Origin of the sequence: Pseudomonas japonica, assembly GCF_013522925.1 — a bacterium.
In the GTDB taxonomy this organism is placed as follows: domain Bacteria; phylum Pseudomonadota; class Gammaproteobacteria; order Pseudomonadales; family Pseudomonadaceae; genus Aquipseudomonas; species Aquipseudomonas japonica_A.
The window spans coordinates 228307-340746 of record NZ_JAAMQU010000001.1; the positions used below are offsets into that span (position 1 = coordinate 228307).

Sequence of the window (112440 nt, forward strand, 5' to 3'; positions counted from 1 at the left end):
GCCCTCGTCACTCTTGCGCGCCTCGGCGGTAAAGTGGCCGGCGTTCAGTTCCAGGCCCTGCAGTTCGCGGGACGTGACCATGTAGCCGGTATAGGTTTCGGGTAGCAGCCGGGTATCGTCGTAGTTGAGTACCGGCAACGCAGGCATCATTTCGCCGTACTTCAGCACGGTGTTGGATACCCGGAACTTGATGGCAGCGCCTGCGCGAGCCACGTCGTGCTCGGCGTTGCCATTGTTGTCCACCCTGAAGAAGTCGATGCCGCCCGCGCCACTGCGCCCGTTGCCGCCATCAAGGCGCAATGCGTACAGGCCAAACGCATCCACGCCCACGCCTACGGTGCCTTGGGTGAACCCGGAGCTGAAGGTGCCGATAAACCCTTGGCCCCACTCGGCGCGGTCTTCGGAGCCATGCTTGTAGTCGCGGTTCATGTAAGCATTGCGCAGTAGAACGTTGAGGTGACTGTCCTCCACGAACCCCTGAGCCTGCGATTGGTCATTGGCCATTGCATTGGCAGCCGTGCAGATCCCTAGCGCCAATGCGGCGATGCGGTAGTTCAACATCTCGTTTTCCCTTGTACCGAAATAGACACGCCGGGCGGCGAAGCAAATACAGGCCATAGCCAGCCAACCGAAGCGGGCTCGGATCCTAGAGAGGGGTATAGAGGGTGTCAAACTACGAAATGGAGTAAAGCGTGTCGGGAGGGGGGGGTCAGCTGGGCGTCCTGCCCAAAGGGAATGGCCAGTGGCCGGAGAGGTTCAAGCTTTTACGATGCCGAGCAAAGCTTCCAGTTCGGCATCGCTGATCAGGCCAGCCGGATAGCGGTCGGCAATCGCCCTACGCGGATCGGCGCCCCGCCCTTCCCCACATCGCTGGGCGTTGCGCCCAGGTGCGACCATCTGGGGCGATACACTGTTGTTACCCTGAGGTACTGCTTCTCTTACTGCATTCATCACAACATCCCCGGTTCAACCACAGCACAGGCTAAGTCTTTTTTATGACAGGTCGGCAATTGCACACTGCCGTCATCTGCTGAATATAAAGATACAAAAGCTGTGCCAGCGCACTAAGCCGTAGCAAGGCGGATACACAAAAGCCCAGCGGTGGCCGCTGGGCTTTGCGGTGATGCGCAGATCAGCCGTGGTGAGGCGCAGGTTGCTGCTGGGTAAGGCAGTGGATATTACCGCCGCCAAGCAATAGCTCCCGGCCTGGCACGAACACGATTTCGTGCTCGGGGAATACGCGTTGCAGTACCTCTCGGGCCGCGTCGTCCGTGGCTTCGGAGAAGCTTGGCGCAATGATTCCGCCGTTCACGATGAGGAAGTTGACGTACGAACCCGCCAGGCGCACCGACGGGTCGCGGTGCTGGCTGCCGGCGCAGACATCAACGCCATCGCACTCTTCTTCGGTGGCAAACAAGGGCCCGGGGATAGGCATTTTGTGCACCACAAAAGTGCGCCCCTTGGCGTCCGTTGTGTTCTCAAGTACCCGCAGCGCCTCGTGGCAACGGCTGTAGTTCGGGTCTTGTGGGTCGTCTGTCCACGCCAGTAACACTTCGCCGGGGCGTACGTAACAACAGAAGTTATCCACGTGGCCGTCGGTTTCATCGTTGAACAGGCCTTCTGGCAGCCACACCACCTTGCTCACGTTCAAGTAGTCGCCAAGCAGCGCTTCGATCTCCCCACGGCCCAGGTGCGGGTTGCGGTTGCGGTTGAGCAGGCACTCCTCGGTGGTGATCACCGTGCCCTCGCCATCAACGTGGATCGAGCCGCCTTCGAGCACAAAGCCTTCGGTGCGATAGCGGGCGCAGCGCTCCATCTCGAGCACTTTGCTCGCCACCTGGTCGTCCCGGTTCCAGGGGCTGTACAGCCCGCCATCGAACCCGCCCCAGGCGTTGAAGCCCCAATCCACGCCGCGCACGTCGCCGCTGTCGTTGATCACGAAGGTAGGGCCGGTGTCACGCATCCAGGCATCATCGGTGCTCATTTCCACGATGCGGATGTTGGGAACGTCCAGGCGGGCACGGGCGTTCTCATATTGCGCCGCAGAAACGGCCACGGTAACCGGCTCGAAGCGCGCGATAGCCCGGGCCAGGGCAACGTGTGCAGCCTGCGCGGGCTTGCCGCCCAGGCGCCAGTTGTCCGGGCGCTCCGGCCAGATCATCCACACCTGGCTTTGCGGTGCCCACTCGGCCGGCATATGGAAGCCGTCGGCCCGCGGTGTGCTGTGAAGGGTGGTCATGGTGGTCAGGACTCCAGTGAACCGTCGAGTGTTTTGATCGGGCCATACAGGTTGGGCCGGCGATCACGGAAGGTGCCCCAGGCGCTGCGAATGCGTTCGAGGGCGTCGAGGTCGAAACGTTGGACCAGTATGCCTTCCTCGGTTTCATTCAGCTCCTGAACTTTGGCCCCGAACTGATCGGCGATGAACGAAGAGCCATAGAACGTGATGCTGTAACCGTCCTGCTCTTCCCGGCCGATGCGGTTGCTGGCAACCACTGGCATCAGGTTGGCGCCGGCATGGCCTTGCTGCACGCGCTGCCAGTGGTCGCGAGAAGTGATGCTGGCATCGTGGGGCTCACTGCCGATGGCGGTGGGGTAGAACAGCACTTCGGCCCCCAGCAGCGCCATGGCGCGAGCGCACTCGGGGAACCACTGGTCCCAGCAAATCCCTACGCCGATCTTCGCGTAGCGGGTTTGCCATACCTTGAAGCCAGTATCGCCGGGGTTGAAGTAGTACTTCTCGTGGTAGCCAGGGCCGTCCGGGATGTGGCTTTTTCGATAAATGCCGAGGTTGCTGCCGTCGGCATCAATGATGGCGATGCTGTTGAAGCGGGCGCGCCCCGCCAGCTCATAGAAGCTGATGGGCAGTACCACTTCGAGCTCACGCGCTACCTTCTGGAAGTGGGCGATCGCGGCGTTGGTGTCTGCCGCTGTGGCCAGCTGGAGGTAGTCTGCGTTGGGCTTCTGGCAAAAGTACGGTGTTTCAAACAGCTCCTGGATCAGAATGATCTGGGCCCCCTCGGCCGCCGCCTGGCGAACCAGGCGTTCGGCGTTGGCAAGGTTGGCCTGGCGATCCCAGGAACAGGCCATCTGAGTGGCGGCGACGGTAACGGTGCGGCTCATGGACAACTCCGTGCAGGTGAGTGAGCGCTTCGAGGGCGGCCCTTTATAACCGATAAAAATCGACCAATAAAGGGCTTAACCATTCGAAAGCTCGCTATAGCCTGCGCTTTAAACCGATATAAATCGGCTAAATACCCAGCCAGCCGCTCTAACTCGCTACAAGTCCTCTGCCAGCACCTTGGCCACACTGTCCACAAAGAAGTCCACACTCCGCCGGGTGGTACACATGGGTGGCTTGATCTTCAGGATGTTGAGGTAGTCCCCGGTGGGCTGCATGAAGATGCCCAGGTCTCGCAGCCGCTCGCACAGCAGGGCCGTTTCCTCGGTGGCGGGCTCCAGCGTGGCGCGATCACGCACCAGTTCCAGCCCCAGGTAGAAACCGGAACCATGGGCAGCACCTGCCAGCGGGAACCGCTCTACCAATTCTTCCAACCGCTGTTTGAAATAGCCCCCGGTCACCCTGGCGTTCTCCCACAGCCCTTCTTCTTCCATCACATCAAGCACGGCCATGCCGATCTCGCAGCTCACCGGGCTACCCCCGGCAGACGAGAAGAAATACCCCTCCGCTTCCAGCGCTTCGGCGATTTCCCGGCGAGTGATCACCACGCCGAGCGGCTGGCCGTTGCCCATGCCCTTGGCCATGGTGATGATGTCCGGCACCACGCCTTGTTCTTCGAAGCCCCAGAAGTGCGTGCCCAGGCGGCCATAGCCCACTTGCACTTCGTCGGCGATGCACACCCCACCGCGGGCGCGCACTTGGGCGTAAACCTGTTCTAGGTAGCCCGGCGGCAAGGCGATCCCCCCGGCGTTGCCATACACCGGCTCGCAGATGAACCCCGCAACCTGGCGTTGCTGGGCGTCCAGGTTGGCCAGCGTGTCGGTAACACTGCGCAGGTAATCCGCGGTGCTGCCCGGGCCACGGAACGTTCCCCGGTAGGTATTGGGCGCCATCACCGGGTGTACCCATTGCGGGCGCGTTTCCAGCGCCTTTGGGTTATCCGCGATCGAGGTGGAGATTGCGTCGGTAGCGACCGTCCAGCCGTGATAGGCCTCCAGCACACTGAGCACATCCCGGCCACCGCTGTAGGCCCAGGCCAGGCGGATGGCGAGGTCGTTGGCCTCGCTGCCGCTGTTCACCAAAAACACCCGGTCCATCGAAGAGGGCGCCAGCGCCAGCAGGCGCTCGGAAAACTCCGCCAAGGCGGCGTAGTGGAAGCGGGAGTTGGTATTGAGCAAGGACCATTGCCGCGCGGCCACCTGTGCCATACGCGGATGGCCATGGCCCAGCACCGCTACGTTGTTGAGCATGTCCAGATAGGACCGGCCCTGCATGTCGATCAGGTGGTTGCGCCAGCCGCGCTCGATACGCGGCGGTGCCTGGTAGTAATACTTCTGTGACCGGGCAAAGCTGGCATCGCGGCGCGCCAGCAACACCTGGGAATCTTCTTGAGCGGGTGCGTCACATGCCCAGCCGAGCACGGCAGCGGGTGAAGGGCACAACATGGCCCAGGCGCTTGCACGTGAAGGCGTAGTGAACGCAGGCGCATCGATGCCGGCGTGCATCAATTGAATACGCAACATGCCAGACGCCTGACCAAGCTGCTGCCCCTTGTCCTTGGCACCGGGCGAGGTATCGCTCAGCTGGCCATCAAGCTGTAACGCCCATTGTTCGCCCACAAGCATCCAGCGATCCTTGCCCGCCGCTGACCACTGGCCGGGGAAAGGCGCCTCCAAGGCTTGCTCCGCCGCCAACAGCAATTGCACGTGCAGCGCGAAGGTTTCGGGTTCGGCGGGAATGTCTGGCCGTGTTTGCGCGAGGTAGTATTCGCCATAGCGGGACGCGGCCGCCTCGAAGCCAGCCAGTGCCCCGGCCAACTGCCGATCTACCGCGCCCTCTTCTTCCCAGTTGCCGGCGTTCCAGAGCGGGCTGAGCACGCTCAGGTCCAGGCTGTTCACGCTCTCAGGCGACAGCCCTGGCAGCAGCCGGCCCAGCCCCTGCGCGTTGGGCGTGCTGCACGGCATTCCAGCGGCGGCCAGCACGGCGTTTTCCATCAGCGCCGGTGCGACCGACAGCGCAACGTCCAGCACTTCCCATTCATGGGCGGCGTTGTCATGCAGATAAGGGTTTTGCGGGTTGAGCTTGAGCTGCTGCGCGGTACTGAGCACCAGCACGGCGGCACGGTTGACGATCAATGGCCACAGTGCACGCAGCTCGGCTTCGGTCAGCGGATTGGCCTGTTGATAGGCTGTAACCGCCGGCAATATTCCGAAGGGGTCACCCTCGCAGTGGTGCAGCAGCGCCGCACAGGTCACGCTCAGGTCGGCGATCCGCCAGGTACGGCAAAGGTCGCCAAAATCGATGATGCCCTTGAGCATCCAGCCGCGCTGCGGTGTGCGCTGCCACAGCGTGTTGTCATCGGTGAGGTCCAGATGCACCGCCTGGCTCGGCAGCCGAGGTATCAGCGCTGCCAGGCGCGCTTGTGCGTGCTGGGTTGCATGGCGAACCTGTGCCAGCCGCTCGGGCTGGTCCGCCAGCACGGGAAGCAACTGCTCTACCAGCGCCGCTGCCTGGCGCGGGTCCCATTGCAGCGTTCGCTCCAGCCCCGGGTGCGAGAACCCGGCAAGCGCGCGGTCCGTTTCCGCGCACAGCCGGCCCATGGCTGCCCGGATATCAATGCCCAGGTGTGGCCGGCGGGTAAGCGGCTCACCTTCAAGGTACTCAAAAAGCCGCACGTGCAGCGCCTGCCCGGCCGCCGTCACGCTCAGCAGCTTGTGGCCGCTCAGGGTGGGCATCACTCGGGGTACGGCAAGGCCTTCGGCGGCCAGGTGTTCAAGCGCGGCATGCTGGGCCTGCAGCTCTTCCAGCCCGTAACTGCCATGGCAGGCCTTGAGCACGAAACGGCCGGCAGTGCTCTGCACTCTGAAATTGAGGTCTTGCTGGCTGCCCAAAGGCTCCAGCTCACCGTCTATTGCATAATGCTCGAGCAGCAAACGCTGGGCATCTTCGGTGGAGAGGTGGGGGTTGGGCAGGCTGGAGCGCTGGATCAGCTCATGGAGCGACATCGGGTAGGCCTCGGTTTTTTGCACACATATCGCCATGCATTGGGCCGATTAGCAACCCCGTGGGAAGCGTCTACAATGCTAGCGAAAAGCTACTCCTCAAGGCCTGCCGAAGTATTAAGGTATTCGGGCTTGCACCGGGCTGCGGATCCCCACAAAGTATGCCCATTTCATACTTGGCGACTTAAGGAAAAAGGCGCGTACACATGCGAATCCTCATTACTGGAGGGGCGGGCTTCATCGGTTCGGCCCTGGTTCGACACCTCATCGAAAACACCGGGCACGAAGTGCTCAACGTCGACAAGCTGACGTACGCGGGTAACCTGGAGTCCCTCGCCGGCATCGCTACCAACACACGCTATGAATTCGTTCAGGCCGATATCGCCGATCAGCCCGTGGTCGGGGAAGTACTGGCCCGGTTCCAGCCTCAGGCAATCATGCACCTGGCGGCAGAGTCGCATGTGGATCGGTCCATCGACGGCCCGTCCGATTTCATCCAAACCAATATCGTGGGCACCTATGCCCTGCTCGAAGCCACCCGCGCGTATTGGGCGAAGCTGAGCGAGCCGGAGCGAAGTGCGTTCCGCTTCCACCACATCTCTACCGACGAGGTATACGGCGACCTCCACGGCGTGGACGACCTGTTCACCGAAACCACACCGTACGCACCCAGCTCCCCGTACTCAGCGAGCAAGGCGGCCTCCGACCACCTGGTACGCGCCTGGCATCGCACCTATGGGTTGCCGGTGGTGGTCACCAACTGTTCGAACAACTACGGCCCTTATCACTTCCCTGAGAAGCTGATTCCGCTGGTGATTCTCAATGCACTGGAAGGCAAGCCCTTGCCGGTATATGGCGATGGCCTGCAGGTGCGCGACTGGCTGTTCGTGGAAGACCACGCCCGGGCATTGCTGGAGGTGGTAACGCGCGGTGAAGTGGGCGAAACCTACAACATCGGCGGCCACAACGAGCAAAAGAACATCGACGTGGTGCGTGGCATTTGCGCCTTGCTCGAAGAATTGGCCCCAGCCCGCCCGGACGGCGTGGCCAACTATGCTGACCTGATTACTTTCGTGAAGGACCGCCCCGGCCACGACCTGCGTTACGCCATCGACGCCAGCAAGATCGAGCGCGAGCTGGGCTGGGTACCCCAGGAAACCTTCCAGACCGGCCTGCGCAAAACCGTGCAGTGGTACCTGGATAACCTGGACTGGTGCCGGCGCGTTCAGGACGGCAGCTACCAGCGCGAACGCCTGGGCTTCACCGAACCCAAGGACCTGATCGCATGAAGGGCATCGTCCTGGCCGGCGGCTCCGGCACGCGCTTGCACCCGATCACGCTGGGCGTTTCCAAACAGCTGCTGCCGATCTACGACAAGCCGATGATCTATTACCCGATCTCGGTGTTGATGCTGGCCGGGATCCGTGAAGTGTTGATCATTTCCACGCCCCTGGACCTGCCTCAGTACCGGCAGTTGCTGGGCGATGGCAGCCAGTTCGGTATCCATATCAGCTACGCCGAGCAGCCCTCGCCGGACGGCCTCGCCCAGGCGTTCCTGATCGGCGAGTCGTTCATCGGCAACGACCCGGTGTGCCTTATCCTGGGGGACAACATCTTCCATGGGCAGCACTTCTCCGACCAGTTGCAACGCGCCGTCAAGCGGGGCAGCGGCGCCACAGTGTTCGGCTATTGGGTGAAAGATCCAGAGCGCTTCGGTGTGATCGAGTTCGACGAGGCTGGCCACGCCCTGTCCATCGAAGAAAAGCCCACCGCGCCAAAGTCCAGCTATGCGGTCACCGGCCTGTATTTCTATGACAATGACGTGGTGCAGATCGCCCGCGAGGTCAAGCCTTCGCCGCGTGGTGAGCTGGAAATCACCGACGTAAACAACGCCTACCTGGCACGTGGCGACCTGCATGTGGAACGCTTCGGCCGCGGCTTCGCCTGGCTGGATACCGGCACTCACGACAGCCTGCTGGAGGCTTCGCAGTACGTGCAAACGGTAGAGCATCGGCAAGGGTTGAAGGTCGCCTGCCTTGAAGAAATTGCCTACATGAACGGCTGGATCGACCAGCAACAACTGCTGGTACGTGCCAACGCTTTCGGCAAAACCGGCTACGGCCAATACCTGTTTGCCCTGGCGAGAGAAACCCGATGAACGTGGTGACAACCAACATCCCCGATGTATTGATTTTCGAGCCCAGGGTATTCGGCGATGACCGCGGGTTCTTCTTCGAAAGCTTCAATGAGCGCGCCTTCAACGAAGCCACCGGCCGCCAGGTGACCTTTGTTCAGGACAACCACTCGCGCTCGCAGCGCGGCGTGCTCCGCGGCCTGCATTACCAGATCCAGAACCCGCAGGGCAAACTGGTACGGGTTGCCACCGGCGAAGTGCTGGACATCGCCGTGGACATCCGTCGTGGCTCCCCTACCTTCGGCCACTGCGTTTCCGTGCTGCTATCGGAAGAGAACAAGCGCCAGCTGTGGATCCCCGAAGGCTTCGCCCATGGCTTCGTGGTACTGAGCGAGACGGCGGACTTCCTCTACAAGACCACTGACTACTACAACCCGGCCGCCGAGCGGTGCATCGCCTGGAACGACCCCACCCTGGCCATCGACTGGCAGCTGGGCGAGCTGGAGCCCCGGCTGTCGGCCAAAGACCAGCAAGGCAAGGCCTTGGCCGACGCGGACCTGTTCCCATGACTGGCCGCCTGAGCGTATTGCTGGTGGGCGCCAATGGCCAGGTGAGCACCGAGCTGCAGAAGCGCCTGCAAGGCAAAGTGGACCTGCATGTACTGGGCAGCAGTACCCTGGACCTCACCCGGCCGGATGCAATCCGGGAACAGGTGCGGGCACTGAGCCCAGGCTTGATCATCAACCCGGCAGCCCACACCGCAGTGGACAAGGCTGAATCCGAACGTGAGCTGGCCTTTGCTATCAACGCCATTGCGCCGGGTGTGTTGGCCGAAGAGGCCCACCGGCTGGGTGCGCCACTGATCCACTATTCCACCGACTATGTGTTCGACGGCAGCAAGGCCGAGCCATACGTGGAAGCCGACCCCACCGCCCCGCTCGGGGTGTACGGCGAAAGCAAACTGGCGGGTGAGCAAGCCATCCAGGGCGTAGGCGGCGCGCACCTCATTTTGCGTACCAGCTGGGTGTATGCCTCCCATGGGCGCAACTTCCTGCTGACCATGCAACGCCTGCTGCAGGAGAAGCCGGAGCTCAAGGTAGTTGCCGATCAGATAGGCGCGCCTACCTGGGCCGGTACGATCGCGGACAGCACGGTGCGGCTCATTGATCGCTGGCAAGCTGGGCAGGCTGGCCCGTGGGGCGTATATCACCTGACTGCCCGCGGGCAAACCTCGTGGTTCGGCTTTGCCGAAGCCATTGGCGAGCAGCTGCGCAAAGCTGGCAAGCCCTGCGCGGCGTTGCTGCCCATCGCCTCGAGCGACTACCCCACACCTGCCCGCCGGCCGCTGAATTCGCGACTGAACTGCGGCAAGCTGGAGGCCGAGTGGGGCGTACGCCAGGCGGATTGGCACGAGGCACTGCTGGAGTGCCTGCGCGAGGCATAACCGTGGCGCGTGCGCTGCGGTAACATGGCGGGATGATCAAGCCCGCCCTTCCCCGCCGCCCGCGCTGGCGCAACCTCGCCCTTGTCGCCATCTGCCTGGCACCGTTGCTGTTTCCGTTGCAGCAGCTGGCGGAGCGTTACTACCGCAGTGAGCTGGTAAGCCAGAACCGCCAGACCCTCGACTTGTACGTGGCCAACCTGCTGGGCACGCTTCGCCGCTACGAAGCCCTGCCGCCGATCCTCAGCGACCTGCCCGCGCTGCGTCAGCTACTGGCCCACCCCACCGACCCGCAACTGCAGGGCGTGGCCAACCGCCTCCTTAAAACCATCTGCGACCAGACCGGCGCCGAGGTGATGTACCTCATGGACCCGGCGGGTAATACCCTGGCTGCCTCCAACTGGGAACAGAAGGACAGTTTCGTGGGGCGTAATTTCGCCTTCCGGCCGTATTTCAATGACGCCATTGCCGGGCGATTGGGGCGCTTCTTTGGCCTGGGGACCACCTCGGCGAAACGTGGCTATTTCTTTGCCGCCGGCGTGCGCGACGGTGACGAAACCATAGGGGCGCTGGTGGTGAAGGTGGACCTGGACCACACCGAAACCCTTTGGGGCCGCACGCCAGAGCAGCTCGCCGTCACCGACCAATACGGCGTGGTGATCCTTACCTCCCGCCCCGACTGGCGCTACCGCGCTACGCGGCCGCTGACGGAGGTAGAACGCGCAGCCATTGCGGCCAATCAGCCGTACCCCACGGGCAACCCTGGTGTGCTGGAACTGGACAACCGCACCTGGCTCACCCAAAGCCGGTTCATCGGCGAAACGGGCTGGACCGTCAACCTGCTCGCCCCGCGCAGCTTGATCGACCGCCCGGTGCGCACCGTGGTGGCGGTGGGTGGCGCGGCGCTGTTGGCGCTCATGTTGATGTTGGGCCTGATGATGCAAAGGCGGCGCAATTACCTGGACCGCATCGCCTTCGAAGCGCTTGGCCGACAAGAACTTGAGGCCCGCGTGAGCGAACGCACCAGCGCCCTGCAAAAGCTCAACAGCCGCCTGCGCCAGGAAGTGCTCGAACGCGAGCAGGCGCAGCAGAAGCTGGTGCAGGCGCAGGACGAACTGGTACAGGCGAGCAAGCTGTCGGCGCTGGGCACCATGAGCGCCAGCATCAGCCATGAGCTAAACCAACCGTTGGCGGCGATCCGCAGCTATGCCGACAACGCCGGCGTGCTGCTCGACCACCAGCGCACCGATGACGCCCGGAACAATCTAAAGGCAATCAGCGAGCTCACCGCACGCATGGCTTCGATCATCGCCCACCTGCGCGCCTTCGCCCGCCGCGACCGCCATGCGCCCGAGAGCGTGGCGCTGCAACCGGCACTCGAAGATGCCCTGGCGCTGTTGGCCAAGCGCCGCCGGGCCATGGACGTGGAACTGATTCGCGACCTGCCCGACGCCCCGCTGTGGGTGCAAGCTGGCGAAACCCGGTTACGTCAGGTGCTGGGCAATGTACTGGCCAACGCGCTGGATGCCCTCACTGAAAAAGCCAACCCGCGGCGTATCTGGCTCAGCGCCGAGAAGTCCACTGACAGTATCAGCCTCTTCATCCGGGACAACGGCCCTGGGTTCAGCAGCGAGGCGCTGGCCCATGCGCGCGAACCCTTCTTTACAACCAAAACCCGTACCCAGGGGCTGGGCCTGGGGTTGGCGATCTGCGAAACGCTGATGCGCGCCCTGGGCGGTGAACTGCTCATGGCCAATCACCCGCAGGGCGGCGCGCTGCTTACCCTGAGGCTACGCCCGGCCACCCCCGGGGTTAGCCCGCAACCACTCGAGGACCTGGCATGACCGCGCCGGATGCATTAACCACTCGCACGGACGTGGTGCTGATTGACGACGACCCACACCTGCGCCAGGCGCTGGGGCAAACCCTGGATCTGGCCGGGCTGAAAGTGCTGGCGCTGGAAGATGCCACCGGCCTGCCGGCCCGCCTGGGCCGCGACTGGCCTGGCGTGGTGGTGTCGGACATTCGCATGCCGGGCGTCGACGGGCTTACGTTACTGCGCCAGCTGCACGCTGCCGACCCCGAGCTACCGGTGTTGCTGATCACCGGCCACGGCGATGTGCCGCTGGCCGTCGAGGCCATGCGCGCGGGGGCTTATGATTTCCTTGAAAAGCCGTTTGCGAGCGAAGCGCTGCTCGATAGCGTACGCCGTGCATTGAGCCATCGAAGGCTGGTGCTTGAGAACCGCAGCCTGCGGTTGGCCCTGAGTGACCGCCAGGCCCTGGGTACGCGCCTGGTGGGTAACAGCCCTTCGATGGCGCGGCTGCGCGAACAGATCGGCGCCTTGGCGGGTACCCGCGCGGACGTATTGATATTGGGCGAAACCGGCGCGGGCAAGGAAGTGGTCGCGCGCGCATTGCATGACTTGTCTGGCCGCCGTAATGGCCCGTTCGTAGCTATCAATGCTGGCGCGCTGGCTGAATCGGTGGTGGAAAGCGAGCTGTTCGGTCATGAGCCTGGCGCCTTTACCGGCGCGCAGAAGCGGCGCATCGGCAAGTTCGAGTTCGCCAACGGCGGCACGCTGTTCCTCGACGAAATCGAAAGCATGAGCCTGGATGTGCAGGTAAAGCTGCTGCGCCTGCTGCAGGAACGCGTGGTGGAGCGGCTGGGCGGCAATCAGCAGATCCCGTTGGATATCCGCGTGATCGCAGCCACCAAGGAAGACCTGCGCCAGGCGGCGGACCAGGGGCGCTTCCGCGCCGACCTGTATTACCGCCTGAACGTGGCGCCGTTGCGCATTCCGCCGCTGCGCGAGCGGGGCGAGGATGTAGTCACGCTGTTCGAGCATTTCAGCAGCGCCGCGGCCGAGCGCCACGGCCTGCCCAGCCAAGCCCTGCAACCTGCGCAACGTAGCGCCCTGCTGCGCCATGGCTGGCCGGGTAACGTGCGCGAACTGCAAAATGCCGCCGAGCGATTTGCCCTGGGGCTGGACCTTGCGCTGGATACCCCCGGCGACCTGCCGGTAGATCCCCAGGAGGCCGACATTCATGGGCCGTTGAATGCGCAGGTAGAGGCGTTCGAACGGCAGGTTATCAGCGCCGAAATTGCCCGCGGCCATGCCTCGCTGCGCAGCCTTGCCGAAGCGCTGGGCATCCCGCGCAAAACGCTGCATGACAAGTTGCGCAAGCACGGGCTGAGCGTGGGCAGCGGGGAAGAGGCGGATTAAGCCCTTATTCGCGGACGATCTGTGGGACCGGGGGGAGCCGTAGGCGTAGCCCGGGAATGTTCGCAGGCTTTCGCCTACTCCCACAGCGTCAGGCCTCGCATAACTCCAGCAACGCCGCACGCCAGGGCGCGTTACCAGGCAGGGCCAGGAAGTACTCATTAAGCAGGCTATCCCGCGCGGGATAGCGGAACGGCTGGCCTTGCGTATCGACCACCTCACCACCTGCGCCTTCGAGCACGCCTTGGGCGGCAGCGGTGTCCCACTGTGAGGTTGGCGCCAGCCGCGGGTAGCAATGCGCGGCGCCTTCCGCTACCAGGCAGAATTTGAGCGAGCTGCCTACGCTGGTGAGGCTCAGGGGGCCAACGGCGGTTTCCAGGCCGGCCAGCAGCGCTTGCTGTTCAGGGCTGGAATGACGGCGGCTGGCTACTACGGTGAAGGGCTCACCCTCTGCGGGCAAAGGGCGTGATCGAAGCGGCTGCGGCGCTTCGCCCGGGTTACTGCACCATGCGCCGAGGCCCGCGCCGCCCCACCAGCAGCGGCCGTTGACCGGCATGGCAACCACGCCGAATACCACGTCGCCGCCCTTGACCAGGGCAATGTTCACCGTGAATTCTTCACTGCCGGAAATGAACTCCTTGGTGCCGTCCAGCGGGTCCACCAACCACCATTGATCCCAGCCCGCGCGTTGCGCCAGGGGCACGTCGCAGTCTTCTTCCGACAGAATCGGAATATCCGGCGCCAGGCGCGTCAAGCCGACCACGATCACGTCGTGCGCCGCCAGGTCTGCCGCAGTGACAGGCGAATCATCAGCCTTGGCGGTCACTTCCACGCCCGCCCGCCAGAACGGCAGGATCGCTTCGCCCGCGTCACGGGCAATGGCCAGCACGCCTTCGAGCAATGGGTGGGGGAACGTCATAGGCTGAAGGCTCCGCGCTGGGCCAACAGATCGCGTACCAGGTACAGCGCGGCCAGCGCTCGGCCTTCAGTGAAGTCTGCGTTGCGGGCAAGTTCCGACAATTCGCGCAGGTTCACGCGGTCTACCCGCAGCGGCTCCGGCTCGTCGCCTTCGAGGCGTTCTTCGTAGAGATCGGTGGCCAGCACCACCTGGATCTTCTGGCTCATGTAGCCAGGCGACAGGGACAGCTCGGTGAGGTGTTCCAATTGCCGCGCACCGAATCCGGCTTCTTCCTTGAGCTCCCGGTTTGCGGCGGCCAGCACGTCTTCGCCCGGCTCGATCAGCCCTTTGGGCAGGGATAGCTCATAGGTTTCCGTGCCGCCGCAGTACTCCTCCACCAGCACGGCATGCTCGTCGTCCAGCATCGCCACGATCATGACCGCGCCGTAACCATTGCCCCGCCCAACCAGCCGTTCGTAGGTGCGTTCCACACCATTGGCGAAACGCAGCTGTACTTGCTCTACACGGAAGATACGGCTACTGGCGACGATCTCACGGCCCAGCACGGTGGGTTTATGGCGCATAGGGGCGGCTCCTTGGCTTGAACGGGTTACTATACCTTGGCTCGCGCGTGTGCCGAGCCTGTTTTCCGCCGCCCGGGAGCCTTCCGATGCCCGTTTTAGCCTGGCCCGACATCGATACCGTTCTGCTGGACATGGACGGTACCTTGCTCGACCTGCACTTCGACAACCACTTCTGGCTGCATCACCTGCCCCGGCGCTATGCCGAGGTGCATGGGGTGAGCCTGGCCATGGCTGAAATGGAACTGCAGCCGCTGTTCGAGACACATGCCGGGCAGCTGAACTGGTATTGCCTGGACTTCTGGAGCCGTGAGCTCAACCTGCCGATCCTCGAACTCAAGCACGAAATTGCCGACCTCATCGCCTTGCGCCCGCATGCCGATACGTTCCTGGCGGCAGTGAAGGCTGCGGGCAAGCGACTGGTGCTGATCACCAACGCGCACCGGGATTCCTTGTCGCTCAAGCTCGAGCGTATCGCCTTGGCACCCTGGTTCGACCGGCTCATCACGTCCCACGATTATGGCTACCCCAAGGAAGCCGCCGCGTTCTGGGATGCGCTGCAAGCCGACCTGGCGTTCGACCCGGCACGGGCGCTGTTTATTGACGATACGTTGCCGATCCTGCGCAGTGCCCGCGCCTACGGCATTGGCCATTTGCTCGCGGTGAGCGAACCCGACAGCCGCAAGGGCCGCAAGAACACCGAGGAATTCGACGCGGTAGAGGACTTTCGAGCGCTGCTGCCGGGCCTTGCCCATGCGAGCGTGGCACCGGGGGTGTGAATGGACATCAAGCAGCTGAAGTTCTTGGTAGCGCTGGACGAAACCCGCCATTTCGGCCAGGCCGCCGCACGCTGCCATATCACTCAGCCTACGCTTTCCATGCGCTTGCGCAGCCTGGAGGAAGAGCTCGACCTGGCTTTGGTGAATCGCGGCCAGCGCTTCGAGGGGTTTACCGCGCCAGGCGAGCGCATACTGGCATGGGCTCGCACGGTACTGGCCGCCTACGATGGCTTGCAGGCAGAAGCCGCCGCCTGTCGTGGGCATCTGGTGGGTACGCTGCGGCTGGGGGTAGTGCCACTGTCGAGCTTCGATCCCGTACCGCTCTTGCGGGGGCTGCACACGCTGCACCCTGAACTGAACTTCGAGCTGAGCTCGCTGAGCTCCGATCAACTGGTGGAACAGTTGGCCAGTAACCGGCTGGACCTGGGTGTGTCGTACCTGGACCGGCTGGACCCAACCCAATTCGAAACCCTGCCCTTGAGCGAAACGCGCATGGGCTTGCTGCATGACCAGCGCCACTATCAATTTGGCGAAGCCCCGCTGAGCTGGGAGGCGGTCAACGAGCTACCCCTGGGCCTGTTGACCAGCGGCATGCATTTCCGCCAGTCCATCGACCATGCTTTCCACAGCCGGGGCCTGCGCCCACGCCCATTGTTGCAAACCGACGCGGTGCACCAATTGCTTCAGGCGGTACATGGCGGCTTGTGCTGCGCGATCATGCCGCTGCATGGCGGGCTGGAAGCACTCACCGAGCATCTGCGCCTGCAACCGATCGAGCAGGCGCAAACGCTCACGCGCCTTGGTTTGATCATGCGCCGCAGCGCGCCTCGCTCGCCCTTGGCCCAGGCGTGCTTCGCCTACTGCCAGAGCACGCTTGGCGGCAATTGATCGAGCCCATCTATCAGCGCATCGGAACAAGCGATTAGACGGTCAGTCACACCCGGCATAGGCTCAATCAACGAAACTGCCGGTACTGTCGAATGCCCGCCTTGCGTTCTGCCCCATTGGCGCCCCCCGACCCGTTGTCGTCCGCCAGCCAGGATTACCGCTACGCCACCCTGACCGATGGCGAGGCGGGGCAGGCTACGTTGGCGGACGAAGTGGCGCTGGCTATTGCGTACAACGGCATCAGCCAGGCGGTAATGCTAGTAAGCCCGCGCGACCTCGAAGACTTTGTGGTGGGCTTCAGTATCGCCAGTGGGATAGTGCCGGCCATCGAAGACGTTTACGACATCCAGGTACGTGGCCTGGGCGCCTCGCGAGAGGCGCAGGTGGACATTTCCAGCCGTGCGTTCTGGGCCTTGAAAGACCATCGCCGACAAATGGCCGGCACCAGTGGCTGCGGCCTGTGTGGCGTGGAGGCAGTGGACCAGGCACTACCGGCGTTACCCATACTTGAACCCATGCCCTTGCCCCCCGCCGCCTGGCTTGAAGGCCTGCGCCAGCGCCTTAGCGCGTTGCAGCCGCTCGGCCAGCACTCCGGCGCGGTGCATGCCGCGGCCTTCATGAACGCCCAGGGCGAACTCATGCTTGCCCGGGAAGACATCGGCCGGCACAACGCGCTGGACAAGCTGATCGGCGCATTGCTTCGCCAAGGCATCGATACCGCTGGCGGGCTGGTGGTGGTCACCAGCCGCTGCAGCCTTGAACTGATCCAGAAGATGCTGCGCGCCGGGATTCATACCCTCGTCAGCCTTTCTTCGCCAACGGGCCTGGCTTGCCAATGGGCCCGTAAACATCATTTGAACCTCATTCATCTGCCGCATCACAGCGCGCCGCGGGTGTACAGCCCCGCGATGGAGATCGAACCGTGAGCACCTCTACCAAAGCCGAGAAAGCCCCCGCCTCCGCCCCTCGCTACAAGCCCTACAGCGGCCCGGCCGCTGGCTGGGGCGCCTTGCAGAGCGTGACCCGGTTCTGGCTGGGCAGCGGCAATGCGCTGAAAAACATTCGCACCATGCTCAAGACCAACCAGAACGGCGGTTTCGACTGCCCCGGTTGCGCCTGGGGCGAATCCCCTGATGACGGCATGGTGAAGTTTTGCGAGAACGGCGCCAAGGCCGTGAACTGGGAGGCTACCAAGCGCCGGGTGGATGCGTCTTTCTTCGCCCGGCACAGCGTTGGCGCGCTGCTGGAGCAGAGCGACTACTGGCTCGAATACCAAGGCCGGCTCACCGAACCGATGGTCTACGACGCGCAGAGCGACCGTTACAAGCCCATTGCCTGGGACGAGGCCTTCGCGCTCATTGCCCGCCACCTCAATGAGCTGGAAAGCCCGGACCAGGCCGAGTTCTATACCTCCGGCCGTGCCAGCAACGAGGCCGCCTACCTTTACCAGCTATTCGTACGCGCGTTCGGGACCAACAACTTCCCCGATTGCTCGAACATGTGCCATGAAGCCAGCGGCGTTGCGCTTTCGCAGAGCATCGGCGTAGGCAAGGGCACGGTCACGTTCGAAGACTTCCATCACGCGGACGCGATTTTCGTGTGGGGCCAGAACCCCGGTACCAACCACCCACGCATGCTCGAACCTCTGCGCGAAGCAGTCGAGCGCGGCGCCCAGGTAGTGTGCATCAACCCGCTCAAGGAGCGCGGCCTGGAGCGCTTCCAGCATCCGCAACACCCGCTGGAAATGCTCACCAACGGTGACCGCCCCACCAATACCGCGTATTTCCGCCCGGCCTTGGGCGGCGACATGGCGATTGCCCGCGGCATGGCCAAGTTCCTGCTGCAATGGGAACGCGACGCGAAGGCTGCTGGCAACCCGCCGGTGTTCGATCATGACTTCCTCAGCGAACACACTGCGGCCGTGCAGGAATACCTCGCCGCCGTAGATGCCACCACCTGGGACCAGATCGTGGAACAGTCGGGCCTGCCGCTGGTGGAAATCGAGCGCGCGGCTCGTATGTACGCCAAAGGCACCAAAGTGATCATGTGCTGGGCCATGGGCATCACCCAGCATCGCCATTCGGTCCCTACGATTCAGGAGCTGTCCAACCTGATGCTCCTGCGCGGCAATATCGGCCGGCCAGGTGCCGGCCTGTGCCCGGTCCGTGGCCACAGCAACGTGCAAGGCGACCGCACCATGGGTATCAACGAGCGCCCGCCGGTGTTTTTGCTCGATGCCATGGAAAAGCGTTTCGGCTTCCAGGTTCCGCGCCAGCAAGGGCACAACGTGGTGGAAGCCATTCACGCCATGCTCGAAGGTCGCGCCAAGGTGTTCATCGGGCTGGGCGGCAACTTTGCCCAAGCCACGCCGGACAGCCCGCGCACCGCAGAAGCATTGCGCAACTGTGAGCTGACGGTGCACATCAGTACCAAGCTCAACCGCAGCCATCTGGTTCATGGCAAGGAGGCGTTGATCCTGCCGTGCCTGGGCCGCACCGACATCGACCGCCAGGCCGAGGGCCCGCAAGCGGTAACCGTGGAGGACTCGTTCTCGATGGTTCACGCCTCGTTCGGCCAGCTGCAGCCGCTGTCTTCGCTGCAACGCTCGGAGCCGGCCATCATCGCCGGGATCGCCCACGCTACGCTTGGCCCGCGCCCCGTAGACTGGCAGTGGCTGATCGGGGACTACCAGCGGATTCGGAACCTGATCGCCGATACCATCCCAGGCTTTACAGACTTCAACGCCAAGCTGAATCATCCCGGTGGCTTCTACCTGGGCAATACCGCAGGGCAGCGCCGCTGGAATACCGCGAGCGGCCGCGCCAACTTCAAGGCCAACGCCCTGCCGGCCGACCTGTTGCATGAGCGGGTCCACGCCACCGGCCGGGTGCCCGACCTGATCCTGCAGACCCTGCGCTCGCATGACCAGTACAACACCACTATCTACAGCCTGGATGATCGTTACCGGGGCGTGCGCGGGCAGCGTGAGGTCGTGTTCGCGAACGAAGCGGACATCATCCGCCTGGGTTACCAGCCGGGCCAGAAGGTGGACATGATCTCGGTATGGGAAGACGGCCGTGAGCGTCGGGTAAGCGGGTTTACCTTGCTGCCGTTCGATATTCCTGCAGGGCAAGCTGCGGCGTACTACCCGGAGACCAACCCGCTGGTACCGCTGGAAAGTACAGGCGACGGCAGCAGCACACCTACTTCCAAGTTCGTGGCCATCCGGTTCGAACGGGCGCAGGAAAGCGCGCGGATTATCTGAAATCCATCCAAGGCGAGCGGGTCGAAGATCATGTGACCCGCTTCGCTACTGCAAGTTTCCTTGCCATAACAATAAGTTAGCTATTTGTGACCAAGTCGTGTCATTCATCGCTTTTCGGTTGTAACGGCTCGTGCGCCCAATCAGGATCGCGGCGTCATAAGCCTGAGATTCCTTTCATGAAGCTTGCCTCGGTTATTGCGTTGTCCCTCAGCCTGGTCACTGGTGCCGCTTTTGCCGGTGGTACGACCGAAGCTGGCGTGGGTGGTGCTCTGGGTGGCGTGCTGGGTTCTGTAGTCGGCCAACAGTTGGGTGGAAGCACCGGCTCGGCGATCGGTGCCGGCCTGGGCGGCGCTGCTGGTAGCGCAGTGGGTGCGGACAAGCACAGCCGTGGCGAAGCGGCGATTGGTGGCGCCCTGGGTGCAGCGGGCGGCAACGTGATCGGCCGCAGCGTAGGCGGCACCACTGGCAGCCTGATTGGTGCCGCAGCGGGCGGCGGCGCGGGCGGCGCGCTGGGTAACTACATGGGCAGCGATGATGATCGTGACCGTGGCGGCAAAAAGTACCGCGGCCATGCCGATCGCCGTTGGGACCACGACCGTGGCCACCATTACGGCCACCGCAAGCACTGGCGTCACCGCTGATCCCTCACGGGGCGGCCTCTGCCGCCCCTGTTTGGTCGGATCCATTCCGACCAAATGCTGAGCCTCCCTCTGTTCATTTCCTGAACGCGCGTTTACTCTGCCGCGCAATGTAACAGCATTGCGACATCATCCTGCGAACGACCCCTCACGCAGCGGTGTCGGTACATCAGGAACCCCGCCATGGCTGCACCCGACGACAACGGCGTTACCCATTTTCAACGCCTGGACCCTGCCCAGATCGATGTAGTGCTCGGGAGCGCCCGCCTCCCTCGCCAAGCGCCGCCTGCCCGCCAGGGTTCCAGTGGTATCTGGCTTGCTGCCTTGGCCATCGTGGCTACCGCGGCCTGGGCCTGGCATGGCAGCGATAGCCCCATAGCTGCGCCGCCTGACGGCACGGCCAGCCTGCCGCCAGTGCAAACTGCCGTGCATGAGCCCCGCCAGGTAGCAGTCGTGAATACCGCCGTGGCGACCCGCGTAGTGAACCAGGTGGTCATCATCAATGCACCCGCCAAGCCTGCGCCAGTGCATTCAAGCGCGGCGCCCGAGCCGGTTGCAACGCAAGCGCCTCAAGGCTTGGTGAGCGCCCAGTACCTGGCCCAGTTCAAGGCTGGCGGCGGCCGTACCGAAGCCTCCACCCAGCGGCCATACCAGATCGCTACCGTGACCATTCGCGAATGGGATGGGCCCAACCGGTATGTCGCCAAATGGCGAATCGAGGACAACCTGATCAACCAGGGCTCGGTGTGCTTCAACTTCCCGGCCGACAGCATTGAGCACCGTGAATGCCGCCGCGCGGCGCAGCAGTACTTCAAGGACCAGTGCAAGGATTGGACGCGCCGGGCAGAGAAAACCCGAGACAAGGAAACACGCGAAGCGAAAGCGCAGTACTGCGCAGTGGCGGGAGAGTTTGCGCCGTAAGAGGCTGGCGCAAACGGGCAGCGATCCATTCGCGAGCTACGCCCGCTTCCTATGAGGAAACGGGAGTAGCTTGCGAGGGTTTTTACAGCTGCGGGCCAGCGGCGCGGATGGCGTCGGAAACTTCGAATTTCTTGAAGTTCTCGATGAACAGCCCGGCCAGGCCTTTGGCGGCCTCGTCGTAAGCAGCGCCGTCTGACCAGGTGTTGCGTGGCTTGAGCAAAGCGGTATCAACGCCTGGGACGGCTTTTGGCACGTCCAGGTTGATGATGTCCAGGTGCTCGGTTTCCGCGCCTACCAGAGCGCCGCTCTGGATAGCCGCGATCACGCCACGGGTGGTCGGAATGTTGAAGCGCTTGCCCACGCCATAGCCACCGCCGGTCCAGCCGGTGTTCACCAGGTACACCTTGGAGCCGAAGGCGCGGATGCGCTTGATCAGCAACTCGGCGTACACGCCAGCCGGGCGCGGGAAGAACGGCGCGCCGAAGCAGGTGGAGAAGGTCGACTTGATGCCAGCGCCAGAGCCCATTTCGGTCGAACCCACCAGGGCGGTGTAGCCGGACAGGAAGTGGTACGCCGCCTGCTCTTCACTGAGGATCGACACTGGCGGCAGTACACCGGTCAGGTCGCAGGTCAGGAAGATCACTGCGTTAGGCTCGCCGCCCAGGTTTTTCGGAGCGATCTTGTCGATCAGCTCACGCGGATAGGCCGCACGGCTGTTCTGCGTCAGGCTGTCATCGGTGTAGTCGGGCAGGCGGGTTTCGGGGTTCAGCACCACGTTTTCCAGCACAGCGCCGAATTGGATGGCTTTCCAGATAACAGGCTCGTTCTTCTGGGTCAGGTCGATGCACTTGGCATAGCAACCGCCCTCGATGTTGAACACCACGCCTTCGCCCCAGCCGTGCTCGTCGTCACCGATCAAGTAGCGGCTTTCGTCAGCAGACAGGGTGGTTTTGCCGGTGCCCGACAAACCGAAGAACAGGGTAACGTCGCCCTCTTCGCCCATGTTGGCCGCGCAGTGCATCGGCAGTACATCGGCATCCGGCAGCAGGAAGTTCTGCACCGAGAACATCGCTTTCTTCATTTCACCGGCGTAACGCATGCCAGCGATCAACACTTTCTTGGCGGCGAAGTTGATGATCACGCAGCCATCGGAGTTGGTGCCGTCGCGCTCGGGCTCGCAGGTGAACCATGGCGCGTTCAGCACTTGCCATTCCTGGCGCGAAGCCGGGTTGTACTGCTCCGGGTTGATGAACAGGCAGCGACCGAACAGGTTGTGCCAGGCAGTCTCGGTGGTCATTTTCACAGCCAGGTAGTGGCTGTCGTCAGACCCTACGTGAACATGCGAAACGAAGTGATCGCGCTCAGCCACATAGCCGCTTACCCGCTCCCAGAGGGCATCGAAGCGGTCTGCGGGGAATTTGCGGTTGATAGGGCCCCAGGCGATGGAATCCTGGGTGGACGGCTCTTCCACGATAAAGCGGTCGACCGGAGAACGCCCGGTACGGTGCCCGGTTTTCACGACCAGCGAGCCATTGGCGGCAAGCTCACCTTCACCGCGACGGATGGCCTCTTCGACCAGTTGAGCGATGCTGATATCGGTATACACGGCGTTTTTGGCTTGCGTCATGAGAATCCCCGTCGGCGATTAGCCGAGTGCTCCAAACGTTTGTAGTAGAAAACCGCACCCTACTACAGCTAAAAAGTGGCCGGATTATGCCTACAACCAAGGGAAAAGAGTAGCTCCCTACGGTTAAAACGGCGCTATTCCGGCGCCTGCAGCCTTATTTACGTTGCTGAATCTGTTCAGTGACGACTATCTGACGGTGCATCGACCCCGCCGCCGCTAAATAGTTGCGCCAAGTCTGCCGCATCGAACAGATAACGCTCATTACAGAACTGGCAATCGAGCTCTACCACGCCGTCGCCTTCCTCGAGCAATGCCTTCGCGTCCTCTTCACCGAGGGTGATGATCGCGCGTCCGGATCGCTCCCGCGAGCAACTGCACTGAAACACGATCGCCTGGCGATCGAACAACCGCACCTCTTCTTCGTGATAAAGCCGATGCAGTACGGTTTCGTTGCTCAGGCCAAGCAACTCCTCCGTTTTCAAGGTATCTGCCAGTGCCAACAGGTGCTGCCAATTGGCCTGCCTGTCGTCCGGGTCTTTGCGTTTGTCTGTGGGCAACTGCTGCAACAGCATCCCGCGGGCACGCTGACCATCAGCCTCCAGCCAGAAGCGGGTACCTAGCTGCTCGGACATCGCAAAGTAGTTCGAGAAACACGCCGCCAGGCTCTCGCCATCCAGGGCCACTATACCTTGATAGCGCTGCCCTTCAGTGGGGTCGATGGTCATCGCCAGAGTGCCATTGGGCATCAGCTCCTGCAAGTCGTTCGCCGTACCGATCAGCGCCTCGTCATAGCGCGCCAGGCCCCGGATTTCCAAGGCATTGGAACACTCCACCATCAGCAGCGGAACCGGCCCCTCGGACCTCGCCTGCAGTATCAGCAACCCGTCGAATTTCAGGGTACCTGCGAGCAGCGCGGCGGCTGCGATGAACTCGCCCAAAAGCTTCGCCACAGGCTCAGGGTAGGTGTGCCTGGCGAGCACTTCGTTGTAGCTGCTCTCGACGGACACCATTTCGCCTCGCACGTCGGCGTCGTCGAAGATGAAACGTTGGGTGAAATCGGTGCTTGGCAAATCGTGCATAGGTTCGGCTATCACAGAAAGATGACAAAATATGTATCGGCGCTTGTATAAAGCCCGACTCGAAGCACCGCCTGGGTGCGAGTGGATGTCGCCTGATTTAGAGGTCTATATGAACAAACCGGCACTGTTCCGGGCAAGCTGGAATCCGCGCGGGCTGGCCCTGTGCAATCTGATCGCGGTTGCGTTGCTGGGCGTGTGGCTGTGGCCAGCGGGCCATGCAGCCTTTACCTCGTTCGACGAAGCGCTGTTTAACCTGCTGAATCAGCCACTGGCGACCAGCACAGGCTGGCGTTATGTATGGACCCTGGGCAGCCTGCGCCCGTTCGACGCGCTGGTCGGGCTTATTCTACTGGCGCTGTTGATTCGCGGCGACTGGGTTTTCAAGGCAACCCAGGTTCGCCAGGCCTTTTGGGGGTTCATTGCTACGCTGCTGCTGTTGCTGGTGGTGCGCGCGCTGTTTTCGAAACTATGCGATGGCATGGGTTGGCAACATGACAGCCCGACCATGGTGCTCCCGGGCGCGGTTCACCTGAGCGACTGGTACCCTCATCTGGAGCGCAAATGGGAGCTGAAGGACCAGTCAAGCTCAAGCTTCCCCGGTGACCATGCATCAGTGTTGCTGATCTGGGCCTTTTATATGACGTTCTCCAGCCGTACCGCTGCCCAGCGTGTAGTGGTCTGGGCGCTTGCGCTGCTGTTCATGATGCCTCGGCTGGTTGCTGGCGCTCATTGGGGGCAGGACGATTACATCGGTGGCATGATCATGGCGCTGCTGGCACTGGGCTGGTCTTGCCATACGCCGTTCCTGGCGCACACCAGCGCCTGGCTGGCAAAGCTCACCGCGCCGCTCTTTACTCTTCTTGAACGCCTGCCGGTAGTAAACAGGCTCAGCGTTATCCGCACCTAACCTTCGGAGCGAAACTGAAACAGCTGCCGCCGCTGTTTCTTGGTGGGCTTGCCATCAGTGCTTACACCGAGGGCGCCCGCCTTGCGTAGCGCGGCCGCCTTCTCACGGCGGGCGATGCTTTCTTCGGTTTCGGCATACAAGCGCTGCGCCTCGGGCGCACCGCGGCGCACATCGGATAGCGCCGATACCACTACCGTCCGCTCGTCGAACCCGGTTCGCAATTGGTACTCGTCGCCGATTTTCGGCTCCTTGCCGGGCTTGCAGCGCTCGCCGCGGAAATGAACCTTTCCGCTCTCGATAGCTGCCTTGGCCAGGGCCCGTGTTTTATAGAAACGCGCCGCCCACAGCCACTTGTCCAGGCGGACTTTTTCATCATGCTCAGCTTGCTGCGCCACTGCCTGACCTCAATTCGAAACATTCAATCACTCTACTACCCTCGCGGCGGGATGCAACGCAGCGTTGCTTTGTTTACAGTGCGGCACATGCTGCAACGTGACGCAATCAGGGCCGTGCCGTGGTCTATGCAAATGCAAGTGACCGCGCAGGCCTTGGCTTCGGGCCCGCCTTGTATGGGGCGTTTTACTTCAGGCGATTCTTGTTGAAGACTTTCGACCACCTCACTGTCATTGGCCTGCGGGAATGGATTGCCCTACCGGAACTGGGCGTGGCGGGCCTTCGCGCCAAGATCGATACCGGCGCAAGTACCTCCAGCCTGCACGCCACTGAGATCGAGCCGTTCGAGCGTAACGGCGAGCGCTGGGTGCGGTTCAACGCTCACCTGGGCTCTGTTGTGCAATTGCGGCACCGGCGCTGCGAGGCGCCACTGGTGGCAAGGAAAACGATCAAAAGCTCCAACGGCCTGGCGCAAACCCGCTACGTGATCCGCACATTGCTGGCACTGGGCGACCGCGTCTGGCAGGTGGAATTTACATTGGCGTGCCGCAAGGCCATGCGGTACCGCTTGCTGCTGGGGTCCAAGGCACTCATAGACGGCCAATTGGTCGTAAACCCTGGCGAAAAGTATGTGCAGGACAAACCGGTATCTCCGGCCTCCCTTTCAATTGCCCCAGGTGTTCAATGAAGATCGCTGTGCTATCGCGCAACCCGCGCCTGTACTCCACCCGCCGCCTGGTTGAAGCCGGTACCGAGCGAGGCCATGAAATGGTAGTGGTGGATACGCTTCGAGCGTACATGAACATCGCCAGCCACAAGCCTCAGATCCACTACCGGGGTAAGCCGCTGGAAGGTTTCGATGCGGTCATTCCGCGCATCGGCGCTTCGGTGACCTTCTATGGTTGCGCGGTATTGCGCCAGTTCGAAATGATGGGAGTGTTCCCCCTCAACGAGTCGGTCGCCATTGCGCGTTCCCGGGACAAGTTGCGCTCGCTGCAGTTGCTGTCCCGCAAGGGTGTAGGGCTGCCGGTTACCGGCTTCGCGCACTCTCCGGATGACATCCCCGACCTCATTCGCATGGTCAATGGCGCGCCTCTGGTCATCAAGGTATTGGAGGGCACTCAAGGGATTGGCGTGGTGCTTTGCGAAACCACCAAGGCTGCGGAATCGGTAATCGAGGCTTTCATGGGCCTGAAACAGAACATCATGGTTCAGGAGTACATTCAGGAAGCCGGCGGCGCGGATATTCGCTGTTTCGTGGTAGGCGACAAGGTGATCGCCTCGATGAAGCGCCAGGCCAAGCCGGGAGAGTTTCGCTCCAACCTTCACCGCGGTGGCAGCGCCAGCCTGATCAAAATCACACCTGAAGAGCGGATGACCGCCATTCGCGCCGCCCGGGTAATGGGCCTGAGCGTTGCGGGCGTGGACATTCTACGGTCCAATCACGGCCCGCTTGTGATGGAAGTCAACTCGTCGCCGGGCCTCGAAGGGATCGAGTCCACCACAGGCAAGAACGTGGCGAGCATGATCATCGAGCATCTGGAAAAGAACAGCGGCCCCAACCTCACCCGCACCCGGGGCAAGGGCTAGCAGGCTTCGCCCTGGGCGCTGCCTTACACAGCGTCCCGGGGCAGCATCAGGTTGAGCGGCAAGCGCACCCGTGCTTCCAGGCCACCCCCTGCGCGGTTGCGCAGCTCCACGTTACCCCCATGCATCGACGCGATGCGCTTGACGATCGCCAGGCCAAGCCCGGTCCCCTTGCTGCGGGCACGGTCGCCTCGGGTGAATGGATTGAAGATGCCTTCGAACTCTTCGGGGTTTATGCCTTCACCACGGTCCAGCACGCTGAGTACAACGTAAGGCGCGCTGGAATCCCCGGACACGAACGCTGCAACTTCCACACCTTTGCCCGCATGGTACAGGGCATTACCGATCAGGTTGTTCAGTAGCCGCTTGATGGAAACCCGCCGTAGCGGGAAGGGGGGAATAGGCTCCAGGCACAACCTCACCCTGTGCTCAGGCTGGTTGAAGGGTGCGACAACTTCTTCTACCAGCGCGCAAAGGTCGGCCTCCTCCACGGTTTCGTCCCGGCCATCCCGGATGAATGCAAGGAATTGATCAAGGATCGCGTCCATATCCTCGATGTCCCGAACCATTTCATCCGCGAACTCGTTATCGCTGCTCATCAGCTCAAGGGACAGGCGCAGGCGCGTGAGCGGTGTGCGAAGGTCATGGGACACCCCGGCCAACATCAGTTCCCGCTCGCGCCCGGCCTGCTCCACATCCTCGGCCATCTGGTTGAAGGCGCTGTATACCTCCGTCATTTCGCTGGGCGTGTCACTGATCGGCAAGCGAACACTGCGCCCCTGCCCCAGCTGCCTTGCCGCGAACACCAGGTTTTTCAGTGGCTGGTTGAGCTGCCGAACGAAAATCCAGGCCGACGCCGTCGACAGTAACCCGATTGCCAGGAACCACCCGAGTACGCTCCAGATCTTCTGCCCGCGAAGTGGGTGTGGGTACAGTGGCACTTTCAGCCAGTCTGGCCCGATGCTGGGTGCTCTCACCCATAAGGCAGGGGGCACATGCACACGCAACCGCACTTCCGTGTCTTCGCCCAGCTCGGCCTGCATCTGCCGCTGGTAGATTTCGCTGTAGGGCCAGTGCTGTTCGCCTTCCGGAACGGCCTCTCCGGAAACACGAAGCAGGCCCGCCGCTTCCGCGATTCGGCCCTGATTGGTTTCGTCCGCGGACCAATAGGCACGCAGCGTGAGCGCGACACCATGGCTGTACTGCCGATCGACCAATACGTCTTCGTTCATCAGCAGGTAAACGAGCGTCAACGCCTTGGAAAAAAGCACAACGGCCAGGACCAGCCACAATGTGCGAGCGAAGAAGCTTTGGGGGAACCAAACGGGGGTTTTCATGAATGCCAGCTTACCTCGGAGCCACACGCCGAGCGCCCCGGCAACAGCAGAAAGCAGGCAGGCAGCGCTTCAAAGGCGCTACCTGCCTGCGGGAAAGAATCAACGGCCGCTGTTGCCGTCGGGCACGAACACGTAGCCGACACCCCAGACGGTCTGGATATAACGGGGTTTGGACGGGTCGGGCTCGATCATGCGGCGCAACCTGGAGATTTGTACGTCGATGGACCGCTCCAGGGCATCCCACTCGCGGCCGCGCGCCAAACTCATCAGCTTGTCGCGGGTAAGTGGTTCCCGGGCATGCGTGACCAGGGCCTTGAGCACGGCGAACTCTCCCGTGGTGAGCATGTGCACCTCCTCGCCGCGCTTGAGCTCCCGCGTGGCAAGAGATAGCTCATAATCGCCGAACGTGACGGTTTCGTCGCTGGCACCCGGCGCACCCGGAACCGGCGTGGACTGGCGGCGCAACACCGCCCTCACCCGAGCGGCGAGCTCATCCGGGTTGAAGGGCTTGGCCAGGTAATCGTCGGCGCCTAGCTCAAGCCCCTTGATACGGCTGAGCTCGTCACCCTTGGCGGTGAGCATGATGATGGGGATCTGGTTGTCCGCCGCGCGCAGGCGCCTGCAGGCCGACAGGCCATCTTCGCCCGGCAGCATGAGGTCGAGCACGATCAGGTTGAACACCTCGCGACTTAGCAGGCGATCCATTTGTTCGACGTTGGGCACTGCGCGGGCCCGGTAGCCTTTGCTGACGAAGAAGCGCTCCAGCAGGCTGCTCAATCCGGGGTCGTCATCCACGATGAGGATTTTTTCGCCTTCACTGGTTTGGGCGGTGCTGCTCATGAATAACTCCTTTGCTGTCGGCGCGCATTATGGCGCAGCCGCCGGGGGACGTGCTTCGCGCATTGTTAGCAGATTTTTCGCCAAGGGATTGTGAAGGGCAAATTCCCCGGCCGCGGCCCTTTGCCACGCTCGGCTGGTTATAATGCGACGCTTTTTCCGCCGGCGAGTGCCGGCCCGGTTTGCCGCTGCCCCATCGCAGGTGCACGCATTACAGAATTCAGGTGGTTTTATGGAAAGCATCAACAGCCGCATCGCCGAAGAACTGGGCGTGCGCCCGCAACAGGTGGAAGCGGCGGTGGCGCTGCTCGACGAAGGCTCGACCGTGCCCTTCATCGCCCGCTACCGCAAGGAAGTGACCGGCAGCCTGGACGACACTCAGCTGCGCCACCTCGAAGAGCGCCTGCGCTACCTGCGTGAGCTGGACGATCGACGCGTGAGCATCCTGGCCAGCATCGAAGAACAAGGCAAGCTTACCCCTGAGCTTGCGCGGGAAATCCGCCTGGCCGATACCAAGACCCGCCTCGAAGACCTCTACCTGCCTTACAAGCAAAAGCGCCGCACCAAGGGGCAGATCGCGCTCGAAGCGGGGCTTGGCGAACTTGCCGATGGCCTGCTGGCCGACCCCATGCTGGTGCCCGACGCCGAAGCTGTGCGTTTCGTGGATGCCGAGAAAGGCTATGCCGACGTACGCGCCGTGCTCGAAGGCGCCAAGTACATCCTGATGGAGCGCTTCGCCGAAGATGCCGCCCTGCTGGGCAGGCTCCGCGGGTTCCTGGGCGAACACGCTACCCTTGCCGCGCGAGTCGTTCCTGGCAAGGAAGAGGAAGGCGCCAAGTTCCGGGATTATTTCGAGCATGACGAACGGCTCAAAGGCGCACCTTCCCACCGTGCCCTGGCGATTTTCCGAGGCCGCAACGAAGGCATTCTGAGCGTGTCGCTCAAAGTCGGCGAAGAAGCTGCAGGCACCCTTCACCCGTGCGAGGTGATGGTGGCCGAGCACTTCAGCCTGAAGAACCAGAACCGGCCCGCCGACAAATGGCTGGGTGAAGTCGTGCGCTGGACCTGGAAGGTGAAGCTGTACACGTCGCTGGAGAACGATCTGCTGGGCGAGCTGCGAGAAGCTGCCGAAGCGGAGGCTATCAACGTTTTCGCTCACAACCTGCACGACCTGTTACTGGCCGCGCCCGCCGGCCCCCGCGCCACCCTGGGCCTGGACCCGGGGCTACGAACGGGCTGCAAGGTGGCCGTGGTCGATGCCACTGGCAAGTTGCTCGACACCGCCACGGTTTACCCGCACGTTCCGAAAAATCAGTGGGACCAGACCCTCGCGGTGCTGGGCGCGCTGTGCACCAAACACAACGTGGACCTGATCGCGATCGGCAACGGCACAGCCAGCCGGGAAACCGACAAGCTCGCCGGCGAACTGATCAAGAAGTACCCAGCACTGCAGCTGACCAAGGTCATGGTGTCCGAAGCCGGTGCGTCGGTGTATTCGGCATCGGAACTGGCGGCGCGGGAATTTCCCGAGCTCGACGTCTCGATTCGTGGTGCGGTATCCATTGCCCGCCGCCTGCAGGACCCACTGGCCGAGTTGGTGAAGATCGATCCGAAATCCATTGGTGTGGGCCAGTACCAGCACGACGTTTCCCAACTCAAGCTGGCCCGGGGGCTGGATGCGGTTGTGGAAGACTGCGTGAACGCCGTGGGCGTGGATGTGAACACGGCTTCGGCTGCGCTGCTGGCGCGAATTTCCGGCCTCAACACCACCCTGGCTCAGAATATCGTCGCCCACCGCGACGCCAATGGCGCATTCCGTACCCGCGCGGAACTGAAAAAAGTCAGCCGCCTGGGTGAGAAAACCTTCGAGCAAGCGGCGGGCTTCCTGCGCGTGATGAACGGCGACAACCCGCTGGACGCCTCGGCGGTCCACCCCGAAGCCTACCCGCTGGTGCAGCGTATCGCCGCGCAGACCGATCGCGACATCCGCTCGCTGATCGGCGACAGCGCCTTCCTGCGCCGGCTCGACCCCGCACGCTACACCGACGAAACCTTCGGTTTGCCCACCGTTACCGACATCATCAAGGAACTGGACAAACCCGGCCGCGATCCGCGCCCCGAATTCAAGACCGCCGCCTTCCAGGACGGTGTCGAGGACTTGAAAGACCTGCAATTGGGTATGGTGCTGGAAGGCGTGGTGACCAACGTGACCAATTTCGGCGCCTTCGTGGACATCGGAGTTCACCAGGATGGCCTTGTTCACATCTCGGCGCTGTCGGAAAAGTTCGTGAAAGACCCGCGCGAAGCGGTGAAAGCCGGCGACGTGGTGAAGGTCAAGGTGATGGAGGTCGACATCCCGCGCAAACGTATCGCGCTGTCCATGCGCATGAGTGATACCCCTGGCGAGAAGATCGAGGGCAACCGAGGCGGCAGCCGCCCTGCCGGTAATCGTTCTTCCAACGCGCCACGGCCGCGTGAAACCGCAACCGCCGCTCCGGCCAATGGTGCCATGGCAAACCTGTTCGCCAATGCCAAGCAACTGAAGAAGCGTTGATGGACATTCCCGCCGAGGTTACGCAAAGCGCCTTCAGCCAGCTGCTCGGCTGCAAGGTGGTGAGCCTGGAGGAAGGGCGGGCCGAGGTTTCCCTGGCACTGACGCCGCCGCTGCGTAACCGCGGCGGCGTGCTTCACGGGGGCGCGCTGTTCAGCCTTGTGGATATCGCGATGGGGCTGGCGTGCTCTACCTCACACGGGTTCGACCGTCAGAGCGTTACCCTGGAGTGCAAAATCAATTATCTGCGGCCGGTCGCCGATGGCGAAGTAACCTGTGTGGGCCGGGTGATCCATGCCGGCCGTCGGACGCTGGTGGTGGAGGCGGAAGTGTCACAGGCCGGCAAAATGGTGGCCAAGGCGCAAGGCACCTTCGCCGCTCTATAGCCCGGCCGCGTGAAGTCGGGTAAGTTCGGCAGGTAAGAGGCAATGCCGAATGGCAACTCGACGCGGCCCGCTTGATCGGGCCTTTAACGATCGGGCGCCCGCTTCGACCTTGCAGAACGTCATGGCCATCCCCATATCGGGGCGATCGACGCGTAAGGACATCAACTTGAGCGAACTTCTGAACCGCCGCCTGCATTTGCTCGGCGAGCCTGCCAACCTGCCTCTGCTCAAGCAGTGCCTGCACGGTATAGAGCGCGAATGCCTGCGCGTGACCCAGGACGGCCGGCTGGCGCAAACACCTCATCCGGAGGCGCTGGGGTCGGCGCTGACCCACGAGCAGATCACCACGGACTACTCCGAAGCGCTGCTCGAATTCATCACCCCCGCCCTGCCCGATCCGGCAGAAACGTTCAAAAGCCTGGATGACATCCATCGCTTCGCCTACACGGCACTGGGCGATGAGCTGTTATGGGCGCCTTCCATGCCATGCGCGCTGCCAGCGGAGGAGGACATCCCCCTGGCCTGGTATGGCACGTCCAACATCGGCCAGCTCAAGCACGTTTACCGAAAAGGGCTGGCGGTACGCTACGGGCGCACCATGCAATGCATCGCGGGCATCCATTACAACTTCTCGATGCCGGAGGCGCTTTGGCCCCTGCTGCGCGACGTAGAAGCCGGCAGCATGGATGAGCGGGACTACCAGTCCGCAGCGTATATCGGATTGATCCGCAATTTCCGCCGTTACAGCTGGCTGTTGATGTACCTCTTCGGCGCATCGCCCGCGCTCGACGCCGGGTTCCTGAGGGGCCGCCCGCATCGCCTGGAACAGTTCGACGCAACCACGCTTTACCTGCCCTACGCGACGAGCTTGCGGATGAGCGACCTGGGTTACCAGAACAACGCCCAGGCCAGCCTCACCCCTTGCTACAACGACCTGCATAGCTACACCGAAAGCCTGCGCCAGGCCGTTGCCACGCCGTATGCGCCGTATGTGGAAATAGGCACCCACAAAAATGGCGAATGGGTGCAGCTCAACACCAACGTATTGCAGATTGAAAACGAGTATTACTCGAGCATCCGCCCCAAGCGGGTCACGTACACGGGCGAGCGGCCAATCCAGGCGCTGATGGCCCGCGGCGTGCAATATGTGGAAGTACGCTGCCTGGACATCAATCCGTTCCAGCCCACCGGGGTCGATCTGCCGCTCTCGCGCTTCCTCGATGCCTTCCTGCTGTACTGCGCGATGGAAGACAGCCCGTTGCTGCAAGGCCCCGAGTGCGGTGCCTGCACCGACAACTTCATGAAGGTAGTGAAAGAAGGCCGGCGCCCGGGCCTTGAACTGCAACGTGACGGCCAGGCCATCACACTGCGCGAGTGGGCCTCCCAGCTACTGGACAGCATCGCGCCGTTGGCCGAACTGCTCGACCAAAGTCACGGGATGGATGAGCATCGCCAGGCACTTGCCGCCCAGCGCGACAAGGTCGCAGACCCTGCGCTCACGCCTTCTGCTCAGGTGCTCGCGAGCATGACGGCCCACAAGGAAAGCTTCAGCCAGTTTTCCATGCGCCAGACCCAGGCCCATGCTGACTATTTCCGCAGCACCGCGCTGGCACCCGAGAAGCGAGACAGTTTCGAAAAGCAAGCGGTCACGTCGCTGGCGGCACAGAGCGACCTGGAGCGCAACGAAGTGGGCGAATTCGACCTCTTCGTTGCGGCTTATCAAGCCAGCATTCTGGGTATAAGCCAGTAATAGTGCTCGCTGACTGCGCGCCTGCAAGAGGCGCTTCCCTGTGGGAGGCGGCACCGCCGCTTCCTACAGAGTTAGAGGCCTCTTACAGGGTTTTCTCGAATATCTTCGAGTTGCGCTGGTAGTTGTACAGCGATGCCCTGGCCGAGGGCAGGCGCTCTACCTCGCTGGGGCTGAAACCGCGCTCGCGGAACCAGTGGGCGGTACGGGTGGTGAGCACGAACAGGGTTTTAAGCCCTTGCTGACGGGCCCTGGCTTCGATCCGCTCCAGCAGTTCATCGCCCCGGCCGCCGTGACGATACTCCGGGTTTACCGCCAGGCATGCGAGCTCGCCGGTATCGGAATCGGCGATAGGGTACAGGGCGGCGCAGGCGATGATCATGCCCTCGCGCTCAACCACGCTGAACTGCTCGATTTCCCGTTCCAGCACCTCCCGAGAGCGGCGCACCAAAATGCCTTGCTCTTCGAGGGGGCGGATCAGCTCGATCAAGCCGCCCACATCACTGATAGTGGCTTCGCGCACCTGCTCGAACTGCTCTTGAGCGACCAGCGTACCGCCACCATTGCGGGTGAAGAGCTCCGTGAGCAGCGCGCCGTTCTCGGCATAGCTCACGATATGGCTACGGGCAACCCCACCGCGGCAGGCCTGGGCGGCGGCATCCAGCAGCTCGCCCTGATAATCACTGCCCAACCGTTCCAGATGCGCCGGTACCTGCTGCGGGCGAAGCTCACGCACCAACTGGCCGCGCGCGTCCATCAAGCCGGGCTCCGCGCCGAACAACAGCAGCTTGTCGGCCTCGAGGTCGATCGCCGCGCGAGTAGCCACGTCCTCGCAGGCAATGTTGAAGATTTCGCCGGTAGGTGAATAACCCAGCGGGGATAACAGGACGATGGTTCTCTCATCCAGCAGCCGATTGATGCCCTTGCGGTCAATGCGCCGTACTTCCCCGGTGTGGTGATAGTCCACCCCTTCCACCACACCAATGGGCCGGGCAGTGACCAGGTTGCCGCTGGCAATGCGCAAGCGCGCGCCCTGCATGGGGGAAGAGGCCATGTCCATGGAAAGCCTCGCCTCGATGGCCACCCGAAGATGGCCCACCGCGTCGATCACACATTCCAGCGTTGGCCCGTCGGTAATCCGTAAGCCACGGTGATAGTGTGGAGTAAGGCCGCGGGCAGCGAGGCGGCTTTCGATCTGGGGGCGCGAGCCATGCACCAGCACCAGGCGTACCCCCAGGCTGTGCAGCAACACAAGGTCATGCACGATATTGCCGAAGTTGGGGTGCTCCAGGCCATCGCCTGGCAGCATGACAACAAAGGTGCAATCCCGATGGGCGTTGATATAGGGCGAGGCGTGGCGAAGCCAGTTGACGTATTCGGGCATGGAACGGCCTGTACTGTACTGAGGTAAGACGAAGTGGGGGCGCGAAACGGGGACGGTTATCGTCGCGACAGGCCTGGCAACACGCGCACTTCTCCTTCTACAGTAAGTTGGCCCGGCGGGCGGAGCGCCTCAGCTCAGGGCGGGCCGCAGGCAATAATGTTCAACGAGGTCCTGTAACAGACGCAGCGTAGGGTCCAATCGTGACATTTCGAGGAATTCGCCGGGCTGATGCGCGCAGGCGATGTCACCGGGGCCAAGCACAATGGTCTGGCAACCCAGTTGCTGAAGATACGGCGCCTCCGTTCCGAATGCCACCGCTTCTGCCCTGTGGCCGGTGAGTTTTTCCGCCACTTTCACCAGTTCGCTCTCTGCAGGCTCCTCAAAGGGCGGAACCTCCGAAAACAGAGGACGATAGTCGATCTCCACCTGATGCCGCTCAGCGACGGGCCGCAGCTTGAGGCTGATCGCTTCCCGCAGGGCTGCTGGGTCCATGCCTGGCAGTGGCCGTAGATCGAACTCCAGCGAGCATTGCCCGCAGATACGGTTAGGGTTGTCTCCGCCATGGATGCAGCCGAAATTCAACGTGGGTTGCGGAACGCCGAACTGAGGGTTCTGGTAGCGCTCCTGCCATTCGCGGCGCAGGCCCATCAGCTCTCCAATGGATGCATGCATCGCTTCCAGTGCGCTGTGCCCCAGTGAAGGGTCGGAGGAGTGGCCGCTACGGCCCAGGATGTCGATGCGCTCCATCATCACCCCTTTGTGCAAACGGATCGGGCGCAAGCCGGTGGGCTCACCGATAACGGCGGCTCGCCCCAGTGGCGCGCCTTCACGGGCCAGCGCCTTGGCGCCTGCCATCGAACTCTCCTCGTCGCACGTGGCCAGGATCATCAACGGCTGTCGGAAAGGCTGGGCCAGCAATGGGCGCACGGCCTCGATGACCAGCGCGAAAAACCCTTTCATGTCACAACTGCCCAGCCCCACCCAGCGGCCATCGACCTCGGTAAGCTTGAGCGGGTCGGTTTTCCACAGGCGCTCGTCGAACGGAACGGTATCGCTGTGCCCGGCCAGCACCAGCCCGCCCGGCCCGGAACCGTACGACGCCAGCAGGTTGAACTTGCCAGGCGATACTTCCCGGACATCGCAGGCAAATCCTAGCTCCGACAGCCAACCGGCCAATAGCTGAATAACCGGGCCGTTGCTCTGGTCCAGGCTGGCTTGAGTACAGCTGACCGAGGGCGTTGCCACCAGTGCGGCAAAACGTTCCTTGAGTGTAGGTAACGGCATCGAGAACTCCCTGAGGCTTGGTCGGCGGACAGGCTCGCGGTCAGAGCCGGGGGCGCCGCTGGCATGACTGCTGTACACTGCGCGGCTCTTCGCGTCTACGCTACGCCTTGTCTGCGTTCGGATATACCCGCCATGCACAAAGAAACCGAAATCAAACTGCGCATCACCCGGGAAACCCTGGCTGCCCTGCGTGAACATCCGCTGCTGAAAAAACGTAACAAAAGCGGCTGGTCCCGTCACGAACTCTTCAACCAGTACTTCGACACGCCAGAGCGCGACCTTGCGCAGGCCCGCGTGGCGCTGCGCCTGCGCAAGGATGGCGACGCCATCATTCAAACGCTCAAGACACGCGGCCAGAGCGTTGCCGGCCTGTCCGAGCGTAACGAATTCGACTGGCCGCTGGAAAAAGCCAAGCTGGATTTGAAAAAGCTGGATGACAGCTGCTGGCCAGCGGCCCTTGCCGAGCTGGACAAGAAAACCATCAAGCCGCTGTTCACCACCGACTTCGTGCGCGAAAAAGCCGAAATCGCCTGGGGCCGCGGCAAGGCCAAGGTAGTGCTGGAAGCTGCGCTGGACCTGGGCAAAGTAGTGTCGGGCAAGCAATCCGAGGAAATCTGCGAGCTGGAGCTGGAGCTTCGCGAAGGCGACCCGGCTGGCCTGCTGGAACTTGCCTGCGAACTGGCCGCCACCCTGCCCCTGATGCCCTGCGACATCAGCAAGGCCGAACGCGGCTACCGCCTGCTCGACCCTGCCAGTTATACCGTTTCGGTACCGGCCTCCGTAGTGGAGGCCGAGCAAGCACTGGACGACGCCTTCAGCGCTATCGCCTGGTATTTGCTCGGCAGCAGCCAGCGGTTGGCCGAGCAGTATCGTCACACCGGTCAGTGGCGCCTGCTGCAAGACTGGGTTCAGCAACTGGTGGAGCTGCGCGCCTTGCTCGGTAGCCTGGGGCAAGCAGCGCCACGGCCGACTACCCACGATTTGCGCGCAGGCCTGGACGCTTTGCTCGAAGACTGGCGGCCATTGGTCGAAGCGGGCCAGGAAGACGAAGACGTACGCGCCGCGGCACAGGAGCAGTTCATCGAGGAGCTGACCGACCCACGTTGGGGGCATTTCTCCCTCAGCCTGTCGCGCTGGCTGCTGGAACGTACCTGGACGGTGGACCGCGCCAACCGAGGCAACCGACAGGGGCAAGCACCGCTGGCCAACTGGCTGGGGCATTTCCTCAAGGAGGAAATGATCGCTTTGAAGCTGGAGCGCTACGAGCGCCAGCCCGAGGACCTGGCCGAGCAGTTGCCGCGCCTGGAACGTGTGCAGGTGTGGCTGCACCACACCCGCGACGTGCTGGACGTGGAGGAAACCGACCGCTTGTACGGCGAGCTGAACAAGCTGCACGCCCTCGCCAGCCTTCCTGTGACTGACGAAGTGCTGCAACCGCGCGCGGACCAAGCGGCCATCGTAGGCCGTACGCGCGCATGGAAGGCCCTGTCGCGCTAAGCATTCACTGCCGCGCACATATGCGCTGACAGTAGCGTTGCGCCTCGCGCTAGCGAGGCAAGGTAGGATTTCCTGGCCGGGCAAGGATGCCCCCTCAGGAAACCTTCACATGGACACTGTCAGGCCCAATGAAGACGCACCGCTCGATCTGGGCGAACTGCTCCACTCGCTGATGCGCCAGCAACGGCTCACCTGCGCCGCGGCGGAACTGGCCCTCAACGGCCGCAGGGAACACCCGGACTCGCACCCGCTGGAATACCTTGCCAGCTTGCAACTGAACGACATGGCAGCCCCCGGGCAACCGCTTACCCTGGATGCGCTTTGCATGTGGCTGGCGAGCCAGGTCGGGCAGCCCTTTCTGCGGCTGGACCCCCTCAAGCTGGACCGACGGCTGGTGACCACCACAATGTCGGCTGCGTTTGCCCGGCACCACCAGATTCTCGCCGTCGCTTCGACCGACGACACTCTGACCATTGCCAGCGCCCAACCCGGAATTCGCGGATGGGAAGCAGACCTGGCTCAAACCTGCCGCAAGACCATCCTGCGCGTGGTTGCCAACCCAGTGGAGTTGCGGGGGCTGATCGCGGACTCTTTCAGGCTGGCGCAATCGGTGCGCGGCGCCAGCGGTGCCACGCCTAAAAGCTATACCGAATCCTTCGAGCAACTGGTGTCGCTTCAGGGCGTGGAAGAAGCCGCCGCTGGTTATGAAGCGCCTGTAATCGACATCGTCGACTGGCTGTTCAAGTACGCCTTCGAACAAGGCGCCAGCGATATCCATATCGAACCCAGGCGCGAACACGCAGACATCCGCTTACGTATCGACGGAATGCTGCGCGATGCCTACCAGCTACCTCTCCCCGTCGGGCTGGCCGTGATCAGCCGGCTCAAATCCCTTGGCCGCATGAACGTGGCCGAGAAACGTCGCCCCCAGGATGGCCGGGTGAAAACCCAGGCCCCCAGCGGCGCAACGATCGAGCTCCGCCTCGCGACACTGCCGACCGCCTTCGGCGAAAAGATGGTGATGCGGATCTTCGACCCGGCTGTGCTCAACAAAGGCCTGGGGGCGCTGGGCCTTCGTCAGGAGGACCAGCAGCGCTGGGAAACGCTATTGGCCAAACCTCACGGTATCCTCCTGGTCACTGGCCCGACCGGCTCTGGCAAGACCACCACGCTGTATGCCAGCCTCCACCGCCTGGCTACACGGGACGTAAACCTGTGCACCATCGAAGACCCGATCGAAATGGTTCACCCGGCGTTCAATCAGATGCAGGTCCGCCCCTGCATCGAGCTGGGGTTTGCCGAAGGGGTACGCGCACTCCTGCGCCAGGACCCGGATATCATCATGGTTGGCGAAATCCGCGATAGCGAAACCGCCCATATGGCCGTACAGGCAGCGCTCACCGGGCACCTCGTGTTGTCCACCTTGCATACCAACGACGCGCCTGGCGCGCTCACCCGCTTGATGGAACTGGGCGTACCCGCGTATCTGGTAAGGGCCACGTTGGCAGGCGTGATTGCGCAACGGCTTGTGCGCATTCTGTGCCCTCATTGCAAAGCCCGGGTGGCTATCACCCCGCACGATTGGCTTAGCCTGGCGGGTGAGTCCTCAGAGCGACCGCCCAGCCAGATCCACGAAGCCCGAGGCTGCGATTTATGTGGGGGTTCAGGCTACAAGGGGCGCGCGGGCGTGTACGAATTATTGGCCGTGAACGAAGCCATCGGTGAAAGCATCGTCGCGGAGCCGGACCTGACCGCGATTCGCCGCCTGGCCTGCGCCGCCGGCATGCAGCCCCTGCGCGCCGCCGCCGCGCGCCTGGTGGCGGCAGGCCACACCAGCCTGGCGGAAGCGCTGCGCATAGCGCCTGCGATGGCATGAAGCCGCCCCCAGGCTTGGGTCCGCAGGGCGGAACTCTACCCCCCGCGCCGCGCTCAAAGAGGGTGGATAACAACACACTTGGAGTACGCTGTCATGCGCGTCAAACTCGCTGTAGCAACCCTGGCGCTGGCTTCACTGCCCCTTTCTTCTGCCATGGCAGATTCGTTCTGGCGCAACGTGCTGTCTTCAGGCGCGACCACAGGTTCCACCTACCTGACCTTCAAGGACCACAAGATGGTCGTTGCCGCGCAAGATGACGCCGGCAGCTTCGTTGCCAGCAATGGCGAAATTCGTGGGCCTTACCTGGAAGCCGCCATCACTCGACTGAGAGCGGACAACCCTGGTATGCAGGCTTCCGACATGGAGCTTGCCAACGCCATTCTGGCGAAGAACGCCCTGGCCGAGCAATAAGCCAGGTTAGCCCCGCGGCCGTGCGCGCGGGGCTATCCCTCATTCCCCGATAGCGCTTTGGTACCCTGCGGCATCCAGCAGCTTGTCCAGCTCGGCGGTATCGGTTGGCTTGATCTTGAAGAACCACGCGCCGTAAGGTTCGCCGTTGACGCTTTCAGGGGCGTCGGCCAGTGCTTCATTGACCGCGATCACTTCACCGCTCACCGGCGCATAAATGTCGGAAGCTGCCTTCACCGACTCCACCACGGCTACCTGGTCATTGCGGGAAACGGTTTTTCCAACCTCCGGCAGTTCGATGAACACTACATCCCCCAGGGCTTCCTGGGCATGGTCGGAAATACCGACGGTAACGCTGCCATCGGCTTCAAGGCGTGCCCACTCGTGGCTTTCGGCATAACGGAGTTCAGCTGGGATATTGCTCATGGGTAGTCCTCAAAAGGTCGACGGGGATTGCCACGGTTGGCGTCAGATCAGTATTTTGCCGTGTCGCACGAAGGTGGGTTTCACCACTCGCACAGGGTACCACTTGCCACGGATTTCCACTTCGGCGCGCTCTGGCGTTTGCCGCGGCACTCGGGCCAGCGCAATGGACTTGCCAAGCGTAGGCGAAAAACTGCCGCTGGTGATTTCACCCTCGGCCTTGTCGAGGCGCACCACTTGATGGGCGCGCAGCACGCCGCGCTCTTCCAGTACCAGCCCTACCAGCCGTGAACCTGGCCCGGCAGCGAGTTCTGCCTCCAGCGCGGCGCGGCCGTTGAATGCCCGGTTCGACGGCTCCAGGGCGACTGTCCAGCCGAGGTTGGATACCCAAGGGGAATGTGCTTCGTCGAGCTCCTGCCCGTAGAGGTTCAGGCCTGCCTCAAGCCGCAGGGTGTCCCGGGCACCAAGGCCGATTGGCGTGATCCCGGCCCCTACCAGGTCGTTGAACAATGCGCAGACCTCGTCTGCGGGAAGGAGAATCTCCAGCCCGTCCTCGCCGGTATAACCCGTGCGAGCGATGAACCAGCCGTGATCTTCGCCCGCCTGGAACGGCTGGAGTTTGCGGATGAGGGCCGCACGCGTGCCACCCAACAGCTCCGCGACCCGCTCTCGCGATGTAGGGCCTTGCACGGCAAGGATTGCGGTGGTCACCCGCTCGATCACTTCCACGTCCTGCCCTTCGGCCTGGGCGCGCAGCCAGGCCAGGTCCTTGCTGCGGGTCGCCGCGTTGACAACCAGGCGGTAGCCTTCTTCGCGCCGGTACACGATCAGGTCGTCGATGATCCCGCCGTGGGCATTGAGCATGGCGCTGTAAAGGGCGTGCCCAGGCCCATGCAACCGGTCCACATCGTTGGCCAGAAGTTGGCGCAGCCACTTGTGGGCGCCGCTGCCCACGACGTCGACCACTGCCATGTGGGAAACGTCGAATACACCGCAGGCCCGGCGCACCTCATGGTGCTCCTCGACCTGGGAGCCATAGTGCAGAGGCATTTCCCAACCGCCAAAATCGACCATCCTGGCACCCAGTGCCAGATGCTGGTCGTACAGCGGTGTGCGCAATCCCATGGGGTTCTCCTTCCCGGCGCTGCGAATGGGCGGCATTGTAGCCTTCCTATCTGCCCCTGGCACCCTGGCGCAACGCAACCTGGCATTCCGCCTGCTTACCTGGCCGCTTTGCCACTGACGTTAGAGTGCCCCTTGCGCCACCTTCGCCAATGCTGGTAGATCCCCGCCAAGCCCCAGCGCATGCCGCACGAAGGCTGCCTTGGCGTCGGGCAGGCCCTGTACCAGCGACAACCCGGTATTGCGCAACCAGCGCACGGGTAGCGGGTTGGCCTGGAAAAGCCGTTCGAAGCCTTCCATTGCCGCCATCAGGGCCAGGTTGTGCGGCATTCGCCGACGCTCGTAACGGCTGAGCACACGCTCGTCGGCCAGGCGCTCGCCTCGCTGCCGCGCGCGTAGCAGCTCTTCGGCGAGCACGGCGGCATCCAGCAGCCCGAGGTTCACGCCCTGGCCTGCCAAGGGATGGATGGTGTGCGCGGCATCCCCTATCAGGGCCAGCCCGGGCTCTACATAGCGCCGGGCGTGGCGCTGACGCAACGGGATGCACAACCGCGAATCGGCATGCAGCACTTGACCCAGGCGGTGCTCAAACCGGGCACTCAGCGCCGCGCAGAACGCCTGAGTATCGAGCGCCATCAAGCGACGGGCTTCTTCGGGCGTGGTCGACCACACAATGGAAGACCAATGCTCGCCGGTGTTGCCCTGCAACGGCAGGAAAGCCAGCGGGCCGTCGTCACCGAAGCGCTGCCAGGCGGTTGCGCGATGGCCAAGCTCGGTTCTCACGCTGGTCACGATGGCGTGATGAAGGTAGTCCCACTCACGCGTGGCACTGCCGGCCAGCCGGCGGATGGCGGAGTTGGCGCCGTCGGCGGCGATCACCAGTGGGGTGCGCACCTGGGAGCCGTCGGCCAGGCTGAGCAGGCGGTCATCGCCGGAGTGCCGCATCTGCTCGACCCTGGCACCGCCAAGCAAATGGACGTCCCGCTGCTGCAAGGCTTCGAGCAGCGCATCCTGTACAACGTTGTTCTCCACGATATGGCCCAGCACTTGTGCGTGCACGTTCGCAGCGCTGAAATGCACCGCGCCCGTGCCGCTGCCGTCCCACACATCCATATCGGTATACGGGCTTACCCGCCGGGCACACATGGCGCTCCATACGCCCAGACGCTCGAATATCCGCTGGCTGGCCGCTGACAGCGCACTCACCCGTGGCTCGAAGGGCGAGCCCGGGTCGAAGGGCTGCGGCATAAGATTGCCGCCATCGATGATCATGACCTTGAGGCCGCTGCCTGCCAGCGCGAGCGCCAGCGTGCTGCCAACCATCCCGGCGCCGACGATGGCTACATCTGCTGTAGTTTCCATGAGGTTGCTGCCTTTGCCGGAACCTGTCGCATTCATCGGGTGCTTCCTACGCCCGTACCCATGCCCATCGCCTGCCGGGCGAACCACTGGCGCGCAGGCGGCAGCAGATCCAGCCCGAGCAAGCCAAGGTTGCGGCCATGAGCTACCCAGCGGCCTGGCTGGGAAAACAGGCGGGTGACCTGGTCGGAGAAGCCTATGGTCCATTGCTGGTCACGCTGCTGGGCGGCAAGGTAACCCTGCAAAGCTGCCAACTCGCCGGGCGGGGCATCACTGCCCGCCAGCGCCTGGGCCAACGCTTGCACATCCCGTAATGAAAGGTTGAACCCCTGGCCGGCGATCGGGTGCAGGCTGTGGGCTGCGTTCCCTAGCACAACCAGGTTACGGCGCACTTGCTCACGGGCCTCGGCCAGCGCCAAGGGGTAGAGGCTGCGTGCGCCAACCTGGGTAAGCGTACCCAGGCGATAGCCGAAGCTTTGTTGCAGCTGAGCAAGAAAGGCCGCGTCCGCAAGTGCCTGCAAGCGCTTGGCATCGGCAGGCTTGCGGGTCCACACCAAGGCGCAGCGATTATCCGGCAGCGGCAGCAACGCCAGCGGGCCATCATCCGTAAAGCGTTCGAACGCCTGGCCGTTATGCGGCTCGTTAAAGCTGACGTTGGCAATCAGCGCGGTCTGGTCGTACTCGCGCACCTTCACCTCGACGCCCAACTGATCACGCAGGCCTGAACGGCCGCCGTCGGCAAGCACGGCCAGAGAGCAGGTGAGCTGGGTTTCGTCGGCAAGCGTAAGGCGATAGCCGTTGGGCTCGGCACGCAAGGCGGTTACTTCGGCAGGGCAACGCCAGCTGACGCGCTCCGGGTCCAGGGCGGCCCACAGGCACTGGCCGAGCCAGGCATTTTCTACCACGTAGCCCAGGGCCGGGACGCCCGCTTCGGCGGCCTCCAGCGTAGTGGCACCGAAGCGCCCACGGTCTGACACATGGATGTTGCGAATGGGCTCGGCGTGTCGGGCTATTGCCTCCCAGACACCCAGGTGCTCGTAAATAAGCCGGGTGCCGTACGACAGGGCCGAGCTTCGCGCGTCATAGCTGGGTTGATAGCCGTTGCCTGGCGCGAAGGGCTCCACGAGTGTGATCTTCCAGCCCCGCTCCCGCGCAAGCGGCTGCAAAGCCAACGCGAGGCTCGCCCCCACCAGCCCGCCACCAATGATTGCTATATCGGCGTGGGTCATGAATACGCCGCCCGCGCGGCCGCCATCAGTGCTTCAACTTCGTCGATGGCCTTGGGTACACCGCTAGTAAGAATTTCACAGCCTGTGCGCGTTACCACCACGTCGTCCTCGATGCGCACACCAATGCCCCGCCATTTTTTCGGGACCTGGTCATTGTGCGGCGATATGTAGATGCCAGGCTCGACCGTGAGTGCCATGCCCGGCTCGAGCACGCGCCACTCCCCGCCCACCTTGTACTCACCCACATCGTGTACATCCAGCCCCAGCCAATGGCCGGCGCGGTGCATATAAAACCCTCGATGCGCTTCGGCCGCGATCAACTCGTCGACATCGCCCACCAGCAAGCCCAGCCGTACCAGGCCTTCGGTAATCACCCGTACCGTGGCTTCGTGCGCGCGGTTCCAGTGCTTGCCTGGTGCGATCTCGGCGAACGCCGCCTGCTGGGCCTGCAGCACGATCTCGTAGATGGCCCGTTGCTCGGGCGAGAAGGTGCCGCTGACCGGGAAGGTGCGCGTAATGTCGCTGGCGTAGCAGTCGATCTCGCAGCCGGCGTCGATCAGTACCAGGTCGCCATCGCGAAGCAGGGCGTTGTTGTCCTGATAATGCAATATGCAGGTGTTGCGCCCGGCCGCGACGATAGAACCATAGGCCGGCATCCGTGCGCCTCCCCGGCGAAACTCGTAGTCCAGCTCGGCCTCGAGGCTGTACTCATGAAGCCCGGGGCGCGCGGCCTGCATCGCACGCACATGGGCGCGGGCGGAGATGGCCGCAGCTTCTCGCATCACCTTTATCTCGGCCGCCGACTTGTACAGGCGCATGTCATGAAGCAGGTGGTCCAGCGCCACGAATTCCTTGGGCGGCTGCGCGCCGAGGTTGGCCTTGGAGCGGATCTGATTCACCCATTCCATGAGATGGCGATCGAATTCCGGGTGGCTGCCCATCGCGGTGTACACGCGGTCGCGGCCTTCGATCAAGCCGGGAAGGATGTCGTCGATGTCGTTGATCGGGAAGGCGTCATCCGCGCCATAATCGCGAATTGCCCCTTCCTGGCCCGCCCTCAACCCGTCCCAGAGCTCCCTGAGTGGGTCGCGCTCCCGGCAAAAGAGCACGTATTCACCGTGCTCTCTTCCGGGGATAAGCGCGATGACCGCTTCCGGCTCGCCGAAACCACTGAGGTATTGGAAGTCACTGTCCTGGCGGTAGATATGCTCCACGTCGCGGTTGCGGATGGTCACCGCGGCTGCCGGCAGGATAGCGATGCTGTTCGGAACCATCTCGGCCATCAGGGCCTTGCGCCGGCGGGCATATTCAGCCTTGGGAATCTGGACCATGCGGCAAGGCTCCTCGGCGATCAGTGCAGGGATGGCTTGGGCGTTGGCGCGGCCGGTTTCGCGAACTCCGAGTAAAGGAGCAAGGGCGCGACACGCAGGTATTCCATCACTTCCATATAATCGGTTTCGCCGTCTTCGGATTCCTCGAGCGCGTCTTGAACCTGAGCGATAGCGGCGAGGTCCTGCAACACCTCCTGCGCGTCTTCACTAAGCTTTTTGCCACCTCCGGCCAGGCCGAAGCCGGTGAGAAAACCCTGGCACCACTGGCCTAGCGCGGCGGCACGCTCGGCCAGGGGCAGTTCGTCCCCAGGCACCAGCAACACCACGGTGACGTCATCGCCGGTGAGCTCGGTCTTGACCATTTCCTGCAGGCCGATCAGCGCCTGCCGAACGGTCCCGTCAGCGGGCGCGCCGAGTACTTCGATAGCGTCGTCCAGCCACGCGTCGACATCAAAACCTACGCCGGCGCAGCTACGCCCCAGCAGCAGGCCTTGCAATTCGGCGGGAGAGACAGGGTACCCGTTGTCGGCGAGCAATTTGGCGAAGGCAGCGTACGGGGAACTAGTGTTGGGCATGGGCAGCTAGGCGCCGGGCGGCGCAATGTCTAGAATGAAGGCTTCGTATCCTACACCGGCAGGTACGCCAAGACCATCGACGCAACCGCCGGCCCGCGCTGTGGTCTGCTTTCGTTCACACCGCCCCATTACCAGGACATCGTAACCGCCCACCCATGGAACAGAACGACCTGCAAGCGCTGATGGGCAAGATCGAACTTCTGATCGAACGCGTCGAGCACCTCAATCGGCAAAATGCCCTCCTTCACGCCCATGAACGTACCTGGCGCGAGGAGCGAGCCCACTTGATCGAGAAAAACGAAGTCGCCCGCCGCAAGGTCGAGTCGATGATTTCGCGCCTCAAGGCCCTGGAGCAAGACTCATGAATTCGAGCAACAGCGTTACCGTGCATATCCTGGACAAGGAGTACTCGATCATGTGCCCGCCCGAAGAGCGCGGCAACCTGATCAGCGCGGCGCGCTACCTGGACGGCAAGATGCGTGAAATCCGCACGGGCGGTAAAGTGATCGGTGCCGACCGGATCGCAGTAATGGCCGCGCTGAACATCACCCATGACCTGCTGCATCGCAAGGAAACCAGCGAAGCGCAGCCCAGCGGTGCTACCCGCGAACAGGTACGCGACCTGCTGGAACGGGTGGATCTGGCACTTGCCACTAGTCAGGTCGCGCCCAGGGGCTGATCCAGGCATATGGTTTGGGGTATACTCGAGCCCGCTCCCTGGAGTGCGCGCCAGTCGGTCATGTCCCTGAGCCGATACGCACAACCACGGAAGTTGCACGTTGGGGCTGGTGTGCATGTCCGCTCGACGGAAAGCCTGAAAGCCTCCTGCAATCTCCACCTTGAACTTTCGGGTTCAAGGGCTACACCGACAGCGGTTCGTCGGGGAGCGCCTTTTTTCGCCCTGCCTTCAGGGCACCCCAGGCTCCCTTGCCATCCGCGGAGCCTGCCAGCATGATCGAAGCCTCCTCCCTTACACGCAACCAGCTGCGCAAACGCCTGCGTGACGCGCGCAACGCACTTGCGCCTGCTCAGCGCCGCGCCGCCGCGCGTGGGCTGTATCGCCAGCTCAGCCACCACCCGGTGTTCCGGCGGGCACGCAGCGTTGCCCTGTACCTGCCCAACGATGGCGAGATCGACCCGCGCCCTTTGCTGCGTAGCGCTCAACGGCGAGGCAAACACACTTACCTTCCGGTGCTTAGCCCATGGCCGCGCACGCATATGGTTTTCCAGCGCGTGCGGCCTGGAGAACGCTTGCGCGCCAACCGTTTCGGTATTGCCGAGCCCATGCGCTGCCCTCGGCGGCAGCGGCGGATCTGGGCGCTGGACCTGGTGCTGCTGCCGCTGGTGGGCTTCGATGAACAAGGCGGGCGGCTGGGGATGGGCGGCGGCTTCTACGACCGCAGCCTGGCGTACCGGGCAAGGAGGGTTACCTGGCGAAAGCCGACCTTGCTGGGGCTGGCGCATGAATGCCAGAAAGTGGACCGGCTGCAACAAGCCAGCTGGGACGTGCCCTTGCAGGGAACCGTGACGGATAACGCCTGGTATGTTGCCGCAAAGGCCCAGGAATGACGCAGGGGGGAGCTTAACGCAGAGGTACGGCGTAGGCTGCTTCGACAGGTTCGCTTGCCTTGCGCTCCCAGAAGCTCTGGGCATAACCGGTGGTGACTACACCAATGCCAAACAGAAAAACGAGAACCCACAGCAAGTCCGGTTTACGCCGCATCGTTGGCCCTCCTGAAGGCATTGTAGCGTGAGCGATAGTGGCCCAAGGCCCCGCTTGGCGGGACCCTGGGTTAAAATTTGCGCGCATTCTCCGACAGCTTCCGGTCACATGCAAACGCTGATTTCAACCGGCTGTCGGGATAATCCAGCGTGTAACATTTCCCTGCTATCGCACCCTGAAAAAGGACCGCTTCCCATGGCCTACTGGCTGATGAAATCCGAGCCGGACGAGCTCTCCATCCAAGGCCTCGATCGCCTGGGCCCGACGCGCTGGGACGGCGTGCGCAACTATCAGGCCCGCAATTTCATTCGCGACATGCGGCCCGGGGACCAGTTCTTCTTCTACCACTCTAGCTGCCCTGAGCCCGGTATCGCGGGCATCGCTCGCATCGACACCGCGCCCTACCCCGACCCCACCGCCCTGGACAGTGAAAGCCACTACCACGACCCCAAAGCAACCGAAGACAAAAACCCCTGGCTATCGGTCGACGTCAGTTGCGCGCGAGTGTTCCCCAAAGTGCTCAGCCTGGGGCTACTCAAGCAGCAAGCCGCGCTTGAGGAACTGGCCCTGGTGAAAAAAGGCAGCCGGCTTTCGGTGATGCCCGTGACCGAGGCGCAATGGGCGGCGGTGCTGGGGCTGGTGTGACTAAAGCCCTCTGCAATCCCTGACCGAAGCCTCTGAGGATGCGCCTCGCCAGGCTTCCATGGGGCTGACCGTATCCTTGAATAGCCTGTACTCAGTTTTTGCGGCCGCCGATACTTAAGTTTAACTTACAACCTTGAGGCGGGCCTTGATTGCCCTGCGCTTGCAGAATATTTTTATACCAAGCATGGAATACTTAATAACCCCTGTAGCAATACCTTAAATTGGCTTTGCTAAGTAGCCACACTCCTTTGTCGGAAAATCCCTACGCGTCACGCCTAATAATCCTACGGACTAAAGCCTACCCACCTGATTTACCACAGCTTCGCACCAGGCAAAACTTACTGCATGCCAACCAGGAGAAGCAGGCATGCAAAACAACCCTAATGAAAGCTATTATGACGAAAATGGTACGTTGACCCTGGCGGTTACCCAAGTTTGGGATATAGAGCCTGAGCCAACACTTGCGGAAGAACCGCAAACCCACACGTGGCTCGGGCCGATAAATCCGGGCGCACACATAGGATCTGCATTTGATCCAGATATATACTTGCGCCCCCCTCCCGCTTCAGCCGTCCTGGATACAGAAAGCCATCCTGGGCTAACAGCTCAGGAAAAAATAACGAAGATAGCCACGGGCGAGCTTCTGAAGCTGCGAGCCGCTTTAGATGCGGAGCTGGAGAAGATCCCAACTCGGCTAACGACGCAAATCAATAAACTGATTGAAAGCAACCCTCGAATAGGGACGGCTACTGCCATTCAAGAGGCAGCTACTGAAATCGAAATAATAGACAGAATGCTCATAAGCACCCTCCAGATGCAAGAATACTTTGCCAAAGGCGGAAACTATGAGGGTTTGCCGGCTTCTTCGATAACAGGGCAGGCATTTGCGAGCAGTTTGGAAGAAAGCGGAGATATCAACAATTCTACGGCCAGTGCGCGCAGGTTGACGGATTTGAAAGCAGCGGTAGGGTATGGAAACCTTGCAGAGAGAATGCGCGCCGAGGTCACCTTGCTTCGGCAAAAGCGGGCGGAAGCCGAAGCTCGCTTGAATGCGCTAACAGCCCCTGCTGATACGCTAGATCCATCCGCGCTTTTTTCCCAGCTAACCGAACTCAAACAACGCGCTCTTGGGGTAGTAGAAGATCAGCCGGGCTTTATAGCGGACCGTATCAAGTCCTACTTCGCGACAGCTGATGAGACCTCGCCTGATGACGCCATCAATGCGATAGTTCGGGCCGTCGATCGAGCGCATGAGGAATACTATGTTCCTGAGGACGAGGACGTTAGCTTCTACAAGCTCAATCGAGTGCGACTGAGCAAACCGGACCTAGCGAAACTTTATGACCAAATTAAAACCGGCGGCAGTTTCCTGTTTGACCCTGAGCGAAATCTCAAGGACGAAGCCGCCCGCTATCTCACAGAAGCAAAGACGCAGTTATTAGCCATAAAACACGTTGCCCAAGCCAAAGGCGAGCAACTTACTACAATTCGCGCCGCTGAAGCCGCACGTGCGGCCGAGATTGCAAATATTACAGCTCAGCTCGAGGCCGAACGGCAGCGACAGATAGCCGAGGAAGAGCTGCAGGCCCGGCACCACGAGTAAGCGATGAATGCCGCCGCAGCTCAGGAGGCGCGCCGGATAGCAGATCTTGCAAAGCTTAAGACATTCCTGGAACAACCCGGATCAATGGTTGTCGGGGTCCCGTCAACCAACGTTCCGATATTCATTTCCTCCGTAAGAACTCTTGCGCTTTCAGAGTTCGCCGCAGCAAGCCTGGCAACTGCAATCGCAGAAGCCATAGAGCAGCTTGCAGCTGGCGCTATGACGGTAGGGCTTTCACTCCTTCGCGGCGTGGCAGTCGGATTCTTAGCGCTACTATGGCCTTCATCACTTGCGCCGAGCGAACGTCGCAGTGCGCTAAGCGTACCATTGGCAACTCTTCCGGGCATTGAGCCTCAGACGATCGCTGCTGCAAAGCATAACGACATCGTAACGATGCCATACGCAATTAACCTTCGACCCTCGGATACGGGTACGCAGGTTAGCGTAATTCAAGGCAGCTTAGAGCGCCCTTTACAGGGTGTCATTGTCGATGCAGCGTTGCAGCCGGTGAATGGTCGATATGAAGCAGTGGTCTCCTCTCCTCCGCGCTTTATTACTATTACGCCCACTATCCCGCCAGGCATGCAGCCTTCATCGACAGAGTTGCCCGCGACGCATCAGCCAACCACCACGAACAATGAGTTTCCGCTGAAGATTTTCGATCCAAAGTTGCAGGGTACTCCCGCACTTGAAGCTTTGGAAACGGAAGCATATATCGTAAGGTTTCCCGCCGAATCAGGCATAGCCCCCATATACTTGGCGGTACAAAAGCCACCGGTTGAGGCGCTGGAGGTTGGGGAGTATGCTGAGCTCAGTCGACGAAGTGTTAAGGATGGGTTGGATATAGATCACATACCTTCTCGAAAGGCATTAGAATATGCCCTTCGCATGAAGCACAGAGGAATGAGCGACGCAAGGTTGCGCTATATATCGGATCGAGGCGTGGGAATTGCAATACCCCAACACGTGCATCGTAAATTCAGCGAAACGTCAGGAGCGCGAAACACGAGGGATAAGCAGCATATAGACGGCAGCGATCTCAGAAAAGCTGTTGAGAGCAACTTTTTAGCTCTTGTTCCTGGTTTAAAGGGAGAGGGCCACAGCAGCGAATCACTGCAAGTCGCACTTCAACAACTTCATGCTGAGAATATAAAGCGGGGATTCTACAAATGAAAAAATCAACCTTGGAATCGTTGATCGAAAAAATGGGGGAGCCGCTCGATTCTCCCCTTGAGGGTGTTGATCTAAATTCGCTGAGGAAGGAAAAATCAGGTGTCGAATCCGAAACATACTATAAAAATCCAGAACCCGGCCTTGAGCTTTCCTTCCTTGAAAACAGCAACATACTAAGTTCCATAAGCCTAACCTTGACTGCGCTAATACCGGATGAGCCTATTTACGTTAGCGAGCTACCGTTATCGCTTCGAAAAGATATGAAGCGTGATGACGTCATAGCTGAGTTGGGTCATCCTCTAGAATCAGGGCAGCCTGATGACATCCCTATTCTAGGCCCAAGCGGAGGATGGGACACATTCCCCTATCCAGGAAATGATCAAATAAAAATTATCGCAGGCTACCTGCCGGGCCTCGAAGTAGAAACTTTCAGGTTTACGAAAGGCCAACATATCTAATAGGTTAAGCAAGGCATCCGGTTCTGGCCCAGAGCACAGCCACTCTGGGCCAGTCTTTCTTTATGAATTGGTGAGAAAATCGTTCTGATTATCCTGCAAAAAAACTCGTCACCTCGTAGTCTTACGCCGCGCCAGAATTTCATGATGGGCTTCTCGAGAGTCTTCACAAAGCCAATATCGACAAAGGACTTTATGAATGAACGCCAACCACTTATCCGATCTCCTCTCAAAGCTTGGCAACAAAGAACAATCAAACCTTTTTGATCTAGTACATCAGCCGCTTACCCGCGAAAAAGCTTACGAAGATTCAAGAAAATATTTTTATAGCTTAGAGCCTGGCTTAGAGGCAGTACTTCTGGAAGGTGAGGAGATATTTTGCTCATTGGACTTCACTCTTAACCCTATATTGCCCGAGATTTTGTCTTATAAAGGCGACCTTCCTCTGTCGGTCGATTCACGCATGATCCGTGATGAGATTATTGGAATATTGGGAAATCCGATCGAATCCGCACCACCTCGCGCAATTCCTATCCTAGGCGCCAGCGGGGGTTGGGATAAATTTCAAATAACTTCTTTGCCACAGGCTTATGCGATCGTGGGTTATATGCCTGACTTCCAAATCAGTAGCCTTCGTCTTGCGATAGAACAAGACGCCTAGGCGTATGTAGACTGCACCGCCGCTGATATTAGCGGCGGATGCAATCATCGCTGCGCCGTTATTTTTGTACGCAGCCTTTAGCGTAATGCTACCGCGACAGCTCCATCAACATCCGGGTCAGCAGATAAACCCGCGGCACCAGGCTTTCCACTTCCGCGTATTCCTCGGGCGTGTGGATATTGCCCCCTACAATGCCGAAGCCATCGAGGGTGGGTACGCCCACGGCCGCGGCGAGGCTGGCATCTGCTGCGCCCCCGGTGCCTTCTACCGTGAGTGTGCGCCCCAGCTCGCCGTAGATACCTTGCGCCATGGCCACCAGCTTATCGCTGGCAGGCGTTTGCGGCATGGGTGGCAACCCGCGCTCCAGGCGCGTGGTGACCTGTGTATCGGCGATGAGCCGGGTGCTGGCGACCCGGGCAAGGTCTTTCTCCACCCGGTCGAACTCTTCTGGCACCGCGGCGCGTACATCGGCCTTTGCCACGGCGTGGTCGGGGATCACGTTGATTCGATCGCCTGCGTTGATGACGGTGAAGTTGACCGTGGTTTTCTTCTCCGGGTCGCCCAATTGGCCCAGCTGCAGAATCTGATGCGCGGCTTCCATGGCGGCGTTGCGCCCCAGTTCAGGCGCGACGCCGGCGTGGGAGGCCTTGCCGGTCACTTCGACCACTGCGGTGGCGCTGCCCTTGCGCCACACCACCAGGCCATCCGCAGGCCGCCCGGGCTCAAGGTTAAGGGTGACATCGTGTTCCTTGGCGATCTTCTGGATCAGTGCGCTTGCCGCCTCCGACCCGGTCTCCTCGCTGGCGTCGAGCAGCAGCGTGACTTGGCCATAGTCCTTGAAATTCATGTCCTTCAGGATTTTCAGTGCCTGAAGCGCGACCACGATGCCGCCTTTGTCGTCCATTACGCCCGGGCCATAGGCGCGGCCGTCTTTGATATGAAAAGGCCTTGCGGCGGCGGATCCTTCCTTGAACACGGTGTCCATGTGGGCCAACAGCAGGATTTTCGCCTTGCCACTGCCCTTGAGCGTAGCAACCACATGCTGGCTTTTGTCCGGCGCGGTGTTGGGTACCGTTTCGATACTCGCACCCAAGGCCTTCAGCTCGGCGGACACGAGCGTACGTACCTGGGTCAGGCCTGGCTCATAGCCCGAGCCGGAGTCTATATTCACCAGCTTTTCGAGCAACTTCAGGGCAGGGCCCTTCAACTGTTCGGCCTTGCCCTGCACGGTTGTATCTACCGCAGCCTGCACGGGTAGCATCGCCATGGACACGGCCAAGGCCAGCCCGGTAGCCAGCAAGCGAGAGGGTTGCAGCCAAACCATGGGTAACTCCTTGAATTGAAATGTATATCAACTGTAGTTGGTCTGGCGTAAAGCGCACGTACGGCTGTTCCGGCCGGAGCGCTGATCAATAATCGACCAAATGCATCAATTCAATGGGCATGGATTCCAACAAAAGCCGTATGATGGCCACCTGATATTACATCAGCTCGCTTGGCCTACGAGGGCCGGTCATGTCCGACTTCCACCGTACTCATCCTTTCCGCATTTACCGCCTTCTGTTGCTGGTCATATTCACCGTGATCGGTTTGTCCATCTTGTGGGAGTTCAAGCTGGAGCGTTGGGTACTGCCTCTGCTTGGCTTGCCCTACGACGGCAGTTTTGAAAATGGTGAGCGGTGGCGCTTCGTGCTCACTTCCACAGGGTTTTCGCTGCTTTCCCTGATCCTCCCTACCCTTGTTCTCAGGCGGTTGATCCGAAATACACGGATCAGCTATTGGCGCTTGCAGAAGATGCAATCCCAGGCCGAGACACTGGCGAAACATGATGCGCTCAGCGGTTTGTTCAATCGCCGGGTGTTCATGGCGCTGCTCGGGGAACGGCTTGCACAGGTGCAGCCAGCGGTGGTGATGCTGATCGACCTGGATCATTTCAAAGCCATCAATGACCAGCACGGCCATACCGCTGGGGACCAGGTATTGATCAAGGTAGCCGGTCACCTGGACGAGGTTGCCCGCGCGCACGGCGGTGTTGCCGCACGCCTGGGTGGGGACGAGTTCTGCCTCTTGTTGACGGAAAAGAAAGAAGAGCACGAACTTCGAACGATCGCCGACGCCATCATCCAGGGCATCGCACATTGTGGGCCGGACTCCCTGGCGTTTTCTCGCTTCGGGGCCACCCTCGGCATCGCACGCTCATGGCTGGATGCTCACGACGCATCGACGCTGCTGCACTACGCAGACGTTGCCATGTACAAAGGCAAGGACAGCGGGCGTTCGACGTATCACTTCTACAGCACGGATTTCGAGCGCCAGCGCCTCGCGCAGTTCGACAGCGACCTCACCCTCAAGCGGGCGGTCGAGCAGGAAGAAATCGTCCCGTACTTTCAACCTATCGTTGCGTTTCCCAGCCAGGAAGTAGTGGGCTTCGAAATACTGGCGCGCTGGATCAGGCCCGATGCAAGCATCGTGATGCCCACGGACTTCATCCCGGCGCTTGAGCGGTTGGGGCTTGTGCCGGCGATGACGCGTTCGTTGATCAGGCAAGCCTGCAAGGCCGCAAGGGGGTGGGATGACAACCTGCGCCTTTCCCTGAACGTGACACCTGGGATGATCACTGATGAGCTGTTCCCTGACCGGCTACTGGAACAGTTACGCCAGGAAAACTTCCCCTGCGAGCGTTTCGAGGTGGAGATCACCGAGGAAGCCCTCGTAGGAAACCTTCAGGCCGCCCAGAAAAACCTGAACCGCCTCCATGAGCACGGCATCACCGTGGCCCTGGATGACTTCGGAACAGGTTATTCCGGGCTTTATCACCTGACCCGCTTGTCCATCGACAAGATCAAGATAGACCGCTCTTTCTTCGAGTCGGGCGACGAGGATCATCTCCCTGTGGTGGAAGCCATCCTGGGGATGGCCCGTAGCTTGAAGATGAAAGTGACGGCGGAAGGGATTGAAGATTTTCACTCCCCCGATCTGCCGTCATGGCTGGCCAGCAACGGCTGCGATTTCGCGCAGGGTTACCTTTACGGCCACCCGCGCTCCAGCACTGATATCAATTCAGCGGTTCATGGCGACGAAGTGCGCAGTGGCCTAGGAACCCTCGACCAGGTGGTGATTTAAGCCAATAGCGCGGCTTACTGCACGATCAGGTTGTTGAACAGCAAGTCTTCTACCACCGGCTTGCCCTCTTCAGCATTGATTACCTGCTGGGTTTGCTTCAGGGCTTCCTGGCGCAGGGCCTCTTTGGCTTCGCCCGAGCTCATGGCATCCTGGCTCTGCTGATTGAACAGCTGCACCAGTTGGTTGCGAATCAAAGGCTCATGGTGTTTCACCGCGGCCACGGCCTCTTCGCCGGTGACCTTCAGGGCGATATCGGCCTTGTACACGTGCAGGCGCGGGCCTCCGTCCATGGCGTAGTTACCAACCAAAGGCGGGCTCAGCGAGTAGTAGACCACCTTTGGCGGCCCTTCTTTAGATTCACCGCCTTCGTTCGCCTGGACGGCGAAGGGAATGCAAGCGGCCAGCAATACAGCGATCCAGGGTTTCACAGCATCAATTCCTCGTTCAATACGCGGCGGGGCGCAGCGGTTATAGGCGGCTATCAGGCGTCACCATCATCGTTGCCCGGCCGGGGGGCTTGCCTACACTTATCGGCCATTACCCGGAAAGGAATAGCCCATGAAAGCGTTATTGTGCAAAGCCTTCGGCCCGGCGCAAAGCCTGGTTATCGAAGAGGTGGCCCCGCTGCAGCCCAAGCGTAACGAGGTAGTGGTGCAGGTGCACAGCGCCAGCGTGAACTTCCCGGATACGCTGATCATCGAGGGCAAATATCAGTTCAAGCCGCCTTTTCCGTTCTCCCCGGGTGGCGAGGCCGCCGGGGTGGTGGGCGCGGTAGGCGAAGGGGTCACCGCGCTACGGGAAGGCGACCGGGTGATGGCGCTTACGGGGTGGGGGAGTTTCGCTGAACAAGTCGCGGCACCCGCCTATAACGTGCTGCCGATGCCCGAGAGCATGCCGTTCGACGAGGCCGCCGCATTCCCCATGACCTATGGCACCTCGATGCATGCGCTCAAGCAGCGTGGCGACCTGAAGGCCGGAGAAACGTTGCTGGTATTGGGCGCGGCAGGCGGTGTCGGGCTGGCTGCGGTGGAAATCGGCAAAGCCATGGGCGCTCGGGTAATTGCCGCCGCCAGTAGCCCCGCCAAGTTGGAAGCGGCCAAGGCTGCCGGTGCTGATGAGGTAATCGATTACAGCGGCGGCGACTTGAAAGAGCAGGTGATGAAACTTACGGCCAACCAGGGCGCGGATGTGATTTACGATCCGGTGGGCGGCGATGCGTTCGACGCGGCCATCCGCTGCGTGGCCTGGAACGGCCGCCTGCTGGTGATAGGCTTCGCCAGTGGCCGTATTCCCCAGTTACCCGCCAACCTTGCGTTGCTTAAAGGGGCGGCAGTGGTGGGCGTATTCTGGGGTGCCTTCGCGCAACGCCAGCCCCATGACAACGCCGCAAACTTTCGTCAGCTGTTCAGTTGGTATGAAGAAGGCAAGTTGCGCCCGCACATCTCCAATCGCTATAGCCTCGAGCAAGCGCCCCAAGCCATTAAGGCACTGGCGGATCGCCAGGCCATCGGCAAACTGGTGGTTCAGGTCCGCTAAGGCGCCTGCACCAGTTCAGGCGCAATGGCGCTGGCCGGGGTAAGCGTCATTTCCAGCCAGCGCTTGAACCGGGCTTCCAGGTTTCGGTCTGGCATGGCGTGGGAACGCAGCGCTGCGATGGTCTGCTCTACATAATCCCGGCAACTGCCCGAGCGGCCGCACGCGCTGGCCAACACTTGTACGAGCAGGTCATCCGGAAGGTTGCCGGCATACGTAGGCAAATGCCGCTCCAGCACAAAGCCCAGCGCCTGCACCTTGGTTCCATCGTCCAGCCGGCAGGTAAGCCAATGCGGCCGATAGGACGGGTAAGGCATCTCTCGCTTCCAAAGGGCCATGAGCGATGCTTCAAGATGGTCTTCATGCAAACGGTAGGCGAACCCGGTACAGGAGCCGCCCCGGTCCAGCCCGAAGACCAGCCCTGGTTTCTGCGGCGTGCCACGATGCTCCTGGGACCACAGGTAAAGCCCACGATGGTACCCATGCACCCGCGCGCGGCGGCGCTCCACGCTGTTGCACTCGGGGCGCCAGATCAGCGAGCCATAAGCGAACAACCACACGGGCCCGCCCGCATGCTGGCTCATGGTCGATGCCAATGAGCAGGCGAGCTCTTCATCACTCAACTGCGGAGTATTGAGCACAGGCGGGTACGCAACCCGACAGGAGGGGGCAGGTTCGATTGCCGACATGTAGGAACCCCGGATGTTACAAAAATGCTTCCGTGGCCACTCTAACCGAAGCCAGAACGGCCGGGGCTACCGGTTATCGCAAGGGCTCAAGGCCGGGGCGCATACGCAAACACATCGGCGCGCATCTGGTGAGGGTCCATGCCGGCTTCCACCAGGGCATCGAGGGTGGCATACACCATGGCCGGTGAACCGCTGGCGTACACGTGCGCTGAAGAAAGATCGGCAATGTCCTCGCGGACGGCTTCATGCAACAGGCCGCAACGCCCTTCCCATCCACAGAGGTCACTCACCACCTTGTGAAGATAGAGGTTGGGCAGGCGCAGCCATTCATCCCAGTGCTCGATCTCATAAAAGTCGCTCGGCTGGCGTACGCCCCAGTAAAGGTGCACGGGATGTGCGAAGCCCTGGGCCCGGCAATGTTCGATCAGGCTGTGCATCTGCGCCATACCCGTTCCGGCAGCGATCAGTACCAGAGGGCAATCGGGCAGCTCGGCCAGATGAGCATCGCCATAGGGCAGTTCCACCCGGGCCAGGCCGTCTCGCCGAAGTTGGGCCAGCAGGTTGAGCGCGCTGTCTTCACGCCCCAGGATGTGCATTTCCAGCTCGCGACCACTGTGGGGTGCCGATGCCAGGGAAAACGCAGCCTTGTCAGTGCCGTCCCGCTCGATCAGCAGGTACTGGCCCGCATGGTAGCGGGGCGGCTTGCCAGCGGGCGCACGCAACCGCACCCGCCACACATCGCCGCCCACGTCAGCGCACTCAGTCACCTGGCAGGCAAAGCTGCGCACAGGGAGCTCACCGCGCGAAAGCACGCCATCCCACAGCAGCACACAATCTTCCAGCGGCTGCGCAATGCAGGTATAGAGCTCGCCATGGTCCCGTTCCTGCCCCTCCTGGCGCACCCGCCCTTCGACCAGCAAGGCGGTGCACACGTGGCAATTGCCGTTACGGCAACTGTGCGGGCAGTCATAACCCAGGCGCCGGGCGGCATCGAGGATGTTCTCGCCCGGCTGCACTTCAAGTACTGCGCCAGAAGGTTGCAAGGTTACGCGCATCAGTCTATTCCCAGCTGGTTCCAGAGTTCGTCCACGCGGCGAGTAATGGCCGGGTCCCGTTCGATCACCCTGCCCCACTCGCGGGTCGTTTCGCCGGGCCACTTGTTGGTGGCATCCAGCCCCATCTTCGAGCCAAGCCCGGACACCGGCGAGGCGAAGTCCAGATAGTCGATGGGCGTGTTGTCGATCATTACCGTGTCCCGCTTGGGGTCCATGCGGGTAGTTACAGCCCAGATCACATCGTTCCAGTCCCTGGCATTGATGTCGTCATCGGTGACGATCACGAACTTCGTGTACATGAACTGCCGCAGGAAGGACCACACGCCCAACATCACCCGCTTGGCGTGGCCGGGGTACTGTTTCTTGATGGTCACCACGGCCATGCGGTACGAACAACCTTCCGGCGGCAGGTAGAAATCAACGATTTCAGGAAACTGCTTCTGCAGGATCGGCACGAACACTTCGTTTAAGGCAACGCCGAGGATCGCGGGTTCATCCGGTGGCCGGCCGGTGTAGGTGCTGTGGTAGATAGGCCGGGTGCGATGTGTGATGCGCTCTACGGTGAACACCGGGAAGCGGTCCACTTCGTTGTAATAGCCCGTGTGATCGCCATAGGGGCCTTCATCGGCCAGTTCGCCGGGATGGATCACCCCTTCCAGCACGATCTCGGCACTGGCCGGCACTTGCAAGCCATTGCCCCGGCACTTCACAAGTTCGGTGCGGTGGCCGCGCAACAGCCCGGCGAAGGCGTATTCGGACAGGCTGTCCGGCACCGGGGTGACCGCGCCGAGGATCGTTGCAGGGTCTGCGCCCAGGGCGACCGCCACCGGGAAAGGCTCGCCAGGGTGTTTGTCGCACCACTCGCGGTAATCCAGCGCGCCGCCGCGGTGGCTGAGCCAACGCATGATGACCTTGTTGCGGCCAATCACCTGCTGGCGGTAGATGCCCAGGTTCTGGCGCTCCTTGTTCGGCCCGCGGGTAACGGTAAGGCCCCAGGTAATCAAAGGGGCCACATCGCCTGGCCAGCAGTGCTGGATCGGCAACCGTGCAAGGTCGACGTCATCGCCCTCCAGCACCACCTCCTGGCACGGAGCATCCTTGAGCACCTTGGGCGCCATGGAGATGATTTTCTTGAAGATCGGCAGCTTGGACCAGGCATCCCTGAGGCCCTTGGGCGGCTCTGGCTCTTTAAGGAACGCCAGCAGCTTGCCGATTTCCCGCAGCTCGCTCACATCTTCCGCACCCATGCCCAGGGCCACGCGGCCAGGTGTGCCGAACAGGTTGCCCAGCACTGGCATGTCAAACCCTACCGGGTTCTCGAACAGCAGCGCGGGGCCCTGCTTGCGCAGGGTGCGGTCGCAGATTTCGGTCATTTCCAGTACCGGAGAAACCGGTACGGCGATGCGTTTCAATTCTCCGCGCCGCTCTAGTTGCTGCACGAAGTCTCGGAGATCCTTGAATTCCATCGGCCAGTCACACTTCCAAAGAGACGCCTAGCTTACCCGCCCCACGGCGGGCGCGGATAAAAAAACGGCGCCCGAAGGCGCCGTGATTTGCGAAGCGCGATTACTTGCGCTTCATCGACAAGAAGAACTCATCGTTGGTCTTGGTCTGCTTGAGCTTATCGATCAGGAACTCGATGGCGGCGATTTCATCCATCGGGTGCAGCAGCTTGCGCAGAATCCACATGCGCTGCAGCTCGTCGTCGGCGGTCAGCAACTCTTCGCGGCGGGTGCCGGAACGGTTGATGTTGATGGCCGGGAAGACGCGCTTTTCCGCGATACGGCGGTCCAGCGGCAGCTCCATGTTGCCGGTACCCTTGAATTCCTCGTAGATGACTTCGTCCATCTTCGAGCCGGTTTCGACCAGGGCGGTGGCGATGATGGTCAACGAGCCGCCTTCTTCGATGTTACGGGCCGCGCCGAAGAAACGCTTTGGTTTCTCGAGGGCGTGGGCATCCACACCACCGGTAAGCACCTTGCCGGAGCTCGGGATCACGGTGTTGTAGGCGCGTGCCAGGCGGGTGATGGAGTCCAGGAGGATCACCACGTCCTTCTTGTGCTCGACCAGGCGCTTGGCCTTCTCGATCACCATCTCGGCCACTTGCACGTGGCGGGTTGGCGGCTCGTCGAAGGTAGAGGCGACCACTTCGCCGCGCACGGTGCGCTGCATCTCGGTCACTTCTTCCGGGCGCTCGTCGATCAGCAGAACGATCAGGTGGCACTCAGGGTTGTTGCGGGTGATGTTCGCGGCGATGTTCTGCAGCATGATGGTCTTGCCCGCTTTCGGCGGAGCGACGATCAGGCCGCGCTGGCCCTTGCCGATGGGCGCGCACAGGTCGATGACACGACCGGTGAGGTCCTCGGTGGAGCCGTTGCCGGCCTCCATCTTCAGGCGCTTGTTGGGGAACAGCGGCGTGAGGTTCTCGAAAAGAATCTTGTTCTTCGCGTTTTCCGGCCGGTCGAAGTTGATGGTGTCGACTTTCAGCAGGGCGAAGTAGCGCTCGCCTTCCTTCGGAGGGCGGATCTTGCCAACGATGGTGTCGCCCGTCCGCAGGTTGAAGCGGCGGATCTGGCTTGGGGACACGTAGATATCGTCAGGGCCGGCCAGGTAGGAAGCATCGGCGGAGCGAAGGAAGCCGAAACCGTCCTGGAGGATCTCCAGCACACCGTCACCGGAAATCTCCTCACCGCTTTTCGCGTGCTTCTTAAGCAGGGAGAAAATCACATCCTGCTTGCGCGAGCGGGCCATGTTTTCGATGCCCATCTGTTCGGCCATTTCGAGCAGGTCGGTGATCGGCTTTTGCTTGAGTTCAGTCAGATTCATAGAGGGAATGACGTGTTCTGTATGGAGGGAATAAGCATTGGGCTTAGAGAGGCCGCGCCGGGAGAGAGGCGATAGGATCGCGCACAAATTCGAATTGGAATGCGTCGGCGACGACTTGCAGGGGGCACCGGAGAGACCAGTGCGAGGCCGAATTTAACACCTGAGCACAGGGCCGTCTAGTCGATAAAAAGAAAAAACCCCGCTAAATGCGGGGCTTTGTACAGCTGACGCCAAATTCAGATGTTTGCGTCAAGGAATGCCTGAAGCTGCGACTTGGACAGTGCACCAACCTTGGTCGCTTCCACGTTGCCGTTCTTGAACAGCATCAAGGTAGGGATACCACGCACGCCGTGCTTGGCGGGAGTTTCCTGGTTCTCGTCGATGTTCAGCTTGGCGATGGTGACCTTGCCCTCGTAAGTAGCGGCAATTTCGTCCAGTACTGGCGCGATCATCTTGCACGGGCCGCACCATTCAGCCCAGTAATCCACCAGCACCGGGCCTTGGGCCTTCAGTACATCGGCTTCAAAGGATGCATCGCTTACGTGTTTGATCTTGTCGCTGCTCATGAATATCTCCTGGTCACGACCTTGAAATTGCGCCCATCATAGCCTTCCCCGTTTGTAACCGAAAGCTTGAGGCGATTGAGTCTAGCTATAGTGTTACACCATTTCTCATATGACCCGAAGCATCTGGGAAAATGCACCGCCATTGCTCACTCTGCAGCTGCAAGTGCAAGGCGGGCACCATTGCAGAGCCGCCCGATGGAAAATCAGTGCGGCAACCCGTCACGTGCCTGCGTGTTTTCGGGACTGAAGTATCCAGCTGCTGGCTGGCATGCGCTGTGCAACCGTTGCTCTGTCCTCGCCTGACTGGAGCAACCCATGCTTAAACGCTGTGTAACGCTGCTCACCGCAACCGTGATGGCTGCCCTGCTGGCGCAAGGCGCCCATGCGGACGGGCTCGCTGACATCACGCAGCGAGGCACCCTGCGCGTTGCCGTGCCGCAGGATTTCCCGCCCTTCGGCTCTGTCGGTCCCGACATGAAGCCCCGCGGCCTGGATATCGACACTGCGCAGCTGCTGGCCCAACGCATGAACGTCAAGCTTGAGCTTACGCCGGTGAACAGCACCAACCGTATTCCTTTTCTCACCACCGGCAAGGTCGATCTGGTGATTTCCAGCCTCGGCAAAAACCCGGAGCGCGAACAGGTCATCGACTTCTCCAGCGCCTACGCGCCGTTCTACCTGGCGGTGTTCGGCCCTCCTGACGCGGCAATCGGTGGCCCTGACGACCTCAAGGGCAAGACCATCAGTGTCACCCGTGGCGCTATCGAAGACATCGAGCTAAGCAAGGTGGCCCCCGAGGGAGTGACCATCAAGCGTTTCGAAGACAACAATTCCACGATCGCCGCGTATCTGGCCGGGCAAACCGACCTGATTGCCAGCGGCAACGTCGTCATGACCGCCATTACCGAGCGTAACCCCAAGCGGGTGCCCGCCTTGAAGTTCAAGCTCAAGGATTCCCCGGTGTATGTAGGGCTGAACAAGAACGAGCCTGCCCTGTTGGCCAAAGTCAACGAGATCATCGCAGCCGCCAAGGCCGACGGCAGCCTCAACACCAACGCCATGACATGGCTCAAGCAGCCACTGCCCGCCGACCTCTGAGGCGTTTCGCGCAGCCATCCGCTCGGGTGTCTGCGCGCTGATCAAGGACCGCTCATGGCTTATCACTTTGATTTCGCACCCGTGCTGGAGGCTTCGCCGCTGCTGTTGCGCGGCGCGGGTGTGACGCTTGCGCTTACCGCGGTGGGCGCGTTGCTGGGTGTCGCCATCGGTATCCTGGGGGGGATTTCCCGCGCCTGGGCGATCCGGCCCTTGGCGGGCATCTATACGGTGTATGTGGAACTGATTCGAAACACGCCTTTCCTGGTTCAGCTGTTCTTTATCTTCTTCGGCCTGCCATCCCTGGGCGTGCAGCTGAGCGAATGGCAGGCAGCGGTATTGGCGATGGTGATCAACCTTGGCGCGTACAGCACCGAGATCATTCGCGCCGGCATCCAGGCCGTGCCCCATGGCCAGCTGGAAGCAGCCGCCGCGCTGGCGCTAAGCCGCGCCGAGGCGTTCCGTCACGTTGTGCTGCGGCCTGCGCTGGGCAAGGTGTGGCCGGCATTGAGCAGCCAGATCATCATTGTGATGCTGGGATCGGCTGTGTGCTCCCAGATCGCCACTCAGGAACTCAGCTTCGCGGGCAATTTTATCCAGTCGCGCAATTTCCGCGCATTCGAGACCTATCTGGTCACTACCCTGCTGTACCTGCTGATGGCCATTCTCGTGCGCTGGGGCCTGGCCTGGCTGGGCCGGCGGCTGTTCATGAGGTCGCAATGACTGACTTCACCCTTTGGGACATCCTGCGCAACCTGCTTGTAGGGCTCAAATGGAGCCTGTTGCTGTCTCTGCTCGCCTTTGTGGGGGGTGGGGTGCTGGGCTGGCTGGTATTGCTCGCGCGCGTATCGCCTCGCCGCTTGCCGCAATCGGCCGCCAAGGTGTTCATTGAGCTGTTCCAGGGCACGCCCCTGTTGATGCAGCTGTTTCTCATATTCTTCGGCATGGCGTTGCTTGGCGCGGATGTGTCGCCCTGGGCTGCCGCAGCCGTTGCGCTCACCCTCTTCACCGCAGCGTATCTGGCCGAGATCTGGCGAGGCTGCGTTGAGGCGATACCTGGCGGGCAATGGGAAGCTTCGGCCAGCCTGGCACTTACCCGCTATGAGCAATTGCGCTACGTCATTTTGCCCCAGGCGCTGCGCATTGCAGTGGCCCCCACGGTCGGGTTCTCGGTTCAGGTGGTCAAAGGCACGGCAGTTACCTCGATCATCGGCTTTACCGAGCTCACGAAAACCGGGGGCATGCTGGCGAACGCCACCTTCGAGCCTTTCATGGTGTATGGCCTGGTTGCGCTGGGCTATTTCTGCCTCTGTTTCCCGTTATCGCTGTTTGCCCGTTACCTGGAAAGGAGGCTGCATGCCGCTGCTTAGAGTGACCGCGCTACACAAGTATTATGGTGATCACCATGTGCTCAAGGGGATCGACCTCAGCGTGGAAGAAGGCCAGGTGGTGGCAATCATCGGCCGCAGCGGATCAGGGAAAAGCACGCTGTTACGCACGCTCAACGGGCTGGAAAGCATCAACGACGGGGTGATCGAGGTTGATGGCCAATACCTCGATGCCGCGCGCGCCGACCTTCGGGCATTGCGCCAGACCGTGGGCATGATTTTTCAGCAGTTCAACCTGTTTCCGCATTTGAGCGTGGGCGAGAACGTGATGCTCGCGCCCCAGGTGGTGAAAAAAGTCTCCCGCGACGAGGCCCGAGCGTTGGCCCGGCGCATGCTCGAGCGCGTCGGCCTGGCGGACCGGTTCGACACCTTCCCGGAACGCCTGTCAGGCGGCCAGCAGCAGCGCGTAGCGATTGCCCGCGCGTTGGCGATGTCACCCAAGGTGCTGCTGTGCGACGAGATCACCTCGGCGTTGGACCCCGAACTGGTGAGCGAGGTGCTAAGCGTGGTGCGCCAACTCGCCAAAGAGGGCATGACGCTCGTCATGGTCACGCACGAGATGCGTTTCGCCCGCGACGTAGGGGATAAACTGGTGTTCATGCACCAAGGGCGCGTTCATGAAAGCGGCGACCCTCGTCAATTGTTTGCCTCGCCGAGCACGCCGGAGCTGGCCAGCTTCCTTGGCCAGGGCGAGGCCTGAACCGGCCGCCGCGCGGGCGGGCAACGTTGGCGAAGCACGCGTATCGTGGCAGGATGTTCAGGTTATCGACCGAGAACCTCGAAAATGCCGCCACTCAAGCCAACGAACCTGTCACTCATCGCTGCGATTGACCTGGGCTCCAACAGCTTCCACATGGTCGTGGCCAAGACCAATCAGGGTGAAATACGCATCCTCGAACGTCTCGGCGAGAAAGTGCAACTGGCCGCCGGCATCGACGAGCAGCGCCAGCTCAGCGAAGAGTCCATGCAACGCGGATTGGACTGCCTCAAGCGCTTTGCCCAGTTGATCAACGGCTTGCCCTTGGGCGCGGTACGGATTGTGGGCACCAATGCCCTGCGCGAAGCGCGTAACCGTGCCGAATTCATCCGCCGCGCCGAAGCCTTGCTGGGCCACCCGGTGGAAGTGATCTCCGGCCGCGAGGAAGCCCGCCTGATCTACCTGGGGGTTTCCCATACCCTGGCCGACACGCCCGGCAAACGGCTGGTTACTGACATTGGCGGCGGCAGCACCGAATTCATCATTGGCCAGCGGTTCGAACCGTTGATCCGCGAAAGCCTGCAGATGGGGTGCGTAAGCTTCACCCAACGCTACTTCCGCGACGGCAAGATTACCCCGGCCCGTTATGCCCAGGCCTACACGGCCGCCCGACTCGAGATCATGAGCATCGAGAATGCCCTGCATCGGCTTGGCTGGGATGAAGCCATCGGCTCGTCCGGGACCATCCGCGCCATTGGCGCCGCGCTCAAGGCCGGGGGCCAAGGCGCCGGAGAGGTAAACGCCGAAGGCCTTGCCTGGCTCAAGCGCAAGCTGTTCAAGCTGGGCGATACAGACAAGATCGACTTTGACGGTATCAAGCCTGACCGCCGCGCTATCTTCCCCGCGGGCCTTGCCATCCTCGAAGCGATCTTCGACAGCCTTGAGCTGCAGCGCATGGACCATTGCGAAGGGGCCCTGCGTGAAGGCGTGCTGTATGACCTGATGGGCCGCCATGGCCACGAAGACGTGCGCGAACGCACGCTCCGGTCCCTGATGGACCGCTACCATGTGGACCTGGACCAGGCCGCGCGGGTGGAGGAAAAGGCGCTGGAGGCGTTCGACCAGGTGGCCGATGCCTGGGCGCTGGACGATGGCGTATGGCGGGATCTGCTCGGCTGGGCGGCCAAGGTGCATGAAGTGGGGCTGGATATTGCCCACTACCATTACCACAAGCACGGGTCTTACCTGATCGAGCACTCGGACCTTGCAGGCTTCTCGCGGGAGGATCAGCAAATGCTGGCCCTGCTGGTACGTGGCCATCGCCGCAACATTCCACGCGAGCGCTTCGCCGACTTCGGCGAGAACGGGCAAAAGCTGATCCGCCTGTGCGTATTGCTGCGCTTCGCCATCCTGTTCCACCACATCCGTGGCACTCAGGAAATGCCACAGGTGCAACTGCATGCCGGCGCCGATACGCTCGACGTGGCTTTCCCTGAGGGCTGGTTGGAGAACAACCCCCTGACCCAGGCCGACTTCGCGCTCGAAGCGGAGTGGCTGGCCCGGGTCGGGTTCACCCTTACCGTACGGTAAGGGGCTGGTTGCTGAGCCGATCGAGCAGCGTGACCTGCGCATTGCGCGCGTTCTGGTTGCCGGTCGGGCTCAAGCGCACATAGGTACCGTCCGGCTGCAGTATCCAGGCATGGGTATTGTCGGTGAGGTACGACTCCACCTCTTTCTTCACCCGGGTAATGAGCTTTTTGCCTTCCACGGGGAAACAGGTTTCCACACGGCGGTCCAGGTTGCGCTCCATCCAGTCGGCGCTGGACAGGAACAGCTGTTCCTCGCCCCCGTTGAGGAAGTAGAAGATCCGGGTGTGTTCCAGGAAGCGCCCGATGATCGAACGCACGTGGATGTTATGGGATACGCCCGGCACTCCGGGGCGCAGGCAGCACATCCCTCGCACGATAAGGTCGATCCGTACGCCAGCCTGGCTGGCCTTGTATAACGCGCGGATGATCTTCGGATCTGTCAGCGCGTTGAACTTGGCCACGATATGCGCGGGCTTGCCTTCGATGGCGAACTGGGTTTCCCGCGCAATCATGTCCAGCATGCCCTTCTTCAGCGTGAAGGGTGCGTGCAGGAGCTTTTTCATGCGCAGGGTTTTACCCATGCCGATCAGCTGGGTGAACAGCTTGCCCACGTCTTCACACAAGGCATCGTCCGACGTCAGCAGGCTGTAGTCGGTATACAGCCGCGCATTGCTGGCGTGGTAGTTGCCGGTGCCCAGGTGCGCGTACCGAGTGATCTCGCCACCTTCACGGCGCAGTATGAGCATCATCTTGGCGTGGGTCTTGAACCCTACCACGCCATAGATCACCACCGCGCCCGCAGCCTGCAGGCGGCTGGCCATCTGCAGGTTGGACTCCTCATCGAAGCGGGCGCGCAGCTCAATGACTGCCGTAACTTCCTTGCCGTTGCGCGCGGCATCCACCAGCGCATCGACGATCTCGGAATTGCTGCCGCTGCGATACAACGTTTGGCGAATGGCCAGAACGTGTGGGTCCTTCGCCGCCTGACGCAGGAAGTCGATGACCGGCGTGAACGACTCGAAGGGGTGCAGCAGCAGGATGTCCTGCTTGCTGATCACGCTGAAGAAGTTATCCGCGTTCTGCAGCAGCTTGGGAATGGCCGGGGTAAATGGCATGTGCTGCAGCTCGGGGTGGCTGTCCAGGCCAGTGATGCTGAACAACCGGGTCAGGTTCACCGGGCCGTTGACCTGGTACAACTCCGACTCTGCCAGGTTGAACTGCTTGAGCAGATAATCGGAGAGGTGCTTGGGGCAGGTATCCGCCACTTCGAGGCGTACGGCATCACCGTAGCGCCGGGAGAACAGTTCACCACGCAGGGCACGGGCAAGGTCTTCGACGTCTTCGGAGTCCAGTGAGAGGTCGGCGTTACGGGTAAGGCGGAACTGGTAGCAGCCCTTTACCTTCATCCCCTGGAACAGGTCATCGGCGTGGGCGTGGATCATCGATGACAGGAACACGAAGTTATCGCCCGTGCCGCTTACATCTTCCGGCACCTTGATCACCCGCGGAAGCAAGCGCGGCGCGGGAATGATCGCCAGGCCAGAGTCCCGGCCGAAGGCGTCCACGCCTTCAAGCTCCACGATGAAGTTCAGGCTCTTGTTCACCAGCAGCGGGAACGGGTGAGTAGGGTCCAGGCCGATCGGCGTGACGATGGGGGCGATTTCATCGCGGAAGTAACGCCGTACCCAGGCCTTGAGCTTGGGCGTCCAATGGCGACGGCGGATGAACCGTACCTGGTGCTTTTCGAGCTCGGGCAGCAGGATGTCGTTGAGAATCGCGTACTGGCGGTCCACTTGAACATGGACGAGCTCGCTGATCCGGGCCAGCGCCTGATGAGGCTGCAGCCCATCGGCACCTGCCTGCTCGCGAGCGAAGGTGATCTGCTTCTTGAGCCCGGCGACGCGGATCTCGAAGAACTCATCCAGGTTGCTGGAGAAGATGAGAAGAAACTTGAGGCGCTCCAGCAGCGGATAGCTCTCATCCAAAGCCTGCTCGAGCACGCGAATATTGAATTGCAGCTGGGACAGCTCGCGATGGCTGTACAGAACAGCGTCATCCAGCCCCGGGGCAGCCGGGGGCGGTGGCGCTGGTGTCACGTCCTGTGGTGCTTCGGCTACCACTTCAACGAGGGGTTCCGTCACGGGTTGAGCCTCTTCTACGACAAGATCGGGGAGCGCTTCATTATTCATGTGAACATCCTGAAGGGCCAGGGGCCCTGGGTGCAATGGGCGGCACGCACGGCAAGGTCGATCAGCCACAGTGACGATGGCTTGCGAAGCGAGGTCACGGCCCCGGTGTCGAACCGCAAGGGCCGAGGGAGGCACAACGCCGCTGGAGGCGGCCCGGGCTGTTATAAAGTCAATATGTGACAGGCACATGACAGCCGTGGTTGATGGAAACAGAACGCATACCGCCCGGAATGTTCACGTCGAGACACATATCGACACTTTCATGAATTTCTCTTAAGCGTTAGGCTGCGCGTTCATTTCGCCAGCATCTTGAAAATGCTCCATCAATTTCTCAACGATTTCGGTTACCTGGCCCTGTTCCTGGGGACCTTCTTCGAAGGCGAAACCATCCTGGTGCTCGCGGGATTTCTCGCGTTCCGTGGGTACATGGATATCAACCTGGTGATGGTGGTGGCATTCTTCGGGAGCTACGCCGGCGATCAGCTGTGGTACTTCCTCGGCCGCCGCCATGGCAGGCGGTTGCTGGCGCGCAAGCCGCGCTGGCAGACCATGGGCGACCGCGCGCTCGAGCACATTCGCAAGCACCCCGACCTGTGGGTACTCTCCTTCCGCTTCGTTTACGGGCTGCGCACGGTCATGCCGGTCGCGATCGGCCTGTCGGGCTACCCGCCTCGTCGGTACCTGTTGCTCAACGGCATTGGCGCGATGGTATGGGCCATCGCTCTCGGCCAGGCGGCCTATCATTTCGGCTCCGTGCTCGAGGGGCTGCTCGGCAACGTGAAGAAGTACGAGCTATGGGTGCTGGGTGGTCTGCTGCTGCTGGGCGTGGTGCTGTGGATCAGCCGCCGCATCAAGGCGGCACGTATCGCTCGCAAGGCGGAAGAAGCCTCCAGGCTGCCCGGCCCACCCCCGCAGTGAACACTGGCGCCGCCCTGCACTCACACTGATACAGGTCGACAAGAGGGCCCTGCAATGGCCACGCGGGTTGCGGTGATACTTTCAGGTTGTGGCTTTCAGGACGGTGCGGAAATCCATGAAAGCGTGCTGGCGCTGCTGAGGCTGGACCAGCTCGGTTGCGAGGTTCAGTGCTTTGCACCGGATATCGAGTTCGACGTAGTCGATCACCTCTCAGGCCAGCCGACCGGTGAGCGTCGGCGAGTGCTGGTGGAGGCGGCGCGAATCGCCCGCGGCAACATCAAGCCCCTTTCCGAAGCGCAGGTACAGGCGTTCGATGCCTTGGTGATCCCTGGCGGATTCGGCTCTGCCCTTAACCTCTCCAACTTTGCGACCCAAGGGGCGCAATGCACCCTTGACCCGCACCTGCTGGCCTTCGCCGAAGCGTTCGCCGAGGAGCGCAAACCCGTAGGGCTCATCTGCATCACCCCCGCCCTGGCGGCGAAGATCTATGGCCCCACGGTGGTCTGCAGCATCGGTACCGACGCCGGGACGGCCGCGACTATCGAGAAAATGGGGGCCACCCACGTGCCTTGTGCAGTGGACGCGATCGTGGAGGACGAACATCGCCGCCTGGTGTGCACCCCTGCCTACATGAGCGCCAGGTCTATCGCCGAAGCGGCCGCAGGCATCAATGCGCTGGTGGAGCGAGTGGTTGAGCTGGCCGCCACGCCGCTGTAATTACAGCGGTGCGCGCCGCAACGTGGCCAGAAAGGTCGCCGCACCCACGAACAGCCCGGCAAAGGTACGGTTGAGCCGTTGCTGCTGTCGAGGGCTGCGCAGCAGGCGCAATACCTTCGAGGCCAGGCCTGTATAGCCTGCCATCACGATCAGGTCCACGGTGACCATGGTGGCGCCGATAATCAGGTATTGCATGAGCAAGGGCGCGTGAGGGTCGATGAATTGCGGCAGTACCGCCAGCATGAACACCAACGCCTTGGGGTTGCTCACGTTCACCAGAAACCCACGCGTCACCAGGCCGAGGCGGGAGCCACCGACAGCTGGGGTGGCAGCGTCCTGCATCTCCATTGGCAGGGCGCGCCATTGCCGAATGGCGAGGTACAACAGGTAGAACACGCCGAACCACTTGATCACCGTGAACGCGGTGGCCGAAGCCGCAAGAATGGCGCCTACGCCGGCGGCTACCACGGCGATCTGCAGTGCCAGGCCTAATTGCAGGCCCAGCGCGTTCCAATAGCCTCTGCCAAAGCCGTAACGCAGCCCGGAAGACATGGAAGCGATCGCACCTGCCCCCGGTGACAGGCTGATGATCCAACTCGCCGCCAGGAAGGCCAGCCATGTATTCCATGCCATGAAGTGCTCCTCGTTGTGTGACCCACCGTATGGCATAGCCGCGTTCGCTTGCAGTGTACGGCTAGCCCAGGCGTTCCAGTTCGGCTTGCATGTTTTCCAGCAGCTCCAGCGCCGTCATCCAGCGCTCTTCCAGCGAGCTTTCTTCGACCTTGAGCGCTGCCTGGCGAGCAAGCAGGTCTTTGAGCTCATCCTTTTTCGCAGCCTCGTAGAGGCCGCCGTCACCCAGCCGGGTTTCAATCCGGGCGAGCTCTTCATGCACCTTGCCCAGGTGGGCTTCGAGCCTCTCGGCTTCGCGCTTGTGAGGTGCCAACTGCTGACGCAACGCAGCGGCGGCTTGACGCTGGGCCTTTTTGTCGGTGCGCTCGCCATTGGCCGCCGGCGTGGTGGCCGGGGCGTTACGCTGACGATAGTCCACCAGCCAGCGCGCGTAGTCGTCCAGGTCCCCATCAAAGGGCTCCACGCGGCCCTCGGCAACCAGCAGGAAGTTATCCGTGGTGCTCTTGAGCAGGTGCCTGTCGTGGGACACCACCAGCACAGCCCCGCCGAACTCCTGCAGGGCCATGGTCAGTGCCAGGCGCATTTCAAGGTCCAGGTGGTTGGTGGGCTCATCGAGCAGCAGCAGGTTCGGCCGCCCCCAGGCGATCAACGCCAGGGCAAGGCGAGCCTTTTCTCCGCCAGAGAAATTGAGCACGGGCTCGTCGATTCGAGCGCCACGGAAGTCGAAGCCGCCGAGGAAGTCCTTCAGCGTTTGCTCGCGCTCACTGGGCGCGAGCCGCTGCAAATGCAACAACGGGCTGGCCTTGCCGTCCAGCGAGTCGAGCTGATGCTGGGCAAAGTAACCGACCTCGAGGTTCTCACCCTGCCGCAAGGCGCCCGCCAGCGGTTCCAACTCACCGGCGAGGTTCTTGATCAGCGTCGACTTGCCGGCCCCGTTCGGGCCCAGCAGGCCGATCCGGGCGCCTGGGGTGAGCTGTAGCTTCACCTTCTCCAGCACAACCTTGCTGCCATAGCCCAGCTTGGCCTCGGACATATCCAGCAAAGGGCTGGACAGCTTGTGCGCTTCGCGGAACACGAACTCGAAGGGCGAATCCACATGGGCCGCGGAGATCTCCTCCATGCGCTCCAGCGCCTTGATCCGGCTTTGTGCCTGGCGGGCCTTGGTAGCCTGGGCCTTGAAGCGGGCGATGTACTTTTCCATGTGGGCGCGGCGCGCCTGCTGCTTCTCGTACACCTGTTGCTGCTGGGCAAGCCGCTCGGCGCGGGCCCGCTCGAACGCGGTATAGCCGCCGCGGTAAAGCACCAGCTTGCGCTGGTCCACGTGGGCGATGTGGTCGACCACGGCATCGAGAAAATCCCGGTCGTGGGAGATGAGCAGTAGCGTACCGGGGTAGCCTTTGAGCCAGTCCTCCAGCCACAGGATGGCATCCAGATCCAAGTGGTTGGTGGGCTCATCCAGCAGCAGCAGATCGGACGGGCACATCAGCGCCTGAGCCAGGTTGAGGCGCATGCGCCAGCCGCCGGAGAAATCGCCGACAGGCAGGTCCATCTGAGCATTGGTGAAGCCAAGGCCGGCCAGCAGCTTGCGCGCGCGGGCATCCGCCGTGTAGCCATCGGCGGCGTCCAGTTCGGAATGCAGGCGGGCCAGCGCGGCCCCGTCGTGAGCTGCCTCGGCAGTGACCAGCTCGGCCTGGATGGCTCGCAGGCGCTGGTCCCCATCCAGTACATAGTCCACCGCCACACGTTCGAGCGTATCGACTTCCTGGCGCATGTGGGCAATGCGCCAGTCCGGCGGCAGGTCGCACGCGCCGGCGTCCGGCGTGAGTTCGCCGCGCAGCAAGGCGAACAAGCTGGATTTGCCGGCGCCGTTGGCACCGATGAGGCCGGCTTTCTGGCCGGCGTGCAGGGTGAGCTCAGCGTCTTCTAGCAGACGCTGCGGGCCACGCTGTAAAGTGAGGTTCTGGATTCGGATCATAATGGCGGCGGAGTTTACCAGCTTCGCCGTCCACTGGCGTGGGGGCTCGATGCAAGATGATCTGTGGCGGTATGCCTGCGAGCTTTACGCCCGGCCCGGGGTGGAAGCCGCCTGCCTGCAAGCGCAGGCCAAGGGGGCAGATGTCTGTGTGGCGCTGTGTGCGTTGTGGCTCGAAGCACAGGGCGTCGAGTGGTCCGCGCCCCGGGGGGCTTGCCTGCAGGCAACCGCCGAAGCCTGGTCGGGGACTGTCATTGCACCACTGCGCACGCTACGCCAGCAATGGCGCAGCGCTGCGCTTGCCGACCCGGCACTGGCCCACCTGCGAGAAAGCGTAAAGCGCCTGGAACTCGAAGCCGAACAGGCGCTGCTTGAACGCCTGGAAAAAACGGCAGGGGGGTGGCCACCTCAGCGCGCTACCGAGCCGCGCTGGGTTGACTGGGCCGTGGCCGATACAAACGCGCGGCTAGCCCTGCGCGCAGCCGCCACCGAAGGTTAGGATGCGCTGGAGGGCGCAGCTGCGCCGTTCACTGGCGTTTCGGCAGGCGCGCTACCTTTGGCGGGCACAGCTTTGGCGGTACGCGGCTTACGAGGGGCGCGCTGGGGGGCTGGCGCGGCCAGAGCATCCACACTGCTGGCAACTGCCTTGGCCAGTGGCGCCTTGCGGCTTGAGGGTTTGCGGGTAGCAGGTTTGGTAGTAGCCGCTTCTGGCTCCAGGGCCAGCAACACAGGCGCGGCGGGCTTTCGCGCAGCGCTTGCGCGTGAGGTGGCCGCCCTCGCGGTTGCCGGCTTGCGTACCGGCTTGGCTGCAACAGCCTCGCTGCGCTGATCCAGGGCCTTGCCGGCGGCCTCGCGTACCTTGCCCACTCCCTGCACCAACGCCAGGCCGGCTTGAATATCGTTCTTGAGCTGGCCTATGTACTGGCGGGTTTCGGCCTGCCGCTGCTGAAGGGCGTCCAGCGATTGCTCGAGCTCCTTGGCATTGGCGCGGGCCTTGGCCTGAGCCTTCGATTTACCCTCGGCCGCTGCGGCTTCGATACGGGCTCGCTGTTTGTGCAGTTTTTCCTGCACTTTCACCCGTTGTTTTTCCAACTTGGCGAGAACCTTTTCGGCATCGGTAAGCGCTTGAGTGCATGCCTGCTCGAAGTGTTCGATCAGGCTTGCGGTCAATTGCTGGAGCAGGTGCAACGGGGTGCTTACAGGCTTCTTCTTGGCCGACATGATTTTCCTCCTCGCTGAGTGGCCTTCCATGGTATGCCTAGCGCCGCCGGCTCGCTACCGCACCCGCATGAATTTGTGCAGGTGTCGCGCATGGCTATCGTGAGTTTGAAAGGTTGCACCCTGGCGGCGATAATCCATGCTCAATTCGGGAGCTTTCAATGTTGCGTTATTCGCTACTTACACTGAGCCTGGTCGCGCCGCTAAGCCTGGCCGAGGCGCCGGCCGTTTCCCCTCACGACCTGGGTTACAGCCTGGGCGCCAGCATCGGCGAGCGCTTGCGCGACGATCAACCCGACGTGGACATCGAGGCATTGATCGAAGGGCTGCGCCAATCCTGGCGTGGCGAACCGCTAGCGCTGCAGCCCGAGCGTATCCGCCAGATCCTGGCCGACCATGAAGCCGCCCTCAGCGCACCCGCGCCCGGCCAGGGCTCGAACGTGGAAGCCGCGCTGGCCGCAGAACGCCGCTTCATGGCCGCGGAGCGTGCAAAGGCAAATGTGCATGAGCTTTCGAATGGGGTGCTGTACAGCGAAATCAAGCCGGGTGACGGTGATAAACCCGGCCCCACCTCCAGGGTGGAGGTGGTGTATACCGGCCAGCTACCGGATGGGACTGTGTTCGACAAGAACGACCAGCCCCAGTGGTTCCGCCTGGACAGCGTGATCGACGGCTGGAAGATCGCCCTGCAGCAGATGCCCAAAGGCGCGCATTGGCGTGTGGTGGTTCCGTCCGACCAGGCTTACGGGGCTGAAGGCGCGGGCGAGTTGATTCCGCCCTACACGCCACTGGTGTTCGAAATCGAACTCCGTAACCTGGCCAACTGATTCAGGCCTGTGCCGCTTCCTCACGGTGCGCGTTATGGAGGACTTCGATGAGGCAGTCTTCCAGCTCGAACCGTTCGTGTAGCGTGCCGCCAAGCTCCTTGAGGCGCGCGGACAGGTCTGCGAAATCGGTGCAGTCGCCCTTGTCGCAGTGGTCGTTGAACTTCAGGCAGCCTTCTGTGAGTACATCCAGCCGAGGGCAGATCTGCTCTGCGAGTTCGAGGCCGCGATCGTCCCCGAACGCCTTGGCTTCCTGGGTGAGCTGCTCGTATACGCCAAAGTGCCCGGCGGACACGTAGTCGACCAGAATCCCGCAAAAATCCTGCAGGCCGGAGCGTCGCAGACGCCCTTCCTCGGAAGCTTCCTCGATAGCGCCGAAGGCCTTGATCAGATGTTGGCGATCTTGCAGCCAACGATCGATGATCAGGTGGACTCCACCCCAACGTTCCTGAGCATTCTGACAACTTTCCAGCATGGTCTGTTCTTCCCTTGAGGTTCACGTTGAAGACGGAACGCAAACCAGCCAATGGCCAGCGAAACAGCACTGTACGATTCATCCGGTGTAGCAAAGGGCCACGTTCCGGTGCGTTTAACGAGATTATGCCCCCGCGCCTGAAGCTTCAAGGCATGGCGACATGTTCTACATACCAGTGTTGTTTCCCGGCAAGGCTGGTCAGCGCTGGAACAATTGCGCAGCGATAATGACCGCGAGCCCCGCAAAGGTCAGGAGGCTCCATTCGGGCAGGCTCATATCCAGCAGCGTCCAGTTGATGATGGCGCAGTCAGGAGTGCCCAACACCAACATCTTCACTGTTTCGAGCAGAGCCTCAGACTTGCCGAGTAGCAAAAGGTTCGCCGATGGACACACGTGTAATGGCAGCGGGTTCGATTGCAGCCAGAGCTGCCGGATGGCCGAGGCCGCCCCTGAAGCGGTGAGCAGCAATAGACTGATGCAATAGAGCCGGTTTACGCGCAGGCCCGGCCGGTGCCACCAGGCCACTGCATTGACGATTGCAATCAAAAACAGCAGGCCATGCTGTACAAACCGGAGTGGACAGGGCCGCAAGGCGACAACTTTTTCGATGTGAACCGCCGCGCTCAGTGCAAGCATGGCCAGCATGAAGGCCAACACGAACAGATGACGCGAGCGGGCCAGAGGCATGGGTAATCCAGATACGCGATTAACAGGCAACCACGTTAGTGGAAAGGCCTGCGCGCTTTCAAGAAGGGGTAGCCAAGAAGTAATCTGAAAAGAGGCAGGGCGCCCAACCCTGCGGGGCCCGGCCGAAGCCGGACCCGCCACTGTTTATGCGCCCACCGGGCCTGGAAGGGGCAACGCCAGCAAGCGCTCGTCAAGCAGCCCAAGGCCTTCCTGGAATAGCGCATTGCTGCGCTGGGTGTCACCCAGTTGGGCCAGCAGCCGCGCCAGTTCGGCACACGCCTCGGCATTGCGCTGCAGGCGTAGGCTGGCTTCCAGGTAATCACGGGCCTTACCCCATAGCCGCTCCTGCAGGCAGAGCCGCCCGAGCGTGAGCAGCAGGCTCGGGTCCTGCGGGTGATCCTTGAGCAGGCTTTCGGCGAACGCCAATGATTTGGCCGGCGCTTCGCCCGCTACAAGGCCGTACAACCGCACCAGATGGCTGTCATAACCGCGCTTCAGCGCTGCGCGCAGGACAGTTTCAGCCTTGCCCGACGCGCCCAGCCGGCGCAAGCGCTCCGCATAGTTGAGCACCAGCGCGGGCTCTTGTCGCTGCTGCTGGCCCAATTGCTGCCACGCGCGGTCGAGTGCTGCTTCATCGCTACCCTGCCCTTCCAGATCTCCCAGCAGCAACCGCTCACCCACGGCGCGCTGTTCGAGCACCGCGATTTCTTCGTTGGCCATGACTTTGTGTTTGCGTAACGCGGGCAGCAGCCGAACCACGGCTGGCCACTCATTGCGCTGCACGCACAGCGCTGCCAGTTGGCGAAGTACCTGGGTATTGGCCGGATAGCGCTCGTGCATGACCTCGAGCGTCGCAAGGGCACCCGCAGAGTCGCCACGGTCGGCTTGCAGCTGGGCATGGGTAAGCGCGATTGCAAGTTCCGCCTTGGGCTGACGCTGCAACGCTTGTTCGAGCAGTGCATCGCTCTCTTCATGCAGGCCTTGCTCGTTCGCCGCACGGGCTGCACCCAGGTAATAGAACAGCGGATTGCGCTCGTTTTCAGCGGCCAGCTTCAAATGCTTCTGGGCACTGGCCCAACGGCCTTCAGCCAGATCCACCTGGCCGCGGGCGATGGCGGCCTGCAGCCTGCGCCTGCGATTACGGCGGGACCATGGGTTTACCACCCCACCGGAGGTAGCGAGCAAGCGGACCAGGCTGGCAAGCAATATTGTGAGGAGGATCAGCCCCAGCACAGCCGCAAGCGTGGTCCACAAGCCAGACTCATAGCGGAACACATGGGGGTAGTCGATCAGCACGTACCCCGGGTGCAACGATATCCCCAGGCCGATCACAAGGGCCAGGGCAATCGTCACGAAGAGCACCACATACAAGCGCTTCATGGCGTGCGCCCCTGCTCGCCCTCAGCTCCGCTTACCGGCTGATGCCGCCGCGCCATATAGGCTTGGAGCGCGGCCAGGCTATTGGCCAGGTCTGGGGTGGCGACAGTGATGCGGCTACCCGTCAACGCCTCGATCCGCTCCAGCAGCATACGGCTTTGCGTATTGTCCTGGTTGAAGTTAGTGGCCAGCACCTCCTTTGCCTGCCCAAGGGCTTGGGTATACACCGCTTGCTCACCATTGAGGGCGGCCCATTGGGCCTGTTCCAGCGCAAGGCTCAACGCCAGCCGTACCTGGCTCAGGCTTTGGCCTGCCAGCAGCGGGCGCACATTGGCGTCCGGGTTCAGGTCGATCCGGAAGAAGCTGGATATCCGCGCCCACCACAGGCGCCAGTGCAACGTGCTGTCGTCTCCCGAAGCGCTGACGGCTTCACGGTCGGCCTCGAACTGGGGCGCCAGCGCGGACAGCTGCGCTGCTTGTTCGCGTAGCGCGCCCAATTGCAGGAACAACCCGGTGCGGTCCGGCTGCTCGGTGGCTTGCAGCGCCGCCAGGCTTCGCGCCAATTGCTCACGCGCGGCGAAGGCATTGGGATCGTCCTGCTCGCGCAGGATGTCGTCGGCGCCCTGTACCAGCGCCCGCGCACTGTTCACGTCCTGCAAGGCAGACAACCGCAAGCTGGCCAGTCGCACCAGATGCTCGGCTTCAGCCAGTCGCCAATCTTGTCGGCTGGCGCCCAGTACGGTTTCCAGGCGCTGGCCCAGGCGCTGCTGATCGCTTTGCACCTGGGCAAGCAACCGGCGGCGCTCCTCCAGCTCATCCGCCGCAGGCAGCCGCGACAGGCGCTCGTCCAGGCTGCGGGCCTGCTCGGTCAGGGTACGGCTGTTGGCGGCCAGGCTGTCTACTTGAGCGGACTGTTGACGCTGGCCGGCATCCAGGTGGCGCAACTGCCAGACAGCCCAGCCTCCTACCCCTACGCCTGCGGCAGCGATCAACAACGCCAACACGGCCAAGCCACGGCCCGCCCGATCACCACGCTGTCGGCTGGCCGGCAGCGGGCCGGCCCCAGCAGGTTTGCTTGCAGGCTGCCGAGCCGGATCAGGCGTGGGCTTGGTTGCCGGGCCTGCTGCCGAGCTGGGCACCGGGCCCGCTGCTGGCTTGGGCGTAGGATCCAGGGGGTCTTGGGGCGGGGCTGTTTCGCTCACGTATCCTTCCTTTGTGGGGGGCGCGGTTCACGGGCTTCGTGTGGCCAGCGCGGCGATCAAGGCCGCATTGCTCGCACCATGGCAATTCACAGGGCAGTGGCTGCCAAGCGCTTGAGCGAGGCTAGCCACTCGGGCGCTTGGCACGAACAGCGGCAGTGCCGCCAATACCGGCCACGCCGCACCGGCAAGCCGATGCAAATGCTCCAGCCCTTGACCACTGCTGACCACCACGCCATTCAAGCGTTCCGCTTGCAACCGTTCGGCTACAGCGTTGGCAGGATAATCAGGAACGCCGCGACGGTACAGTTCAAGATATTCGACCTCCACGCCTTGCTCGATCAAACGCTCGGCCAACCATTCGCGGCCACCCTCGCCCCGTATGATCAATGCCCTGTTACCACCTGCCTTGAGCGCCAAAATCAACTCGGGCAACTGCCACAGCGCTTCGCTGTCATCGCCCTGGGTAGGAAAACTCGCATTTATGCCGCCCAGCCGTAGCACCTCCGCAGTGGCGGCGCCAACGGCGAACCAGCGCGGTAAGGCGGCGGCCGGGTCTGGCGACAGCCAGCTGAGCGAGAGGTGTGCGGCAGGCTTGCTGACGACGATGACCGCAGCGAATCGCTGCAGCCACCCCGGTGCCGGCCTATCGCCGAGCGCCAATGGCTTAATCACCAGCATAGGTAGTGCGCTGCCGTAATGGCCGCCCGCAGCGAGCATCCGGGCGAGTAGGCGAGACTCCTCCGCCGGGCGTGTCAACAGTAGCCGCCAGCGGCTCAATCCGGCCTGCCGTCAGCGTAGACTTCATCCAGGATGGCTGCGGCGCCCTGTGCCAGTAGGTCTTCGGCAACCTGCCGGCCGAGCGCTTCGGCCCCGGCGTGATTGGCGCGGGCCTCGGCGTGCAGCAACTGGCTCCCGTCGGGGCGCCCCACCAGCCCTCGCAGCCACAGCTGCTCGCCCTCCAGCACCGCATACGCGGCAATCGGAACCTGACACCCACCGTTCAAATGGCGGTTCATGGCGCGCTCTGCAGTGACCCGCGCAGCAGACGGCCCATGATGTAGAGGCGTCAACAGGGCGTGCAGTTCGGTATCGGCCGTACGGCATTCGATGCCGATTGCACCCTGCCCGCCCGCTGGCAGGCTGTCTTGGGTGGTGAGGTTATCGCGGATACGGTCCTCGAAACCCAGGCGGATCAACCCGGCGGCCGCGAGAATGATCGCGTCATACTCCCCGGCATCGAGCTTGGCCAGGCGCGTGTTGACGTTGCCGCGAAGAAAGCGGATTTGCAGGTCTGGCCGGCGCGCCAGCAGCTGCGCCTGACGGCGCAGACTGGAGGTGCCTACCACACTGCCCTTGGGCAAGGCGGCAAGGTTGGCGAAGGTATTGGAAACGAAGGCGTCGCGCGGGTCCTCACGCTCGCAGATGCAGTACAGGCCGAGCCCCTCGGGGAAATCCATCGGTACATCCTTCATAGAATGCACCGCGATGTCGGCCTCGCCTTCGAGCAGGGCCGTTTCAAGCTCTTTGACGAACAGGCCTTTGCCGCCGATTTTGGCCAGCGGCGAATCAAGCAGTTTATCGCCCCGGCTAACCATGGGGACCAGGCTGACCTGCAACCCGGGATGGGCCTGTTCCAGGCAGGCCTTGACTGTGTTGGCCTGCCACAAGGCCAAGGCGCTTTTGCGGGTGGCAATACGAACCGTGCGAGCGTACATGGGAAATACCGAAGCCTAAATGCGCCGATAATAACAGCTCGCCAATCCCTGGCGGGCCACGGCGCGGCTATCAGCCCGATAGGCCTGCCAGGAACCTTGGGTCAATCAGAGCTGCTGCATCATCTTGCGTACGCCCGCCACATGGCGTCGGCTGACCACCAGCGCGTCTCCATTCAAACCCTTCAGATACAGCTGGAAATGCCCCAACGGGGTGCGCTGGAGGCGTTCGATACGCTCGCGCGCCACCAATGCGTTTCGGTGGATGCGTACGAACCGATCACCGAACTCGTCCTCGAGCGCCTTCAGGGGCTCGTCCAGCAACACTTCGCCGTTGTCATGGCGCAAGGTGACGTATTTATGGTCTGCGATGAAATAGATAACCTGGTCCAGAGGAATCAGCTCGATCCCTTTTCGCGTGCGGGCGCTGATATGGGTGCGGGGCCCGCTGCCGTTGCCACTACCGCTGCTGGCGGCCGGGCGAGTAAGCGCGGCCAGGGTCGCGCGGTTCGGACGCTCCGCGCGCTTGAGCGCATCGGACAATTTATCCGAACTCACCGGCTTCATCAGGTACCGCACTTCGTTGTTCTCGAAGGCGTTGACGGCGAATTCGCCCTGGCCGGTGCAAAAGACCACGGCAGGTGGCGCATCGCGTTCGCACAGCCTGGCGGCCACCTGCAGGCCGTCCAGGCCGGGCATGCGGACGTCCAGCAATACAACATCAGGCTTGAGGCTATCAATCAGCGTAAGGGCCTCGTCGCCGCTGCCGGCACCGGGTTCCAGGACGCTGTACCCTTCGAGGTCGCTGACCATACGGCTCAGTTTCTCGCGGGCCATGGGTTCGTCATCAACGATCAGGACATTCATAGAGTGCCGGATTCCTGCGTAAGTCTCGCGGATAGAAAGCGTAGACAGGTGAACTGACGGCCGTGGCGGCGTTCCACGCTGAGACTGGCGACGGAGTGGAAAAGTGCCCGAAGCCGCTGCGATCTCTCGCTTCGGCTATTCCATGCCCGTTGGGAGCACGCTTTTGCAGGGGTTGCCGCACAGTGATTGAGGCGCAACTGAACTCTCCCTTGGTCGCCCGCCGCCGCCCCCCTCCGGGGCTCGCTTCTGTACTCATGGCATTCCCGGCCGATGCCGCCCTGGCCGATGCATGAGGTTGCGGCTTCCTTCTCAACTGTAGACGTTCGCGGACGGGATATTGCTCAATCGGCTTATATCGTTTTACGCGCTGTACGTACCGGGCCGCGCGAAGGCTGAGCCAGGCCGCAGCCGCTCGGGGGCAACCCTGCTATGATGCGGCATTTCCCGTTCGAACCTCCAACGAGCCAGTCATGAGCACCGACAAGACCAACCAGTCCTGGGGCGGCCGCTTCAGCGAACCCGTCGACGCCTTCGTCGCCCGCTTCACCGCTTCGGTCACCTTTGACCGCCGCCTCTACCGCCACGACATCATGGGCTCGATCGCCCACGCAACGATGCTGGCCAAGGTGGGCGTGCTCACCGACAGCGAGCGTGACGCTATCATCGAGGGCCTGAACAGCATCCAGGCGGAGATCGAGGCCGGTACCTTCGACTGGCGCGTCGATCTCGAAGACGTACATATGAACATCGAGGCGCGGCTCACTGACCGTATCGGCGTTACCGGCAAGAAGCTCCACACCGGGCGCAGCCGCAACGATCAGGTAGCCACAGATATTCGCCTGTGGCTGCGCGACGAAATCGACGCCATCCTGGGCGAGATCACCCGCCTGCAAAAAGGCTTGCTGGAAGTGGCCGAGCGCGAAGCCGGGACCATCATGCCGGGCTTCACCCACCTGCAAACGGCTCAGCCGGTCACCTTCGGGCACCACTTGCTGGCCTGGTTCGAGATGCTCAGCCGCGACTACGAGCGCCTGGTGGATTGCCGCAAGCGCACCAACCGCATGCCGCTGGGCAGCGCTGCGCTCGCTGGCACCACCTACCCGATCGACCGCGAAGTAACGTGCGAACTGCTGGGGTTCGAAGCCGTGGGCGGGAACTCCCTCGATGGCGTTTCGGACCGTGACTTCGCCATTGAATTCTGCGCTGCCGCCAGCCTGGCGATGATGCACCTGTCACGGTTCTCCGAAGAGCTGGTGCTGTGGACCAGCGCGCAGTTCCAGTTCATCGACTTGCCGGACCGCTTCTGCACCGGCAGTTCGATCATGCCTCAGAAGAAAAACCCGGACGTTCCGGAGCTGGTGCGCGGCAAGAGCGGCCGCGTGTTCGGCGCCCTCATGGGCTTGCTGACCTTGATGAAAGGCCAACCGCTGGCCTACAACAAGGACAACCAGGAGGACAAGGAACCGCTGTTCGACGCCGCTGACACCCTGCGCGATTCCCTGCGTGCGTTTGCCGACATGATCCCGGCCATCAAGCCGCGCCATGAGGTGATGCGCGAGGCGGCCCTGCGCGGGTTCTCCACCGCAACCGACCTGGCCGACTACCTGGTGCGCCGCGGCCTGCCTTTCCGCGATTGCCACGAGATCGTAGGCCATGCCGTGAAGTATGGCGTGGACACCGGCAAGGACCTGGCTGAAATGAGCCTTGAGGAACTGCGCCAGTTCAGCACCCATATCGAAGGCGATGTATTCGAAGTGCTGACCCTGGAAGGCTCGGTCAACGCACGTGACCATATTGGCGGCACCGCCCCGGCTCAGGTTCGCGCCGCGGTGATCCGTGGGCAATCATTGCTGGCACAACGCTGAGGTACAGGCATGAACGACGATCTGGACGACGAAAGCTTCGCAGAGGTAACCCTTACCGAAGCGATCCGCAACCAGTTGGAAAGCGGAGAGCCGCCAGCGGCGCAGGCGACTTTTAACAAACTCAAGCTGGTGGGATACGAAGAAGCCGATATTCTGAACCTCATGGCCCACGTGCTGGCGATCGAGATCGACAACATGCTGAAGGCCGACCGCCCCTTCGACGGGGAATGGTACGAGGCTGCGCTGCGTGCGTTGCCCGAGCTGCCAGAAGAGGGCGCCTGAACACCACCGTCGAAGAGGCCAACGGGCGTGGCCGGGCCGGCCATGCCCACCGACAATAACAACAGAGAGGCCGCTTCATGACCTACACCCCGGAACTGATCGCCGAACTTGAGCTTCTGTCACTGTACAACCTGGCCAATACCCAGGAAGGCCTTAAAGTGCACCAGACCGCCCTTCCCACTGCCATCGCCGCAGCCAGGCGGCTTCACAAGAAAGAACTGGTGACCCAGCCCGACGGCGGCTACCTGACCAGCCTCGGCCTGGAAGCCGCCCAGCACGCCCAGGCGCTGGCGACCATTCTGCGTACACCAGAAAACGCCTGACAGCCCTCAACCTGCGGGGCGCCCTGCCGATAACGCCTATAACCCGTTATCGGCCTGGCGGCCCGAGCCTGAGATGACCCGCACACCCGAAATCCGTCCCGACCTGGGCACCGGCATCGACCGCAAGGTGCTTGCCCAGCTGCGCCAGCGGTTTCTTACCGTCAACCAAGGGCGCCTGGAGCGGGCAATAGAAGGCTTCGCCAGCCGGCAGCAGTTTGTTCTGCGGTTGCTGCCGCTGCTGTTCCACGTGAACCACCCCCTGCTTCCAGGCTACGTCTCTGGCTTCACCCCGGCGGGCATGAGTGCATATGAACCAGACGACGAGACGTTGGCCGAAGCCCAGCGGCTCACGCGCTCTTTCACCTACAAGCCACGCCGCGGAAACGCCCCTACCCCCATACATGGGCTTTTCCTGATGGGCAGCCTGGGTAGCCTCGCCCAGGACGAAAGTAGCGATATGGACGTGTGGGTATGCCACGCCTCCGGCCTGGCTGAAGGGGAACTGGATGAGCTGCGGCGCAAATGCCAGGCCATCGAGGCCTGGGCTGCGACACAAGGTGCCGAGGCACACTTTTTCCTGATCGACTGCGAGCGCTTCGTACGCGAGGACCGCGACAACACCCTCAGTTCCGATGACAGTGGCACCACCCAGCACTACCTGCTGCTGGATGAGTTCTACCGTACCGCCATCTGGCTCGCTGGCCGTACACCCCTATGGTGGCTGGTGCCGGTGTACGAGGAGGCCAACTACGCCAGTTACACCCAAACCCTGTTGAGCAAGCGGTTCATTCGTGCGCAGGAGGTGCTCGACCTGGGCAACCTCGCGCGCATACCGGCCGGTGAATTCATCGGCGCGGGGCTCTGGCAGCTGTTCAAGGGGCTGGAATCGCCCTACAAGTCATTGCTCAAGTTGTTGCTCACCGAGGTGTATGCGGCTCAACACCCCGCCGTGCATTGCGTAAGCCTGCAGCTCAAGCACGCAGTGTACGCCGGGCAGCTCGACCTGGATGAGCTCGACCCTTACATGATGGTCTACCGGCGGATAGAGGCCTACCTTCTGCACCGAAACGAACATAGCCGGCTGGAACTGGTGAGGCGCGCGCTGTACCTGAAGGTCAATCGCCGCGTCAGCCTGGCTCGGCCGGGACGCTCCACCAGCTGGCAGCTGCAAGCCATGCAGCGCCTGGCTGGTGAGTGGGGCTGGAGCGAACAGCAGCTACGGTTGCTGGACAACCGTGGCTACTGGAAAGTCGGCCAGGTCACGGCTGAGCGGCAGGCATTGGTGGCAGAGCTCAACAGTAGCTACCGCTTTCTTACGCAGTTTTCCCGCGCGCACCACACTGATAGCCCAGCCAACCGCAAGGACCTCAACGTTCTCGGCCGGCGCCTGTACGCCGCCTTCGATCGGCGAGCGGGCAAGGTGGAGATCCTCAACCCGGGTATCGCCCCCAACCTTGCCGAAGACACCGTAACCCTCCTGCAGGGCCCCAACCGGCGGGAACCAGGCAAGCGGCTGTGGTACCTCTATCGCGGAAATTACAGCGCGGTGGAGTGTGAGCAGTACACGCCGCTCAAGCGCAGCCATGAATTGATCGAACTCCTGGCCTGGTGCCATCGCAACGGCATTATCGCGGCCACCACACGCGTGGCGGTTCACCCGGGTGAGTCCGACCTCAGCGAGTTCGAGCTTTTCAACCTGCTGGGCGCGCTGCAACGAACGGTGGCGCTACCGATGGCCCCGATAAGTGAAGCGCAGCTGTTGCAGCCCGCGACGCCCAACGAAGTGTTGCTCCTGGTCAATGTGGGGATTGACCCCCTCAAGCATCACCGCGAAATGAATATCCTCATGACCACCGAACGTACCGATTCGCTCAGCTACGCGGGGGTGCGTGACAACCTGGTGCTCACGCTGGACCAGGTTGTGGTGAACAGCTGGAACGAAGTGCTCTACCAGCGATATGAGGGCCGCCATGCGTTGCTCGACTGCCTGCGTGACTACCTCAATGCCCTGCCCTCGCAGCGCCCTGCGCCTCGGTTGCACGTTCGGTGTTTCTGCCATAACCGGGCCCAGGCGATCAGCAACCGCGTGCAGGAGCTGTTTGACACCGCAACGGAGCTGCTGGAACGGCAACTGGGCCACCGCTACCTGATACAAGTAGAGCAGCAGTACCACGTGCTGGAACTGACACCGGGCAATGTTCGCCATGTTCCCTTGCCTGGCTTGCCCGTTCTTCTGGACTACCTTTCCCGCCCCCTCAAGGCCTACAGCCCGCTGCATCTGGATGCCTATGCGCTGGCCGGGCACGAGCTGTCGCTCATCCTTCCCCACGCCCACCCGGACTGCGTACAGGTGTTCTACAGCCGGCAGGGGGACGAGGCCATGCTGTATGTGCTGGATGAGCATAATGCGCTGTGGCATCAACGGCTGGCCTTCCATGACGAATCCAGCCTGCTGCTGCCCCTTCACCGCTTTCTGCAATCGGTAGCCTACCGGCGTGAGGCTCGAATGGCACTGGACCGGCCATTCACGCTGGGCACGCTGTACTATCGGATTACCGGCAGCCCGGCGCAGTCCCGCACGGTGGAAAGGCGGCCCCCACCCAAAGGGGACGGCACCGATGCCGTTTACGAGGTACAAGCCATCCTCAGGAAAAAAGCCGAAGGGCAGCCTCGGGTCACGCTGTTCTGCAACCAGCGGGAGTTCAACGAGCTGGAATACGGCGACAGACTGTACGGGGAAGTTGCGCGGGAAATTCTCGATCAGCGTCGAGACAGCGGAGCGTATCGTTGCTATATCACCGACCTGGACCTGTCTGGCCTTGGCAATGAGCAGAACCTGTCCAGCAACAGCTACCTGCGCTACAAAGCCACCCTGGAAGAAGCAATCAACGGGGCGCTGCAGTCAGGCTGAGCCTGGAGCGATCAGAGGGTGCCGCTGTCAGCCGGCAAAGCCTTGCGCTGATCGGCCAGCGCGCGGATTTCCCGGCGACGCTCATCGCTGGCGGCCCGCCATTCGCGGATATGCTCCACGTGGCGGAAACAGCCCTGGCAGTAACGCTCCTCGTCGAGCTTGCACAGGCTTACGCACGGGGATTTCACCGCGTCGCTGATATTGCTGTAGAGCGGTTTGGCGGCCATCAGATTTCGTCGAAGTCCAGCTTCTCGCCCGACTGCTCGAACACGATCCGCACCAACATTTCGCTGAGCAATTCGTCGGACGAATCACACATCCATTTGCTGCTGGCTTCGTCGTAGTCGAAATGGAAACCGCCCGAACGGGCCGCGAGCCAGAGCTGCCGAAGGTGGGGCTGGCGGCTGAAGATGAGCTGGCTGCCATTGTCGAAACGCACGGTCAGTACGCCCGCGGAATTTTCCACATCCACGTCCAGATCGCTTTCATCGAACACGTCTTCCAGGGCTTCCTGGGTGCTGTCCACCAGATCGTGGAAACGCGCTTCGGTCAAACTCATGGGCAACCTCGGTATCGGACGGGTCAAACAACTGCGGCAAGATACGAGCAGATTCCCTCGATTGCAAAGACTATCGGCCGGAGCGCCGCCGCCCGGCGGGGCGGTCATTTCGTAGGCAAGGCAGCGCCTCGCCGGTATACTCGGGCGCAACTGACGGTTTATACAAAGGATTTCGCCATGAAGCGCCTTATCGCCTCATTCGCTGCGCTTGTCGCGGTTGCCTGCCTCGTATCCGCGTGCGGCCAGAAGGGTCCTCTATACCTTCCGGACGACGCCAAACACGACGGCCACAGCCAGTCGCACCAACACGAATAAGGGCCGATATGAACGCTTTTCAATACCGTGACGGCGAGCTGTTCGCGGAAGGCGTAGCGCTGTCGGCCGTGGCCGAGCGCTTCGGTACGCCAGTGTACGTCTACTCGCGGGCGCACATCGAAGCTCAATACCGTGCCTACGCAGATGCCCTCCAAGGCGTCGACCACCTGGTGTGCTATGCCGTGAAGGCTAACTCCAACCTGGCCGTGCTCAATGTGCTGGCCCGGCTGGGCGCGGGTTTCGACATCGTTTCCGGTGGCGAACTGGAGCGTGTGCTGGCCGCTGGAGGCCGCGCCGACCGCGTGGTGTTCTCGGGCGTGGGCAAAACCCGAGCCGACATGCGCCGCGCACTGGAAGTGGGTGTGCATTGCTTCAACGTGGAGTCAGCCGACGAACTCGAGCGGCTGCAATCGGTGGCTGCGGAACTGGGCTTGCGGGCGCCGGTTTCGTTGCGGGTCAACCCGGACGTGGACGCGGGTACCCACCCGTACATCTCCACCGGCCTGAAAGAAAACAAGTTCGGCATTTCCATCGAGCAAGCCGAAGACGTGTACCTGCGCGCCGCTCAATTGCCGAACCTCGAAGTCGTGGGTGTGGACTGCCACATCGGCTCGCAACTCACCACCCTGGCGCCCTTCCTGGATGCGCTGGACCGGCTGCTGGCCCTGGTGGACCGGCTTGGCGATTGCGGCATTCACTTGCGGCATATCGACCTGGGCGGTGGCGTGGGCGTGCGTTATCGCGACGAAGAACCGCCCGAGGTCAGCGAGTACATCCAGGCCGTGCGCGAGCGCACCGAAGGCCGCGACCTGGCCCTGCTGTTCGAGCCAGGCCGGTTCATCGTGGCCAATGCCGGCGTGCTGGTTACCCGGGTGGAGTACCTCAAGCACACCGAACACAAGGATTTTGCCATCGTCGATGCAGCCATGAACGACATGATCCGCCCGGCGCTGTACCAGGCCTGGATGAACGTGGCGGCCGTGAGCCCTCGCCAGGGCGAGCCACGCATGTATGACATCGTTGGTCCCATCTGCGAAACCGGCGACTTCCTTGCCAAGGACCGCCCGCTGGCCCTGGCCGAAGGCGACCTGCTGGCGGTGCACTCCGCCGGCGCGTATGGTTTCGTGATGAGCTCCAATTACAATACCCGCGGCCGTTGCGCCGAGGTGCTGGTGAACGGTACCGAGGCACATGAGGTTCGCCGCCGCGAAACCATCGCCGAACTCTATGCTGGCGAAAGCCTGCTGCCGGAGTAATGGCCATGCTGCTGCGTTTCACCAAGATGCACGGCCTGGGCAATGACTTCATGGTCATCGACCTGGTCAGCCAGCATGCGCACATTACCCCCAAGCACGCGCGCCAGTGGGGCGACCGCAACACCGGTATCGGTTTTGACCAGCTGTTGCTGGTAGAGGCGCCGACGAACCCCGAAGTCGACTTCCGCTATCGGATCTTCAATGCCGACGGCTCGGAAGTGGAACAATGCGGCAACGGCGCCCGCTGCTTCGCCCGATTCGTGCTGGACAAGCGGCTGACCGCCAAGAAAAAGATCCGCGTAGAGGTCAAGAAAGGCATCATCGAGCTGGACGTGCGCAATGACGGCCAGATCAGCGTGGACATGGGCCCGCCGCGGCTTTCACCGGCCGAAGTGCCTTTCCAGGCCGACCACGACGAGCTCACCCATGTGCTGGAGATCGACGGCATGGCGTATGACATCGCCGCGCTGTCCATGGGCAACCCTCATGCCGTGATGCGCGTGGACAACGTTGACACCGCCCCGGTGCAAACCCTGGGCCCGCGCATCGAGCACCACCCCCGCTTCCCCGAGCGGGTCAACGCCGGCTTCCTTCAGGTGGTGGACCGCCAGCACGGGAAGCTGCGTGTATGGGAACGCGGTGCTGGCGAAACCCGGGCTTGCGGGACGGGTGCCTGCGCGGCGGCCGTGGCAGCGATCGCCCAGGGCTGGATGGATTCCCCCCTCACCTTGGAACTGCCTGGTGGCCGGCTGTCGCTGGAATGGGCTGGCCCTGGCCAGCCTGTGATGATGACCGGGCCAGCCGTTCGGGTATATGAAGGCCAGGTACGCTTGTGACTACAGGAGAGCAGCGACGATGAGCGATGAGCCACAGGTTGTTGCCCCTGCCGGCGAGGCTGACGCCGAGGCCGTGGTGGCCTACCTCCAACAGCACCCTGAGTTCTTCATGGGCCACGAAGCGCTGCTGGCCGACTTGCGCATCCCCCACAAGCGAGGCGATACCGTCTCGCTGGTGGAGCACCAACTCAAGCTGCTGCGCGAGCGCAATACCGAGCTGAGGCAACGCTTGAGCCATCTGATGGACGTAGCCCGGGACAACGACCGGTTGTTCGAGAAAACCCGGCGGCTGATGCTTGACCTTCTGGACGCTACCAGCCTTGAGGAAGTAGTGATGGCGGTGGACGACAGCCTTCGCCAGTCCTTCAAGGTACCTTTCGTAAGCCTTGTGCTGTTCACCGAGGCGCCAACACCCGTGGGGCGCTCTGTAACCCTGGCCGAGGCACAACAGGCCATAGGCGCGTTGCTGGTCGAGCCTCGTCCGGTCACAGGCGCACTTCGGCCGCATGAGTTGGAGTTCCTGTTCGGGGCCGAACATTCGGCTGTCGCCTCCACGGCGCTCGCCCCCCTTGTACATCAGGGCATTCAAGGCATCCTGGCCATCGGCAGCGACGACGCAGATCACTACCGCAGCTCAGTGGGTACATTGTTCCTGGCGCATATCGCCGAAGTCCTGGGCCGCGTGCTACCGCGCTTCACCGGCGCGGTGCGCCCGGTACGTTGACGATGCAAGCGCATGTGGAAGGTTACTGCCACCACCTGCGCACCGAGCGCCAGGCGTCCCCCCATACCCTTCGCGCCTTTCGCAGCGACCTTGCCAAGGTGGCCGAGTACTGCGAGCAGAACCAGATCACTGCCTGGCCGGACCTCACGGCTGCCAGGCTTCGCCGCCTTGTTGCCCGGCTCCACCAGCACGGGCAGGCGCCCAAAAGCCTTGCTCGATTGCTATCGGCGGTGCGGGGCTTCTACGGGTGGCTGCTACGCGAAGGGCTCTGCGACCACAATCCCGCAGTAGGCCTGTCGGCGCCGAAGGGTGAGCGGCGCTTGCCAAAGGTGCTGGATACCGATCGCGCCCAGCAACTGCTCGATGGTGCGGTGGAAGATGATTTCATCGGGCGCCGCGACCAGGCCATGCTCGAACTGTTCTATTCGTCCGGGCTGCGGTTATCCGAACTTGCCGGGCTGGACCTCGATGCCCTTGACCTCACCGAAGGCCTGGTACGGGTTCAGGGCAAGCGCAACAAGGCGCGGGTGGTGCCAGTGGGCGGCAAGGCCCGCGAGGCAGTACGCGAGTGGCTGCGGATGCGTGGCCTGGCAAGCCCTGCCGACAACGCCCTGTTTATCAGCAAGCGCGGCGAACGCCTTGGGCAGCAGGCAATACGGCTGAGGGTTCAGGCCGCCGGCCAGCGTGAGCTCGGCCAGCGCCTGCACCCTCACATGCTCCGCCATTCGTTCGCCAGCCATGTGCTGGAGTCCTCCCAGGACCTGCGCGCGGTACAGGAGATGCTCGGCCATGCGGACATCTCCACTACGCAGATTTACACCCATCTGGATTTCCAGTACCTGGCCAAGGTGTACGACAGTGCTCATCCACGCGCCAAGCGTCTAAAGGACGGTGAACAGCCATGACCCTCACATTGGTGACTTTCGACCTGGATGACACCTTGTGGCATACCGCCCCGGTGATCCAGAGCGCCGAGATCGTATTGCGCGAATGGCTGGCAGCCAACGCCCCGAAACTGGGCCCGTTTCCGCCGGAGAGGCTGCACCAGATACGTCAGCGGCTGGTAAGCGCCGACCCTGGCCTGGCGCACCGTATCAGCCAGTTGCGCCAGCAAGTGCTGTTTATCGCACTTGAAGAGGCCGGTTACCCCCACGCCCAGGCGCAAGCGCTCGCCCGTGACGGCTTTGAAGCGTTCCTCGAAGCACGCCATCAGGTCAACTTCTTCCCGGACGCACCAGCCACGCTCGAAGCTCTGTCACAGCGTTACACGCTAGGCGCGATTACCAACGGCAACGCCGACGTTCGCCGGCTAGGGGTGGCGGACTATTTCAGCTTTGCGCTATGCGCCGAAGATGTCGGCGTGGGCAAGCCCGACCCACGCCCCTTCGAGGAGGCGCTGCGACGTGCTGGCGCGACGGCAGAGGCCGCAGTGCACGTAGGGGACAACCCAGAGGATGATATCGCGGGCGCGAAGCAGGCGGGGTTCCGGGCAGTCTGGTACAACCCGGCTCGCCTGCCATGGGAAGGCGGCAGCGTACCGGACGGCGAAATTGCCACACTCAGCGAATTGCCTGAGCTATTGGCCAGCTGGCGCTGACGCAGCACAAGAAAAAACCCACGGCGACGATGGGTTTTTTCTTTTTCAGCAGGCCGGCTTCAGATAGGTCGGCTGCCGTACTTGTTGTCCGGCTTGCGAGGCGGGTCGGCCACTACGTTCGGCTCGACTTCCTGAATTCTCCCACCCCGGGACAAGAACTCTTCCATTGCCCTGGCGAGCGCGTCGCGCTCCTTCTGCTTGGCTTCGATGCTGGGAAGTTCGTCCACGCTTACCGCGGCCTTTTTTCCTTTGCCAGCAGGGGCCGGGCTATCGCCGGCATCGCTATCGTCCTCGGCAACGTCTTCGGCAGCCGTCTCCAGGCCTTCCTCGGTGTCGTCCTCGTCGCCTACTTCCAGGTCGTCTTGTTCCAGATCGTCGTCGCTCATCGTCCTACCTCATTGTTGCCGGAGCAGTTGTATATAGCCCAGCCGCGCCGGCGAGTTCGGCGCAGTTGGAAGAAATACCGAGGGCCCGCGCCCTCACCCTTCGCCATGCAGCGTGGCGATCAAGCGCCTGGGCCCACCGTGGTCGCGGTGCTCTCCCAGGTAAACCCCTTGCCAGGTTCCCAGTGCCAGACGGCCCGAGCGCACCGGCAAGCTGAGCTGGCAGCCCAGCAGGCTTGCCTTGAAATGCGCGGGGAGATCGTCGTCGCCCTCATCGTTATGTTCGTACCCTGGTGCGCCGTCCGGTATCAATCGGTCAAAGAACCGTTCGAAATCGCGACGCACCGCCGGATCGGCGTTTTCATTGATCGTCAGTGAAGCGGAGGTATGTTGCAACCAGACGTGCAACAAGCCCACCGTACAAGCCGCCAGCTGAGGGAGGCCCGCTACGATCTCATCGGTTACCAGATGAAAGCCGCGAGGCCGGGCGGCCAGCGTGATGATCGTCTGCTGCCACATGGCGTTCTCCCCCGGTTTCGGGCGCATTCTAGCGCGCTCGAAAAAAAAGCAAAGTCCTGTATCGGTGTAGGCATTTCCTACAAAAGCAAAAAAGCCCGGCAGCACCTGTAAAAGCCCAGAGGGCGTTTAGGCAGGCGTTCCAAGCAATGACAGGTTCAGACATAAAAAATGCCCGGAAAGCCGGGCATTTTTTCACGAGTGGCACGCCAAGTGGCGGGCCATGCGTTTTCAGAGGTTGTAGCCGCGCTCGTTGTGCTGAGCGAGGTCCAGGCCAACCGCTTCTTCTTCTTCCGAGGCGCGCAGGCCCATCAGCATATCCAGCACCTTGAGAATGACGAAGGTCACGATCGCGGTGTAGATCACGGTAAAGCCAACGCCCTTGGCCTGAATCCACAGCTGTGCGCCGATGTCTTCGACGGTGCCGAAGCCGCCCATGGCAGGGGCTGCGAAGATACCTGTGAGCAGTGCGCCGATGATGCCACCGATACCGTGCACACCAAAGGCGTCCAGGGAGTCGTCATAGCCCAGCTTGCGCTTGAGGGTGGTTGCGCTGAGGAAGCACAGTACGCCGGCCACCAGGCCGATGATCAGGGCGCCCATCGGGCCCACTGTGCCTGCGGCGGGGGTGATGGCAACCAGGCCTGCGACGACGCCGGAGGCGATGCCCAGGGCGCTTGGCTTCCCATGGCTGATCCATTCGGCGAACATCCAGCCCAGTGCGGCGGCGCCAGTGGCGATCTGGGTAACCAGCATGGCCATGCCGGCAGTGCCGTTGGCGGCTGCAGCGGAACCGGCGTTGAAGCCAAACCAGCCGACCCACAGCATCGCGGCGCCAACCAGGGTGTAGCCCAGGTTATGAGGGGCCATCGGGGTGGTGGGGTAGCCTTTACGCTTGCCCAACACCAGGCAGGTCACCAGGCCAGCGATACCGGCGTTGATGTGCACCACGGTGCCGCCAGCGAAGTCCAGTACGCCCCAGTCCCACAGCAGGCCACCGTTACCGCTCCACACCATGTGCGCAATCGGGGCATAAACGAGGGTGAACCACACGCCCATGAACACCAGCATGGCCGAGAACTTCATGCGTTCTGCGAACGCCCCGACGATCAGCGCAGGGGTGATGATTGCGAAGGTCATCTGGAAGGTCACGAAGACCGCTTCCGGGAATAGCGCAGTGGCCGAGGTGAGGCTGGCCGGGGTAATACCCGCCAGGAACGCCTTGCCCATGCCGCCCACGAAGGAGTTGAAGTTGATCACGCCTTGTTCCATACCGGTGGTATCGAAGGCAAGGCTGTAGCCGTAGATGAACCAGAGCACGGTTACCAGGCCGGTAATCGCGAAACACTGCATCATCACCGACAGGACGTTCTTGGAGCGCACCATCCCACCATAGAACAGGGCCAGCCCTGGAATGGTCATGAACAGCACCAGCGCGGTAGACGTGAGCATCCAGGCGGTGTCGCCGGAATTGAGCACAGGGGCCGCCGCCTCATCGGCCAGGGCAAGGCCTGGCATTATCAGAGACAACAGGGCTCCTAGCCCTGCGAATTGACGCAGAGTCATATTGTTTACTCCTGGGGCTTTTTTCTATGGGTCGGCTTAGATAGCGTCGGTATCGGTTTCGCCGGTACGGATGCGGATCGCCTGTTCCAGATTGACCACGAAGATCTTCCCGTCACCGATCTTGCCGGTGTTGGCGGCCTTGGTGATCGCTTCGATCACGCGGTCCAGATCCTTGTCATCAATGGCAACGTCGATCTTCACCTTCGGCAGAAAATCCACAACGTATTCGGCGCCACGGTACAGCTCGGTATGGCCTTTCTGCCGACCGAAGCCCTTGACCTCAGTGACGGTAATGCCCTGCACGCCGATTTCCGACAGCGACTCGCGCACGTCGTCCAGCTTGAACGGCTTGATGATGGCAGTGACTAGCTTCATGAAACTCTCTCCCGAATTGGTGGACTTGCCCCAGGAAAACAAACCCGGCTCAAGTCTAAGCGCAGTGCCCGCCTTTGTAACGCACCGCCGGCTAGGGCCGGCCCGGCCGCGGACACCGCTCCTGACGAAACACTTCCCGCTCCGCCTGCACACTGCGTTCGCCTTTCAGGTCGCCATCAGTGCATGGGTCGATTGGCTCCAAGCAGAAACCTTGCCATCTCTGTGTGCCGCTTTGAAATCAGGGCAATCGACGGTTTCAAGCGTCATGGCTTGAGTAATGGCACAGGCCAACGCACAGCAATGGTGCGGGGCAGTGCAATGGCCCGCCCAACAACTGTGCAGTGCTTTGTACCAAGCTGTTCAACCACTGCGTGATACACTTTCGGCAATTTCCTCGTCATGGATCCGCCGCACATGCTTGCGCCAAAAGCCTTCCTCGACGCGCTCACCGATCAGGCCAGCCGCCTGCTTGGCGGCGATGCGCTACCGCCCCGGCAAGAATTCGAAAGCCAGTTCCGCACCTTGCTCAACAGCGCGTTCGGCCGCCTTGACCTGGTCAGCCGCGAAGAATTCGATACCCAGATGGCGGTACTGGCGCGCACCCGTGCCAAGGTGGATGCGCTCGAAGCGCGCCTCGCGGAGCTGGAGGCACGTCTGCCGCAACCTCCTGCCGAAGCGCCCTCGCCGGCTCAGGACTGAAACCACGCACCTCGCAGGTGCTTGCCCTTCCCGCTCGCAGATGCCCGCCGATGAATCGCAACGAACTGCGCAAGGCCGATATCAACCTGATGGTGGTGTTCGAAGCATTGATGCTCGAGCGCAATGTCACCCGCGTCGCGGAAAAGCTCTTTCTCGGCCAGCCCACGATCAGCGCGGCACTCAACCGCCTGCGCGCACTGTTCAACGACCCGTTGTTCATCCGGGTCGGGCATCGCATGGAGCCCACGGCCCGTGCCGAGGAGCTGATCAAGCACCTTTCGCCGGCGCTGGATGCCATGTCTGTAGCACTGAGCCTCAGCCACGACTTCGAGCCGGCGACCAGCAAGATGACCTTCCGTATCGGGCTGTCCGATGACGTAGAGTTTGGATTGTTGCCGCCCCTGCTGCGTGCGTTACGCCAGGAGGCACCCGATGTTGTGGTGGTAGTGCAGCACGTGGACTACTGGCGCATTCCCGACCTGCTTGCCGCCGGTGACATCACCGTAGGGATCAGCCAGACCCGCGGGTTGCCGGCCAATGCCAAGCGCAAGCTGCTTCGTCGAATGCATGCCCGGGTACTGCGAGCTGACATTTCAGGTAGCCCACTCACGTTGGATGAGTACTGCAGCCGGCCTCATGTGGTTGTGTCGCACACAGCCAATACCCGGGGTATAGCCGACGAATGGCTCGATGAAATCGGCCGCACCCGAAAGGTAGTGCTGTCGGTGCCCCAATTCAGCTCACTCCCGGCCATACTCGCGGGAACCGACTTGCTGGCGGGCTGCCCCGATTATGCCGCGACCGCCATGGAAACCTGGGGCACACTGCATGCCGAGCCGCTCCCCTTTGAAACACCTGCACTGGAATTGTCCATGGTGTGGCTGAGCATCACCGACACCGACCCCGCCGAGCGCTGGCTGCGAGCCCGGCTGGAGCAGCACATGGGCGACGGTGGGGTTTGGATGTAGGCAGGCCTCAGGCAAGGTATCGGTTGAACCAGGCCAGGGTACGCTCCCACGCCAGGTTGGCAGCGGCCTGATCGTAGCGAGGGGTGGAGTCGTTGTGAAAGCCATGATTGGCGCCCGGGTAAATGTAGGCCTCGTAGGTCTTGTTGGCGGCCTTCAGCGCCTGCTCATAGGCGGGCCAGCCTTCGTTGATGGCAGTGTCCAGTTCGCCATAGTGCAATAGCAGGGGCGCCTTTATCCGGGGAACGTCTTCGGCCTTGGGTTGGCGACCATAGAACGGCACCGCAGCGCTCAGCTCGGGATAGGCGACCGCAGCGGCATTGGACACGCCACCACCATAACAAAAGCCGGTAATCCCCACCTTGCCGGTGGCTGCCGGGTGGGCCTTCATCCATTCAATTGCCGCGAAGAAGTCGTTCATCAGTTTCTGCGGGTCGACCTTTTGCTGCAGTTCGCGGCCTTTGTCGTCATTGCCTGGATAACCGCCTACCGAGCTCAGGCCATCCGGGGCAAACGCTACGAAACCCGCCTTGGCAAGGCGGCGTGCAACGTCTTCGATATACGGGTTAAGGCCCCGGTTCTCATGGACCACTACCACGGCTGGCGCTTTTTCCTTCTTCGCCGGCCGTACCAGATACCCTCGCACTTGGCCGTGCCCCTTGGGCGACGGGTACGTCAGGTATTCGGGAAGGATATCGGGATCGGTAAATTCGACTTGCTGTGCCAGGGCGTAATTGGGGCTGAGGCTGGCAAGCAAGGCAGATGCAGAGAGCCCGGCGACGGTGAAGGCTGCGGCGCGGTCGAGAAAATCCCGCCGACTGATACGGCCATGGGCGTAGTAGTCATAGAGCTCAAGCAGTTCGGGGGCGAAGTCCTTGGCAGTCAGGCGGGTCATCGAGCGCTCCTTCGGCGTTCAGGCGGGCGTCGAATGACTATAGCCGAGCGGCGAGGAAGCGCAGCCTTGAGGTCAGCTCACTGCCTCGGCGAAAAACCGTGGCAGTACCCAATCCCGGGTAAGCGGCGCCAGCTGCAAGGCCTGAGCCTGCTCGGCATTTACCCAAACCGCTTCTTCGATTTCAGCCGCAGGTTGCACCGGGCCGTCGAACATCACTTCGAACAGCTCGCAACGTACTTCAAAGCCCGGCTCGTTCGCCGCCGGCGCGGCAAAGGCGCCAAGGTAAGTTGCCTGGCCTGGCTCGATCCGCACGCCCAACTCCTCTTCCAGCTCCCGCGCCAGTGCCTGTACTGGCTGCTCATGGGGCTCGATCTTGCCGCCAGGCTGCATGAAAAAGGCGGTGCCGCGCTTGCGCACGAGCAAGGTACGGCCCTGGGGGTCGAGCAGGAGGGCGGCGGCGATGAGGATGACGCGATTCATGGACATATCTCGCAGATAAAATCCGATTATATCTGGAGTTACTGAATGGCATGCCCCTGTGTATACGTGATTCGTAGCGAATCCTTAAGTGGATGGACAGCATCAAATCAAATTAAATCAAACTTAACTGAACAATATATTGTGCAGAATCATTCTCTTTCAATTGAAAATAAGAGCTTAGAGCGGGCTCAGTTGAAAAGTTGGTTTTCCCAGTCCAAAATTGCACTATTCGCCACAGCATCCTGGGTCAAATGGCATGCAACACTGCGAGGCGAAGAAAGTAGGTAGCCAGACCAACTGGAAGACGTTAGGTTTGGCGGATGTGCGAGACATGATACTACTGATTCTAAAATACATGAGATCTCGGGCGCGAGTGATACGGATGCTGCCTTGCGCCAGGTTGCGAAAGCATTGGGCTTCACGGAGGACGAGCAATTTAAATTCATTAGTACACCCATAGGGCCGATCCAGGCCCGACGGGATTATCTTTTACACATAGTGCAAAAACGCGCTAACGCACGGGAAAGGTTTGCTCACTTCGCTGCCCACACGCTGAGTAACCCGTTAGAGGTATGGCAAGTAATGTATGACGATAAATCATTCCGACTTTCGTTCATAGGTGCATACCCGACGAAATATCAGATGCTCATAATCATAAACGTAAGCAAAGGTCACATGCTGTGGAACTATATGAACTGCGATAAAAAATCGCTAAATAAACATAGAGCAGGCCAGCTTGTTTACGCCTGTTATAAAGAAGTATTGAAAGACGCTTGATATTATGCTCCCTCAAGCGGGGGAGAAGAGGTCTCACCCGAGCGCTGATGTTCAGGTCATCAACGGGGTTCCTAACGCCGGCCATTACCACCTGAAGGTCGCCGGTTTCGCGCTCTTGGGTAAAGTTTGCCACTCTTTTCGATGCTGTCAACCTTGGAAGGTTGGTCTGTTGGATGAAACATCCCGGCAAACACCGGCTCGCCCCCTCTCCCCCCCCTGCGCTAATCTCCGCCCTTCGCAAGGAAGCGATTCACTGGAGCCAGCATGTCCCTCGCTATCGTTTACAGCCGTGCCCAGGTAGGGGTTGGCGCGCCCGCAGTTTTGGTTGAAGCGCACCTGGCCAATGGGTTGCCGGCGCTTACCCTGGTAGGCCTGCCGGAAGCATCGGTGAAGGAAAGCAAGGACCGGGTACGCAGTGCCATCGTGAACTCGGGCCTGACCTTTCCGCCGCGGCGTATCACGCTCAATCTTGCGCCCGCTGACCTGCCCAAGGACGGCGGTCGGTTCGATCTGGCCATCGCATTGGGCATTCTGGCTGGCAGCGGGCAGGTACCCGCCGATGCGTTGCGCGATGTGGAGTGCCTGGGAGAGCTGGCGTTGTCCGGCGCTGTGCGGTCCGTTCAAGGTGTATTGCCGGCTGCGCTGGCGGCACGGGACGCCGGCCGTACCTTGGTGGTACCGCAGGCCAACGCCGAGGAGGCTTCGCTGGCGAACGGGCTTACCGTCATTGCGGTGGGTAACCTGTTGGAACTCGTCGGCCACTTCAACGGGCAAAAGCCCCTCAGCCCCTTCAAGGCGCAAGGGCTGTGCCTGGTTTCCCGGCCGTATCCGGACCTGAACGAGGTGCAGGGGCAAATCGCCGCCAAACGCGCCTTGCTCGTGGCCGCCGCCGGCGCTCATAACCTGTTGTTCAGCGGCCCACCGGGTACCGGTAAAACCTTGCTCGCCAGCCGGTTGCCGGGGTTGTTGCCACCGCTCAGTGAACACGAAGCACTTGAAGTGGCAGCGATTCATTCTGTGGCCAGCCATGTACCCTTGAGCAGCTGGCCGCAGCGGCCGTTTCGCCATCCACACCATTCGGCCTCCGGGGCCGCGCTGGTGGGCGGAGGTGGCCGGCCACAACCGGGCGAAATCACCCTCGCCCACCACGGCGTGCTGTTCCTTGATGAATTGCCCGAGTTCGACCGCAAGGTACTGGAGGTGCTACGCGAGCCCTTGGAGTCCGGCGAAATCGTGATCGCCAGGGCCCGGGACAAGATCCGCTTTCCGGCGCGCTTTCAGTTGGTCGCGGCGATGAACCCCTGCCCTTGCGGCTACCTGGGCGATACCACCGGGCGCTGCCGCTGCACCACCGAGCAAATCGACCGCTACCGCAACAAGCTCTCCGGCCCCCTGCTGGACCGCATCGACCTGCACGTAACCGTTGCACGAGAAACCACCACGCTCAACCCCGACGGGCCACGCGGCGAATCAACCGCCATGGTTGCGGAACAGGTTGCCCGCGCCCGGGGCATCCAGCTTCAGCGCCAGGGTTGTGCCAATGCGTTTCTGGACCTCAACAGCTTGCGCACCCACTGCCAGCTCGTAAAGGTGGATGAAACCTGGCTGGAGCAGGCTTGCGAGCGGCTCACGCTGTCGCTAAGGGCGGCGCACCGGTTATTGAAAGTCGCCAGAACATTGGCCGACCTTGAAGGGCAGGCAAGTATTGGGCGGGAACACTTGGCCGAGGCATTGCAGTACCGGCCGGCGGCGGGGTGAGGTATGGACTGCCCCGCCAAAGCTGGACGCCCTAACCTCCCATTCGCGAGCTCCGCCTGCGGCTTCGCTTGCTCCTACGATAGCCCGCGCAACTTTCCACACGGTCAGAAGCCCCTACAACACCACCCTCAAACACTGCCCCGCGTGATACAGCGCGAACCCCGTCTCGTACAACCCGCTTCGCAATGTCGCCACGCTGACCGGCCGGCTTTGGGAGAACGGCATGGGCAAGTCATCGGCGCGGTCGTCGATGAGAAAATCGGCCATGGCCGCGCCGAGCACGGTACCGGTGGTGTTGCCACGGCCGTTGTAGCCCGTGACCGCGATCAGGCCCGGTGCCGGCTCGTAAAGCCGCATAAGGTGGTCGGGGGTGAAGTCGATAGTGCCGGTCCAGTGGCATTCCCATTCCACCTGGCCCAGTTCGGGGAAGTAATGGCGCTGGATACGGTCCGCCCAGCTCCGCACGAACCACCCCGGCTTGTTATCCAGCCGGCCCATGCTGCCCAGCAGCAGGCGGCCGTGGTCGTCCCGGCGGATGCTGCTGAGTACGGTGCGGGTGTCCCAGGAACCCTTGGCGTGAGGCAGGATGGCATCTGCCGCCGCACCACTGAGAGGGACCGAGGCCACTTGAAGGTAATAGCCGCGGAAGTAATTGTCCTTGAGCGTGTTCCAGTCGCCCTCGGTATAGGCGCCCGTCGCGATCACTACCTTGTCGGCTTCAACGCTGCCGCTGGCAGTGCTCACATGCCAGCCCGAGCCCTCACGCTGCAAGCCGGTGACCGGGGTGTCCTGATACAGCTTCCCCCCGAGGCGTTGCAGCGTTGCCGCAAGGCCGCGGGTATAGGCCATCGGGTTGATGGTCCCGGCGCGGTGGTCCAGCAGTGCCAGCGCAACTTTGCTGGTGCCGCAGTACTCGCGGCACCGCGCGCCCGTAAGCAGCTCGATGTTCGCCCCGCGCCGATGCCATTGGTCATGCCTGGCTTGAAGGTCCGCTGCGCCATTGGCGTTGTGGGCCATGTGCAACGTACCGTCGTTGTGCGCCTGGCAGTCGATGCCATGCCGGGCGATGGTCTCGAACACCCGCGCCGGGGCTTCACCCAACACCTTGTTCAGCCGCCCGCCAATGTCCGCACCTAGCGTTGCTTCCACGTCGTCCGGCTTGATCCAGGTACCGGCGTTGACCAGCCCCACGTTACGCCCCGAGCCGCCGTGGCCCACCTGGTGCGCATCCAGCAAAACCACCTGATAGCCGCGTTCGAGCAGCCGAATGGCGGCGCAAAGGCCGGTGATTCCGCCACCGATCACGCACACCTGGGTGCGCACTGTCGTATCCAGCCGGCTGGGTGCCGGCGCGGAGGGTAATACACGTTCCCACAAACATTCCTGGCGCAATTGGCGGGGCGGCATCGCAAGCTCTCAGCTGGTCAATACAATGTGTATCAGTCGAACACGATGCCTTGGGCCAAGGGCAGGTCGCGTGAATAGTTAACAGTGTTGGTCTGGCGGCGCATGTAGGCGCGCCACGCGTCGGAGCCGGATTCGCGGCCACCGCCGGTTTCCTTCTCGCCACCAAACGCACCGCCGATCTCTGCGCCGCTGGTGCCAATGTTGACGTTGGCGATGCCGCAATCACTGCCCGAAGCGCTCTGGAAGCGCTCGGCTTCGCGCACATCGGTGGTGAAAGTGCACGAGGACAGGCCCTGTGGGACGTCGTTGTTCATTTCCAGCGCTTGCTCGAAATCGTCATAGGCCATCACATACAAGATGGGCGCGAAGGTCTCGTGCCTCACTACAGCGCTTTGAGCGGGCATTTCCACCAACGCTGGCGCTACGTAGTAGGCCTCAGGGTACTGGGCCTGAAGCTGGCGCTCACCGCCATGTACTACGCCGCCTTCATCACGGGCGCGGGCAAGGGCGTCCTGCATGGCCTGGAATGACTGCCGGTCGATCAACGGGCCGACGAGGTTGTTTTCGCGGGGGTCGCCGATACGCACCTTGGCGTAGGCCGCCCTCACGCGGGTAACCACTTCGTCCTTGATGGAACGGTGCACGATCAACCGGCGCAAGGTGGTGCAACGCTGGCCTGCGGTACCAACGGCGGCGAACAGAATGCCGCGCACGGCCAGGTCCAGATCTGCGCTGGGCGCCAGAATCATCGCGTTGTTACCGCCGAGTTCGAGCAGGCTGCGGCCGAAGCGAGCGGCCACACGCGGGCCCACTTCGCGACCCATGCGGGTGCTGCCAGTGGCACTGACCAACGCCACGCGGGTGTCGTCCACCATCGCCTCGCCGGCTTCGCGATCACCCAGCAGCAACTGTGCAAGGCCGTCGGGAGCATCGCCAAAGCGCGTCAATGTCTGCTCCAGCAGGGCTTGGCAGGCCAGGGCGGTAAGCGGCGTTTTTTCCGAAGGCTTCCACACCACGGCATTACCGCACACCAAAGCCAGGGCCGTATTCCAGGCCCACACCGCCACCGGGAAGTTGAACGCGCTGATCACGCCTACCACCCCCAGCGGATGCCAGCTCTCCCGCATGTGGTGGCCAGGGCGCTCGGAGGCGATGGTCAAACCGTACAGCTGGCGCGACAGCCCGACCGCGAAGTCGCAGATGTCGATCATTTCCTGCACTTCGCCCAAGCCTTCCTGGGTAATTTTGCCGGCCTCGACGGACACCAGCTCGCCGAGCTGAGCCTTGTTCTCTCGCAGCACTTCAGCGAACTGGCGCACCAGCTCACCGCGGCGAGGGGCCGGCACGTTGCGCCAGGTCAGGAATGCTTTATGGGCCGCGCCAATGCGCGCTTGAACTTCATCCTTGCCCTGCAAGGTGATCGACCCGATCTGGCTGCCGTCGATAGGGGTGAACACGGGATGGTTACCGTCGCGATAAGCCGTGGCGGGCACACCCAGGCGTTGCAGCAAACCGTCGATCATGTGAGTTCTCCGAGCGCATTCAACTTCGATGACTGAGATATTCGCTGCGAGGATCGCTACCCTCAAGCGATGATTTGGCAGCACATCATTCCGCGAGGGAATGACACGCGCTTGTGGCTAATGCTGAATGCAGCATCATAGCCCTTCCCGAAAATAAGGAATGAACCGAGGACTTTTTTTCGCTTGCCTCGTTCACGCCTCCGCCGCTTGAATAGGCCACGCCTACCTGCAACGGAGCCCTGCCATGCCCACCACTGGATTCGCCAGCCCGGACGATATCCGCGCCTCGTTTTCTCGCGCCATGTCGGCCATGTATCGTGCTGAGGTGCCACTGTACGGCGACCTGCTGGCCTTGGTAGCTGACGTCAACCGGGGCACCTTGGCCGCACGACCCGCGCTTGCGGACGCCCTGCGCCTGGGAGGTGATCTGGAGCGGCTGGATGAGGAGCGTCACGGCGCGATAAGGGTAGGCACCGCCGAGGAACTGGCAACGCTGGCCCGCCTGTTTGCCGTGATGGGCATGCAGCCCGTGGGATACTACGACCTGTCGTCCGCGGGGGTACCGGTGCATTCCACGGCATTTCGAGCCGTACACGAGGACAGCCTGCGCATCAGCCCATTCCGGGTATTCACTTCGTTGTTGCGGCTGGAACTGATAGACGATGCGCCGTTACGCGAGATGGCCGCCGGCTTGCTGGCCAAGCGGCAAATTTTCACGACCAAGGCGCTGGCGCTCATCGACCAATATGAAGCACAGGGTGGGCTGACACCGGGCGAAGCGGATAGCTTCGTGGCCGAGGCCCTGGAAACCTTCCGCTGGCATCGCCAGGCAACTGTTACTCAAGCGCAGTACCAGTTGCTGCACGATCAGCACCGTTTGATAGCAGATGTGGTTGCCTTCAAGGGCCCGCACATCAACCACCTTACCCCTCGCACCTTGGACATCGACCGCGTGCAGCAACAAATGCCAGCACGCGGGATCACGCCCAAGGCCGTGGTGGAGGGCCCGCCGCAGCGCAAGCAGCCTATCCTGCTGCGGCAGACTAGCTTCAAGGCGCTGGAGGAAGCCGTTGCCTTCACCGATTCACAGGGCGCAGCGGGCTCGCACACCGCCCGCTTTGGCGAAATAGAGCAGCGCGGAGCCGCGCTTACGCCCGCCGGCCGCGCCCTGTACGACCAATTGCTGGAGAAGGCGCGAACGGGATTGGGCGGCGTACCCGCCGAACGCGATCCGCAGCGCTACAGCGCTTTGCTTGAAGAAGCCTTCCGCGATTTCCCGGACGATGCTCAAGCCCTGCGCGAGCAGGGCCTGGCGTGGTTCCGCTATGCACCGACCGCCAAGGGCCTTGCAGAGGGCAGCCGCGGCAGAGACCTGACCACACTGCTGGCAGAGGGTGCGGTGCAGTGCGAGCCCGTGATCTACGAGGACTTCCTGCCGGTAAGTGCGGCGGGGATTTTCCAGTCCAACCTGGGTGGTGAAGCGCGCAGCGAATACGGCAGCAATGCAAACCGCGCGCAGTTCGAACAAGCGCTCGGCCGGCCGGTTATCGATGAAATGGCGCTGTATGAACAAACCCAGCTGCGCTCGCTGCAGGCGTGCGAGGCACAGCTGGGTTGACCCCTGGGGCTATCACCCGCGAACGCGGAAGCGGTCCACTTCGCGGCTGAGGTCCTCGGCCAGGCTTTCCAGGTCGCGGGCGGTAATAGCAAGGTTAGACACGGCCTCGCGTTGATCGCTGTTGGCGTGGGCAATGCTTTGCAAATTGCTGCTCAACAGGGTTGCGGTGTCGCTTTGCTCTTGAGTAGCGGTGGCGATAGCCGCGAATTGCTGGCCGGCCATGCGGCTTTGTTCGTCAATGCGGGACAGCGCGTCGGCCACCTTGGCGTTGCGTGACAAACCTTCCTGCATCAGCTGGTTGCCTTGCTCCATGGTCTGGATGGCCTGACCCGTTTGCTGCTGGATGCTGGCAATCATCGTGGAGATCTCATCAGTGGCCTGGCGAGTACGCGATGCCAGGCTGCGCACTTCATCCGCTACCACGGCAAAGCCACGGCCCTGCTCGCCTGCACGGGCGGCTTCGATCGCGGCGTTGAGCGCCAGCAGGTTGGTTTGCTCGGCGATGGAGGTGATCACACCAACGATGCCGCCGATTTCCTGCGAGCGCTGCCCCAGCGTGTCGATGACTTTAGCGGTGTCGCCCAGTGCGCCCGCGATCTGCTCAAGCGAAGACGAAGCCTGCTCCATGGACGATCGGCCGGTACGGGTATGCTCGGCATTCTGCTGCGCAACCCGTTCGGTTTCGCCCATGTTGTCGGCAATGTTCAACGAGGTTGCACTGAACTCCTCCACGGCGCCCGCCATGCTGGTGATCTCACCGCTCTGCTGCTCCATTCCCTCATAGGCACCGGCGGACAGGCTGGACAGTGCTTTCGCCCGATCGCTCACCTGCTCTGAAGCGGTGCGGATATGCCGGACCATGGTAGCCAAGGCATCGCCCATATGGTTGAAGCTGCGGGCCAGCTGGGCAATTTCGTCCTTGCCGGCCACATTGAGACGCGCCTCCAGGTCGCCCGCGCCCAAGGCTTCGGCCTGGCGAACAAGGTCGCCCAACGGCTTGAGCCGGCGGCGCAGCAACACGATGGCGGCACCGACTGCCAGCACCGTGGCCAGCAAACTGCCCAGTACCAACTGGGTGCCTACTTTCCAGGTTACCGCGCGCAACTCCTCCAGCGGCATACTTGCCACCACACTCCATGGGCCTTGCTTGAAAGGCACTGCCACGGAGTAATAGCCGGCATCGCCATCGTCCCAGAAGCGGCCCTTGCCGGAATCGCCGTCGGCCCGGATAGCCTTGGCCGCAGTGTCCAGGTTCTTGACCCCGGCCGGCTGCACCAACCACTGGTTCTGCGCATCGAGCAGTGCGAGAGAACCACTTTTGCCGATACGGAACTGAGTGAGGTTATCGAACTGCGCCTTCTGCGCATCGGTGTAATCGAAGCCCACGAACAACACAGCGATCACTTTGCCCGAAGCATCACGTACCGGTGTGTATTGCGTCATGTATGAGCGGCCGAACAGCGCTGCAGCCCCCACATAGTTTTGCCCGCCAAGCAGGCGCTGGTAGGCAGGGTTAGCGTGATCGAGCTGGGTGCCAATCGCACGGGTGTCATCCTGCTTGGTCAACGAGGTGCTGATGCGCACGAATTCTTCGCCGCTACGCACGAACACCGTCGCTACGCCTGCGGTCATCTTGCGGAAGTCGTCCACCTCGCGGAAGTCGTTGTTCAGCACTTCATCGCCCAGCCACAGCCCGGGCGTAGCGGTACCGGCAACGGTCACCGGTTGCTCGGGGTGAAGGCTCAGGCCAGCGGAGAACCGGGACTCGAACAAGCCGCTCAGGCGCTGGGTACTTTCGCGCAGTGTGTTATGGAAGGTGTCCAGCTGCTCGGACAACAGGCGAGCCTCACTGGCCATATGTTCCTGGCGAGTCACCAGGTTGGCCTGATCCAGGGAGCGCAGCGCAAACGCGGTACTGCCGCTGATCACTACGACCAGGACAAAAGCGAGCGCAGTGCCCAGCTGCCTGGCGATTAAAGCACGGGGTTGATTCATTTCAGCTCCTGTTGGAAGTGCCAGCTGGGCCGGTCTTGAGGCTTCCAAGGGTTTGTTCGGATAGTGTTGGATCCTGCCCGCCGGATCCTTGTAAGGAATTCGGCGGGGCTCGCGCATACTTGAGCGGCATGCGTGGTTATTACGGGCGAGCGTTACCGCAGCACCGTCACCGCAGGCATTTGCATGGTTGCGGCTTCGGTGCGCAGGTAGTCGCTCAACCTGCGGATACGGTCGTTGCCCGGGCGGGTGCCCGGCCACACCAGGTAGTAGCTTTCTCCACTGGCCACGGCGGTGGGCATGGGCAGGCTCAATCGACCTGCGGCGACGTCTTCGGCGACCATCAGCAGGTCGCCGATGGACACCCCATAGCCGCGAGCGGCGGCAATCATACCCAATTCCAACGTATCGAATACCTGCCCGCCCCGAAGGGATACGCCTGCGTCCAGCCCCATGCGTTGCAACCAGCGTCGCCAATCCCGGCGATCCGGGGTGGGATGGAGCAGTTCAGCCTGCGCCAGGCGCTCGGGGGGCCACGGTGCCTGCGCGGCGAGCTCCGGCCCACCGACGGGGATGAGCAGCTCATCGAACAGCCAGGTCGCCTCCCAGTCGGCGGGGAACTTGCCATTACCCAACAACACCGCGCAATCGAAGGGCTCCAGGTTGAAGTCCACGGCATCCACTTCCATCCATGCGCTGGTCAGCTGCACCTCATTGCCGGCCTGCAGGTGGCGAAACCGGCTAAGCCGCGCCAGCAACCAGCGCATCGTCAAGGTGGAAGGTGCTTTCATACGTAAAATTCCGTCCTCCCCAAGCAGCGTGGCGCAGGCCCGCTCAAGCGAAGAGAAGCCGTCGCGTATGCCTGGCAGCAATAGCCGCCCCGACTCGCTCAGCTGCAAACTGCGCCCGGCACGCAAGAACAGACGGCAGGCAAAGAAGTCCTCGAGCGTGCGCACGTGCCGGCTGACCGCGCTTTGCGTAATGGACAGCTCTTCGGCGGCACGGGTGAACGAGTTGTGCCTTGCCGCAGCCTCGAAGGCACGCATGGCATAGAGCGGCGGCAATCGACGTGTCATCACGAATCCCATGGGTTGAGCGCCAGGCATGAGTCATACTCATGCCACCGATCGCTATTATCCTTTTGTTAGCGAGCCGGGCAAGGCGCAGAATCACCTCTCCGATTCACTGGATCCTCTTTTCACATGCCGTTGACTCCTCGCTCCGAACTCAAGGCGTTGTTACGCCTGGCCGGCCCGCTGATTGCTTCGCAGTTGGCGCATATGCTGATGATCCTCACCGACACGATAATGATGGCGCGCATCGGCCCACAGGCGTTGGCCGGCGGAAGCCTGGGGGCCGCCAGCTATTCGTTCGTGTCGATTTTCTGCATTGGCGTTATCGCTGCGGTTGGCACGCTGGTGTCCATTCGTCACGGCGCTTCAGACCCCGCCGGCGTGACTCGGCTGACCCAGGCAGGGTTGTGGCTGGCATGGAGCCTCGCACTGGCCGGCGGGATACTGCTGTGGAACCTGCCGCCCGTGCTGCTGCACCTGGGCCAGGCGCCCGAAAACGTCGCCGCGGCCAGCGAGTTCCTGAAGGTGCTGGCGTTCGCCCTCCCCGGCTCCCTGAGCTTCATGGCACTGCGAGGTTTTACCAGCGCGGTGGGCAAGGCCGCGCCTGTGATGGTCATCAGCGTCGCCGCCACGGTGCTGAACCTCGTGTTGAACCTTGCGCTGATCGACGGCTGGCTCGGCCTGCCGCAAATGGGGCTGATGGGTATTGGCCTGGTGACGGCTACCGTTACCACAGTGATGGGGCTCAGCCTGGCAGGCTATGTAAGCCGAGGCCGGAGTTATGCTGCCTACCCCTTCCTCCATGGCCTGGGGCGACCCTGCGCTGAGTCACTGAAGGAGTTATGGCGCCTGGGGCTACCCATCGGCGGCACTTACGCAGTGGAGGTTGGCCTGTTCGCGTTCGCGGCGCTGTGCATGGGCAACATGGGCCAGACCCAACTCGGTGCGCACCAGATTGCCCTGCAGATCGTATCCGTCGCCTTTATGGTACCGGCGGGCCTTTCCTACGCCGTGACACTGCGCATCGGCCGCCACTATGGCGCAGGCCAGTTGAATCAGGTGCGTCAGGCCGGGCGAGTAGGTATCGGCTTCGGTGCCGCGATCATGCTGAGCTTTTCCCTTGTGCTATGGCTGATGCCTGGAGCCCTGGTAGGCCTGTTCATTGACCGCAGCGACCCGGCGTTCACCAACATTTACACGCTGGCGCTGCAACTGCTCGCGGTAGCGGCCTGGTTCGAACTCTTCGATGGGGTACAAACCATCGCCATGGGCGCCATTCGCGGCTTGAAAGACGCCCGCCTTACGTTCCTGGTAGGCCTGGCTTGCTACTGGCTGGTTGGCGCGCCGGCCGCCTGGCTGCTTGCGTTCAACCTGGGCCACGGCGCCGTAGGTGTGTGGTGGGGCCTGGCCCTGGGGCTGGCGTGTGCGGCCATCAGCCTTACCGTTGCGTTCGAGGCAAAACTCAAGCGGCTGCAGCCGCCGCTCGGCACGGGGCAAGCGGCCAGCGAGCCGGCATGAGTTTCAGCGGTCAGCGCATTCCTACGTCTGCGTAGTGGTCCAGCCCAGCCTGCAGGTAGGCCATCAAAGGCTGCAGTGGCAGGGGCCTGCTGACCAGGAACCCCTGCACCTGGTCGCATCCATACCTGCGTAGTTCGTCGAGCTGCTCCACCGTTTCCACGCCTTCGGCAACCACTTCCAGATGCAGATTGTGCGCAAGGTTGACCATCGCTTTGACGAGTTGCCGGCTCTCAGCGCGCTCGTCCATGCCCGCCACGAAGCTACGGTCGATTTTCAGCAAGGCAATGGGCAGGCTGCTCAAATGCACAAAGGAAGAGAAGCCAGTGCCGAAGTCATCCAGTGAAAAGCGAACCCCAAGCTGGCCAAGGGCATCCATGGTATGGCGCACCTGATCGTTGCGCCGCATCACGGCGGTTTCGGTCAGCTCGAACTCGAGCCAACTGGCGTCGATGTCTCGGTCGTTTATCAGCCGGCTGAGTGTGCTCAGTAGCTGGCTGTCCTGAAACTGCCGAAAGGAGAGGTTCACTGCCATGTGTAATGGCGCGATGCCGGCGTTGCGCAGGGTTTGCATATCCTCGAGGGCCCGGGCCAGCACCCAGTATCCCAGCGGTACGATGAGCCCGCTTTGCTCCGCGAGAGGAACGAATTCGCTTGGGCCTAACAGGCCACGCTCCGCATGGCGCCACCGCACCAAGGCTTCAAGCCCCACGATACGGCCGCTGGGCAGATCCAGCCGCGGCTGATAGTGCATTTCCAATTCGTCACGACGCAGCGCCCGGCGCAGCTCGCCTTCCAGGTCTGCCATGCTGCGCGCATGCCGATTGATCCGTTCGTTGAACACATGAAAGGTACAGCCCTGAACGCTCTTGGCCTGGCGCATGGCGATATGGGCGTGCCACATGAGCGGATCAGGGTCGGTGCGCGCCTGCCCGTGGGCAATCCCCAGGCTACAACCGATCAACAGGCTCTCGCCGTCGACCCAGTAAGGTTCGCCCAGCGCTTCGATGATCTGCTCGGCAAGGCGCTCGGCACGTTGCGAATCGCGACGGGTATCGATAAGCAGGGCAAATTCATCGCCCCCCAGACGCGCCAGCCTGTCGCCGGGGCCCAGCTGCGCCTTGAGCCTGGCCACCACCTCGAGAATGAGCCTGTCTCCGGCCTGGTAGCCCAGGCAGTCGTTGGCATGGCGGAAGTTATCCAGATCGAGATGGCCCAGCGCCAAGCCCCGGCCATCACCACCCGCCAGGCTCGTCGCCAGCATGGCCAGAAAGCCTTGGCGGTTGGCAATGCCCGTGAGCGTGTCTTCCTCGGCCAGGCGCTGCAAAGTACCTTGCAGCACGCTGCGCTCGCACACGTGGCGCACGCATCGGCGCAGGGCGTCGGCATTCAGGTGAGGCAGCACCAGCCAGTCGCTCACGCCAACCGGCGGCTCCGGGGGTTCGCGCTCCAGTAGCAACACTTGCGGCCAGGCACACCGCCCTGCCGGGGGCTGACATTCAGGCGTGGCCAGTACCAATACAAGGCCTTCCTCGGCAAATTCGTCCCAATGCGCGCCCCACTCCGTTGCTCTGAGCAACGTGCAAGCCTCGCTCAACCCGGCGAGGCTTTTACGCACCGCAGCTTCCCACACGTCCTGTTGCGCGATCAGCAGCAGCCGCAAGGGTTCAGTGAGCGTAGACAAGCGAGCTCCTTAAAAGCATGACGCCCCATGGCGCGCAATTGATCTGGCGGGGGCCAATGATAATGATTTGCAAGGATGCAAGCACCATCATCGACGTCACCCTGTACAAGCAGGTAGCCAGGTACAACCAAAGTAACAAAATTCATAAAAAAACATAGAGGGTGAGAGACGGTCGCGGCAGAAAGCGCCTGTCCTGTTAAAATGCGCGACCCTTTTTAGCGACCCCTCTGGAATCCATGTCTCGGCTCAACCCCAGGCAACAAGAAGCCGTGAACTACGTCGGTGGCCCATTGCTGGTGCTGGCTGGCGCCGGCTCGGGCAAGACAAGCGTGATCACCCGCAAGATTGCCTACCTTGTGCAGCAGTGCGGCATGCGTGCCCAATACATCGTGGCGGTGACTTTCACCAACAAAGCCGCGCGCGAGATGAAAGAGCGCGTGAGCAGCCTGCTGCGCGGTGGCGAGGGCCGCGGGCTCACCGTGTCTACCTTCCATAACCTGGGGTTGAACATCATCCGCAAGGAGTACGCGCGGCTAGGCTACAAGCCCGGGTTCTCGATCTTCGACGAGAGCGATATCAAGGCGCTGCTCACCGACATCATGCAGAAGGAATACGCCGGCGACGACGGGGCGGACGAGATCAAGCACATGATCGGCAGCTGGAAAAACGACCTGATATTGCCGCCAGAAGCACTCGAAAGCGCCCGCAACCCGCGTGAGCAAACCGCGGCCATCGTGTACGCCGCCTACCAGCGCACGCTCAAGGCCTATAACGCACTGGATTTCGACGATCTCATCCTGCTGCCGGTCAAGCTGTTCCAGGACCACCCGGACATCCTGGAAAAATGGCAGAACCGTGTGCGCTACCTGCTGGTGGACGAGTATCAGGACACCAACGCCAGCCAGTACCTGCTGGTGAAACAGCTGATCGGTACCCGTAACCAGTTCACCGTGGTAGGCGACGACGACCAGTCTATCTACGCATGGCGCGGCGCGCGGCCGGAAAACCTGATGCTGCTCAAGGAGGACTACCCTTCGCTGAAGGTGG

At 62.1% G+C, this 112440-nt stretch carries 109 protein-coding genes and 1 other RNA gene (2 of these 110 cut by a window edge); 58 read left to right on the top strand and 52 right to left on the bottom strand.

What is annotated here, in order from left to right:
* The 5 genes from G7016_RS01065 to G7016_RS01085 form a co-directional block, all read right to left on the bottom strand.
* Positions 1–561: the 5' end (the start) of an OprD family porin gene (locus tag G7016_RS01065; protein ID WP_181110980.1), read on the bottom strand. 717 nt of this gene lie to the left of the window's left edge; 561 of the gene's 1278 nt are visible here — the first part of the coding sequence; the start codon lies at positions 559–561; its stop codon lies beyond the left edge, outside the window.
* Positions 562–756: 195 nt separating this feature from the next.
* The gene (locus G7016_RS01070; RefSeq protein ID WP_181111296.1) at positions 757–951 is read right to left on the bottom strand and encodes a hypothetical protein; all 195 of its coding nucleotides are present in this window, start codon (positions 949–951) and stop codon (positions 757–759) included.
* A gap of 181 nt (positions 952–1132) precedes the next feature.
* Positions 1133–2239 carry an agmatine deiminase gene (gene aguA, locus G7016_RS01075; protein WP_181110981.1) on the bottom strand — a complete coding sequence of 369 codons (1107 nt, stop codon included), beginning with the start codon at positions 2237–2239 and terminating at the stop codon, positions 1133–1135.
* 5 nt (positions 2240–2244) lie between these two features.
* On the bottom strand, positions 2245–3123 hold the full coding sequence (gene aguB / locus G7016_RS01080; RefSeq protein WP_181110982.1) for an N-carbamoylputrescine amidase: 879 nt from the start codon (positions 3121–3123) through the stop codon (positions 2245–2247).
* 156 nt (positions 3124–3279) lie between these two features.
* Positions 3280–6186: an aminotransferase gene (locus G7016_RS01085; RefSeq protein WP_181111285.1), complete on the bottom strand. Its 2907-nt coding sequence runs from the start codon at positions 6184–6186 to the stop codon at positions 3280–3282.
* 203 nt (positions 6187–6389) lie between these two features.
* Between G7016_RS01085 and rfbB the strand changes: the two genes are divergently transcribed.
* From rfbB to G7016_RS01115, 6 genes are read left to right on the top strand one after another with little or no spacing between them, the layout of a single operon-like run.
* The gene (gene rfbB / locus G7016_RS01090) at positions 6390–7472 is read left to right on the top strand and encodes a dTDP-glucose 4,6-dehydratase (protein ID WP_181110983.1); all 1083 of its coding nucleotides are present in this window, start codon (positions 6390–6392) and stop codon (positions 7470–7472) included.
* Entirely contained in the window at positions 7469–8341 is an 873-nt protein-coding gene (gene rfbA, locus G7016_RS01095; protein ID WP_181110984.1) for a glucose-1-phosphate thymidylyltransferase RfbA, read from the top strand. The genes rfbB and rfbA overlap by 4 nt, the downstream gene beginning before the upstream one ends.
* Positions 8338–8886: a dTDP-4-dehydrorhamnose 3,5-epimerase gene (rfbC, locus tag G7016_RS01100; protein ID WP_181110985.1), complete on the top strand. Its 549-nt coding sequence runs from the start codon at positions 8338–8340 to the stop codon at positions 8884–8886. Before rfbA ends, rfbC begins: the two co-directional genes overlap by 4 nt.
* Entirely contained in the window at positions 8883–9761 is an 879-nt protein-coding gene (gene rfbD / locus G7016_RS01105; protein ID WP_181110986.1) for a dTDP-4-dehydrorhamnose reductase, read from the top strand. Before rfbC ends, rfbD begins: the two co-directional genes overlap by 4 nt.
* A 32-nt stretch (positions 9762–9793) precedes the next feature.
* On the top strand, positions 9794–11602 hold the full coding sequence (locus G7016_RS01110; RefSeq protein ID WP_181110987.1) for an ATP-binding protein: 1809 nt from the start codon (positions 9794–9796) through the stop codon (positions 11600–11602).
* Positions 11599–12984, top strand: a complete 1386-nt coding sequence (locus G7016_RS01115) for a sigma-54-dependent transcriptional regulator (protein ID WP_181110988.1) — start codon at positions 11599–11601, stop codon at positions 12982–12984. The genes G7016_RS01110 and G7016_RS01115 overlap by 4 nt, the downstream gene beginning before the upstream one ends.
* 88 nt (positions 12985–13072) lie before the next feature.
* On the opposite strand, the gene cysQ is transcribed toward G7016_RS01115, so the two are convergent.
* Entirely contained in the window at positions 13073–13900 is an 828-nt protein-coding gene (cysQ, locus tag G7016_RS01120) for a 3'(2'),5'-bisphosphate nucleotidase CysQ (protein WP_181110989.1), read from the bottom strand.
* Positions 13897–14463: an ADP compounds hydrolase NudE gene (nudE, locus tag G7016_RS01125; protein WP_181110990.1), complete on the bottom strand. Its 567-nt coding sequence runs from the start codon at positions 14461–14463 to the stop codon at positions 13897–13899. Before nudE ends, cysQ begins: the two co-directional genes overlap by 4 nt.
* An 86-nt stretch (positions 14464–14549) precedes the next feature.
* Between nudE and yrfG the strand changes: the two genes are divergently transcribed.
* The 6 genes from yrfG (at position 14550) to G7016_RS01155 (ending at position 20951) form a co-directional block, all read left to right on the top strand.
* Complete coding sequence (gene yrfG, locus G7016_RS01130; protein WP_181110991.1) at positions 14550–15239, top strand: GMP/IMP nucleotidase; 690 nt, start codon at positions 14550–14552, stop codon at positions 15237–15239.
* Positions 15240–16127, top strand: coding sequence for a LysR family transcriptional regulator (locus tag G7016_RS01135; protein WP_181110992.1), 888 nt, complete (start codon positions 15240–15242; stop codon positions 16125–16127).
* Positions 16128–16219: 92 nt separating this feature from the next.
* Positions 16220–17053, top strand: a complete 834-nt coding sequence (gene fdhD, locus G7016_RS01140) for a formate dehydrogenase accessory sulfurtransferase FdhD (RefSeq protein WP_181110993.1) — start codon at positions 16220–16222, stop codon at positions 17051–17053.
* Complete coding sequence (locus G7016_RS01145) at positions 17050–19392, top strand: FdhF/YdeP family oxidoreductase (protein ID WP_181110994.1); 2343 nt, start codon at positions 17050–17052, stop codon at positions 19390–19392. The genes fdhD and G7016_RS01145 overlap by 4 nt, the downstream gene beginning before the upstream one ends.
* Before the next feature lie 176 nt (positions 19393–19568).
* A complete protein-coding gene (locus G7016_RS01150; protein WP_181110995.1) occupies positions 19569–20033 on the top strand; it encodes a glycine zipper domain-containing protein in 465 nt (154 codons plus the stop codon).
* Between the two features lie 180 nt (positions 20034–20213).
* Positions 20214–20951 carry a hypothetical protein gene (locus G7016_RS01155; protein ID WP_181110996.1) on the top strand — a complete coding sequence of 246 codons (738 nt, stop codon included), beginning with the start codon at positions 20214–20216 and terminating at the stop codon, positions 20949–20951.
* An 82-nt stretch (positions 20952–21033) separates the two neighbouring features.
* Here G7016_RS01155 and G7016_RS01160 read toward each other — a convergent pair whose 3' ends face one another.
* Positions 21034–22578, bottom strand: a complete 1545-nt coding sequence (locus G7016_RS01160) for a phosphoenolpyruvate carboxykinase (RefSeq protein ID WP_181110997.1) — start codon at positions 22576–22578, stop codon at positions 21034–21036.
* A gap of 176 nt (positions 22579–22754) precedes the next feature.
* A complete protein-coding gene (gene hslO / locus G7016_RS01165) occupies positions 22755–23657 on the bottom strand; it encodes an Hsp33 family molecular chaperone HslO (RefSeq protein WP_181110998.1) in 903 nt (300 codons plus the stop codon).
* 109 nt (positions 23658–23766) lie between these two features.
* Here hslO and G7016_RS01170 point away from each other — a divergent pair, with 109 nt between their 5' ends.
* Entirely contained in the window at positions 23767–24564 is a 798-nt protein-coding gene (locus tag G7016_RS01170) for a phosphatase PAP2 family protein (protein WP_181110999.1), read from the top strand.
* Here the strand turns inward: G7016_RS01170 and G7016_RS01175 are convergent.
* Positions 24561–24959, bottom strand: a complete 399-nt coding sequence (locus G7016_RS01175; RefSeq protein ID WP_181111000.1) for an RNA-binding S4 domain-containing protein — start codon at positions 24957–24959, stop codon at positions 24561–24563. The genes G7016_RS01170 and G7016_RS01175 overlap by 4 nt on opposite strands.
* Positions 24960–25162: 203 nt before the next feature.
* Between G7016_RS01175 and rimB the strand changes: the two genes are divergently transcribed.
* Together rimB and rimK are read left to right on the top strand one after the other, a co-directional pair.
* Complete coding sequence (rimB, locus tag G7016_RS01180; RefSeq protein WP_445674413.1) at positions 25163–25645, top strand: retropepsin-like aspartic endopeptidase RimB; 483 nt, start codon at positions 25163–25165, stop codon at positions 25643–25645.
* On the top strand, positions 25642–26547 hold the full coding sequence (rimK, locus tag G7016_RS01185) for a 30S ribosomal protein S6--L-glutamate ligase (protein ID WP_181111001.1): 906 nt from the start codon (positions 25642–25644) through the stop codon (positions 26545–26547). The genes rimB and rimK overlap by 4 nt, the downstream gene beginning before the upstream one ends.
* A 23-nt stretch (positions 26548–26570) precedes the next feature.
* On the opposite strand, the gene G7016_RS01190 is transcribed toward rimK, so the two are convergent.
* The gene (locus G7016_RS01190) at positions 26571–27881 is read right to left on the bottom strand and encodes an ATP-binding protein (protein WP_181111002.1); all 1311 of its coding nucleotides are present in this window, start codon (positions 27879–27881) and stop codon (positions 26571–26573) included.
* 99 nt (positions 27882–27980) lie between these two features.
* Positions 27981–28721 carry an osmolarity response regulator transcription factor OmpR gene (gene ompR, locus G7016_RS01195; protein ID WP_181111003.1) on the bottom strand — a complete coding sequence of 247 codons (741 nt, stop codon included), beginning with the start codon at positions 28719–28721 and terminating at the stop codon, positions 27981–27983.
* Positions 28722–28950: 229 nt separating this feature from the next.
* Between ompR and G7016_RS01200 the strand changes: the two genes are divergently transcribed.
* From G7016_RS01200 to gshA, 3 genes are all read left to right on the top strand, one after another.
* The gene (locus G7016_RS01200; protein ID WP_181111004.1) at positions 28951–31272 is read left to right on the top strand and encodes a Tex family protein; all 2322 of its coding nucleotides are present in this window, start codon (positions 28951–28953) and stop codon (positions 31270–31272) included.
* The gene (locus tag G7016_RS01205) at positions 31272–31655 is read left to right on the top strand and encodes a PaaI family thioesterase (protein ID WP_181111005.1); all 384 of its coding nucleotides are present in this window, start codon (positions 31272–31274) and stop codon (positions 31653–31655) included. The genes G7016_RS01200 and G7016_RS01205 overlap by 1 nt, the downstream gene beginning before the upstream one ends.
* 166 nt (positions 31656–31821) lie before the next feature.
* Positions 31822–33405 carry a glutamate--cysteine ligase gene (gene gshA, locus G7016_RS01210; RefSeq protein ID WP_181111006.1) on the top strand — a complete coding sequence of 528 codons (1584 nt, stop codon included), beginning with the start codon at positions 31822–31824 and terminating at the stop codon, positions 33403–33405.
* An 82-nt stretch (positions 33406–33487) separates the two neighbouring features.
* Here the strand turns inward: gshA and argA are convergent, their stop codons facing one another.
* Entirely contained in the window at positions 33488–34786 is a 1299-nt protein-coding gene (gene argA, locus G7016_RS01215) for an amino-acid N-acetyltransferase (RefSeq protein WP_181111007.1), read from the bottom strand.
* A gap of 129 nt (positions 34787–34915) precedes the next feature.
* A complete protein-coding gene (gene argE, locus G7016_RS01220) occupies positions 34916–36070 on the bottom strand; it encodes an acetylornithine deacetylase (protein ID WP_181111008.1) in 1155 nt (384 codons plus the stop codon).
* 132 nt (positions 36071–36202) lie between these two features.
* Here argE and G7016_RS01225 point away from each other — a divergent pair, with 132 nt between their 5' ends.
* The 3 genes from G7016_RS01225 to G7016_RS01235 all read left to right on the top strand — a co-directional run bounded on the left by G7016_RS01225 (position 36203) and on the right by G7016_RS01235 (position 39854).
* Complete coding sequence (locus G7016_RS01225) at positions 36203–37567, top strand: CYTH domain-containing protein (RefSeq protein ID WP_181111009.1); 1365 nt, start codon at positions 36203–36205, stop codon at positions 37565–37567.
* Between the two features lie 109 nt (positions 37568–37676).
* Positions 37677–39443: a GspE/PulE family protein gene (locus tag G7016_RS01230; protein ID WP_181111010.1), complete on the top strand. Its 1767-nt coding sequence runs from the start codon at positions 37677–37679 to the stop codon at positions 39441–39443.
* 93 nt (positions 39444–39536) lie between these two features.
* Positions 39537–39854: a DUF2388 domain-containing protein gene (locus tag G7016_RS01235; protein WP_181111011.1), complete on the top strand. Its 318-nt coding sequence runs from the start codon at positions 39537–39539 to the stop codon at positions 39852–39854.
* Between the two features lie 39 nt (positions 39855–39893).
* On the opposite strand, the gene gcvH is transcribed toward G7016_RS01235, so the two are convergent.
* The 6 genes from gcvH to G7016_RS01265 form a co-directional block, all read right to left on the bottom strand.
* Positions 39894–40277, bottom strand: coding sequence for a glycine cleavage system protein GcvH (gene gcvH / locus G7016_RS01240; protein WP_181111012.1), 384 nt, complete (start codon positions 40275–40277; stop codon positions 39894–39896).
* Between the two features lie 42 nt (positions 40278–40319).
* A complete protein-coding gene (gene gcvT, locus G7016_RS01245; protein ID WP_181111013.1) occupies positions 40320–41399 on the bottom strand; it encodes a glycine cleavage system aminomethyltransferase GcvT in 1080 nt (359 codons plus the stop codon).
* Between the two features lie 120 nt (positions 41400–41519).
* On the bottom strand, positions 41520–42758 hold the full coding sequence (locus G7016_RS01250) for a 2-octaprenyl-3-methyl-6-methoxy-1,4-benzoquinol hydroxylase (RefSeq protein ID WP_181111014.1): 1239 nt from the start codon (positions 42756–42758) through the stop codon (positions 41520–41522).
* Between the two features lie 32 nt (positions 42759–42790).
* Positions 42791–43984 carry a 2-octaprenyl-6-methoxyphenyl hydroxylase gene (ubiH, locus tag G7016_RS01255; RefSeq protein WP_181111015.1) on the bottom strand — a complete coding sequence of 398 codons (1194 nt, stop codon included), beginning with the start codon at positions 43982–43984 and terminating at the stop codon, positions 42791–42793.
* On the bottom strand, positions 43981–45315 hold the full coding sequence (gene pepP, locus G7016_RS01260; RefSeq protein ID WP_181111016.1) for a Xaa-Pro aminopeptidase: 1335 nt from the start codon (positions 45313–45315) through the stop codon (positions 43981–43983). Before pepP ends, ubiH begins: the two co-directional genes overlap by 4 nt.
* A 20-nt stretch (positions 45316–45335) precedes the next feature.
* Positions 45336–45890, bottom strand: a complete 555-nt coding sequence (locus G7016_RS01265; RefSeq protein ID WP_181111017.1) for a YecA/YgfB family protein — start codon at positions 45888–45890, stop codon at positions 45336–45338.
* Positions 45891–46045: 155 nt separating this feature from the next.
* Between G7016_RS01265 and G7016_RS01270 the strand changes: the two genes are divergently transcribed.
* From G7016_RS01270 to G7016_RS01285, 4 genes are all read left to right on the top strand, one after another.
* A complete protein-coding gene (locus G7016_RS01270) occupies positions 46046–46255 on the top strand; it encodes a TIGR02449 family protein (protein ID WP_181111018.1) in 210 nt (69 codons plus the stop codon).
* On the top strand, positions 46252–46569 hold the full coding sequence (locus G7016_RS01275; protein WP_181111019.1) for a cell division protein ZapA: 318 nt from the start codon (positions 46252–46254) through the stop codon (positions 46567–46569). The genes G7016_RS01270 and G7016_RS01275 overlap by 4 nt, the downstream gene beginning before the upstream one ends.
* A gap of 32 nt (positions 46570–46601) precedes the next feature.
* Positions 46602–46780, top strand: a non-coding RNA gene (gene ssrS, locus G7016_RS01280) — 6S RNA.
* Between the two features lie 61 nt (positions 46781–46841).
* On the top strand, positions 46842–47459 hold the full coding sequence (locus G7016_RS01285; protein ID WP_181111020.1) for a 5-formyltetrahydrofolate cyclo-ligase: 618 nt from the start codon (positions 46842–46844) through the stop codon (positions 47457–47459).
* A 13-nt stretch (positions 47460–47472) separates the two neighbouring features.
* Here G7016_RS01285 and G7016_RS01290 read toward each other — a convergent pair whose 3' ends face one another.
* On the bottom strand, positions 47473–47613 hold the full coding sequence (locus G7016_RS01290; protein ID WP_181111021.1) for a hypothetical protein: 141 nt from the start codon (positions 47611–47613) through the stop codon (positions 47473–47475).
* Between the two features lie 195 nt (positions 47614–47808).
* Here G7016_RS01290 and G7016_RS01295 point away from each other — a divergent pair, with 195 nt between their 5' ends.
* The 5 genes from G7016_RS01295 (at position 47809) to G7016_RS01315 (ending at position 52150) form a co-directional block, all read left to right on the top strand.
* Positions 47809–48258: an EVE domain-containing protein gene (locus G7016_RS01295; RefSeq protein WP_181111022.1), complete on the top strand. Its 450-nt coding sequence runs from the start codon at positions 47809–47811 to the stop codon at positions 48256–48258.
* 367 nt (positions 48259–48625) lie between these two features.
* A complete protein-coding gene (locus G7016_RS01300) occupies positions 48626–49861 on the top strand; it encodes a hypothetical protein (protein ID WP_181111023.1) in 1236 nt (411 codons plus the stop codon).
* Positions 49862–49864: 3 nt separating this feature from the next.
* Entirely contained in the window at positions 49865–51034 is a 1170-nt protein-coding gene (locus tag G7016_RS01305; protein WP_181111024.1) for an S-type pyocin domain-containing protein, read from the top strand.
* Positions 51031–51492 (top strand): DUF6392 family protein, encoded by a 462-nt coding sequence (locus G7016_RS01310; RefSeq protein ID WP_181111025.1) that lies wholly within the window; start codon positions 51031–51033, stop codon positions 51490–51492. The genes G7016_RS01305 and G7016_RS01310 overlap by 4 nt, the downstream gene beginning before the upstream one ends.
* Before the next feature lie 196 nt (positions 51493–51688).
* Entirely contained in the window at positions 51689–52150 is a 462-nt protein-coding gene (locus G7016_RS01315; RefSeq protein ID WP_181111026.1) for a hypothetical protein, read from the top strand.
* A gap of 88 nt (positions 52151–52238) precedes the next feature.
* Here G7016_RS01315 and G7016_RS01320 read toward each other — a convergent pair whose 3' ends face one another.
* Positions 52239–53474: a M20/M25/M40 family metallo-hydrolase gene (locus G7016_RS01320; RefSeq protein ID WP_181111027.1), complete on the bottom strand. Its 1236-nt coding sequence runs from the start codon at positions 53472–53474 to the stop codon at positions 52239–52241.
* Between the two features lie 191 nt (positions 53475–53665).
* On the opposite strand from G7016_RS01320, the gene G7016_RS01325 reads away from it, so the two are divergent.
* Positions 53666–55273 (top strand): putative bifunctional diguanylate cyclase/phosphodiesterase, encoded by a 1608-nt coding sequence (locus tag G7016_RS01325; RefSeq protein WP_181111028.1) that lies wholly within the window; start codon positions 53666–53668, stop codon positions 55271–55273.
* A gap of 14 nt (positions 55274–55287) precedes the next feature.
* Here G7016_RS01325 and G7016_RS01330 read toward each other — a convergent pair whose 3' ends face one another.
* Positions 55288–55701, bottom strand: coding sequence for a flagellar basal body-associated protein FliL (locus tag G7016_RS01330; protein ID WP_181111029.1), 414 nt, complete (start codon positions 55699–55701; stop codon positions 55288–55290).
* Positions 55702–55831: 130 nt separating this feature from the next.
* Here G7016_RS01330 and G7016_RS01335 point away from each other — a divergent pair, with 130 nt between their 5' ends.
* The gene (locus G7016_RS01335; RefSeq protein ID WP_181111030.1) at positions 55832–56809 is read left to right on the top strand and encodes an NADPH:quinone oxidoreductase family protein; all 978 of its coding nucleotides are present in this window, start codon (positions 55832–55834) and stop codon (positions 56807–56809) included.
* On the opposite strand, the gene G7016_RS01340 is transcribed toward G7016_RS01335, so the two are convergent.
* The 5 genes from G7016_RS01340 to trxA all read right to left on the bottom strand — a co-directional run bounded on the left by G7016_RS01340 (position 56806) and on the right by trxA (position 61942).
* Positions 56806–57495 carry a gamma-glutamylcyclotransferase gene (locus tag G7016_RS01340; protein ID WP_181111031.1) on the bottom strand — a complete coding sequence of 230 codons (690 nt, stop codon included), beginning with the start codon at positions 57493–57495 and terminating at the stop codon, positions 56806–56808. The genes G7016_RS01335 and G7016_RS01340 overlap by 4 nt on opposite strands.
* Positions 57496–57581: 86 nt before the next feature.
* A complete protein-coding gene (locus tag G7016_RS01345; protein ID WP_181111032.1) occupies positions 57582–58550 on the bottom strand; it encodes a CDP-6-deoxy-delta-3,4-glucoseen reductase in 969 nt (322 codons plus the stop codon).
* Positions 58550–60016 (bottom strand): 4-hydroxy-3-polyprenylbenzoate decarboxylase, encoded by a 1467-nt coding sequence (gene ubiD, locus G7016_RS01350; protein ID WP_181111033.1) that lies wholly within the window; start codon positions 60014–60016, stop codon positions 58550–58552. The genes G7016_RS01345 and ubiD overlap by 1 nt, the downstream gene beginning before the upstream one ends.
* Positions 60017–60116: 100 nt before the next feature.
* Complete coding sequence (gene rho / locus G7016_RS01355) at positions 60117–61376, bottom strand: transcription termination factor Rho (RefSeq protein ID WP_181111034.1); 1260 nt, start codon at positions 61374–61376, stop codon at positions 60117–60119.
* A 236-nt stretch (positions 61377–61612) separates the two neighbouring features.
* Positions 61613–61942 carry a thioredoxin TrxA gene (trxA, locus tag G7016_RS01360; RefSeq protein WP_181111035.1) on the bottom strand — a complete coding sequence of 110 codons (330 nt, stop codon included), beginning with the start codon at positions 61940–61942 and terminating at the stop codon, positions 61613–61615.
* A gap of 315 nt (positions 61943–62257) precedes the next feature.
* On the opposite strand from trxA, the gene G7016_RS01365 reads away from it, so the two are divergent.
* From G7016_RS01365 to ppx, 5 genes are all read left to right on the top strand, one after another.
* The gene (locus tag G7016_RS01365) at positions 62258–63040 is read left to right on the top strand and encodes a transporter substrate-binding domain-containing protein (RefSeq protein WP_181111036.1); all 783 of its coding nucleotides are present in this window, start codon (positions 62258–62260) and stop codon (positions 63038–63040) included.
* A gap of 54 nt (positions 63041–63094) precedes the next feature.
* Positions 63095–63760 (top strand): amino acid ABC transporter permease, encoded by a 666-nt coding sequence (locus tag G7016_RS01370; protein ID WP_181111037.1) that lies wholly within the window; start codon positions 63095–63097, stop codon positions 63758–63760.
* Positions 63757–64407, top strand: a complete 651-nt coding sequence (locus tag G7016_RS01375) for an amino acid ABC transporter permease (RefSeq protein WP_181111038.1) — start codon at positions 63757–63759, stop codon at positions 64405–64407. The genes G7016_RS01370 and G7016_RS01375 overlap by 4 nt, the downstream gene beginning before the upstream one ends.
* The gene (locus G7016_RS01380; RefSeq protein WP_219854472.1) at positions 64394–65125 is read left to right on the top strand and encodes an amino acid ABC transporter ATP-binding protein; all 732 of its coding nucleotides are present in this window, start codon (positions 64394–64396) and stop codon (positions 65123–65125) included. The genes G7016_RS01375 and G7016_RS01380 overlap by 14 nt, the downstream gene beginning before the upstream one ends.
* 84 nt (positions 65126–65209) lie before the next feature.
* Entirely contained in the window at positions 65210–66712 is a 1503-nt protein-coding gene (ppx, locus tag G7016_RS01385) for an exopolyphosphatase (RefSeq protein WP_181111039.1), read from the top strand.
* On the opposite strand, the gene ppk1 is transcribed toward ppx, so the two are convergent.
* Positions 66699–68900, bottom strand: coding sequence for a polyphosphate kinase 1 (ppk1, locus tag G7016_RS01390; protein ID WP_181111040.1), 2202 nt, complete (start codon positions 68898–68900; stop codon positions 66699–66701). The two genes, ppx and ppk1, sit on opposite strands and share 14 nt — an antisense overlap.
* A 315-nt stretch (positions 68901–69215) precedes the next feature.
* Between ppk1 and G7016_RS01395 the strand changes: the two genes are divergently transcribed.
* Both G7016_RS01395 and elbB read left to right on the top strand, forming a co-directional pair.
* Positions 69216–69818 carry a DedA family protein gene (locus tag G7016_RS01395; RefSeq protein ID WP_181111041.1) on the top strand — a complete coding sequence of 201 codons (603 nt, stop codon included), beginning with the start codon at positions 69216–69218 and terminating at the stop codon, positions 69816–69818.
* A gap of 54 nt (positions 69819–69872) precedes the next feature.
* The gene (gene elbB / locus G7016_RS01400; RefSeq protein ID WP_181111042.1) at positions 69873–70535 is read left to right on the top strand and encodes an isoprenoid biosynthesis glyoxalase ElbB; all 663 of its coding nucleotides are present in this window, start codon (positions 69873–69875) and stop codon (positions 70533–70535) included.
* Here the strand turns inward: elbB and G7016_RS01405 are convergent, their stop codons facing one another.
* Together G7016_RS01405 and G7016_RS01410 are read right to left on the bottom strand one after the other, a co-directional pair.
* Positions 70536–71168: a LysE family transporter gene (locus tag G7016_RS01405; RefSeq protein ID WP_181111043.1), complete on the bottom strand. Its 633-nt coding sequence runs from the start codon at positions 71166–71168 to the stop codon at positions 70536–70538. It lies immediately after the preceding gene.
* A gap of 61 nt (positions 71169–71229) precedes the next feature.
* Positions 71230–73140, bottom strand: coding sequence for an ATP-binding cassette domain-containing protein (locus G7016_RS01410; protein ID WP_181111044.1), 1911 nt, complete (start codon positions 73138–73140; stop codon positions 71230–71232).
* Between the two features lie 49 nt (positions 73141–73189).
* Between G7016_RS01410 and G7016_RS01415 the strand changes: the two genes are divergently transcribed.
* Positions 73190–73636 (top strand): TIGR02444 family protein, encoded by a 447-nt coding sequence (locus G7016_RS01415; protein WP_181111045.1) that lies wholly within the window; start codon positions 73190–73192, stop codon positions 73634–73636.
* Here the strand turns inward: G7016_RS01415 and G7016_RS01420 are convergent.
* On the bottom strand, positions 73633–74358 hold the full coding sequence (locus G7016_RS01420; protein ID WP_181111046.1) for an AlgP family protein: 726 nt from the start codon (positions 74356–74358) through the stop codon (positions 73633–73635). The two genes, G7016_RS01415 and G7016_RS01420, sit on opposite strands and share 4 nt — an antisense overlap.
* Before the next feature lie 158 nt (positions 74359–74516).
* Here G7016_RS01420 and G7016_RS01425 point away from each other — a divergent pair, with 158 nt between their 5' ends.
* Positions 74517–75182, top strand: a complete 666-nt coding sequence (locus tag G7016_RS01425; protein WP_181111047.1) for an FKBP-type peptidyl-prolyl cis-trans isomerase — start codon at positions 74517–74519, stop codon at positions 75180–75182.
* A gap of 1 nt (position 75183) precedes the next feature.
* Here G7016_RS01425 and rsd read toward each other — a convergent pair whose 3' ends face one another.
* The 7 genes from rsd to G7016_RS01455 form a co-directional block, all read right to left on the bottom strand.
* The gene (rsd, locus tag G7016_RS01430) at positions 75184–75654 is read right to left on the bottom strand and encodes a sigma D regulator (RefSeq protein WP_181111048.1); all 471 of its coding nucleotides are present in this window, start codon (positions 75652–75654) and stop codon (positions 75184–75186) included.
* A 198-nt stretch (positions 75655–75852) separates the two neighbouring features.
* On the bottom strand, positions 75853–76341 hold the full coding sequence (locus G7016_RS01435; RefSeq protein ID WP_181111049.1) for a disulfide bond formation protein B: 489 nt from the start codon (positions 76339–76341) through the stop codon (positions 75853–75855).
* A gap of 144 nt (positions 76342–76485) precedes the next feature.
* A complete protein-coding gene (locus tag G7016_RS01440; RefSeq protein WP_181111050.1) occupies positions 76486–77721 on the bottom strand; it encodes a heme biosynthesis HemY N-terminal domain-containing protein in 1236 nt (411 codons plus the stop codon).
* Complete coding sequence (locus G7016_RS24965) at positions 77718–78920, bottom strand: uroporphyrinogen-III C-methyltransferase (RefSeq protein ID WP_375139192.1); 1203 nt, start codon at positions 78918–78920, stop codon at positions 77718–77720. The genes G7016_RS01440 and G7016_RS24965 overlap by 4 nt, the downstream gene beginning before the upstream one ends.
* 27 nt (positions 78921–78947) lie before the next feature.
* Positions 78948–79697 carry a uroporphyrinogen-III synthase gene (locus tag G7016_RS24970; RefSeq protein ID WP_258195025.1) on the bottom strand — a complete coding sequence of 250 codons (750 nt, stop codon included), beginning with the start codon at positions 79695–79697 and terminating at the stop codon, positions 78948–78950.
* Positions 79694–80635 carry a hydroxymethylbilane synthase gene (gene hemC / locus G7016_RS01450; RefSeq protein WP_181111051.1) on the bottom strand — a complete coding sequence of 314 codons (942 nt, stop codon included), beginning with the start codon at positions 80633–80635 and terminating at the stop codon, positions 79694–79696. Before hemC ends, G7016_RS24970 begins: the two co-directional genes overlap by 4 nt.
* 105 nt (positions 80636–80740) lie before the next feature.
* Positions 80741–81499 carry a LytR/AlgR family response regulator transcription factor gene (locus G7016_RS01455; protein WP_181111052.1) on the bottom strand — a complete coding sequence of 253 codons (759 nt, stop codon included), beginning with the start codon at positions 81497–81499 and terminating at the stop codon, positions 80741–80743.
* 470 nt (positions 81500–81969) lie between these two features.
* Between G7016_RS01455 and argH the strand changes: the two genes are divergently transcribed.
* The 4 genes from argH (at position 81970) to G7016_RS01475 (ending at position 86880) form a co-directional block, all read left to right on the top strand.
* Positions 81970–83364, top strand: coding sequence for an argininosuccinate lyase (argH, locus tag G7016_RS01460; RefSeq protein ID WP_181111053.1), 1395 nt, complete (start codon positions 81970–81972; stop codon positions 83362–83364).
* Positions 83365–83373: 9 nt separating this feature from the next.
* Positions 83374–83646 carry a hypothetical protein gene (locus G7016_RS01465; RefSeq protein ID WP_181111054.1) on the top strand — a complete coding sequence of 91 codons (273 nt, stop codon included), beginning with the start codon at positions 83374–83376 and terminating at the stop codon, positions 83644–83646.
* Between the two features lie 77 nt (positions 83647–83723).
* On the top strand, positions 83724–83969 hold the full coding sequence (locus G7016_RS01470) for a TIGR02647 family protein (protein ID WP_181111055.1): 246 nt from the start codon (positions 83724–83726) through the stop codon (positions 83967–83969).
* A gap of 73 nt (positions 83970–84042) precedes the next feature.
* Positions 84043–86880 (top strand): class I adenylate cyclase, encoded by a 2838-nt coding sequence (locus tag G7016_RS01475; RefSeq protein ID WP_181111056.1) that lies wholly within the window; start codon positions 84043–84045, stop codon positions 86878–86880.
* Positions 86881–86891: 11 nt separating this feature from the next.
* On the opposite strand, the gene G7016_RS01480 is transcribed toward G7016_RS01475, so the two are convergent.
* Both G7016_RS01480 and cyaY read right to left on the bottom strand, forming a co-directional pair.
* Complete coding sequence (locus G7016_RS01480; protein ID WP_181111057.1) at positions 86892–87107, bottom strand: DUF1289 domain-containing protein; 216 nt, start codon at positions 87105–87107, stop codon at positions 86892–86894.
* The gene (gene cyaY / locus G7016_RS01485) at positions 87107–87439 is read right to left on the bottom strand and encodes an iron donor protein CyaY (protein WP_181111058.1); all 333 of its coding nucleotides are present in this window, start codon (positions 87437–87439) and stop codon (positions 87107–87109) included. Before cyaY ends, G7016_RS01480 begins: the two co-directional genes overlap by 1 nt.
* A 177-nt stretch (positions 87440–87616) precedes the next feature.
* Here cyaY and lptM point away from each other — a divergent pair, with 177 nt between their 5' ends.
* From lptM to G7016_RS01515, 6 genes are read left to right on the top strand one after another with little or no spacing between them, the layout of a single operon-like run.
* Complete coding sequence (gene lptM / locus G7016_RS01490) at positions 87617–87754, top strand: LPS translocon maturation chaperone LptM (RefSeq protein ID WP_181111059.1); 138 nt, start codon at positions 87617–87619, stop codon at positions 87752–87754.
* Positions 87755–87762: 8 nt separating this feature from the next.
* Positions 87763–89010, top strand: a complete 1248-nt coding sequence (gene lysA, locus G7016_RS01495) for a diaminopimelate decarboxylase (protein WP_181111060.1) — start codon at positions 87763–87765, stop codon at positions 89008–89010.
* Between the two features lie 5 nt (positions 89011–89015).
* Positions 89016–89846 carry a diaminopimelate epimerase gene (gene dapF, locus G7016_RS01500; RefSeq protein ID WP_181111061.1) on the top strand — a complete coding sequence of 277 codons (831 nt, stop codon included), beginning with the start codon at positions 89016–89018 and terminating at the stop codon, positions 89844–89846.
* A 19-nt stretch (positions 89847–89865) separates the two neighbouring features.
* On the top strand, positions 89866–90570 hold the full coding sequence (locus G7016_RS01505) for a DUF484 family protein (RefSeq protein WP_181111062.1): 705 nt from the start codon (positions 89866–89868) through the stop codon (positions 90568–90570).
* Between the two features lie 2 nt (positions 90571–90572).
* Positions 90573–91475 carry a tyrosine recombinase XerC gene (xerC, locus tag G7016_RS01510; protein ID WP_181111063.1) on the top strand — a complete coding sequence of 301 codons (903 nt, stop codon included), beginning with the start codon at positions 90573–90575 and terminating at the stop codon, positions 91473–91475.
* Positions 91472–92167 (top strand): HAD family hydrolase, encoded by a 696-nt coding sequence (locus G7016_RS01515; protein WP_181111064.1) that lies wholly within the window; start codon positions 91472–91474, stop codon positions 92165–92167. The genes xerC and G7016_RS01515 overlap by 4 nt, the downstream gene beginning before the upstream one ends.
* Positions 92168–92226: 59 nt before the next feature.
* Here G7016_RS01515 and sutA read toward each other — a convergent pair whose 3' ends face one another.
* The 4 genes from sutA to glnK all read right to left on the bottom strand — a co-directional run bounded on the left by sutA (position 92227) and on the right by glnK (position 95007).
* A complete protein-coding gene (gene sutA, locus G7016_RS01520; RefSeq protein WP_181111065.1) occupies positions 92227–92553 on the bottom strand; it encodes a transcriptional regulator SutA in 327 nt (108 codons plus the stop codon).
* Between the two features lie 93 nt (positions 92554–92646).
* Positions 92647–93069 carry a secondary thiamine-phosphate synthase enzyme YjbQ gene (locus tag G7016_RS01525; protein ID WP_181111066.1) on the bottom strand — a complete coding sequence of 141 codons (423 nt, stop codon included), beginning with the start codon at positions 93067–93069 and terminating at the stop codon, positions 92647–92649.
* A 228-nt stretch (positions 93070–93297) separates the two neighbouring features.
* Positions 93298–94632 (bottom strand): ammonium transporter, encoded by a 1335-nt coding sequence (locus G7016_RS01530; protein ID WP_181111067.1) that lies wholly within the window; start codon positions 94630–94632, stop codon positions 93298–93300.
* 36 nt (positions 94633–94668) lie between these two features.
* Positions 94669–95007 (bottom strand): P-II family nitrogen regulator, encoded by a 339-nt coding sequence (glnK, locus tag G7016_RS01535; RefSeq protein ID WP_002555808.1) that lies wholly within the window; start codon positions 95005–95007, stop codon positions 94669–94671.
* 414 nt (positions 95008–95421) lie between these two features.
* Here glnK and G7016_RS01540 point away from each other — a divergent pair, with 414 nt between their 5' ends.
* Complete coding sequence (locus G7016_RS01540; protein WP_181111068.1) at positions 95422–95706, top strand: accessory factor UbiK family protein; 285 nt, start codon at positions 95422–95424, stop codon at positions 95704–95706.
* Positions 95707–95756: 50 nt separating this feature from the next.
* Complete coding sequence (locus G7016_RS01545; RefSeq protein ID WP_181111069.1) at positions 95757–96674, top strand: LysR substrate-binding domain-containing protein; 918 nt, start codon at positions 95757–95759, stop codon at positions 96672–96674.
* 7 nt (positions 96675–96681) lie between these two features.
* Here the strand turns inward: G7016_RS01545 and yghX are convergent, their stop codons facing one another.
* Positions 96682–97566: a YghX family hydrolase gene (yghX, locus tag G7016_RS01550; protein WP_181111070.1), complete on the bottom strand. Its 885-nt coding sequence runs from the start codon at positions 97564–97566 to the stop codon at positions 96682–96684.
* A 72-nt stretch (positions 97567–97638) separates the two neighbouring features.
* On the bottom strand, positions 97639–98046 hold the full coding sequence (locus tag G7016_RS01555; protein WP_181111071.1) for an NUDIX hydrolase: 408 nt from the start codon (positions 98044–98046) through the stop codon (positions 97639–97641).
* Between the two features lie 411 nt (positions 98047–98457).
* On the opposite strand from G7016_RS01555, the gene G7016_RS01560 reads away from it, so the two are divergent.
* Positions 98458–98823: a PBECR2 nuclease fold domain-containing protein gene (locus tag G7016_RS01560; protein ID WP_258195036.1), complete on the top strand. Its 366-nt coding sequence runs from the start codon at positions 98458–98460 to the stop codon at positions 98821–98823.
* Positions 98824–99087: 264 nt separating this feature from the next.
* A complete protein-coding gene (locus tag G7016_RS01565) occupies positions 99088–100581 on the top strand; it encodes a YifB family Mg chelatase-like AAA ATPase (protein WP_181111073.1) in 1494 nt (497 codons plus the stop codon).
* Between the two features lie 114 nt (positions 100582–100695).
* Here the strand turns inward: G7016_RS01565 and amaA are convergent, their stop codons facing one another.
* Positions 100696–101988, bottom strand: coding sequence for an L-pipecolate oxidase (gene amaA, locus G7016_RS01570; protein ID WP_181111074.1), 1293 nt, complete (start codon positions 101986–101988; stop codon positions 100696–100698).
* A gap of 32 nt (positions 101989–102020) precedes the next feature.
* Positions 102021–103511, bottom strand: coding sequence for an L-piperidine-6-carboxylate dehydrogenase (amaB, locus tag G7016_RS01575; protein ID WP_181111075.1), 1491 nt, complete (start codon positions 103509–103511; stop codon positions 102021–102023).
* Positions 103512–103755: 244 nt separating this feature from the next.
* Between amaB and hglS the strand changes: the two genes are divergently transcribed.
* Positions 103756–105129 carry a 2-oxoadipate dioxygenase/decarboxylase HglS gene (hglS, locus tag G7016_RS01580; RefSeq protein ID WP_181111076.1) on the top strand — a complete coding sequence of 458 codons (1374 nt, stop codon included), beginning with the start codon at positions 103756–103758 and terminating at the stop codon, positions 105127–105129.
* A gap of 12 nt (positions 105130–105141) precedes the next feature.
* On the opposite strand, the gene G7016_RS01585 is transcribed toward hglS, so the two are convergent.
* Together G7016_RS01585 and G7016_RS01590 are read right to left on the bottom strand one after the other, a co-directional pair.
* Positions 105142–107124, bottom strand: a complete 1983-nt coding sequence (locus G7016_RS01585; protein WP_181111077.1) for a methyl-accepting chemotaxis protein — start codon at positions 107122–107124, stop codon at positions 105142–105144.
* Positions 107125–107276: 152 nt separating this feature from the next.
* On the bottom strand, positions 107277–108197 hold the full coding sequence (locus G7016_RS01590) for a LysR substrate-binding domain-containing protein (protein WP_181111078.1): 921 nt from the start codon (positions 108195–108197) through the stop codon (positions 107277–107279).
* A gap of 126 nt (positions 108198–108323) precedes the next feature.
* Between G7016_RS01590 and G7016_RS01595 the strand changes: the two genes are divergently transcribed.
* A complete protein-coding gene (locus G7016_RS01595; protein WP_181111079.1) occupies positions 108324–109712 on the top strand; it encodes a NorM family multidrug efflux MATE transporter in 1389 nt (462 codons plus the stop codon).
* A 10-nt stretch (positions 109713–109722) separates the two neighbouring features.
* On the opposite strand, the gene G7016_RS01600 is transcribed toward G7016_RS01595, so the two are convergent.
* A complete protein-coding gene (locus tag G7016_RS01600) occupies positions 109723–111393 on the bottom strand; it encodes a putative bifunctional diguanylate cyclase/phosphodiesterase (RefSeq protein ID WP_181111080.1) in 1671 nt (556 codons plus the stop codon).
* Positions 111394–111629: 236 nt separating this feature from the next.
* Here G7016_RS01600 and rep point away from each other — a divergent pair, with 236 nt between their 5' ends.
* A protein-coding gene (gene rep, locus G7016_RS01605) for a DNA helicase Rep (RefSeq protein ID WP_181111081.1) crosses the window boundary here: on the top strand, positions 111630–112440 show its start. The gene runs 1199 nt beyond the window's last position; 811 of the gene's 2010 nt are visible here — the first part of the coding sequence; it begins with the start codon at positions 111630–111632; the stop codon falls past the right edge of the window.

What these genes read in the sequence shown, in the direction of transcription:
- G7016_RS01115 (WP_181110988.1), top strand. Translation starts at nt 11,599, where the DNA reads ATGACCGCGCCGGATGCATTAACCACTCGCACGGACGTGGTGCTGATT.
- G7016_RS01205 (WP_181111005.1), top strand. Translation starts at nt 31,272, where the DNA reads ATGGACATTCCCGCCGAGGTTACGCAAAGCGCCTTCAGCCAGCTGCTC.
- G7016_RS01420 (WP_181111046.1), bottom strand. Translation starts at nt 74,358, where the DNA reads ATGTCGGCCAAGAAGAAGCCTGTAAGCACCCCGTTGCACCTGCTCCAG.
- argH (WP_181111053.1), top strand. Translation starts at nt 81,970, where the DNA reads ATGAGCACCGACAAGACCAACCAGTCCTGGGGCGGCCGCTTCAGCGAA.
- fdhD (WP_181110993.1), top strand. Translation starts at nt 16,220, where the DNA reads ATGCCCGCCTTGCGTTCTGCCCCATTGGCGCCCCCCGACCCGTTGTCG.
- glnK (WP_002555808.1), bottom strand. Translation starts at nt 95,007, where the DNA reads ATGAAGCTAGTCACTGCCATCATCAAGCCGTTCAAGCTGGACGACGTG.
- G7016_RS01480 (WP_181111057.1), bottom strand. Translation starts at nt 87,107, where the DNA reads ATGGCCGCCAAACCGCTCTACAGCAATATCAGCGACGCGGTGAAATCC.
- G7016_RS01425 (WP_181111047.1), top strand. Translation starts at nt 74,517, where the DNA reads ATGTTGCGTTATTCGCTACTTACACTGAGCCTGGTCGCGCCGCTAAGC.
- G7016_RS01585 (WP_181111077.1), bottom strand. Translation starts at nt 107,124, where the DNA reads ATGAATCAACCCCGTGCTTTAATCGCCAGGCAGCTGGGCACTGCGCTC.
- G7016_RS01380 (WP_219854472.1), top strand. Translation starts at nt 64,394, where the DNA reads ATGCCGCTGCTTAGAGTGACCGCGCTACACAAGTATTATGGTGATCAC.
- G7016_RS01335 (WP_181111030.1), top strand. Translation starts at nt 55,832, where the DNA reads ATGAAAGCGTTATTGTGCAAAGCCTTCGGCCCGGCGCAAAGCCTGGTT.
- G7016_RS01465 (WP_181111054.1), top strand. Translation starts at nt 83,374, where the DNA reads ATGAACGACGATCTGGACGACGAAAGCTTCGCAGAGGTAACCCTTACC.
- G7016_RS01395 (WP_181111041.1), top strand. Translation starts at nt 69,216, where the DNA reads ATGCTCCATCAATTTCTCAACGATTTCGGTTACCTGGCCCTGTTCCTG.
- pepP (WP_181111016.1), bottom strand. Translation starts at nt 45,315, where the DNA reads ATGGTCCAGATTCCCAAGGCTGAATATGCCCGCCGGCGCAAGGCCCTG.
- G7016_RS01085 (WP_181111285.1), bottom strand. Translation starts at nt 6,186, where the DNA reads ATGTCGCTCCATGAGCTGATCCAGCGCTCCAGCCTGCCCAACCCCCAC.
- G7016_RS01470 (WP_181111055.1), top strand. Translation starts at nt 83,724, where the DNA reads ATGACCTACACCCCGGAACTGATCGCCGAACTTGAGCTTCTGTCACTG.
- rfbD (WP_181110986.1), top strand. Translation starts at nt 8,883, where the DNA reads ATGACTGGCCGCCTGAGCGTATTGCTGGTGGGCGCCAATGGCCAGGTG.
- G7016_RS01225 (WP_181111009.1), top strand. Translation starts at nt 36,203, where the DNA reads ATGCACAAAGAAACCGAAATCAAACTGCGCATCACCCGGGAAACCCTG.
- ppk1 (WP_181111040.1), bottom strand. Translation starts at nt 68,900, where the DNA reads ATGAATAATGAAGCGCTCCCCGATCTTGTCGTAGAAGAGGCTCAACCC.
- elbB (WP_181111042.1), top strand. Translation starts at nt 69,873, where the DNA reads ATGGCCACGCGGGTTGCGGTGATACTTTCAGGTTGTGGCTTTCAGGAC.
- trxA (WP_181111035.1), bottom strand. Translation starts at nt 61,942, where the DNA reads ATGAGCAGCGACAAGATCAAACACGTAAGCGATGCATCCTTTGAAGCC.
- lysA (WP_181111060.1), top strand. Translation starts at nt 87,763, where the DNA reads ATGAACGCTTTTCAATACCGTGACGGCGAGCTGTTCGCGGAAGGCGTA.
- G7016_RS01340 (WP_181111031.1), bottom strand. Translation starts at nt 57,495, where the DNA reads ATGTCGGCAATCGAACCTGCCCCCTCCTGTCGGGTTGCGTACCCGCCT.
- yghX (WP_181111070.1), bottom strand. Translation starts at nt 97,566, where the DNA reads ATGACCCGCCTGACTGCCAAGGACTTCGCCCCCGAACTGCTTGAGCTC.
- rsd (WP_181111048.1), bottom strand. Translation starts at nt 75,654, where the DNA reads ATGCTGGAAAGTTGTCAGAATGCTCAGGAACGTTGGGGTGGAGTCCAC.
- G7016_RS01325 (WP_181111028.1), top strand. Translation starts at nt 53,666, where the DNA reads ATGTCCGACTTCCACCGTACTCATCCTTTCCGCATTTACCGCCTTCTG.
- G7016_RS01285 (WP_181111020.1), top strand. Translation starts at nt 46,842, where the DNA reads ATGATCGAAGCCTCCTCCCTTACACGCAACCAGCTGCGCAAACGCCTG.
- G7016_RS01155 (WP_181110996.1), top strand. Translation starts at nt 20,214, where the DNA reads ATGGCTGCACCCGACGACAACGGCGTTACCCATTTTCAACGCCTGGAC.
- aguA (WP_181110981.1), bottom strand. Translation starts at nt 2,239, where the DNA reads ATGACCACCCTTCACAGCACACCGCGGGCCGACGGCTTCCATATGCCG.
- G7016_RS01530 (WP_181111067.1), bottom strand. Translation starts at nt 94,632, where the DNA reads ATGACTCTGCGTCAATTCGCAGGGCTAGGAGCCCTGTTGTCTCTGATA.
- nudE (WP_181110990.1), bottom strand. Translation starts at nt 14,463, where the DNA reads ATGCGCCATAAACCCACCGTGCTGGGCCGTGAGATCGTCGCCAGTAGC.
- amaA (WP_181111074.1), bottom strand. Translation starts at nt 101,988, where the DNA reads ATGCCGCCCCGCCAATTGCGCCAGGAATGTTTGTGGGAACGTGTATTA.
- dapF (WP_181111061.1), top strand. Translation starts at nt 89,016, where the DNA reads ATGCTGCTGCGTTTCACCAAGATGCACGGCCTGGGCAATGACTTCATG.
- G7016_RS01515 (WP_181111064.1), top strand. Translation starts at nt 91,472, where the DNA reads ATGACCCTCACATTGGTGACTTTCGACCTGGATGACACCTTGTGGCAT.
- G7016_RS01160 (WP_181110997.1), bottom strand. Translation starts at nt 22,578, where the DNA reads ATGACGCAAGCCAAAAACGCCGTGTATACCGATATCAGCATCGCTCAA.
- xerC (WP_181111063.1), top strand. Translation starts at nt 90,573, where the DNA reads ATGCAAGCGCATGTGGAAGGTTACTGCCACCACCTGCGCACCGAGCGC.
- rfbA (WP_181110984.1), top strand. Translation starts at nt 7,469, where the DNA reads ATGAAGGGCATCGTCCTGGCCGGCGGCTCCGGCACGCGCTTGCACCCG.
- G7016_RS01265 (WP_181111017.1), bottom strand. Translation starts at nt 45,890, where the DNA reads ATGCCCAACACTAGTTCCCCGTACGCTGCCTTCGCCAAATTGCTCGCC.
- G7016_RS01150 (WP_181110995.1), top strand. Translation starts at nt 19,569, where the DNA reads ATGAAGCTTGCCTCGGTTATTGCGTTGTCCCTCAGCCTGGTCACTGGT.
- argA (WP_181111007.1), bottom strand. Translation starts at nt 34,786, where the DNA reads ATGCCCGAATACGTCAACTGGCTTCGCCACGCCTCGCCCTATATCAAC.
- amaB (WP_181111075.1), bottom strand. Translation starts at nt 103,511, where the DNA reads ATGATCGACGGTTTGCTGCAACGCCTGGGTGTGCCCGCCACGGCTTAT.
- G7016_RS01310 (WP_181111025.1), top strand. Translation starts at nt 51,031, where the DNA reads ATGAAAAAATCAACCTTGGAATCGTTGATCGAAAAAATGGGGGAGCCG.
- G7016_RS01300 (WP_181111023.1), top strand. Translation starts at nt 48,626, where the DNA reads ATGCAAAACAACCCTAATGAAAGCTATTATGACGAAAATGGTACGTTG.
- yrfG (WP_181110991.1), top strand. Translation starts at nt 14,550, where the DNA reads ATGCCCGTTTTAGCCTGGCCCGACATCGATACCGTTCTGCTGGACATG.
- gcvT (WP_181111013.1), bottom strand. Translation starts at nt 41,399, where the DNA reads ATGGGATTGCGCACACCGCTGTACGACCAGCATCTGGCACTGGGTGCC.
- G7016_RS01250 (WP_181111014.1), bottom strand. Translation starts at nt 42,758, where the DNA reads ATGGAAACTACAGCAGATGTAGCCATCGTCGGCGCCGGGATGGTTGGC.
- aguB (WP_181110982.1), bottom strand. Translation starts at nt 3,123, where the DNA reads ATGAGCCGCACCGTTACCGTCGCCGCCACTCAGATGGCCTGTTCCTGG.
- rfbC (WP_181110985.1), top strand. Translation starts at nt 8,338, where the DNA reads ATGAACGTGGTGACAACCAACATCCCCGATGTATTGATTTTCGAGCCC.
- G7016_RS01595 (WP_181111079.1), top strand. Translation starts at nt 108,324, where the DNA reads ATGCCGTTGACTCCTCGCTCCGAACTCAAGGCGTTGTTACGCCTGGCC.
- G7016_RS01135 (WP_181110992.1), top strand. Translation starts at nt 15,240, where the DNA reads ATGGACATCAAGCAGCTGAAGTTCTTGGTAGCGCTGGACGAAACCCGC.
- G7016_RS01375 (WP_181111038.1), top strand. Translation starts at nt 63,757, where the DNA reads ATGACTGACTTCACCCTTTGGGACATCCTGCGCAACCTGCTTGTAGGG.
- sutA (WP_181111065.1), bottom strand. Translation starts at nt 92,553, where the DNA reads ATGAGCGACGACGATCTGGAACAAGACGACCTGGAAGTAGGCGACGAG.
- G7016_RS01110 (WP_181110987.1), top strand. Translation starts at nt 9,794, where the DNA reads ATGATCAAGCCCGCCCTTCCCCGCCGCCCGCGCTGGCGCAACCTCGCC.
- G7016_RS01070 (WP_181111296.1), bottom strand. Translation starts at nt 951, where the DNA reads ATGAATGCAGTAAGAGAAGCAGTACCTCAGGGTAACAACAGTGTATCG.
- G7016_RS01235 (WP_181111011.1), top strand. Translation starts at nt 39,537, where the DNA reads ATGCGCGTCAAACTCGCTGTAGCAACCCTGGCGCTGGCTTCACTGCCC.
- G7016_RS01545 (WP_181111069.1), top strand. Translation starts at nt 95,757, where the DNA reads ATGAATCGCAACGAACTGCGCAAGGCCGATATCAACCTGATGGTGGTG.
- hslO (WP_181110998.1), bottom strand. Translation starts at nt 23,657, where the DNA reads ATGCACGATTTGCCAAGCACCGATTTCACCCAACGTTTCATCTTCGAC.
- G7016_RS01525 (WP_181111066.1), bottom strand. Translation starts at nt 93,069, where the DNA reads ATGTGGCAGCAGACGATCATCACGCTGGCCGCCCGGCCTCGCGGCTTT.
- G7016_RS01170 (WP_181110999.1), top strand. Translation starts at nt 23,767, where the DNA reads ATGAACAAACCGGCACTGTTCCGGGCAAGCTGGAATCCGCGCGGGCTG.
- cysQ (WP_181110989.1), bottom strand. Translation starts at nt 13,900, where the DNA reads ATGACGTTCCCCCACCCATTGCTCGAAGGCGTGCTGGCCATTGCCCGT.
- hglS (WP_181111076.1), top strand. Translation starts at nt 103,756, where the DNA reads ATGCCCACCACTGGATTCGCCAGCCCGGACGATATCCGCGCCTCGTTT.
- G7016_RS01275 (WP_181111019.1), top strand. Translation starts at nt 46,252, where the DNA reads ATGAATTCGAGCAACAGCGTTACCGTGCATATCCTGGACAAGGAGTAC.
- G7016_RS01475 (WP_181111056.1), top strand. Translation starts at nt 84,043, where the DNA reads ATGACCCGCACACCCGAAATCCGTCCCGACCTGGGCACCGGCATCGAC.
- hemC (WP_181111051.1), bottom strand. Translation starts at nt 80,635, where the DNA reads ATGTACGCTCGCACGGTTCGTATTGCCACCCGCAAAAGCGCCTTGGCC.
- G7016_RS01505 (WP_181111062.1), top strand. Translation starts at nt 89,866, where the DNA reads ATGAGCGATGAGCCACAGGTTGTTGCCCCTGCCGGCGAGGCTGACGCC.
- G7016_RS01320 (WP_181111027.1), bottom strand. Translation starts at nt 53,474, where the DNA reads ATGGTTTGGCTGCAACCCTCTCGCTTGCTGGCTACCGGGCTGGCCTTG.
- G7016_RS01415 (WP_181111045.1), top strand. Translation starts at nt 73,190, where the DNA reads ATGCAAGATGATCTGTGGCGGTATGCCTGCGAGCTTTACGCCCGGCCC.
- gcvH (WP_181111012.1), bottom strand. Translation starts at nt 40,277, where the DNA reads ATGAGCAATATCCCAGCTGAACTCCGTTATGCCGAAAGCCACGAGTGG.
- G7016_RS01590 (WP_181111078.1), bottom strand. Translation starts at nt 108,197, where the DNA reads ATGACACGTCGATTGCCGCCGCTCTATGCCATGCGTGCCTTCGAGGCT.
- rimK (WP_181111001.1), top strand. Translation starts at nt 25,642, where the DNA reads ATGAAGATCGCTGTGCTATCGCGCAACCCGCGCCTGTACTCCACCCGC.
- G7016_RS01315 (WP_181111026.1), top strand. Translation starts at nt 51,689, where the DNA reads ATGAACGCCAACCACTTATCCGATCTCCTCTCAAAGCTTGGCAACAAA.
- G7016_RS01405 (WP_181111043.1), bottom strand. Translation starts at nt 71,168, where the DNA reads ATGGCATGGAATACATGGCTGGCCTTCCTGGCGGCGAGTTGGATCATC.
- G7016_RS01540 (WP_181111068.1), top strand. Translation starts at nt 95,422, where the DNA reads ATGCTTGCGCCAAAAGCCTTCCTCGACGCGCTCACCGATCAGGCCAGC.
- ppx (WP_181111039.1), top strand. Translation starts at nt 65,210, where the DNA reads ATGCCGCCACTCAAGCCAACGAACCTGTCACTCATCGCTGCGATTGAC.
- G7016_RS01365 (WP_181111036.1), top strand. Translation starts at nt 62,258, where the DNA reads ATGCTTAAACGCTGTGTAACGCTGCTCACCGCAACCGTGATGGCTGCC.
- G7016_RS01345 (WP_181111032.1), bottom strand. Translation starts at nt 58,550, where the DNA reads ATGCGCGTAACCTTGCAACCTTCTGGCGCAGTACTTGAAGTGCAGCCG.
- ubiD (WP_181111033.1), bottom strand. Translation starts at nt 60,016, where the DNA reads ATGGAATTCAAGGATCTCCGAGACTTCGTGCAGCAACTAGAGCGGCGC.
- lptM (WP_181111059.1), top strand. Translation starts at nt 87,617, where the DNA reads ATGAAGCGCCTTATCGCCTCATTCGCTGCGCTTGTCGCGGTTGCCTGC.
- rho (WP_181111034.1), bottom strand. Translation starts at nt 61,376, where the DNA reads ATGAATCTGACTGAACTCAAGCAAAAGCCGATCACCGACCTGCTCGAA.
- G7016_RS01230 (WP_181111010.1), top strand. Translation starts at nt 37,677, where the DNA reads ATGGACACTGTCAGGCCCAATGAAGACGCACCGCTCGATCTGGGCGAA.
- G7016_RS01435 (WP_181111049.1), bottom strand. Translation starts at nt 76,341, where the DNA reads ATGCCTCTGGCCCGCTCGCGTCATCTGTTCGTGTTGGCCTTCATGCTG.
- G7016_RS01565 (WP_181111073.1), top strand. Translation starts at nt 99,088, where the DNA reads ATGTCCCTCGCTATCGTTTACAGCCGTGCCCAGGTAGGGGTTGGCGCG.
- G7016_RS01440 (WP_181111050.1), bottom strand. Translation starts at nt 77,721, where the DNA reads ATGAAGCGCTTGTATGTGGTGCTCTTCGTGACGATTGCCCTGGCCCTT.
- G7016_RS01290 (WP_181111021.1), bottom strand. Translation starts at nt 47,613, where the DNA reads ATGCGGCGTAAACCGGACTTGCTGTGGGTTCTCGTTTTTCTGTTTGGC.
- argE (WP_181111008.1), bottom strand. Translation starts at nt 36,070, where the DNA reads ATGCCGTTACCTACACTCAAGGAACGTTTTGCCGCACTGGTGGCAACG.
- G7016_RS01555 (WP_181111071.1), bottom strand. Translation starts at nt 98,046, where the DNA reads ATGAATCGCGTCATCCTCATCGCCGCCGCCCTCCTGCTCGACCCCCAG.
- G7016_RS01455 (WP_181111052.1), bottom strand. Translation starts at nt 81,499, where the DNA reads ATGAATGTCCTGATCGTTGATGACGAACCCATGGCCCGCGAGAAACTG.
- ompR (WP_181111003.1), bottom strand. Translation starts at nt 28,721, where the DNA reads ATGAGCAGCACCGCCCAAACCAGTGAAGGCGAAAAAATCCTCATCGTG.
- rfbB (WP_181110983.1), top strand. Translation starts at nt 6,390, where the DNA reads ATGCGAATCCTCATTACTGGAGGGGCGGGCTTCATCGGTTCGGCCCTG.
- G7016_RS01295 (WP_181111022.1), top strand. Translation starts at nt 47,809, where the DNA reads ATGGCCTACTGGCTGATGAAATCCGAGCCGGACGAGCTCTCCATCCAA.
- cyaY (WP_181111058.1), bottom strand. Translation starts at nt 87,439, where the DNA reads ATGAGTTTGACCGAAGCGCGTTTCCACGATCTGGTGGACAGCACCCAG.
- ubiH (WP_181111015.1), bottom strand. Translation starts at nt 43,984, where the DNA reads ATGACCCACGCCGATATAGCAATCATTGGTGGCGGGCTGGTGGGGGCG.
- G7016_RS01305 (WP_181111024.1), top strand. Translation starts at nt 49,865, where the DNA reads ATGAATGCCGCCGCAGCTCAGGAGGCGCGCCGGATAGCAGATCTTGCA.
- G7016_RS01200 (WP_181111004.1), top strand. Translation starts at nt 28,951, where the DNA reads ATGGAAAGCATCAACAGCCGCATCGCCGAAGAACTGGGCGTGCGCCCG.
- G7016_RS01370 (WP_181111037.1), top strand. Translation starts at nt 63,095, where the DNA reads ATGGCTTATCACTTTGATTTCGCACCCGTGCTGGAGGCTTCGCCGCTG.
- G7016_RS01270 (WP_181111018.1), top strand. Translation starts at nt 46,046, where the DNA reads ATGGAACAGAACGACCTGCAAGCGCTGATGGGCAAGATCGAACTTCTG.
- G7016_RS01410 (WP_181111044.1), bottom strand. Translation starts at nt 73,140, where the DNA reads ATGATCCGAATCCAGAACCTCACTTTACAGCGTGGCCCGCAGCGTCTG.
- G7016_RS01190 (WP_181111002.1), bottom strand. Translation starts at nt 27,881, where the DNA reads ATGAAAACCCCCGTTTGGTTCCCCCAAAGCTTCTTCGCTCGCACATTG.